Consider the following 87,871-nt stretch of genomic DNA (forward strand, 5'->3'; position numbering starts at 1 on the left):
AGCCTCCTGCCCCAGCCCGCCGGCTGATCCTCAGTTCAGCACCCCGGCTGAATACGTACTCGGCGGGGCGCCCAGCGAATTTTCCGTCCTGGTCAATCGTGCTGCCTGCGACACCGAACTCCCGGCGTGGTTGAGGGGGAACGGGTCCGCTTGCGGAGTCGCAGGCTGTCTTGCTGGAGGCAGATGCGGCCCTGGCGCAGCCCGTCTCGCGACTCCTCGGCGCTGCATCGCTGGCGGCCGACATGCAAGGCTCTCATCGCTTGCAGGCATGTAGGAACTTGCCCTACATCAATGTAAGGCGAGTGCTTATAGAAGTTGCAGAAGGCAACCTATGCCTACAAAACGCAACGGCATACACAATCCTCAGCTTCACGGCAATCGCCGCCACACAAGTAGCCACTCCCGACTCCTTGCCGCCTGACTGACGAAGCAGCCATGACCTCTACCGACCAAATCCTCAATGAGATTCGCGAGGCCAACCTCTCCTACCTGATGCTGGCCCAGAACCTGATCCGCGCCGACCGCGAGGAAGCGATGTTCCGGCTCGGTCTGTCGGAGGAGGCCGCGGACATGCTCGCCATGCTCAGCCCCGCGCAGGTCATGAAGCTCGCCTCCGGCAGCACGCTGCTGTGCCGCTTCCGCGTCGACGACGAGCTGGTCTGGAGCCTGCTCACCAACCACGGCAAGAGCGCGACGAGCGATGCCACCTCGCGGCTGCATGCCAGCATCCTGATGGCCGGCCGCTTCAGCGAAGCGGCCTGAGCAAGCGCGGAGTCTTTGCATCATGGCCAGCAAGAGCATCCTGTCCGAGGCGCGCCAGATCGAGCGCGCCGTCACGCTGATCCAGCTCGGCGCACGCCTGCAGGTGCTGGAGTCCGAGACCGAGCTGTCCTACGAGCGGCTGCTGCGCCTGTACAAGGAGGTCGCCGGCAAGTCGCCCTCCAAGGGCCAGCTGCCGTTCTCGACCGACTGGTTCATGACCTGGCAGCCCAACATCCACGCATCGCTCTTCCTCAACATCCACGAGTACCTCAACAAGTCCGCGGCGCTCGAGGAGATCGACACCATCATCAAGGCCTACCGGCTCTACCTCGAGCAGATGCAGTCGCAGCAGCTCGAGCCGCTGCTGTCGGTCACGCGCGCCTGGCGCCTCGTCAAGTTCATCGACAACGGCATGCTGGCGATGACGCCCTGCAGCCGCTGCGGCGGGCACTTCGTCACGCATCCGCACGAGATCGCGCGCCACTTCGTCTGCGGCCTGTGCAATCCGCCGGCGCGCGCCGGCAAGGGCCGCGCCAGCGGCGCGCTGCAGATGCAGTGACGCGGGGCCCGGTCGGGGGCGATGCGAGCGGGGCCTGCGGGCCCCGTTTCCTTTTTCCGTCCCCGATCGATGCTCAAGTCCGCGCGGTTGCGGCCGAAATCCACTGGCATGGTCCGCGGGCGTGATGCGCGGGCAGCGAAACGGAAAACCACCTCATGTTCGTCATCATCGGCTGGATCGTCGTGCTCGTCGCGGTCTTCGGCGTCTTCATCCTCCACGGCGGCAACATCGGCGTCGTGATGAAGGCGCTGCCCTTCGAGATGGCCGCCATCGGCGGCGCAGCGCTCGGCGCCTTCGTGGCCAACAACCAGGGCAAGGTGCTCAAGGCCACCATGAAGGGCCTGGCCGTCTGCTTCAAGGGCAGCAAGTACACCAAGGCGCGCTACATGGAGTTGATGGCGCTGCTCTACGACATCCTGCAGAAGGCCCGCAAGGAGGGCCTGATGTCGATCGAGCAGGACATCGAGGAGCCGGCCAACTCGCCGCTGTTCCAGAAGTACGCGGAAGTGGGCAGCGACCACCATGTGGTCGAGTTCATCACCGACTACCTGCGCATGATGGTCTCGGGCAACCTCAACTCGCACGAGATCGAGTCGCTGATGGACAGCGAGATCGAGACGCATCACCAGGAGCAGCACGCCGCGGTGGCGGCGCTGCAGCGCCTCGCCGGCGGCCTGCCCGCCTTCGGCATCGTCGCGGCGGTGCTCGGCGTGGTCAACACGATGGGCTCGGTCGGCCAGCCGCCCGCGGTGCTCGGCGGAATGATCGGCTCGGCGCTCGTGGGCACCTTCCTCGGCATCTTGCTCGCCTATGCCTTCGCCGAGCCTCTTGCCGGGCTCCTGGAGCAGAAGGTCGACGAGGCCACCAAGGAACTGCAGTGCATCAAGACCACGCTGCTGGCGAGCATGCAGGGCTACGCGCCGACGGTGGCGGTGGAGTTCGGCCGCAAGGTGCTGTATTCGACCGAGCGGCCGACCTTCTCGGAGCTCGAGGCCCACGTCAAGGGCAAGAAGTAAGGGGGGCGCGCAATGGCCGGCGATCCGAAGAAGCTCCAGCCCATCATCGTCAAGAAGATTAAGAAGGGCGGCCACGGCCACCACGGCGGCGCTTGGAAGATCGCCTACGCGGACTTTGTCACCGCGATGATGGCCTTCTTCCTGCTGATGTGGCTGCTCGGCTCGACCACCGACGGCGACAAGAAGGGCATCGCCGACTACTTCAACACGCCGCTGAAGGTGGCGCTGCTCCACGGCGGCTCCGGCTCTGGCGACGCCTCGCACGTCATCAAGGGCGGGGGCACCGACCTCACGCGCACCAGCGGCCAGGTCAAGCAGGGAGATGTCGACGCGCCGCGCTCGACGATCAACCTGCAGGCCATGCGCGAGGTGGTGGCGCGCGCTGATGCCCAGCAGATGCAGGCGCTGCGCGCGCGCGTCGAGCAGTCGATCGCCAACCACCCGCGGCTCGCCTCCTTCCGCTCGCAGATCCTGCTCGACATCACGCGCGACGGGCTGCGCATCCAGATCCTCGACGCGCAGAACCGGCCCATGTTCGACTCGGGCAGCGCGCTCGTGAAGGAGTACATGCGCGAGCTGCTGCGCGAGATCGGCGGCGTGCTCGCCGACGTGCCGAACAAGGTCACGCTGGCCGGGCACACCGACGCCGCGCCCTACAGCCGGGGCGAGCGCGGCTACAGCAACTGGGAGCTGTCGGCCGACCGTGCCAACGCCTCGCGGCGCGAGCTGCTCGCCGGCGGCATGGCCGAGGCCCAGGTGCTGCGCGTGCTCGGTCTGGCCTCGAGCTCGCTGCTGCAGCGCGACGACCCGCTCGCGCCGGTGAACCGGCGCATCAGCATCATCGTGATGAACAAGGAGGCGGAGGAACGCTACGAGCGCGGCGGCGACCTCGACAGCGGCGAAGTGTCGCTCGACAGCCTCACTAGCCGTCCCGGCTCAAGTTTGCCAACCTCCGCCCGATAAGCCTCTGGCGCGAACCGAACCCCGAAGGATCTCTTCCCATGACCACTGCAGCCGAAAGCAAATTCCTGATCGTGGACGACTTCTCCACCATGCGCCGCATCGTGCGCGGCCTGCTCAAGGAGAGCGGCTACCACAACGCCGACGAGGCCGAGGACGGCGCCGTGGCGCTGCACATGCTGCGCAACGGCGGCTACGACTTCGTCGTCAGCGACATCAACATGCCCAACATGAACGGCTTCGAGCTGCTCGCGGCGATCAAGGGCGACGACGCGCTCAAGCACCTGCCGGTGCTGATGGTGACCGCCGAGGCGCGCAAGGAGGACATCCTGCGTGCCGCGCAGGAGGGGGCGGCCGGCTACATCGTCAAGCCCTTCACGAAGGCGACGCTCGAGGAGAAGGTGCAGAAGATCATGCAGAAGCTCGGCAAGTGAGGCTGTGATGGAACGCCCTCAAGACCCCGCCGCGCCCCTGACCGTCAGCGCCTCGCCCGAGGTGTTCCAGCAACTCGGTCTGCTGACGCGCCAGCTGCACGACACGCTCGCGCAGCTCGGCGTGATGCCCAACCTCAAGGGCATTGCCGGCGAGCTGCCCGATGCCAAGAGCCGGCTCAACTACATTGCCGCCAAGACCGGCGAGGCCGCCGATCGCGTGCTCGGCCTGGTCGACCAGGCCAAGGGCGAGCAGGGCCACATCGCCGCGGAGGCGCGCCGCGTCGGCGAGCTGATCGTGCGCGACCCGGTGGCCGCGGTCGCCAAGGGCGAGGTGATGAACTTCGTCGACGACGTCGAGGCCGCCAGCGGCCGCATTGACCAGCACCTGACGCAGATCATGATGGCGCAGGACTTCCACGACCTCACCGGCCAGGTGATCGCACGCGTGGTGCGCCTGGCGAGCGACCTGGAGGACCAGCTCGTCAAGCTGCTGGTGCAGGCCGCGCCTCCGGAGCAGGCGCAGAAGGTCGAGGCCGGCTTCCTCAACGGCCCGGTGGTCGACGCCACGGGCCGCAACGACGTCGTCACCAACCAGGGCGAGGTGGACGATCTCCTGGCGAGCCTGGGCTTCTAAAAGGCGCGCTTTCCTCTTCCTTATCCCCCCATCGCGCAGGGGGGGCGGCCGGAACAATGACGCGACTTTCAATCGTGCATTGACATGGCCGATCAAGACGCCCAGGACCGCAACCTTCCCGCTACCGCCAAGAAGATCCGCCAGGCGCGCGAGGAAGGCCAAGTGCCGCGCTCGCGCGACCTCGGCCATCTGATGGCCCTCGGTATGGGGGCGCTTGGCATGATGGTCGCAGCCCCTTGGCTGGCGGCGCGGCTGCGCGACTCGCTCATCCAGAAGCTGCGCTTCGATGCCTCGGTGCTCGCCTCGCCCGCGTCGATGGGCGAGCGCCTCGCCAGCGCCTCCTGGGAAGTACTCCAGGTGGTGCTGCCCATCGGCCTGCTGATGGTTCTGGTCGCGGTGGCCGGCAGCCTGGTGGTCGGCGGCTGGAACTGGACCCTCAAGCCGATCGCGCCCAAGCTCGGCAAGCTCAACCCCCTGTCGGGCGTCAAGCGCCTGTTCTCCAAGCAGCAGTTCGTTGACGCGCTCAAGGCCTGCGCCCTGGCGCTGCTGCTCGGCACCGTCGGCCTCGCCTACCTCGGCCTGCGGCTCGAGGACTTCCGCGCGGCCATCGCGCAGCCGCTGCCGGCAGCCTTCTCCTACGCAGGCGAGCTGATCCTCGGCGGCCTGGCGCTGCTGCTGCTGGTGCTGGCGGTGGCGGCGGCGATCGATGCGCCGCTGCAGCGCCACCTGCTCGCCTCGCGGCTCAAGATGAGCGTCAAGGAGGTCAAGGAGGAGCACAAGCAGAGCGAGGGCAGCCCCGAGGTGAAGGGCCGCATCCGCGCGCGCATGCGCGAGATGGCCTCGCGCCGCATGCTCTCGGCGGTGCCCAAGGCCGACCTGGTGGTGATGAACCCGACGCACTACGCGGTGGCGCTGAAGTACGACGCCGCGTCGATGGGCGCGCCGCGCGTGGTGGCCAAGGGCGCCGACCTGCTGGCGCTGCGCATCCGCGACCTGGCGCGCGGCGCACGCGTGCCGGTGCTGCAGGCGCCGGTGCTGGCGCGCGCGCTGTACGCGCATGCCGACATCGACCGCGAGATCCCGGTCGCGCTGTTCGGCGCGGTGGCGCAGGTGCTGGCCCATGTCTACCAGCTGCGCGCCACGGCGGGCGGCGCGGCGGCCGCGCCGGTGCTGCCCGAGCTGGACGTGCCGCGTGAGCTCGATCCGCACGCGAGCCGGCCGCCGCTGCCGCAGGAGGGGGCGCGATGAACGCGCAACTGCAACAGTTCCGCGGCGCCGTCGGGCGCCTGCCGGCACAGCATCTCGCCGCGCCGCTGGTGGTGATGCTGATCCTCGCGATGATGGTGCTGCCGCTGCCGCCGCTCGCGCTGGACCTGCTGTTCACCTTCAACATCGCGCTGGCGCTGATAGTGATGATGGTGTCGGCCTACATGGTGCGCCCGCTCGACTTCGCCGCCTTCCCCGTCGTGCTGCTGATGACGACGATGCTGCGGCTGTCGCTCAACGTCGCCTCCACCCGCGTGGTGCTGATGGACGGCCACACCGGCTCGGCCGCCGCGGGGCAGGTGATCGAGTCCTTCGGCCACTTCCTGATCGGCGGCAACTTCGCCGTCGGCCTGATCGTGTTCCTGATCCTGGTGGTGATCAACTTCGTCGTCGTCACCAAGGGCGCCGAGCGCATCGCCGAGGTCGGCGCGCGCTTCACGCTCGACGCGATGCCGGGCAAGCAGATGGCGATCGACGCCGATCTCAACGCCGGGCTGATCGACGAGAAGGAGGCCAAGCGGCGGCGCTCCGAGGTCGGCGACGAGGCCGAGTTCTACGGCTCGATGGACGGCGCCTCGAAGTTCGTGCGCGGCGACGCGATGGCCGGCATCCTGATCCTGCTCATCAACATCGTCGGCGGCATGATCATCGGCGTGGTGCAGCACGGCCTGCCCGTCTCGCAGGCCGCCAACACCTACGTGCTGCTCGCGGTGGGCGACGCGCTGGTGGCGCAGATCCCCTCGCTGCTGATCTCGGTGTCGGCGGCGATGGTGGTGTCGCGGGTCGGCAAGGAGCAGGACTTCGGCAGCCAGGTGGCGGGCCAGATGTTCCAATCCAGCCGCGCGCTGGGCATCACGGCCGGCGTGATCGGCGTGCTCGGGCTGATCCCCGGCATGCCGCACCTGGTGTTCCTCACCATCGCTGCCTTGCTGGGCTGGGGGGCCTGGTGGGCCTACCGGCGCGAGCAGCGCGAGCAGGCGAAGCAGGCGAGTCCCGGCTCGCTCGGCGCCTCCGACGCGGTGCCCGACCCCAACGCCGAGGCGAGCTGGGGCGACCTGCAGCCGGTCGACGCGCTCGGCCTGGAGGTGGGCTACCGCCTGATCCAGCTCGTCGACCGCGAGCGCCAGGGCGACCTGCTCGCGCGCATCAAGGGCGTGCGGCGCAAGTTCGCGCAGGAGGTGGGCTTCCTGCCGCCGGCGGTGCACATCCGCGACAACCTCGAGCTCAAGCCCAGCGCCTACCGCATCACGCTGCGCGGCGCGGTGATCGGCGAGGGCGAGGCCTTCCCCGGCCTGCACCTCGCGATCAATCCGGGCCACGCCAGCACGCCGCTGCAGGGCAGCGTCGCCACCGACCCGGCCTTCGGGCTGCCGGCGGTGTGGATCGACGAGCACCAGCGCGAAACGGCGCAAATGAGCGGCTATACGGTGGTTGATTCCTCGACCGTGGTGGCAACCCATCTTTCACACTCGATCCAGGTCCACGCTGCACGTCTGCTGGGCCGTGTCGAGACCCAGCAACTGGTGGAACACGTGACCCAGCTCGCGCCGCAACTGATGGAGGACGTCGTGCCGAAGATGATCTCCGTCCCCACATTGCAGAAGGTGCTGCAGCTGCTGCTGGAGGAGTCGGTCCACATCCGCGACATGCGCACCATCGTCGAGGCGCTGTCCGAGCATGCGGGCGCCGGCATCAGCGATCCGGCCGAGCTCGTGCGGCGCGTGCGCGTCGCGCTCGCGCCGGCGATCGTGCAGCAGATCTACGGCCCGGTGAAGGAACTCGAGGTGATCGCCCTCGAGCCCGAGCTCGAGCGCCTCGTGACGCAGGCGCTGACCTCTGCGCACGGCCCCGCGCTCGATCCGGGCGTGGCCGACACGCTGGCCCATTCGGCCGCCGATGCCTCGCGTCAGCAGGAGGAGCTGGGCCTGCCCGCCTGCCTGCTGGTGCCCGATGCGATCCGCCCTGCGATGGCTCGGCTGCTGCGCCGCGCCGCGCCCCGCCTGGCGGTGCTCGGTCACAGCGAAATCCCTGACACCCACACGATCCGAATCGCCTCGATCCTCGGAGGAGCTCTCCCCGCATGAACGTCAAGCGTTTTGTCGCGCGCACCTCGCGCGATGCCCTGCTCAAGGTCCGCCAGGCTTTTGGCGACGATGGCGTGGTGCTGTCCACGCGCCCGTCCGCCGAAGGCGTCGAGGTGCTGGCCATGACGGCCGCGAGCGTCGCGACGCTCGAGCGCATGGAGGCCCCGGCCGCCGAGCCGGCCGCCGCGACTGCGGCGGCGCCCGCTCCGGCGCGCGCCGCGGCGGTGGCTCCCGGCGTCGAGGTCGACGAGGATGTCGAGCGGCTGGCGATGAGCACGCTGTCCTTCCAGGACTACGTGCGCGAGCGCATGCTCAAGCGCCGCCAGGCGGCGCTCGCCGGCGAGCCGCCTCCGGCCGAGCCATCGCGTGCGCCCGAGCCCCCGCCGTCGCAGCATGCGCAGCACTTGCGGCGCCTGCAGTCGATCTTCGCGCCCGCCCGCGCCGCGGCCCCGGTGCCGCAGGCTGCCGAGCCAGCGCCGGTGCTGCAGGCTGCCGAGCCGGTGCCGGTTCCGCAGGCCGCCGAGCCGGTGCTGCCGGCTGCCGTGCCGGCGCTCCCGGCCGCTGCTGCCCCGACCGGGCAAGCACCCGCCGCTGCGGCCCAGCCGCCTGCCGAGCTGCCGCCTGCAGCGCCTGCCGTGCCACCGGTGCCCGCCCTCGCGGCCCAGGAGGTGTCCGAGGCGATCAGCCAGGCGGTCGAGCGCGAGCGCCACCTGATGCTCGGCGAGCTGCGCGAGATGCGCGGCATGATCGAGGAGCGCTTCGGCGCGCTGGCCTTCATGGAGCGCTTCCAGCGCAGCCCGGCGCTGGCGCGGCTGACGCAGAAGCTGCTCGACTGCGGCTTCTCTCCCGCGCTGATCCGCAAGCTCGTGCAGGGCGCGCCGGCCGGCGCCGAGGACCTGCTCGACTGGTGCGGCGGCGTGCTGGAACGCAACCTCAACACCGGCGAGGGCGCCCCGGGCATCGAGGACCTCGGCGGCGTATGGGCGCTGATTGGCTCCACCGGCGTCGGCAAGACCACCTCGACGGCCAAGATCGCCGCGGCCTTCGCGGCGAAGTACGGCGCCGCCAACCTCGGCCTGATCACGCTCGACGCCTACCGTGTCGGCGCCCACGAGCAACTGCGCGCCTACGGCCGCATCATCGGTTGCGCGGTGCACACCGCGCACGACCGCGCCGCGCTCGATGACCTGCTCGGGCTGCTGGCGGGCAAGAAGCTGGTGCTGATCGACACCGCCGGCATGGCGCAGCGCGACAGCCGCACCAAGGAGCTGCTGGAGATGATCGGCGACCCGCGCATCCAGCGCCTGCTGGTGCTCAACGCCGCCGCGCAGGGCGAGACGATCGAGGACGTGCTGGTGTCCTACCGTGCGGCGCAGTGCCGCGGCGTGCTGCTGTCCAAGCTCGACGAGGCGGTCAAGCTCGGGCCCGCGGTCGACGCGATGATCCGCTACCGCCTGCCGGTGATGGGCATCGCCAACGGCCAGCGCGTGCCCGAGGACTGGCACCGCGTGTCCGCGCATGCGCTGGTGCAGCGCGCGCTGCGCGGCGGCGGCAGCTCCGCCTACCGCCTCGACAGCGAGGACGTCAGCCTGGTGTTCACCGCGCCGGGCTCGGGCGAGGTCGGCGCCGCCCGCGGAGGTGCCCATGTTTGAGTGCGGCGACGACCAGGCCCAGGGTCTGCGCCGCCTGTTCGCGCGCCGCACGGTCCAGCTGGTGCCGGTGCTGTCCAACCCGCACGCCGGCGGCGCGGCACGACTGCTCGACGGGCTGTGCCAGGCCTTCGCCGCGCAGGACCTGCACGTGCTGGTGATCGACGGCATGCGGCCCGCGTTGCGGGATGCGGCCGGGCTGGCCGCGGCTCTCGGTGCCGGGCGCCCGCTGCGCCCCTGGACCGAGGCGGTCGACGCCCGCACCATGCTGCTGCCCGCCGGCGACGCGCTGCAGGCCTTCGCCGCCGGGCAGCGCGCGGCCGAGCCGCTGTTCGAGGCGCTGGCGCAGGACGAGGGCGCGCCCGACGTGATCCTCTTCCATGCCGATGCGGCGCTGCTCGCCGGGCTGTTCATGCAGCGGCTGGTGCGCCCGCTGGTGCTGTGCGGCGACAGTGCGCCGAGCCTCACCCATGCCTACGCGGGGCTGAAGCTGCTGGTGCAACACGCCGGGCTGCGCCATCACGCGGTGCTGCTGGACACCGCTGCGCCGCAGCGCGAGCTGCCGGTGGCGGCGAGCCGGCTGCAGCAGTGCGCGGCCGAGTTCCTGCGCGCGCGGGTGGAGTGCGCCGCGATCGTCTGCAGCAACGCTGACGGCGACGCGCGGCTGGCGCGCACGCTGCGCGAGGTCTCGCTTGCGCTGCTGCAGTTCGCGCTGCCCTTCGCGCTCGGCGAGCAGCACGACGCGCGATGGCCGTCGCCGCAGCCTCCGTCCGTGCCGCAGTCCCCCTTCGCCCGTTGAATTTCCAGACCCGAGACCAGGGTCGCTTGCCGGAACCCGAGATGTACACCGCCAAAGGCACCCTCCAAGCCAACACGATGCTGCAGCAGTACAGCCCGCTGGTGCGCCGCCTGGCTCATCAGATGATCGCCAAGCTGCCGGCCAACGTCGAGATCGACGACCTGATCCAGGTCGGCATGATGGGCCTCAACGAGGCGCTGACGCGTTTCGACGCCGCGCAGGGCGTGCAGTTCGAGACCTTCGCGACGCAGCGCATCCGCGGCGCGATGCTCGACGAGCTGCGCGGCGCCGACTGGATGAGCCGCGGCATGCGCAAGCAGCAGCGCACGATCGAGGCCGCCGTGCACCGGCTCGAGCAGCGCCTGGGCCGCGCGCCGCTGGAGTCCGAGATCGCCGCCGAGATGGGGATGGCGCTGGCGGACTACCAGGAGCTGCTCGGCAAGGTGCGCGGCACGCAGCTCGTCTACCTCGAGGACATCTCCGGCGAGGAGGGCAGCGAGGACTACCTCGAGCGCCACGTGGCCGATACTGCCGCCAACCCGCTCGCGCAGCTCAACGACGGGCGGCTGCGCGCAGCGCTGGTCACGGCGATCGAGGCGCTGCCCGAGCGCGAGCAGTACGTGATGAGCATGTACTACGAGCACGACATGAACCTCAAGGAGATCGCCGCGGTGCTCGGCGTCACCGAGTCGCGCGTGTGCCAGCTGCACAGCCAGTCGATCGCGCGGCTGCGCACCAAGCTGCGCGACTGGTGAGGCGACTGCGCCGCGCCACCCCCCATCCCACCCTGCGAGGAGGAGACCGATGTTCACGAAGTACAGGAAAGGCGGCAACGAGACCGCCGTCGCCCCGCCGCCGAGCGCCACGGGCGCCAGCGGCAGCGAGGCCGCCGCCCTGGTCGGGTCGCTGTCGCGCGAGGCCTCGGGGCTGGGGCGCGAGGCCGCCGAGGTGCGCGGTGTCCTCGAGGACACCCGCGCGCTGTCGCAGCGCCAGCAGCAGGCGCTCGCCTCGCTCGCGCAGCAGCTCGACGGCATCCACCGCTCGCAGCAGCAGATCGACCAGCTCAGCCACGCCAGCCTCGGCTCGATGACGCGCGCGCGCCAGGCGGTCGAGGGCGTGGGCAGCGAGGTCGGCGGCATCGTGCAGACGCTGCGCGTCGTGGCCGAGGCCGCGGCCGAGATCACGCAGATCGCGCTGCAGACGCGGCTCGTGGCTTTCAACGCCTCGGTCGAGGCCAAGCGCGCGGGCGAAGCCGGGCGCGGCTTCGGCGTGGTCGCCGACGCGGTCAAGGACCTCGCGGCCCGCGTGGAGCAGTCGTCCAAGCAGATCATGAGCACGATGGGCGAGCTCGACACCCGCGTCGGCTCGCTCGCGCGCGAGATCCAGACCGATGCGCAGGGGGGCGGGCAGGGCGCCTTCCACCAGGCGCTGGCGGAGGTGGAGCGCAGCGTGCACGGCATCGGCAGCGCCGCGCAGCAGAGCCAGGTCACCAGCGCCGGCATGAACGAGCAGATGACGCTGATCGACCGCGAGATGCGCGAGACCTCGCAGGCGCTCGACGTCGCGATGACGCGCAGCGAGTCCTTCCTGAAGGTCTCCGAGCACCTGATGGAGCTGATGGCCGAGTGCGGCATCGAGACCGAGGACTCGCCCTACATCCGTGCCGCCCAGCAGGGGGCGGGCGAGATCGCGGCGCTGTTCGAGGCCGCGCTGCAGGAAGGGCGCATCGGCATCGCGGAGCTGTTCGACGAGGGCTACCGCCCCGTGCCCGGCACGCAGCCGGCGCAGCACCTCACGCGCTTCGTCGAGCTCACCGACCGGCTGCTGCCGCCGGTGCAGGAGCGGCTGCTGGCGCTGTCACCCAAGGTGGTGTTCGGCATCGCCGCCGACCGCAACGGCTACATCGCCACGCACAACCGCAAGTACAACCAGGCGCAGCGCACCAACCCGCTCGACGCGGTGTGGAACGCGGCGAACTGCCGCAACCGGCGCATCTTCAACGACCGCACCGGCCTCGCGTCGGCGCGCAACCGCCGCCCCTTCCTGCTGCAGACCTACCGGCGCGACATGGGTGGCGGGCGCTTCGTGCTGCTCAAGGAGGTCTCGGCGCCGATCACGGTGCAGGGCCGCCACTGGGGCGGCCTGCGGCTGGCCTACGAGTTCTGAGCCGGGGGCGACGGCGCTGCGCGGCTCCCATGGGGTCGCCGCTGCCCGGCCTGCCGGGCGGAAACGGAACGGCGCCCCGAGGGGCGCCGTTTTCTTCTCCGTGTCCGTTTCCGGGGCAGGAGGGCGTCAGCCGCTGAGCGAGGTGCCGGTGCTGCGCGGCGCGGCGCTGCCGGGCTGCTGGGTGCGGCCGCTGGGGTCGCTATAGACCACCGGCGGGTTGCGGGGCGGGATCAGCACGTCGATGGCGCGATCGAGCGCGGCGCTGGCGCGGGCCAGCGCCTCGCGCTGCGCGGCGACCTGGCCCGATGCGCGCGCCAGGCGCTCGCGCAGCGCCGGCTCGAGCCCCTGGCGGCGCGCGGCCTGCGTGCTCATCTGCACCGCCTCGGTCAGCGCGCGGTGCAACTCGCCCGCGCATTGCTCCACCTGCGCGACGTCGCGCCGCTGCAGTGCCGTGCCCATCGCTTCGAGGCGGCTCTCGATCGCGAGGATCGCGGCTTCGAGCTTCTCGGGGCTGATCGACGCGGAGGCGTCGGTGAAGGCGGTTTTCATGCGCAATTCGGGCGGGCAGGGGACGGGGCGGTTCAGTGCGAGAAGCGGCCGAGCAGTTCGCGCGCGTTGCCGATCAGCCGCTCGGCGATCAGGTGGGCATCGACGCGGAAGGTGCCGTCCTCGATGGACTGGCGGATCGCCTGCACCTTCTCGGCATTGAACTCGGGGGACGCGGCCGTGCTCTTGAGCGTGGCCGCCGTGTCGGACAGATGCACCTTGGCGCCTTCGCTTTCGCCTTCGCCTTCGGCACGGCGTGCGGCGGCCTGCGTCCGGATCGCGGCTGCACCCGGCGTGCGGCCCGCGCCGCTGGCCGAAGGGGCTGCGGTGTCGATGGGGGGGCCGATTTTCATAGACTTCTCCTCTGAAGCGGCAGCACGCTGCTCCGCATGGGGCTTATTTCGACGCGCCATGCGGGGACTTTAGGGGGGATGTGAAGTTTTGCGCGCAGCTTTACATCTGTACCTGAACCGTGCGCTCGGCAGAGGGTATGCCGGTGACGATGCGGCCGGAGGAGGTGCGCACCCGCACCGGCCGGCCCTCGTAGCCCGGCTGCATCGCCTCGCCCTCGCCGCTGATCGAGAAGTCCTTGCCCTGCGCCAGCAGCCGCACCGTGTCGCCGGTGGCGAAGAACTGGCGCGCGCGCAGGTGCGTGGCGCGCACCGCCTGGCCGGCCGCGAGCGGGCGCGCGAGCGTGCGGCCGAGCAGCGCCTGCGCGTCGAAGAAGGCGGGCGCGGCCTGCTCCGCGAGGTCGACCTCGGCACTGCGCAGGTCGGCCTGCGTCAGCACATGCCCGGCCGGCAGCGCCACGGCGGTGACCAGCGCGCTGCTCCAGGCGCGCACGGTCATCGGCAGGAAGACGCTCCAGCGCGTCGGCCCCTCCACGCAGCGCACGCCGATGCGGCTGCGTCCCCATGGACGCACGCCGGCAGGCAGATAGGGTTCGATGCGCTGGCAGGGGGCGAGGCGCATGCGCGGATCGAGCGGGTCGATGCGCACCTCTAGGCGCACGGGATGCCCGGGGTGGGCGCCGCTCAGGGCGCTGGCCCACGCGAGCGCCTGCTCCTGCAACCGGGGCTCGAAGCCGGCCTGCGCGGCGTCGGCGCGCGCAGGCGTCGCCGCCAGCAGCAGCGCGGCGACGAGGATGGCGAAGACGGCGGGGCGACGAGGCGGCGTTCTCATGCTGGCCCGCACTCTAGAGCCCGGCGCCGCATCGGGCGGTGCCGAATTGCGCGGCAATCGCGCTGCTTTTCCCGCCCTCGCCGGCGCCGTGGCTGTCCAGAATGCGCCTTCACAAGGGCAGGTGCCTGTGGCGCCGGCCGCGAACGAAGGAGCGGGACATGTTGGAGCGTTTGACGAGCGGACTGAACTTCCAGGGCGAGGCGCTGGTGCTGCGTGCCGAGCGGCAGCGGCTGCTTGCCGGCAACATCGCCAACGCGGACACGCCGGGCTTCGTCGCGCGCGACATGGACTTCGCCGCTGCCTTGCAGCAGGCGACGCAGGCGCGCCCGGGCGGCGCGCGCGTGATCGCCACCAGCGCGGCGGGCCACATGACGAACGCGGTCGATGGCCGCCTGCCCCCGCAGCTCAACTACGCGCTGGCGGCGCAGACCAACCTCGACCGCAGCACGGTCGACATGGACCGCGAGCGCGCCAGCTTCGCCGACAACTCGGTGCGCTACGAGGCGACGCTGCGCTTCATCAACGGCTCGGTCAAGACCATGCTCGGCGCGATCACCGGCCAGTGAGCCGCGGCGCGCCTTCTCTCTCTTCTCTCCAAACCTACAGGCTTGCGCCATGTCGATGTTCAACATCTTCCAAATCTCGGGCAGCGCGGTGAGCTCGCAGTCGCAGCGGCTCAACACGGTGGCGAGCAACCTCGCCAACGCCGACACCGTCGCCGGCCCGGACGGCCAGGCCTACAAGGCGCGCCAGGTGGTGTTCCAGACCGCGCTGCTGGACGAGATGGGGGCGGCTGCCGGCGTGAAGGTCACGCAGATCACCGAGGACCAAACGCCGGGCCGCCGCGTGCACGATCCCAAGCACCCGCAGGCCGACGAGCAGGGCTACGTCACCTACAGCAACGTCAACACGGTCGAGGAGATGGTCAACATGATCTCGGCCTCGCGCTCCTACCAGAACAACGTCGAGGTGATGAACACCGCCAAGGGGCTGCTGCTGAAGACGCTGCAGCTCGGCCAGTGACGCGGCGCCGAAGGAGTCCCTCATGAACCTCTCCTCGCTCAACGTCGCCGGCGCTTCCGCCGCCTCCACCGGTGCCACCCCGGCCGCCGGCGCCGCCAGCAACGACCCGAACGGGCAGGACCGCTTCCTGAAGATGCTGGTGGCGCAGATGAAGAACCAGGATCCGCTCAACCCGCTCGACAACGCGCAGGTGACGAGCCAGATGGCGCAGATCAACACCGTCACCGGCATCGAGCGCCTCAACGGCAGCGTGCAGGCGATGCTGTCGCAGCTGACGCAGACCCAGGCGCTCGGCAGCGCCGCGCTGATCGGCCGCGACGTGCTGGTCGAGGGCAGCCGCATGCACCTGGACGCCGGGGGCAGCGGGCGCGCCGCGATCGAGCTCGCCGGCCCCGCCAGCCGCGTGACGGTCGAGCTGCTCGGCAGCGGCGGTCAGGTGCTCGACAGCTTCGAGCTCGGGCCGCTCGACGCGGGGCGCCACCACTTCGCGTGGCAGAGCGGCAGCGCCGCGCTGGCCGGCTCGACGGTGAACTACCGCGTCACGGCCGCCCAGGGCCAGGCCGCGGTCGGCTTCGTCCCCTACACCCGCGAGACGGTCGGCGCCATCAGCCCCGGGGCCCACGGCATCGAGCTCGACCTCGTCAGCGGCAGCACCATCCCCTACAGCAAGGCCCGCAGCGTGGCCTGAGCCCGGCGCGAGCGCTTCCCCCTCCCTGAACCAGAGAACGTCCCATGAGCTTCCAGCAAGGCCTGTCGGGTCTGAACGCGTCGAGCAAGACCCTCGATGTGATCGGCAACAACATTGCCAACGCCAACACGGTCGGCGCCAAGGCCACGCGCGCCGAGTTCGGCGACCTGTACTCGCACGCGATGAGCGGCACCGGCGTCAACAAGGTCGGCATCGGCGTGACGCTGGCCTCGGTGGCGCAGCAGTTCACGCAGGGCAACGTCATCACCACCGAGAACCCGCTCGACGTCGCGATCAACGGCACCGGCTTCTTCCAGGTAGCCAACGTGCGGCGCGTGCCCAACGCCGCCGCCGACGCGGCACCCACGCTCGACGGCCCGCCGCTGTACGGCCGCAACGGACAGTTCAAGGTTGACCGCAACGGCTTCCTCGTCAACAACCAGCAGCAGGTGCTGCTCGGCTACGTGGCCGACGTCAACGGCAACATCGTGCCGGGCATGGCCAAGCCGCTGCAGCTGCCGACCGCAGGGGTGCGGCCGCAGCAGACGAGCAGCATCAAGATGGAGTTCAACGTCGATTCGCGCGCCGCGGTGCTCTCGCGGCCCGCCAGCAACATCGAGTTCGAGAACCCGCTGACCTACAACAACGCCACCTCCCAGACCGTCTACGACGAGAAGGGCCAGGACATCGCGCTCACCTACTACTACCAGAAGACCGGCGCCGACACCTGGGACGTCTACGCCACCGCCAACGGCAAGCCGCTGCTGACCGAGACGGTCGACGGCGCGGAGGTGCCCTCGCGCATCGCCACCGTCCACTTCCCGTCCTCGGGCGCCAATCCGGTCAACGGCGCGCCGAGCGCCGACGGCCAGGGCGCGCGCATCGTCTCCTATCCCGGCGGGGTGGTGTCGACCGACGGCCGCATCACGATCGGCGTGCCGGCCGACGAGGCGCGCGGCACGCTCGCGATCGCGGGCATCCAGCTCGACATGTCTGCCGCGACGCAGTTCGGCACCCCCTTCGGCGTCACCAACCTGGCGCAGAACGGCTTCGCGCCCGGGCAGCTCATCGGCGTGACCATCGACGACACCGGCATCATCACCGCCCGCTTCTCCAACGGCCAGTCCAAGGCGGCCGGCCAGATCGAGCTCGCGAACTTCCGCAACCTGCAGGGCCTGCAGCCGGTCGGCGGCAACGTCTGGGCCGCCACCTTCGCGTCGGGCGACGCGAGCGTCGGAGCCCCCGGCTCGGGCAACATGGGCCTGCTGCGCGCCGGCGCGCTCGAGGAGTCGAACATCGACCTCACCGGCGAGCTGGTCAACATGATCACCGCGCAGCGCAACTACCAGGCCAACGCGCAGACGATCAAGACGCAGGACCAGGTCATGCAGACGATCGTCAACCTGCGCTGAGCGGCGCTGAAGCAGCGAGGGGCCGACGATGGACCGCATGATCTACCTGTCGATGAGCGGCGCGAAGGCGACGATGCAGCGGCAGGACACGCTCGCCAACAACCTGGCCAACGCCTCGACCACGGGCTTCCGCGCCGAGTTGCAGGCGCTGCGCGCCGTGCCGGTGCAGGGCAGCGGCGCGAGCACCCGGGTGTTCACGCTCGAGACCACCACCGGCCACGACGACACGCCGGGCGTGCTGCAGCACACCGGGCGCAACCTGGACGTGGCGATGCGCGGCCAGGCCTGGCTCGCGGTGCAGGGGCTCGACGGCACCGAGGCCTACACCCGCGCCGGGTCGCTGCAGGTCGCGGCCGACGGCACGCTGCAGACCACCGGCGGCCTGGTCGTGCTCGGCGACGGCGGCCCGATCCAGCTGCCGGCCGGCGCGCGGGTGCAGATCGGCGAGGACGGCACGATCAACGCCGCGGTCGGCAACGGGCCGCCGGCGCCGCAGGGGCGGCTCAAGCTCGTGACGCCCGAGGCCAAGCTCGCGCGCGGCGAGGACGGGCTGTTCCGCGACGCGGGCGGCGAGCCGCTGCCGGCGGACCCGGCCGCGCGGCTGCAGGACGGCGCGCTCGAGGGCTCCAACGTGAACCCGGTCGAGACGATGGTGGCGATGATCTCCGCCGCGCGCCAGTTCGAGGCGCAGATGAAGATGCTGCAGACCGCGCAGAACAACGAGAACGCGGCGACGAAGCTGCTGTCGTCGCAACCCTGACGAACCAACGATCAAGCGAGGCGCTAGATGATCCGATCCCTGTGGATTGCCAAGACCGGCATGGAAGCCCAGCAGACCAAGCTGGACGTGGTGTCGAACAACCTCTCGAACGTGTCGACGACCGGCTTCAAGCGCGGGCAGGCGATGTTCGAGGACCTGATGTACCAGAACATGCGCCAGGTCGGCGCTAACGCCGCCGAGCAGGCGCAGCTGCCCACCGGGCTGCAGCTGGGCCTGGGCGTGCGCACGGTGGCCACGGCGCGCGACTTCTCGCAGGGCGGCCTGCAGCAGACCGGCAACCACCTCGACGTCGCGATCACCGGCGGCGGCTTCTTCCAGGTGCAGATGCCCGACGGCACGATCGGCTACACGCGCGACGGCAGCTTCAAGCTCGACGCGCAGGGCCAGCTCGTCACCAACAACGGCCTGCCGGTGGCCGGTGGCGTGCAGGTGCCGCCCGACGCGCGCTCGGTGACGATCCACGCCGACGGCCGCGTCGAGGTCACGCGCGCGGGCCCGGGCGGCGAGCAGCCGCAGCCGATCGGCCAGATCGAGCTGGCGAGCTTCGTCAACCCGGCCGGCCTCGAGCCGCTGGGCCAGAACCTCTATGCCGAGACGGCCGCCTCCGGCGCGCCGGGGCAGGACGGGCTCGGCGCGCTCAAGCAGGGCTTCCTCGAGACCTCCAACGTCAACGTGGTCGAGGAGCTGGTGTCGATGATCCAGACCCAGCGCGCCTACGAGCTCAACTCCAAGGCGATCCAGACCTCGGACCAGATGCTGCAGCGTCTGGGCCAGCTGTGACGCGCCTCGTCGCGGCCGCGGCGTCTGCCGCTGCGGCGCTGCTGCTGGCCGGCTGCATGGCGAGCGCGCCCAAGGTCGAGGTCGCCGAGCCGACCACCGCGCTGCCGCAGCCACTGCCCGCGGCGCCGGCCGCCAACGGCGCGATCTTCCAGGCCGGGCAGTACCGGCCGCTGTTCGAGGACCACCGCGCGCGCCTGGTCGGCGACACCCTCACGGTGCAGATCTCCGAGCGCGTCAACGCGAGCCAGCGCTCCGCGACGTCCATCGACCGCGGCGGCAAGGTCGACGGCAGCATCACCGCGCTGCCCGGCCTCGCGCCGAACTCCTTCGGCCGCGCCGGCGTCTCCGGCTCCTCGTCCAACACCTTCAAGGGCAAGGGCAACACCGAGAGCAGCAACGACTTCAGCGGCACCATCACCGCCACCGTGACCGAGGTGCTCGCCAACGGTCACCTCGTGATCGCCGGCGAGAAGCAGATCGGCGTCAACCGCAACGTCGAGGTGATGCGCTTCTCCGGCCGGGTCGACCCGCGCGCGATCCGTCCCGGCAACTCGGTCGTCTCGGCGCAGATCGCCGACGTGCGCATCGCCTTCCGCGGCAAGGGCGCGCAGGACGAGGCGCAGAGCATCGGCTGGCTCGCGCGCTTCTTCCTGAACGTCCTGCCGCTGTAGCGCGGCAACCCATCATCCCGCGCCCCCCGGCGCCCGAATCCCATGTTCCGCCAACTTCCCCGCCTGCCGCACCTCGTCCTCGCCCTCGGCCTCGCCGCCGCGGCGCTCGCCGGCACGCCGCCGGCCGACGCCGCCCGCATCAAGGAGATCGCGAGCGTCCAGGGCGTGCGCAGCAACCAGCTCGTCGGCTACGGCCTCGTCGTCGGCCTCGACGGCACCGGCGACCAGACCACGCAGGCGCCCTTCACCGCGCAGAGCCTGCAGGCGATGCTGCAGCAGATGGGCGTGTCGGTGCCGCCGGGCACCAACATGCAGCTGCGCAACGTCGCCGCGGTGACGGTGACGGCGCAGCTGCCGCCCTTCGCGCAGCCGGGGCAGACCATCGACGTGACGGTCGCCTCGATGGGCAACGCCAAGTCGCTGCGCGGCGGCACGCTCGTGGCCACGCCGCTGCGCGGCGCCGACGGGCAGATCTACGCGCTCGCGCAGGGCAACCTGGTGGTGGGCGGCGCGGGCGCGTCCGCCGGCGGCAGCAAGGTGCAGATCAACCACCTCAGCGCCGGACGCGTGCCGGCCGGCGCGACGGTGGAGCGCGCGGTGCCGACCGCCTTCGGGCAGGGCGAGTTCCTGCAGCTCGACCTCGCCTCGGCCGACTACCACACCGCGCGCCAGGTGGCGCGTGCGATCAACGCCGCCAAGGGCGCCGGCGCTGCCGAGGCGCTCGACGGCCGCGTGGTGCGTGTGCGCATGCCGGCCGAGGACCGCGTCGGCTTCCTCGCCGACATCGAGAACCTGCGCGTCGAGCTCGCGCCGCCGGCGGCGCGCGTGGTGGTCAACGCGCGCACCGGCTCGGTGGTGATGAACCAGGCCGTCACGCTCGGCGCCTGCGCCGTCGCCCACGGCAACCTGTCGGTGACGATCAGCTCCACGCCGGTGGTCAGCCAGCCGGCGCCGCTGTCGCAGGGCCAGACCGTGGTCGGCGAGAAGGCCGACATCCAGCTGCGCCAGGAGGGCGGAGCGCTGGTGCAGCTCGCCGCCGGCGCCAAGCTCACCGACGTCGTCAAGGCGCTCAACTCGCTCGGCGCCACGCCGCAGGACCTGCTCGCGATCCTGCAGGCGATCAAGGCCGCCGGCGCGCTCAACGCCGAACTCGAGGTGATCTGACATGAGCACGATCCTGCCTTCGTCGTCCTCCCTGACGCTGCCGCTGGCGCCGCCGAGCGCCGGCCTCGCCGCCGACAGCCGCTCGCTCGACGGGCTGCGCCATGCCGCGGGCCGCGACCCGAAGGCCGCGGTGCATCAGGCGGCGAAACAATTCGAAACCGTTTTCATGCAGGAAGTGCTCAAGAGCATGCGGGCGGCGTCGATAAAGTCCGGCATGCTCGACAACGCAGGATCGGACCTGGGCAGTGAGATGCTCGACACGCAGTGGGCCAGCCAGCTCAGCGGCCGCCCGGGCGGGCTCGCGGACCTGATCGCCCGGCAGCTGTCGCGCAACCTCGGCGAGGCGGCCCCGCAGCAGACGACGGCGGCGCTGCCGCCGCGCTTTCGCGAGCTGCCGCGCGACATCGCGGCGCCGCGCGCGCCCGGCGCGCAGGGCGACTTCCTGCGCCAGCACTGGAGCGCCGCGAAGGTCGCCGAGCAGGAGACCGGCATCCCGGCGCAGTTCGTGCTCGCCCAGGCGGCGCACGAGTCCGGCTGGGGGCGGCGCGAGATCCGCAATGCCGACGGCTCCACCTCCCACAACGTCTTCGGCATCAAGGCCGGCAGCTCCTGGAGCGGCCGGGTGGCCGAGGTGACGACGACCGAGTACATCGGCGGCCAGCCGCGGCGCATGGTGCAGAAGTTCCGCGCCTACGACTCCTACGAGGACGCCTACCGCGACTACGCGCGCCTGCTCAAGGGCAACCAGCGCTATGCGCAGGTGATGCGCGAGGGCACCTCGGTGGAGGGCTTCACCCGCGGCCTGCAGAAGGCGGGCTATGCGACCGACCCGGCCTACGCCGACAAGCTGGCGCGCGTGATCGACACCACGCTGCGGCTGCAGCGCTCCAGCCCCACCGCATGAGAAGGACATTGCCATGCCCGGACTGATCAATATCGGCGCGCGCGCGATGTACACCGCGCAGGCGCAGCTCACCGTCACCTCCTCCAACATCGCCAACGCCGGCACGCCCGGCTATTCGCGCCAGTCGGTGCAGCTGCAGACGGCGGGCGGGAACTTCACGGGTGCCGGCTTCTTCGGCCGCGGCGTCGAGATCGCCGGCATCACGCGTGCGCACAGCGCCTTCCTGTCGCGCGAGGCTGCCGCCACGCATGCGATGGCGGCGGCCGACGGCACGCGGCTGGCGCAGCTGCAGCGCCTGGAGCAGGCCTTCGGCCTCGGCGAGGCGGGGCTGGGCCATGCCGCGTCCCAGGTGCTCAACGCCTTCACCGACGTCGCGAGCCGGCCGGCCGACCTGTCCGCGCGCCAGGTGGTGCTTGGCCGCGTCGAGGACTTCGCACTGCGCATGCGCTCGGCCGCGGGCGAACTCGACAGCCTGCAGGCCGGCGTGACGCAGGAGCTGCGCGTCTCGGTGCAGTCGGCCAACGTGCTGGCGCAGCGCGTCGCGGGCCTGAACGAACAGATCTCCCGCGTGCAGGGCCTGGGCCATCCGCCCAACGACCTGCTCGACCAGCGCGACCAGGCCATCAAGGAGCTCAGCGGCTTCGTCCAGGTCACGCAGATCCCGGCCGAGGACGGCACCGTGGGCCTGTTCATCGGCGGCGGCCAGCGCCTCGTGCTCGGCAACCAGGCGCTGGAGCTGCGCGCGCTGCCCGACGCCTACGATCCAAACGTGCTGCGCCTGGGCGTGCGCGAGGGCGGCACCGACCGCCCGATCGCGGAGGGCTCGGTGGCCGGCGGCTCGATCGCCGGGCTGCTGCGCTTCCAGAGCCAGGACCTGCCCGACGCGCAGAACCAGCTCGGCCGGCTGGGCGAGACGGTGAGCCGCGCGCTCAACGACCAGCAGGCGCTGGGCCTGGACCTGACGGGCGCGCAGGGCGGCCCGATGCTCGCGACCGGCGCGCCGCGCGTGCTGCCGAACCCCCACAACCAGGGCGCGGCGGCGGTGACGCTCGAGATCCGCGACGGCGCGCTGCTGCAGGCGAGCGACTACGAGCTGATGCGCGACGGCGAGGGTTTCCGCCTGACGCGCCTGGGCGCGCCGCAGGCGAGCTTCGGCTTCAGCGCCGAGCAGCTCGCCGAGGGCGTCGCGGTCGACGGCCTGCGCATCCGTGTCGAGGGCGCAGCCGCCGGCGGCGACCGCTTCCTGCTGCAGCCGCTGCGGCAGGTGGGGCGCGACATGCAGCGCGTGATGGACGATCCGCAGCGCATCGCCGCGGCGCCGCCGCTCACCGCGACGCAGCCGCCGCGCGCCGACGGCAGCCTGCCGCCGGCGGTCTCGGTGGTGCAGCGCGCCCCGATGCCGGAGGGCCGCCAGGCGGACTTCCCGCTGCAGCTCACGGTGGTCGAGGTCGGCGGTGGCGAGGTCGTCTTCAGCATCGCCGGCAGCCCGCCGCAGCGCGTGAGCGCGGGCGAGTTCGTCTCTCGCTACGGCACCGAGCTGCGTTTCGCCAGCGTGCCGAGGCCGGGCGACGTCATCGAGCTCAACCGCACGCACCCGGTCGGCGCCTACAACGGCAACGCGCTGGCGATGCTGCAGCTGCGCGACGCGCCGCTGGTCGGGCAGCGCCTGGAGGGCGGCACGCCGCAGGGCGGCCAGACCCTCACCGACGCCTACGCGGGCCTGGTCGGCGACATCGGCGTGCGGGTGCAGGGCGGCCGCGCGGCGGCCGAGACCTCGCGCCGCGTGGCGCAGGAGGCCGAGGCGGCGCGCAGCAACGGAGCGGCCGTCAACCTCGACGAGGAGGCGGCGCGCCTGATCGAGTACCAGCAGTCCTACCAGGCCGCGGCCAAGGTGCTGCAGGTGGCGCAGTCGGTGTTCGACACGCTGATGCAGACCGTCTCGCGCTGATCGCGCCGCGACGTATCCAGGAGTTATTGACCATGCGCCTTTCCACCGCCCATCTCCGCGAGCTCTCGATCGGGCACATGCAGAAGCGCCAGCAGGAGCTCGCCGAGGCCCAGCTGCGGCTGACCAGCGGCAAGCGGGTGCAGCGCGCCAGCGACGATCCGGCCGCCGCGGCACGCGCCGAGCGCGCCGCCGCCACGGCGCAGCGCGCCGAGGTCTCGATGCGCGCCGTCGAGGCGAGCCGCAACGCCATGGCGCAGACCGACAACGCGCTCGGCGACGCCACCGCGCTGCTGCAGTCGGCGCGCGAGGCGCTGGTGCGGGCCGGCAATGCGGCCTACAACGACGCCGACCGCCGCGACATCGCCGCGCACATGCAGCAGCTGCGCGAGCAGCTGCTGTCGGTCGCGAACCGGCAGGACGGCTTCGGCCAGCCCCTGTTCGCCGGCCAGGGCCTGCAGGGCGCGCCCTTCCGCCAGAACAACGACGCGCAGCCGCCGCGCGTCGAGTTCACCGGCGTCGCCGGCCGCGGGGCGCAGCTGCCCGGCGCGACGCTGTTGCCGGGCGAAGGCCTGCCCGGCGCGGTCGACGGCTACGACGCCTGGATGAGCGCGCCGAGCGGCAACGGCGCCTTCGAGACGCGCGCGGTGGCGGGCGCGGGCACGGCCTGGATCGACAACGGCCAGGTGGCCGGGCCGCTCGACAGCGGCTTCGATCGCTACGAGATCCGCTTCACCTCCGCGCAGCGCTACGAGATCCAGCGCTTCGCGGCCGACGGCAGCGCCGGCGAGCCGGTGGAAGGCAACTTCGTCGCCGGCCAGTCGATCGCCGCCGGCGGCATGGCGGTCACGATCGGCGGCGCGCCCGCCGCCGGAGACCGCTTCGAGCTGCGCCCGAGCCGTCCCGAGCTGAGCGTGTTCGACGCGCTCGACCGTGCCATCGAGGGCCTGCGCAAGCCCGGCGCCGGTCACGCCACGCAGACGGTGAGCGCCGGACTGCGCGACGTCGACGCCGTGCTCGGCCGGCTGCTGTCGGTGCGCAGCGTGGTGGGCGATACGCTGCGGCGCATCGACGGCGTCGAGGAGCGGCTCGACGGCACGCGGCTGCAGGCGCAGGTCGAGCGCTCCGAGGCCGAGGATCTCGACCTGCTGCGCGGCATCTCCGACGTCCAGCAGAAGCAGAACAGCTACGAGACGGTGCTCAAGAGCTATGCGCAGGTGAGCCGGCTGTCGCTGTTCCAGTACATCGCCTGAGCTCGAATCCCGTTCCCCCCCTTGCCCAGAAGGACACCGTTCCGATGAATCTCGACCTGCTCGGCCTGATCGCGCTGAGCCACGCGCCGGTGGTGGACCGCCAGCGTGCGGTGACGGCGACGCGGCTGACCGTGTCGGTGCTGCGCCACGGCCATGCACCCGCGCCCGAGCTGCTGCTGCAGATGGTGGAGGAGGTGTGGCCCGCGGGCGGGCTGCCCGTGTCGCTCAACATCCTCAACGAGGCGCTGCTGGCGGCGGTGCTCGAGGCGCGGCTGCCGGCGTCGGTGATGGTGGAGCTGCCGTCCTTCATGGCCTGCGATCCGGCCTACACGGAACGCATCCGGCTGCTGTACGCGCGCGGCGTGCCGCTGCTGCTGCACGGCCTGCCGCAGGCGGCGCTGCCGCCCGGCCTGCTCGGCTGCTTCAGGTACTCGGTGATCGAGCTGGCGCACGACCGCCGCATCGACGAGCCGCTGGAGGCGGCCTCGGGCGGCACGCGCAGCCTGGGCTTCATCCAGAGCGGCGTGCACACGGTGGCCGAGATGGAGGACAGCTTCCGGCGCGGCGCGGTCGCGACGATGGGCTGGCCGATCGAGGAGGTGCTGTCGGCCGAGGGCCAGCGCCCGGCGCAGCCGGACCTGCAGGCGCTCACGGAGCTGATGCGCCGGGTCGATGCGGGCGAGGACGTCGACAAGCTCGAGGCGGTGCTCAAGCGCGACCCGAGCCTGGCCTTCCAGCTGATGCGCTACATCAACTCGCCGGCCTTCGGGCTGTCGGTGGAGATCAGCTCCTTCGGCCACGCGATCATGCTGCTCGGCTACAAGCGGCTCAAGCGCTGGCTGGCGCTGCTGCTGGCCACCGCGAGCCGCGACGCCAACATGCGCCCGCTGATGTACGCCTCGGTGCGCCGCGGCCTGCTGATGGAGCAGCTGCTGGCGTCGCAGTCGGCCGACGAGGAACTGCGCAGCGAGCTGTTCATCTGCGGCGTGTTCTCGCTGCTCGACCGCATGTTCCAGCGTTCCTTCTCCGACCTGCTCGGCACGCTGCCGGTGCCCGAGCGGGTGCAGCAGGCGCTGGTGCACGGCAGCGGCCCCTTCCAGCCCTATCTCGACCTCGCGTGCGCGCTCGAGCAGGACGCCGGCCCGGTGATCGCCGAGCTCGCCGGCCCGCTGATGCTGCCGATGCCCGAGGTCAATGCCGCGCTGCTGCGCGCGCTGGTGCTCGCGGCGCAGCTCGACTGAGCCGCAAGGACGCCCGGCCGCCGCGCCCGGGGCCGCAGCGCGGCAGTGCCCGCCGGAAGCCGCTCGGGGAGAATCCGTCCCGCGTAAGGAAGTCATGCCATAAAACGGCCACCACCGGCCGCCGATCCTCGGGCATGCTGTCGCGCGTGCGAGCGGGTTCGCCCTGCCGCCCGAACTTCAGGAGATCCGCATCATCGCCCCGCCCCGCCTCGCCCTGGTTTCACTGAGCACCGCCCTCGGGCTGGCGGCGTGGCTGGTCGCGCTGCAGGGCGCAGGTCCCTGGACGGGCACGGTGTCGCTGCTGCTGCTCGGCGCGGCGCTCGCCTCGGCGTGCTGGCGCGCGCCGGCGCCCGCCGCCGCGGCCCCGGACGGCGACTCGCCCCCGACGCTGCCGATGCCGGACCCCGGCCCCGAACGCGACAGCGCGGCCGCGCAGGAGGCCGCACTGCGGCTGGCGCACCCGCAGGCCGGGCTCGACGAGGCGCTGCCGGCGGCCGCGGCGCTGCTCGCGCGGGCCTTCGGCGCCCGCGAGGCGCTGGTGTGGCAGGTCCACGGCTGGCGCGAGGACGCCGGGCTGCTGCTGCCCTGGCCCCTGGCGGCCAGCGGCGCGCCGATCGATCTCGAGGCGCTGCAGCCGGTGCAGGCCGGCGACGGCGCCGCCGGGGATGCGCTGGCGCAGCGCCGGCCGCTACGCTGCGAATACGCGAGGCTCGAGCCGGACGCCGGCGCCGGGCGCAGCTGGCCGGGCGGCCGCCCGGCGGTCCTGCTGGCGCTGCCGGTCTGCGTCGACCAGGCGCCGCTCGCGCTCGTCGAGCTGCTCGATCCGCGGCCCGGCCACGCCGAGGAGGCAGGACAGCTGCTCGGGGTGGTGGCGCACCAGCTGCAGCTCGTCGCGGCCTTCGAGGCCGGGCGCCGCCAGCTCGCCGTGCTGCGCGAGCGCGCCGAGCGGCTGGCGGTCGTGACCGCCCGCATCAGCGTCGGCATGATGATCACCGACCGCGCCGGCACGATCGAATGGGCCAACGACGCGATGGCCGCGCTCAGCGGGCGGCCGGCGCGAAAGCTGGTCGGCCTGCCGTGCTGGGCGGTGCTCGGCGAGGGCGGCGAGCCGGCGGCGAGCACCGCACGGCTGCGCGGCGCGATCGAGGCCGGCGAGCACTTCACGCTCGAGCTGCAGGCGCTGCGCACCGCGCCGGGCGGCGCGCGGCAGTCCTACTGGGCCGCGGTGGATGCCACGCACGTGCTCTACGGCAGCCAGGGGCGCTCGCAGTTCGTCTGCCTCGTCAACGACATCTCCGAGCGCCGCGGCCGCGCCGAGCAGCTCGAGCGCGAGCGGGCGCAGCTCAACGCGCTGATCGAGCAGCTGCCGGTGAGCCTGCTGGTGCACGAGCCGCAGCAGCAGCAGCGCGTGCTTGGCGTCAACCGCCACGCCGAGCAGGAGCTCGGCATGGACCGCCAGGTGCTGGTCGGCTGCACGCCCGAGCAGGCCTACGGCGAGGCGGCAGGCGCGCGCATCCGGCCCTCGCTGCACCGCGCGCTCGACAGCGGCGGCTCCTTCGAGGAGGACTTCGTCTGGCCCTCGGCGCGAGGCGAGCGGCAGATCAACGCGCGCTACGTCGCGATGCGCGATGCCGACGGCCGGCCGCAGCGCGTCATCATGCTGCTGCGCGACCTGACGCTGCGCCGCCGCGCCGAGCAGGCGCTGGTCGAGCTCGAGGCGCGCTTCCGCGAGTTCGCCGACGCGGTGGCCGACCACGTCTACATCACCGACCCGCGGCGCAGCCGCTTCATCTACGTCAGCCAGCGCCTGCAGGACTTCTGGGGCGTCACGCTCGAGCAGCTCACGAACGACCCGCAGTGCCACCAGATGCACCTCGACCTGCGCGACGCGGCGCTGGCGCGGCATTGCCGCGAGCGCGAGGCGCAGCTGCTGCCGGTCGACGAGGTGCTGCGCGTGCAGCACCCGACGCGCGGCCTGCGCTGGCTGCGCACGCGCACGCGCAGCCAGCGCCAGGCCGACGGCGAGGTGCGCGTCTACGGCATCGACACCGACATCACCGAGGAGCGGCGGCGCGAGCAGGAGCTGCAGCGGGCGCGCGACACCGCCGAGGCCGCGAGCCAGGCCAAGAGCCAGTTTATGGCCAACATGAGCCACGAGATCCGCACGCCGATGAACGGCATCCTCGGCATGACCGAGCTGCTGCTGGGCACGACGCTCGACGAGAAGCAGCGCCGCTTCGCGCAGGCGGTCTACCGCTCCGGCGAGGGGCTGCTGGCGATCATCAACGACATCCTCGACTTCTCGAAGATCGAGGCCGGCAAGCTCGAGCTCGCGCCGTCGGACTTCGCGCTGCGCTCGGTGGTCGAGGACACGCTCGAGCTGCTCGCGCCGCGCGCGCAGGACAAGGCGCTGGCGCTGCACTACCGCGAGGAGCCGGGGCTGCCGGCGCGCGTGCACGGCGACCCGCTGAGGCTGCGCCAGGTGCTGACCAACCTGGTGGCCAACGCGATCAAGTTCACCGAGCACGGCGAGGTGGTGGTGCAGGTGCGGCGCGGCAGCTGCGGCGCCGCGCCGGTGCCCGGCGCGCTGTGGCTGGAGTTCGAGGTGCGCGACACCGGCATCGGCGTCGAGCCGCGGCAGCTGCCGAGGCTGTTCTCCGCCTTCACGCAGGCGCACGACGGCATGGCGCGGCGCTACGGCGGCACCGGGCTCGGCCTGGCGATCTCCAAGCAGCTCGTCGAGCTGATGGGCGGGCGCATCGACGCCGAGAGCGTGGTCGGGCAGGGCTCCACCTTCCGCTTCTGCCTGCCGGTGCAGGCGGCGGACGAGGGCTGCGAGGCCGCGCCCGAGGCGGCGTCCGCGCCGGCCGTGCCCGCGGAGCCCGTGCTGGCGGGCCACGAGGTGCTGGTGGTCGAGGACAACCCGGTCAACCAGGAGGTGATCGGCCAGATGCTGCGCCGTCTCGGGTGCCGGGTCCGCCTCGCGTCCTCGGGCGCGGAGGGCCTGGGGCTGCTGTGCGAGCAGCGCTTCGAGCTGGTGCTGATGGACGTGCAGATGCCGGGCATGGACGGGGTCGAGGCGCTCGAGTGGCTGCGCCGCGGGCCGTGCGAGCGCTTCCCCTTCGTCAACCCGCCGTCGCTGCCGGTGATCGCTGTCACCGCCAACGCGCTCGGCGGCGACGAGCAGCGCTTCCTCGCGCTCGGCTTCAGCGACTACCTCTCCAAGCCCTTCCGCCAGCACCAGCTCGCCGCGCTGCTGGGGCGCTGGCTCGACGCGTCGCAGCGGGGCGAGGCCGCCGCTGCCACGCCGCCGGCCGCCGCCGCCCCGGTCGCGGCGAGCGCGGAGCCGGACCCGGAGGTCTTCGACCCGCAGGCGCTGGCACGGCTGCGCGAGCTCGATCCGCAGGGCGAGAACCGCGTGCTGCCGCGGCTGTTCCAGGTCTTCGACGCCTCGCTCGGCCGCCTCGGCGCGGAGCTGGAGAGCGCGTGGCAGGGCGGCGACGCGGCGACAATCCGTGCCGTGGCGCACACGCTCAAGTCCTCGAGCGCCAGCCTCGGCGCACTCAAGCTCTCGGGCGTGTGTGCCGAAATCGAGGCGATCATCCGTGCCAGCGGCGGCGTCCCCGGCGACGCCTACCGCCGCGCGCTGCTCGACGAGGCGGCGCGTGTCCGAGGGAACCTGAAAACCATGCTGGAGGCGCTGCATGAAGCCGCTTGAGCGAGCCGGCGACGAAGCCGACCTGGGTCAGCCGAGCGTGCTGCTGGTCGACGACGACGAAGTCGGGCTGCTGCTGACCTCGATCGCGCTGCGCGACCGGGGCTTTTCCGTCACCGAGGTGCCGGGCGGTGCCGCGGCGCTGCGCCTGCTCGCCGGCTGGACGCCCGACATGGTCGTGCTCGATGCGCTGATGCCGGGGATGGACGGCTTCGCGGTGTGCCGCACGATCCGCGCGACGCCGGGCCTGCAGTCGGTGCCGATCCTGCTGCTGACCGGGCTCGACGACGAGGCCTCGATCCTGCGCGCCTACGAGGCCGGCGCCACCGACTTCTTCGTCAAGTGCAACCAGTGGAGCCTGCTGGCGGGGCGGCTGCGCTACATGCTGCGCTCGGCGCGCACGCGCCAGGAGCTCGAGCGCAGCAAGGCCAAGCTCGCGCGCGCGCAGGACCTCGCCCGCATGGGCAGCTTCGACTGGCGAGCGCGCGGCGGGGGCCTCGCGTTCTCCACCGAGGCGCTGCGCGTGCTCGGCCTCGCGCCCGGCGACGCGCTGGGCCTGCGCGGCGCGCTGCGGCTGGTGTGCGACGAGGCGCGCAGCGGGCTCGTCGCGGTGCTGCGCGAGGTGATGCGCCACCGCACCGTGCTGTGCATCGACGTGCCGGTGCGGCTGCGCGACGGCCGCCACCGCGTGCTGCACGTCGAGGCCGAGCCGGAGTTCAGCGAGGCCGGCGCGCTGAGCAGCTACACCGGCATCGTGCAGGACGTCACAGACCGGCGCATGGCCGAGGACACCATCAAGCACCTCGCCAACTTCGACCCGCTCACCGGGCTGCCGAACCGGCGCCAGCTGATCTGGCGCGCCGAGCGCGCGATCGAGCAGGCGCGCCAGGGCGGGCACTCGGTCGGGCTGCTGCTGATCGATCTCGACCGCTTCAAGGTCATCAACGACACGCTCGGCCACGGCGCCGGCGACGAGCTGCTGGTCGAGGTCGGGCGGCGGCTGCGCGCCTGCGTGCGCCACTCGGACCAGGTGCTCGACGCCTCGCTGGACACGCACGGCACGCGCACGCACCGCACGCTCGAGGCGGTGGGCCGGCTCGGCGGCGACGAGTTCGTCGCGCTGCTGCCCGAGATCGACGACGAGAAGGAGGGCGAGGCGATCGCGTCGCGCATCCTCGAGGCGCTGCGCGAGCCGGTGCTCGTGGGCGGGCAGGAGTGCTTCGTCACGGCGAGTGTCGGCATCGCGATGTTCCCGCGCGACGGCCACACCGTCGCCGACCTGCTGCGCAACTCCGACGTCGCGATGTACGCGGCCAAGTCCGAGGGCCGCAACGGCGCCTCGCCCTACCGCCCGCACCTGGCCGGCAAGGGCCGCGAGAAGCTCGAGCTCGAGAGCGCGCTGCACAAGGCGCTCGAGCGCGGCGAGCTGGTGCTGCACTACCAGCCCAAGGTCGACGTGCGCGGCGCGCGCATGGTCGGCGCCGAGGCGCTGATGCGCTGGCAGCGCGGCGGGCGGCTGGTGCCGCCGGCCGACTTCATCCCGCTGGCCGAGGAGACCGGCCTGATCACCGAGATGAGCCACTGGGCGATCGGCGAGGCGCTGCGCCAGGCCGACGCCTGGCGGCGCGCCTTCGGCTTCGACGCCGCGATCGCCGTCAACGTGCCGAGCCGGCTGTTCCAGCGCCCCGACCTCGTCGAGCGCACCGATGCGATGGTGCGCGCGCACGGCCTGTCGCACCGCTGCATCGCGCTCGAGATCACCGAGACCGGGCTGATGAAGAACCTGCAGACCGTCATCCCGGCGCTGCGCCGCCTCAACGGCCTCGGCGTGGACATCTCGATCGACGACTTCGGCACCGGCTACTCGTCGCTGGCCTACCTGACGACGCTGCCGATCCGCGAGGTGAAGATCGACCGCTCCTTCGTGCGCGACCTCGGCATCACGCCCGAGAGCTCGGCCGTCGTCACCGCGATCATCGCGCTGGCGCGCTCGCTCGGGCTGCGCGTCGTGGCCGAGGGCGTCGAGAGCATGCTGCAGATGGAGGTGCTGAACCAGCTCGGCTGCAGCGTGATGCAGGGCTTCCTGTTCAGCCGGCCGCTGCCGGCGCCGGCGCTCGAGGACTGGCTGCGCCAGGTGGTGCTGCCGCGCCAGGCGCCCTGGATCGGTGCGGCCGGCACCGGGGCCGGCGCCGCGACGGGGAGCGAGGCCGCGCGAGCGCAGCCGCAGCCGCAGCCGCAGCCGCTGGCCCGCGCGCTGCCCGGGGGCTGAGGGCGGCGCGGACGCCCGCCGCCGCCCGTGCGACGGCCGCGGGGCGGCGTCAGCGCTGCGCGTTGGTGGCGGGCGCGACGGTCGAGGCGGTCACGGCGCTGCCCGTGCGCGGCGCGGCGGCCTGCGGCGGCAGCGGCGTCTGCGCCAGCACCGGCGGCGCCACCATCGCCGGCGCGAGCTGCTGCATCGCGCCGACCAGGAAGTCGCGCTGCTGCCACACGCTCGCGACGCGGCCGATGCCGCGGCAGACGTCGTCGCCGCTGGCGTTCGAAGTGTTGGCGAGGATGCCCACCACCACCGCACGGCCGTCCTGCTGCGCGAACAGCGGACCGCCGCTGTCGCCCATGCAGAAGCCCGAGCGGGTCTGGTCCAGCACGTAGATGCCCTCGCTCTGGCGCACCGAGCCGACCGGGGCGGTGCGCAGGCGGCTGTCGCCCTCGCCGCGGTCGTTGCGCAGCGAGTAGCCGGTGGCGCCGAAGCCCATCAGGCGCAGGTCCTGCGCGGCGAGCGGGCCGGCCGGCAGCTCCATCGGCACGACACCGGCCGGGAAAGGGCGGTCGATCCGCACCACGGCGAGGTCGACGCGCGCGCGCTGCACCGCCGGCAGCGTCGGCGAGTAGTCCGGATGGATCATCGCCTGCTCCACCCGTGCATCGGCGCCCTGCGGGAACTTCTGGCCGAGGTTCTGCGTGAAGTGCACCTCGATGCGCCGGTTCTCGGCGCGATGCAGGCAGTGCGCCGCGGTGATGGCGAGGTTGGGACCGACGGGCACCGCAGTGCAGGTGCCGGGGCTGCCGTCGGCGCGCGTGAAGCGCAGCCCGATGCCGTGGCGCGCGATCTCGTCGGCGACGCCGACCTCGCTGCCACCGACCACGGCCAGGCAGGGGAGGGCGGTCGCGGCCAGCGCGGTCGCCGCCAGCGCGCGGCGCAGCGCCTTGTTCGCCTGAACCTGGAAACCGATCGAGCCCGACATGTACTTCTCCCTTTCGAATGCGATGTATGCCGGCGTCGCAAGAAGACTTGCTGCCGGCGACTCGCATTTCGGCCGGGGGGAGGGGGCCCTGAAGGGGGGAGGAAGGAGGTGGAGCGGGGGGGCGTGAAGGATGTCGCGACAATGCCCGCCCCGTGTCGCGCCCGCGGCCGGGGCGGGGTCCGGCGCGTGTGCGAAACCTCACGGCTGTGCCGCGCGCGGCGGTTTCATGCGCCGGCCGGCCGGAGCGGGATCGGATCGCGAGAGGCGGGCGGTGGTCGTCGGGCGGCGGGCCGCCCGCGCGCCGTTCTCAGCCGAGGCGGAAGATCTGCACCGAGCGCATCAGCGTGCCGGAGCGCCGGTTCAGCGCCTCGGACGCCGCGGCCGACTGCTCCACGAGCGCCGCGTTCTGCTGCGTCACGCTGTCGATGTGCGTGATCGCGTCGTTGACCTGCGCGATGCCGCTGGACTGCTCGGCGGTGGCGTTCGTGATCTGGCGCACGAGCGCGCTGACCTGGTTGACCGAGCTGACCACGCGCTCGATCGTCTCGCCGGCCGAGGCCACGCGCCGGTTGCCTTCGCCGACCTGCTGGACCGAGGCGCCGATCAGTTCGCGGATCTCCTTGGCCGCGCCGGAGCTGCGCTGCGCGAGCGCCCGCACCTCGGAGGCCACCACCGCGAAGCCGCGGCCCTGCTCGCCGGCGCGCGCGGCCTCCACCGCCGCGTTGAGCGCGAGGATGTTGGTCTGGAAGGCGATGCCCTCGATCACCTGGATGATCTCCGACACCCGCTTGGAGGAGTCGTCGATCGCCTGCATCGTGCGCACGATCTCGCCCACCGCCTGGCCGCCCTGTTCCGCGACCGCGCTGGCCTCGCCGCTGACCGCCGCGACCTCGCGAGCGGTGTCGGCGGTCTGCTTCACGGTGCTGGTGATCTGCTCCATCGACGACACCGTCTCCTGGAGATTGCTCGCCTGCTGCTCGGTGCGGCTCGACAGGTCGCCGCTGCCCTGCGCGACGTCGGCGGTGGCAGCGCCGATGCCCCGGACCTCGGCGCGCACGTCCGAGACGATTGCGCGCATGTTCAGGTTGATCAGCCACAGCCGGTGCATCAGCGTGCCCAGCACGTCCATCCTGCGGTAGTCGACGTTGCCCGTGAGGTTGCAGCCCGCGATCTCCCCGGCCCACTGGTCGGCCTGCCGCAGCGGCGTCGTGATGTGGGAGTGGAACCAGGCGAGCAGCACGAGGCAGCCCGCCAGCAGGGTCAGCGCCTGCGCGCCGAGCGCCGTCGCCCCTTGCAGCCCGAAGACGTGCGGCAGGAAGGAGGCCGCCGACAGCAGCGCCAGCACGATCCCGTAGCGCTGCGTCAGCGACAGCCGGGCGACCCGGCCCGCCACGCTGTCGAGCAGGCCGGGGCGATGCACCTTGCCGCCCCGCAACTCGACCGTGCGCCGCCCCGAGGCGCGCTCGGCGTTGATCTGCGCGTACAACCGCTCGGTGTCCCGCACCTGCTCGCGCGTGGGCTTGAGCCGCACCGACATGTAGCCCTTGGGCTTGCCGTTCTCCATCACCGGGGTCACGTTCGCGAGCACCCAGTAGTGGTCGCCGTCCTTGCGCCGGTTCTTCACCATCCCGGTCCACGGACGCCCGCGCCCGATCGTCGCCCACATGTCCCTGAAGGCTTCCGGCGGCATGTCCGGGTGGCGCACCATGTTGTGCGGTTGCCCCAGCAACTCCTCGTAGGTGAAACCGCTGGTCTCGACGAAGGCCTGGTTGCAGTGGGTGATGTGGCCCCGGCTGTCGGTGGTGGACACCAGCATTTCGCCGTCCGGGTACTGGTACTCCCGCTGCGTGACGGGCAGGTTCTGTCTCATGTCGCGGCTCCTTGATATGTCGTGGCGACTTTCGGAAGGCGACGTGCTAGAGACATGCGCTTCCAGCGCAGTTATCGCCCTCCCGGAGCGGGACTGAAGACAGATTTTGCAGAAAGATTTACACGCTTTCCCTCTTGACGCCGCGTGTCGGACGTCTCGTTGCGCCGCGAGGAGGGAAGCGCGCGTGCCGGCGAGAGGAGCCGGGGAGTCTGTACGCTCAGCAGTAGACCAGTTCGAGCGCGGAGGCCTTGCTCTGGTAGACCGCCAGGACCAGCACGCGGAACTCCTGCTTGGAACCGAGGGCCGTCAGCATGCAGGCGCCCGGTTCGGCCAGACGGCCCGACACCGCCTCGCCCAGGGGCAGTGCGCCGCGCCGGTCGAGCAGTCGGCACACGGCGAACTGGCCGTTGTTGAGCAGGATGCCCACCCGGTCGGCGCTGCGGTTGATCTCGGTGACTGTTCCCAGGACCATCTGATGCCTCCTCGTCTTTCTTTGCAGTAGGGACTCCAATGTGTGCAAGGGCCGCTCCAGTCATTGCAGGCGGCCATGAAGGGGCCGCGCCGACCCGACGAAAAGACGCGACCTGCCTGTTTATGAGTCCGGAAGCGTGAAAAGCTTTAACCCGATTTTATCGAGGGGAAACTTACGCTCCTCTTAATCGGGATCGTAAGGCAGGCGAGGGCGCATTCCGCTAGGGAAGTCGGCCTTGACAGAAATGGCGAATCTGCTCGTGCTTCCCGCCCGGAGGGTCATTTGTCATTCGTGCGGAAAATATTTCCTTGATTGCAAATGTTCTTGAATATTTTTCGTCCGGGCTCGATCCGGAGACTTCCCGGGGCACACCGGGGGAGGTGAGCGGCCGGGCGAGGGGAGCCCGGGCGAGTGGTCTTCAAGAGGGCAGGGACGGCTTGACGGCCGGCCAGTCAGTGACTGGGCGCGAAGCTGCAACCGGCCGGCGGTGCAGCGCTGGCGAGCGGCGCAGACCCTCCAGGCAGAATCGTCGACCTCGGGATCGAGGATTTCGATTCGATCTTGTGGCGGTTTTCAGGGTCGAGAATGGATGAACATCCCGGGCAAGGAATGTGGCGCCGCCGAGGTAATGGATTTGCCGGGCGATGAGGCTCGCCAGATATTCATCCCCGGAGAAACAATCCGGAAGGCTTGGTGAAATGGCCGGGGGAATAATCCAGTCGGGGAATCGGGCCGCTGTTTCCGGTGCCTTTCTGCGGGGGGCGGCTCGGGCTCCAGGAGCGGGTCGCACCCAGCAGGACAAGGTCCCGGCCCGGGCCGTCCGCGGCACTTCAGGAAAGGGCAGGCCCGGCCGATAAGAGGGCAGTAGGGGCTGTGCAGACGCAGGCGGACGGCGAAAGTCCGGAGTGTCTCACCGTCCCGCTCCGGTCATCGCCATTCGCCATGTTCCATCGCCTCGCCCGCATCCTCCGCTTCACCCAGTTGGCCGCCCTGCTGATCCTCGCGTTGATGGGGGCGGCGCTGTATTACTGCCTGACGGATTTCGAGCGCGCGAGCGAGTGGGTGGACCACACGCACGAGGTGATCCAGCAGATCGAGCAGACGCGCCTGAACACCATGCGTTCCGGGATCTGGCTGCGCAACTACGCGCTGGCCCCGGCAAGCAGTTCCCTCGAGCGCATGAGATCCTCGGCCGCCGGCGCGGAGGTGGCGGCGCGCCGGGTGGAAGCGCTGACGCGCGACGACCCCGGACAGCACCGGCTGGCTCAGGCCCTGGTCGGCGAGGTGCGGCATCTCCTCGCCATCTACCTCGAAGCGGCGAACCTCGCGGAGCGGCAGGGGCTCGAGGCCTTGCCGCCGGTGATCCTCGCCTACGTCCGTGAGGACGTCACCCGCCCGGTGCGGGAGCGACTGGATGCGCTGGAGAAGGTCGAGCAGCAGTTGCTGCATGCGCGCTCCGAAGTCCAGAAACGGCATTTCGAGCGCGTCAAGCAACTGCTGTTCGGCACGGTCCTCGTCGTGGCGATCGCCCTGCTGTGGTCCATCCGCTATTCGGACCGTCTGCTGCGGCTGGATCGGCAGGCGGTGGCGCGGCTGGCGGCGCAGGCGGCGGCGGATCCGCTGACCGGCCTGCTCAATCGCCGCGAGCTGGAGCAGCAGCTGGGCCTGCTCGTGCAGCAGACGGTGCCGGGGGGCGGGCAGGCCGCCGTGATGGCCTTCGACCTCGACGACTTCAAGCCGGTGAACGACCACTACGGCCATGCGGCCGGCGACGCGGTGCTCAAGGCCGTGGGCGAGCGGCTGCAGCAGCAATGCCGCGAGCGGGACCTCGTCGCGCGGCTCGGCGGCGACGAATTCGTCGTGGTGCTGCATTCGGTGGCGTCGCGGAACGCCGCCGCGGCGATCGCGGAACGGATGCGCAGGACGCTGCTGGCGCCGGTCGACATCGGCGGGGTCAGGGTGTGCGTCGGCGCCTCGATCGGCCTGGCGATGGTGCCGGCCGACGGCCGGGACATGGACAGCCTGCTGAAGGCGGCGGACGCCGGCCTGTACCGGGCCAAGCACGCCGGCAAGGGCGGGGTGGATTCCGGTTTCCCCGAGGCGGCTTGAGCGAGGGAAGGGAATCCGGCCGGGGCGCTCGATCCCTGCAGAAAGCCTCGAATGACAGGACATGTGGAGGCTGCGGGCTGTAGCTCAGGCACTGCCTTCAAGCGGCCAGGCCTCACCAGCTCAGATTGCAGTCCCATCTGGTCGGCTTTGATGGGGTAGATGGTGAGGCGGGCCCGGGGCGCAGCCCTAAGCCCGTGGCCGGACTTGTGAATTGGCGGAGACGGTGAGATTCGAACTCACGGAGGGCGCAAACCCTCGGCGGTTTTCAAGACCGCTGCCTTAAACCACTCGGCCACGTCTCCCGGGGCGCGCCGCGGAGTGGCGCGCTGCAGGCCGGCATTCTAGCCGGCCTCGCGGGCTCAGCCCGGCTTCTGGGCCTGTTCGCAGCGCACCTGCACGATCTCGGGCGGGCCTTCGCCGAGGCGCGCCGCGCTCAGGCAGCCGCCCCAGACGCAGCCGGTGTCGAGCGCGAGCAGGTCGGGCCGCTGCACGAGGCCGAGCGTGGACCAGTGGCCGAAGGCGAGCGGCACGCCGGCCGTGCGGCGCCCCGGCACGTCGAACCAGGGCATCAGCCCCGGCGGCGGCTCGGACGCGCCGTCCTTGGTCTCGAAATCCAGCCGCCCTTCGGCGGTGCAGAAGCGGATGCGCGTCAGCACATTGATCGTGAAGCGCTGGCGGTCGAAGCCCTCGAGCGCGTCGCTCCAGCGGTCGGGCTGGTTGCCGAACATCGCCCCGAGGAAGCCCCCGAGGTCCGCGCCGCGCAGTCCCGCCTCGACCTCGGCGGCGAGCGCCAGCGTCTGCGCTGCGTCCCATTGCGGCGCGACGCCCGCGTGCACCATCAGCCAGCCGCCGGTCTGCACCGCCAGCGGCCGGTGGCGCAGCCAGTCGATCCAGTGCCCGCGCCGCGGGCTCGCGAGCAGCGCGTCGAGCGTATCGCTGCGGTGCAGGCGCCGCACGCCCTGGGCCACCGCGAGCAGGTGCAGGTCGTGGTTGCCGAGCAGGCAGACGGCGCTGTCGCCGAGCGCGCTCAGGCGCTCGAGCACCTGCAGCGACGCGGGGCCGCGGTTGACGAGGTCGCCGAGCAGGTAGAGGCGGTCGCGCGAGGGGCTGAAGCCGATCTCCGCAAGCAGGCGCTCGAGCGGTTCGCAGCAGCCTTGAAGGTCTCCGACGAGATAGTTCATGGCGCCGATTCTGCTACGCTCGGCGCGTGTTCGGTCCCGCGCGGCCCTGGGGCCGTCTCTCCCTGAATGGACGTCGTCCTACTGCTGTTCCTGATCCTGCTCAACGGGCTGTTCGCCATGTCGGAGATGGCCCTGACCGCGGCGCGCAAGACGCGGCTGCAGGTGATGGCCGAAGAGACGGACGACGCCGGGGCCCGTGCGGCGCTGAGGCTGCACGAGGAGCCGAACAAGTGGCTGTCGACGGTGCAGATCGGCATCACGTCGATCGGCCTGCTCAACGGCATCGTCGGCGAGGCCGCGTTCTCGGAGCCGGTGGCCGGCTTCCTGCGCGCGCACCTGCCGCTGTCGGAGAACGCGGCGAGCTTCATCGCCACCGCCACCGTGGTCGTGACGATCACCTTCCTGACCATCCTCTTCGGCGAGCTGGTGCCCAAGCGCGTCGGGCAGATCTATCCCGAGGTGGTGGCGCGCCTCGTGGCGCGGCCGATGGAGTGGCTGTCGCTGCTCGCGCGGCCCTTCGTGATGCTGCTGTCCGGCGTCACGACCACCGTGCTCGGCCTGCTCGGCATCAAGCACGTGCCGCGCTCGGTCACCGAGGAGGAGATCGCCGCGAGCCTGGAGGAGGGTGTCGACGCCGGCGTGATCGAGGCGCACGAGCACCGCATGGTGCGCAACGTGTTCCGGCTCGACGAGCGCCACATCAGCTCGATGATGATCCCGCGCGGCGACATCGTCTGGCTCGACGCGGCCGCGCCGATGGAGCAGACGCTGGACATCATCGCGCGCACCGAGCACAACCGCTATCCGGTCTGCCGCGGCGACCTCGACGAGGTGATCGGCGTGATCTCGGCGCGGCAGCTGCTCCAGCAGGTGGCGACCGGACGGCCGCTCGACCTCAACGGGCAGCTGCAGCCGCCGGTGTTCGTGCCGGAGACGCTCACCGGGATGGAGCTGCTCGAGAGCTTCCGCATGGCGAACCTGCAGATGGTGTTCGTGGTGGACGAGTACGGCGTCATGCAGGGCGTGATCACGCTGCAGGACGTGCTGGAGGCGATCACCGGCGAGTTCACCACGGCGCACGAGGAGGAGGCCTGGGCGGTGCAGCGCGCCGACGGCTCCTGGCTGCTCGACGGCATGATCCCGGTGCCGGAGCTGAAGGACCGGCTGCAGCTCAAGGTCCTGCCCGAGGAGGACCGGGGCCGCTACAACACGCTCGCCGGCATGGTCATGCTGCTGCTCGGGCGGCTTCCGGGCACCGCCGACGTGGTGGAGTGGGGCGGCTGGCGCTTCGAGGTCGTCGACCTCGACGGCAAGCGCGTGGACAAGGTGCTCGTCACGGCCTTGCCGCCGGCCGAGCAGGAGCTGTCCGTCTCCGGCGGCTGAAAGTGCGGTGGGTCGCCCCGGGATGCGGGGCAGACCGCCTCAGGGCTCGCCGCTAGACTGCATCGCAGGCCTGTACAACAGGATCGGCCCCCCGCCGCGGTCTGCAGACTTCCACACCCGGCGTGCACAAGCCTGTGGACATCCTCGTGACGAGGGGTAAAAGCCGTTCCCTGACAATTACTTGCACGGCTTGCTGCTTCTTTCAGCAGCGCGAGGATACCTTGCCGCGCCTCTTGACAAGCCGGGATTCCTCCCGTCACTCACGACGGCAATTCAGCCGGAGGCCGCTTCCAGCCCGTTGCCGAAATGCTGCTTCATCAGCCGCGCCGCCTCGTCGGCGTCGCGCCGGCGCAGCGCCTGCACCAGCGCCGCATGCTCCTGCAGCGACTCGGCGAGCCGCCCCTGCTTGAAGAGCGAGTGGTGGCGGTTGAGCTTCATCACCTTGCGCAGGTCGGTGACGAGCTGCTGGCGCCAGCGGTTGCCCGCCACCGCGAGCAGCCGCATGTGGAAGGCCTCGTTGAGCGTGAAGAAGCGGGTGCGGTCGTCGGCGGCGCGCTCCAGTTCCTCCTGCAGCGCGACCAGCTCGTCGAGCTCGGCCTCGGTGGCGCGCCGCGCCGCCTCGCCGGCCGCGTCGCTCTCGAGCAGGCCGAGCAGGTGGTAGACGTCGGCGACGTCGGTGCGGGACATCTCCGCGACATAGGCGCCGCGGCGCACCTTCATCGTCACCAGCCCCTCCACCGCCAGCACCTTCAGCGCCTCGCGCAGCGGCGTGCGGCTGATGCCGTACTCGGCGGCGAGCTTCTGCTCGTCGATCCAGCTGCCGGGTTCGAGCACCCGCGAGAAGATCTGCTCGCGCAAGCGCTCGGCCACCTGCTGATAGAGCGGAAGCTGGGCGAAGGAGGGCAGGGCACCCGACTCGGTGGTGGAGGAGGACAGCATGAAGCTCGGCGTCAGATTTGCGAACGAGACTGAAGTGTAGCGGGGGACGATGAGAAGAATATTGAGTTCATAATTATGCATACTGTATGATCGAGTCAAGCGACTCCGGGAACCGGCCGCCACGCATGCGGGCACGGCCGGCTCCGGACGTTCACCCCCTGCAAGACGATTCCTTCGCAAGAAACAGTCCTCCGCCCGGAAGCCCACCATGTCGAACCCGTCACAGCCCGTCTACCCCCCGGTGTCCCTCGAAGCCTGGCGCAAGGCGGCCGCCAAGTCCGCTCCGGGCGGCGACGTGTCGGCCCTGAACTGGACCACGCCCGAGGGCATCACCGTCAAGCCGCTGTACACCGCCGAGGACCTGCAGGGCCTGCCGCACACCGACACGCTGCCGGGCTTCGAGCCCTTCATCCGCGGCCCGCAGGCGACGATGTACGCGGTGCGGCCGTGGACGATCCGCCAGTACGCTGGTTTTTCAACGGCCGAGGAATCGAACGCGTTCTACCGCAAGGCGCTGGCTGCTGGCGGGCAGGGCGTGTCGGTGGCCTTCGACCTCGCGACCCACCGCGGCTACGACAGCGACCATCCGCGCGTGACCGGCGACGTCGGCAAGGCGGGTGTCGCGATCGACAGCGTGGAGGACATGAAGATCCTGTTCGACGGCATCCCGCTCGACAAGGTCAGCGTGTCGATGACGATGAACGGCGCGGTGCTGCCGGTGCTCGCGGGCTACGTGGTCGCGGCCGAGGAGCAGGGCGTGAGCCAGGACAAGCTGTCGGGGACCATCCAGAACGACATCCTCAAGGAGTTCATGGTCCGCAACACCTACATCTACCCGCCCGAGCCGAGCATGCGGGTGATCGGCGACATCATCGAGTACACGGCGCGCAACATGCCGAAGTTCAACTCGATCTCGATCTCCGGCTACCACATGCAGGAAGCGGGCGCGAACCAGGCGCTCGAGCTCGCCTTCACGCTCGCCGACGGCCGCGAGTACGTGAAGACGGCGCTGGCCAAGGGCCTGGACGTGGACGAGTTCGCCGGGCGCCTGTCCTTCTTCTGGGCGATCGGCATGAACTTCTATCTCGAGATCGCCAAGATGCGCGCCGCGCGCCTGCTGTGGTGGCGCATCATGAAGGAGTTCGGGCCGAAGAACCCCAAGAGCCTGATGCTGCGCACGCACTGCCAGACCTCCGGCTGGTCGCTCACCGAGCAGGACCCCTACAACAACGTGGTGCGCACCACGATCGAGGCGATGGCCGCGGTGTTCGGCGGCACGCAGAGCCTGCACACCAACAGCTTCGACGAGGCGATTGCGCTGCCGACCGAGTTCAGTGCCCGCATCGCGCGCAACACGCAGCTCATCATCCAGGAGGAGACCCACATCACGAACGTCGTGGACCCCTGGGCCGGCTCCTACATGATGGAGAAGCTCACGCAGGACATGGCCGACCAGGCCTGGGCCATCATCGAGGAGGTCGAGGCGATGGGCGGCATGACCAAGGCCGTGGACAGCGGCTGGGCCAAGCTGAAGATCGAGGCCAGCGCCGCCGAGAAGCAGGCGCGCATCGACTCGGGCCGCGACGTGATCGTCGGCGTCAACAAGTACCGCCTGGCCAAGGAAGACAACGTCGAGATCCTCGAGGTCGACAACGTCAAGGTGCGCGAGAGCCAGATCGCGCGGCTCAACAGGATCCGCGCCGAGCGCGACCACAGCGCGGTGCAGGCGGCGCTGAATGCGCTGACCGAATGCGCCGCGAGCGGCCAGGGCAATCTGCTCGACCTCTCCATCAAGGCCATCCGCCTGCGCGCAACGGTCGGGGAAGTGTCCGATGCATTGGAAAAGGTCTGGGGGCGCCATCGCGCCGACACGCAGAAGGTGACCGGTGTGTACGCAGCCGCCTACGACTCGGCCGAGGGCTGGGAAAAACTGAAGCACGAGATCGCGGACTTCGCCGCCACCGAGGGGCGCCGTCCGCGCGTGATGATCGCCAAGCTCGGCCAGGACGGCCACGACCGTGGCGCGAAGGTGGTCGCGACGGCCTTCGCCGACCTCGGCTTCGACGTCGACATGGGGCCGCTGTTCCAGACGCCCGAGGAGTGCGCCCGCCAGGCGATCGAGAACGACGTGCACGCGGTCGGCGTCTCGACGCTCGCCGCCGGCCACAAGACGCTGGTGCCGGCGATCATCGAGGAGCTGCGCAGGCAGGGCGCCGACGACATCATCGTCTTCGTCGGCGGCGTGATCCCGCGCCAGGACTACGACTTCCTGTTCGAGGCCGGCGTCAAGGGCGTCTACGGCCCCGGCACGCCGATCCCGGCCTCGGCCAAGGACGTGCTCGAGCAGATCAAGAAGGCGCAGCAGGCACGCGGCTGACGCGGGTCCTTCCATTCCGACCCGCAGTCCCCATGGCCCTTCCTTTGCAAGACCAGGCGCTGCTCGACGGCGTGCTGCAGGGCAGCGCGATGCAGCGCCGCCGCGCGATGGCCAAGGCCATCACGCTGCTCGAATCGACCCGCCCCGATCACCGCGCGCGTGCCGACGCGCTGCTGACCGCGCTGCTGCCGGCCACCGGCAATGCGTTTCGCCTGGGCATCTCCGGCGTGCCGGGCGTCGGCAAGAGCACCTTCATCGAGGCGCTCGGCCTGCACCTGATCGGGCTCGGCCACCGCGTCGCGGTGCTCGCGGTCGATCCCTCGTCCTCCGTCTCGGGTGGCTCCATCCTCGGCGACAAGACGCGCATGGAGCAGCTCTCGGTCAACGCGAGCGCCTACATCCGCCCCAGCCCCTCGGCCGGCACCCTCGGGGGCGTGGCCGAGAAGACGCGCGAGGCGATGCTCGTCTGCGAGGCCGCCGGCTACGACGTCATCATTGTCGAGACGGTCGGCGTCGGGCAGAGCGAGACGGCGGTTGCCGGCATGACCGACATGTACGCGCTGCTGCAACTGCCCAACGCGGGCGACGACCTGCAGGCGATCAAGAAGGGCGTGATGGAGCTCGCCGACCTCGTCGTCATCAACAAGGCCGACATCGACGAGGCGGCCGCGACGCGCGCGCAGGCGCAGATCGCGTCCGCACTGCGCCTGTTCGGCCAGCACGGCAACCCCGAGCACGCGCACCACGACCTGCGGATCTGGCATCCGCAGGTGATCCAGCTCAGCGCGCTGCGATCGAAGGGCATCGACCGCTTCTGGGCCTGCGTCGAATCGTTCCGCACGCTGCAGACCGCCAACGGCCAGTTCCACGCCCGCCGGCAGCAGCAGGCGCTCGCGTGGATGTGGGACATGATCCACGCCGGCCTGCGCCAGCGCTTCGCCGCGCACCCGGCCGTGCGCGAGGAACTCGCCGACATCACGCAGCGCGTGGCGGGCGGGCGGCTGCCCGCCTCCGCCGCCGCGCGCCGACTGCTGGGCCGCTTCACCGACGCAGCGCAGCCCGCCCCTCCTTCATCGACCGACTCCTGAACCCGGAGACAGCAATGCACGACATCCAACAAATGCTGGAAGAAAAGCGCGCCAAGGCGCGTCTGGGCGGCGGCCAGAAGCGCATCGACGCGCAGCACGCCAAGGGCAAGCTGACGGCGCGCGAGCGGCTGGAGCTTCTGCTCGACGACGGCACCTTCGAGGAATGGGACATGTTCGTCGAGCACCGCTGCACCGACTTCGGCATGGCCGACAACAAGGTGCCCGGCGACGGCGTCGTGACCGGCTACGGCATGATCAACGGCCGCCTCGTCTTCGTCTTCAGCCAGGACTTCACGGTCTTCGGCGGCGCGCTCTCCGAGGCCCACGCCGAGAAGATCTGCAAGGTGATGGACCAGGCGATGAAGGTCGGCGCGCCGGTGATCGGCCTGAACGACTCGGGCGGCGCGCGCATCCAGGAGGGCGTGGCCTCGCTCGGCGGCTACGCCGACGTGTTCCAGCGCAACGTGATGGCCTCGGGCGTCATCCCGCAGATCAGCATGATCATGGGCCCCTGCGCCGGCGGCGCGGTGTACTCGCCGTCGATGACGGACTTCATCTTCATGGTGAAGGACTCGTCCTACATGTTCGTCACCGGCCCCGAGGTGGTGAAGACCGTGACGCACGAGGAGGTCACCGCCGAGGAGCTTGGTGGCGCGATCACGCACACCACTAGGAGCGGCGTGGCCGACCTCGCGTTCGAGAACGACGTCGAGGCGATCATGATGCTGCGGCGCTTCTTCAACTACCTGCCGCTCAACAACAAGGAGAAGGCCCCGGTGCGCCTGTCGGGCGACCCGGCCGAGCGCCTCGACTTCTCGCTCGACACGCTCGTTCCCGACAACCCGAACAAGCCCTACGACATGAAGGAGCTGATCGCGAAGGTCGTGGACGACGGCGACTTCTTCGAGCTGCAGCCCGAGTACGCCAAGAACATCCTGATCGGCTTCGCGCGCCTGGAAGGCCAGACGGTGGGCATCGTCGCGAACCAGCCGCTGGTGCTAGCGGGCTGCCTGGACATCAAGAGCTCGATCAAGGCCGCGCGCTTCGTGCGCTTCTGCGACGCCTTCAACATCCCCGTGGTCACCTTCGTGGACGTGCCCGGCTTCATGCCCGGCACCTCGCAGGAGTACGGCGGCATCATCAAGCACGGCGCCAAGCTGCTCTACGCCTACGCCGAGTGCACGGTGCCGAAGGTCACCGTCATCACCCGCAAGGCCTATGGCGGCGCCTACGACGTGATGAGCTCCAAGCACCTCAGGGGCGACGTGAACTTCGCGTGGCCCAACGCCGAGATCGCGGTGATGGGCGCCAAGGGCGCGGTGGAGATCATCTTCCGCGAGGACAAGAACGACCCGGCCAAGCTCGCGCAGCGCGAGGCCGAGTACAAGGCCCGCTTCGCGAATCCCTTCGTCGCCGGCGCGCGCGGCTTCATTGACGACGTGATCCAGCCGCACGAGACGCGCAAGCGCATCTGCCGCTCGCTCGTGATGCTGCGCGACAAGAAGCTGGACAACCCCTGGCGCAAGCACGGAAACATCCCGCTGTGATGGCCCACCCCCGAAGCGCCTTCGGCGCTTCCCCCTCGAGGGGGCGCCGCCAGTGGCCCGGCAAAGCCGGTTCCACGGCGGCCGCTTGATGGGCTCTCCCACTTCGATGACGGCGGCCGAGGCCGCCTGGGAAGATCAAACATGTTCAAGAAGATCCTGATTGCCAACCGCGGCGACAACGGCCGGCAGGCCGTTGCGGCGAAGCCAGATTGCCTGGTGCGCGAGGCGCACGCAGGCGATTTCGACCCGATGGAGAAGAACCGTGTTTAAGAAGATCCTCATTGCAAATCGGGGCGAGATCGCCTGCCGCGTCATCAAGACCGCGAAGAAGCTCGGCATCAAGACGGTCGCCGTCTATTCCGAGGCCGACAAGGACGCGCGCCACGTGGAGCTGGCCGACGAGTCGGTCTGCATCGGCCCGGCCCCGTCGCGCGAGTCCTACCTGGTGATGGACAAGATCATCGCCGCGTGCAAGCAGACCGGCGCCGAGGCCGTGCACCCCGGCTACGGCTTCCTGTCGGAGAACGAGGAGTTCGCACGCCGCATCGAGGAGCAGGGCATCGTCTTCATCGGCCCCAAGCACTACTCGATCGCCGCGATGGGCGACAAGATCGCGTCGAAGAAGCTCGCCAACGAGGCGAAGGTCAACACCATCCCCGGCTGGAACGACGCGATCGAGTCGGCCGAGCGCGCGGTGGAGATCGCGCGCGACATCGGCTATCCGGTGATGATCAAGGCCAGCGCCGGCGGCGGCGGCAAGGGCCTGCGCGTGGCCTTCAACGACAAGGAGGCCTTCGAGGGCTTCACCTCGTGCCGCAACGAGGCGCGCAACAGCTTCGGCGACGACCGCGTCTTCATCGAGAAGTTCGTCGAGGAGCCGCGCCACATCGAGATCCAGGTGCTCGGCGACGCGCACGGCAACGCGGTCTACCTGTGGGAGCGCGAGTGCTCGATCCAGCGCCGTCACCAGAAGGTGATCGAGGAGGCGCCGAGCCCCTTCATTTCCGAGGAGACGCGCCGCGCGATGGGCGCGCAGGCGGTGGCGCTGGCCAAGGCGGTGAAGTACCAGTCCGCCGGCACCGTGGAGTTCGTGGTCGGCAAGGACCAGAGCTTCTACTTCCTCGAGATGAACACGCGGCTGCAGGTCGAGCACCCGGTCACCGAGTGCATCACCGGGCTGGACCTCGTCGAGCAGATGATCCGCGTCGCCGCGGGCGAGAAGCTGTCGTTCACGCAGGACGAACTCCGGCGCGAGGGCTGGGCGATCGAGTGCCGCATCAACGCCGAGGACCCGTTCCGCAACTTCCTGCCCTCGACCGGCCGCCTGGTGAAGTACCAGCCGCCCGTGCAGACGCTGGAGCAGTCGGTGCCGACGCTCGCGGGCGAGGCCTACGAGGGCGGGGCCTTCGGCGGCGTGCGCGTGGACACCGGCGTGTACGAGGGCGGCGAGATCCCGATGTACTACGACTCGATGATCGCCAAGCTCATCGTGCACGGCCGCGACCGCAACGACGCCATTGCAAAGATGCGCGAGGCGCTCAACGCCTTCGTGATCCGCGGCATCAGCAGCAACATCCCCTTCCAGGCCGCGCTGCTGGCGCACCCGAAGTTCGTCTCGGGCGACTTCAACACCGGCTTCATCGCCGAGCACTACCCGACGGGCTTCCGCGCCGAGGACGTGCCGCACGAGGACCCGACCTTCCTGGTCGCGCTCGCCGCCGCGGTGAACCGCAAGTTCCGCGACCGCGCCGCCGGCATCAGCGGCCAGCTGCCCGGCCACGGCGTGCAGATCGGCATCGACTACGTCGTCGTCACGCTCGGCCCCGAGGGCCGTCACACGCACACGCCGGTGAGCGTCGAGGCCAACGGCTCGGTGTCGGTGAAGGTGGGCGACAAGCTCTACGTGTTCCGCAGCGACTGGCGCTTCGGCGAGACGCGCATCGTCGGCGCCTGCAACGGCCAGCCGTTTGCCGCGCAGGTCGAGCGCCTCGGGCTGACCATCCGCGTGACGCACAACGGCACGCGCATCGACACGCTGGTGCTGTCGCCGCTGGGCGCCTCGCTGCACAAGCTGATGCCCTACAAGGCGCCGCCCGACCTCAGCAAGTTCCTGCTGTCGCCGATGCCGGGGCTGCTGGTGGACGTCGCGGTGCAGCCGGGCCAGCAGGTGCAGGCCGGCGAGAAGCTCGCGGTGATCGAGGCGATGAAGATGGAGAACATCCTCGTCGCGACGCAGGACTGCGTCGTCGACGAGATCCTGGCCGCCAAGGGCGAGAGCCTGTCGGTGGACCAGCCGATCATCCGCTTCAAGTGAAGGGCAGGGCGATGAAACAGGACAAGCCCTTCAGGATCCTCGGCATCCAGCAGGTCGCGATCGGCGGGCCGGACAAGCAGAGGCTGCGCGCGCTGTGGGTCGACATGCTCGGCCTGCAGGTGAAAAGCAGCTTCGTCTCCGAGCGCGAGAACGTGAACGAGGACATCTGTGCCTTGGGGCAGGGTCCGACCGCGGTCGAGGTCGACCTGATGCAGCCGCTGGACCCGCAGAAGAAGCCCGCGGTGCACGCCACGCCCCTCAACCACATCGGCCTGTGGGTCGACGACCTGCCGAAGGCGGTGGAGTGGATGAGCGCGAACGGCGTGCGCTTCGCGCCGGGCGGCATCCGCAAGGGCGCCGCCGGCCACGACATCTGCTTCATCCACCCCAAGGGCAACGAGGAGTTCCCGGTCGGTGGCGAAGGCGTGCTGATCGAACTGGTGCAGGCCCCCCCGGAGGTCGTCGCCGCGCTCGGCTGAGCGGCCTCCCGCATCCCGAAGTACCTCCCACCCCCCGCAGCCCGACGCCCGTCGGGCTTTTTTCTTGCTGCCGCCATTCACCGAAGATGGCATGCTGGCGCTTTTCATCAAGAATGCCGGGTTGCGGGGCGAGGCGCCCCATCCATTGCAAAAGAGAACCATGACCGACGAATTGAACTGGATCGAGGATGACGAGTTGCCCGATGGACTGCCCGAGGTGGCGACCATCGCCCCGTTGAGCGACCGTGACGACCGCATCGTCGAATGGCACGGCCGCCCGGGCGCCGAGGTCGCGATGGGGGACGTGTTCGCCGCGCTGAAGGACGTCTACATCGACACGCAGCACTACCACCGCCATGCCACCGCGCTGATCGCCGCGACGATGGCGCTGCTGCCCGCGGAGCCCGAGGTGCATCCGGCACTGCTCGCCGACCCGGACGCCGAGCACGACGACCCGCGGGAGCGCGCCCGCCGCGAACTGCGCGAGTCGATCTCGCACGTGCGCACGCTGATGGGCGAGACGCTGCGCTACATGAGCGAGGAGTTCAAGAGCCGTGTCGACTCCGAGGCCGACCGCGCCGGCGTCTGGACCGCCGCCGAGACCGAGAAGGCGGCGATCCGGCGGCTGCGCGACGAGAGCTGAGCCCAGCAGCAGGTTCGATCCGGGGCGGGCAGGGCGCAGGAGGCGTCGGCCCGCTCGTTCCAGGGCGGGCACCTGTCGCTGAACGAAGACCGGCCCCGGAAAAGCAAAAAGCCCGACCGGAGTCGGGCTTTTCACTGTTTCTTGGTGCCGGTGAGAGGAGTCGAACCCCCGACCTTCGCATTACGAATGCGCTGCTCTACCAACTGAGCTACACCGGCAAAGAGAAAGCTATTCTAGCAGTCCTTTTCGAGGCTTGTGAAGCCCCCTGGGGAAGAAATTACAGCGCGGCGTCTTCGCGGTGGTAGGCCGTGACGCGTTCGACCTCGTTCTTCGAGCCGAGCACCACCGCCACGCGCTCGTGCAGCTGGCCCGGCTGGATGTCGAGGATGCGCTGCAGGCCGTTGGTCGCCGCGCCGCCCGCCTGCTCGACGAGGAAGGCCATCGGGTTGGCCTCGTACATCAGGCGCAGCTTGCCGGGCTTGTTCGGCTCGCGCTTGTCCCACGGGTACATGAACACGCCGCCGCGCGTCAGGATGCGGTGCACGTCGGCCACCATCGACGCGATCCAGCGCATGTTGAAGTCCTTGCCGCGCGCGCCTTCCTTGCCGGCCAGGCACTCGTCGATGTAGCGCTTCACCGGTGGGGCCCAGTGGCGCATGTTGGACATGTTGATCGCGAATTCCTTGGTGTCGGCCGGGATCTGCACGTTCTCCTGCGTCAGCACCCAGGAGCCCTGCTCGCGGTCGAGCGTGAACATCGCCACGCCGTTGCCCACCGTCAGCACCAGCGTCGTCTGCGGGCCGTAGACGCAGTAGCCGGCGGCGACCTGCTGGCTGCCCGGCTGCAGGAAGTCCTGCTCCTCGACGCCGCAGCCGTTCTCGGGCTTCTTCATCACCGAGAAGATGGTGCCGATCGAGACGTTGACGTCGATGTTGGAGGAGCCGTCGAGCGGGTCGAACATCAGCAGGTACTCGCCCTGCGGGAAGCGGTTGGGCACCACGTAGATGGTGTCCATCTCCTCCGAGGCCATCGCCGCGAGGTGGCCGCCCCATTCGTTGGCCTCGATCAGCACCTCGTTGGCGATCACGTCGAGCTTCTTCTGCACCTCGCCCTGCACGTTCTCGGTGTCGGCGCTGCCGAGCACGCCGCCGAGCGCGCCCTTGTTGACGCTGATCGAGATGCGCTTGCAGGCGCGGGCCACGACCTCGATCAGCAGGCGCAGCTGGGCCGGGATCAGGCCGTGCTCCCTTTGCTGCTCGACGAGGTACTGGGTCAGGCTGACGCGTTGGCTCATGCGGGTTTCTCCCCTGGAAGTTGGATGGTCGGAATCATTCTTCGAGCGCGCGCGAGACGATCTCGCGCACCTCGGCGCTCAGGTCGGTGCGGGAGGCCACCCGCTGCAGCGCCTCGCGCGCCGTCGCGCGGTAGGGCTCGGCGAGGCGGCGCCAGCGGTCCATCGCCCGCGCCAGCCGCGCGCCGATCTGCGGGTTGATCGCGTTGAGCTCGATCACGCGCTCGGCCCAGAAGGCGTAGCCCGCGCCGTCGGGGCGGTGGAAGGCCGAGGGGTTCATCGCGCAGAAGGTGCTGACCAGGCTGCGCGCGCGGTTGGGGTTGCGCAGCGAGAAGTCGGGGTGCGTCAGCAACTGCTTGACGCGCGCGAAGACCCGGCCCTCGTGCTCGGGGGCGCTGGCCTGCAGCGCGAACCACTTGTCGATCACGAGCGGCTCGTCCTTGAACAGCGCGTGGAAGCGGTAGAGCGCCGGCTCGGCCAGTTCATGGTGCGCGCCGACGAGCGCCGACAGCGCCCCGAGCCGGTCGGTCATGTTGCCGGCGTCCTTGAAGCGCTGCAGGGCCTTGCCGGGCCACACCGGGTCGTGGCGCGCCGCCGCGTCGAGGCACAGGTGCGCGAGCGCCTGGTTGGCGAGCGCGCGGCGGCCGGCCGACACCGGGTCGGGCCGGTAGGCGCCGTTGTCCCGGTGCGTCTCGTAGGCCTGGATCCACTCGGCGTGCAGCGCCTGCGCGAGCTGCAGCCGCATCGACTCGCGCACCGCGTGGATGCGCTGCGGGTCGACCACCTCGAGCTGCTCGGCCACGTAGCCTTCACCCGGCAGCGTCAGCACCAGCTCCTTGAAGGCGGCGTCGAGCTCCGGGTGGCACAGCACCGCGCGCAGCGCGTCGACGTACGGCGCGTCGAGCTGCACCGCGCCGTGCTGCACGCCGTGCAGCAGGCGGTTGAGCGACAGGCGCTGCGCCGCCTCCCAGCGGTTGAACGGGTCCGGGTCGTGTGCGAGCAGCACGAGCAGCTCGGCGTCGCCGAGCCCGTCCTGCAGCACCACCGGCGCCGAGAAGCCGCGCAGCAGCGAGGGCACCGGCGGCGCGTCGATGCCGACGAAGGTGAAGGACTGCATTGGCTCGTGCAGCACCAGCACGCGCTCGCTGCCCTGCGGCGCGTCCTCGCCCTCGAGCTGCAGCGGCAGCGCACGGCCCTCGGGCGTGAGCAGGCCCATCGCGACCGGGATCACGAAGGGCTGCTTCTGCGGCTGCCCCGGCGTGGCCGGGCAGCTCTGAGAGAGCTCCAGCGTGTAGCGGCGCTGCTCGGCATCAAACTGGCCCCGCGCCTGCACGCGCGGCGTGCCGGCCTGCGCATACCAGCGCTTGAACTGCTCGAGCCGGTGGTTGAGCTCGCTGTCGGGGTTGGCGTCGGCGATGGCCTGCACGAAGTCGTCGCAGGTCACCGCCTGGCCGTCGTGGCGCTGGAAGTACAGCGCCATGCCACGCTCGAAGCCGGCGCGGCCGACCAGCGTCTGCTGCATGCGCACCACCTCGGCGCCTTTCTCGTAGACCGTGGTGGTGTAGAAGTTGTCGATCGCGACGTAGGCGTCGGGGCGCACCGGGTGCGCCATCGGGCCGGCGTCCTCCGGGAACTGGTGCTGGCGCAGCACGCGCACGTCCTCGATGCGGCGCACCGCGCGCGCAGACGGGCTGCCGGCCAAGTCCTGGCTGAACTCCTGGTCGCGGAAGACCGTCAGGCCCTCCTTGAGCGAGAGCTGGAACCAGTCGCGGCAGGTGACGCGGTTGCCGGTCCAGTTGTGGAAGTACTCGTGGCCGACCACGCTCTCGATGCCGGCGTAGTCGCTGTCGGTGGCGGTGGAGGGGTTGGCGAGGACGAACTTGGTGTTGAAGATGTTCAACCCCTTGTTCTCCATCGCTCCCATGTTGAAGTCGCCGACCGCGACGATCATGAAGCGCTCGAGGTCGAGCGGCAGCTTGAAGCGCGCCTCGTCCCAGGCCACCGACGCGATCAGCGAGTTCATCGCGTGCTCGGTCTTCTCGAGGTCGCCGGCGCGAACAAACACCTGCAGCAGGTGCTCGGCGCCCGAGCGGCTGCGGATGCGCTGCTCGCGGCACACGAGGTTGGCGGCGACGAGCGCGAAGAGATAGCTCGGCTTCGGGAAGGGGTCGTGCCACTTCGCCCAGTGCCGGCCGTTCTCCGCCTCGCCCTGCTCGACGAGGTTGCCGTTGGACAGCAGCACCGGGTACTTCGCCTTGTCGGCGCGCAGCGTGACGGTGTAGACCGCCATCACGTCGGGGCGGTCGAGGAAGTAGGTGATGCGCCGGAAGCCCTCGGCCTCGCACTGCGTGAAGAAGCCCCCGCCGGAGGTGTAGAGGCCCGAGAGCTGCGTGTTCTTCTCGGGCGCGCAGGTGGTGCGCACCTCGAGCTCGAAGCTCTCGGGCAGGTTGTCGAGCACCAGCTGGTGGTTCTCGACGCGGAAGGACACCGACTGGCCGTCGACCAGCACCCGCGTGAGGTTCAGGTCCTCGCCGTGCAGGCGCAGCGCCTGCGGCTGCACGTCGGCGTTGCGCTCGATGCGCATGCGGTTGACGACGAGCGTCTTGGCCGGGTCGAGCTCGAAGCACAGGTCGACGCTGCGGATCCACCAGGCCGGGGCGGTGTAGTCCTCGCGGCGGACGACGGGGGCGATGCCTTCACGCATGTCTACTTCTTTCTCTTGTGGGGAGGCCGGGGGCGGGCGCGGGGCTCAGAGGCCCTGCTTCAGGCTGGCTTCGATGAACGGGTCCAGGTCGCCGTCCAGCACCTTCTGGGTGTTGGAGATCTCGACGTTGGTGCGCAGGTCCTTGATGCGGCTCTGGTCCAGCACATAGGAGCGGATCTGGTGGCCCCAGCCCACGTCGGTCTTGCTGTCCTCGAGCTTCTGCTGCTGCTCCATCTGCTTGCGCATCTCGTGCTCGTAGAGCCGCGAGCGCAGCATCTGCCAAGCCTCGTCGCGGTTGCGGTGCTGCGAGCGGTCGTTCTGGCACTGCACGACGATGCCGGTGGGGATGTGCGTCAGGCGCACCGCCGAGTCGGTCTTGTTGATGTGCTGGCCGCCCGCGCCCGAGGCGCGGAAGGTGTCGGTGCGCACGTCCGCCGGGTTGATCTCGATCTCGATCGAGTCGTCCACCTCGGGGTAGACGAACAGCGATGCGAAGGAGGTGTGGCGACCGCCCGAGGAGTCGAAGGGGCTCTTGCGCACGAGGCGGTGCACGCCGGTCTCGGTGCGCAGCAGTCCGAAGGCGTACTCGCCCTCGACCTTGATCGTCGCGGAGCGGATGCCGGCCACGTCGCCCTCGGTCTCCTCCATGACTTCCGCCTTGAAGCCCTTGCGCTCGCAGTAGCGCAGGTACTGGCGCAGCAGCATGCCGGCCCAGTCGCAGGCCTCGGTGCCGCCGGCGCCGGCCTGGATGTCGATGAAGCAGTTGCTCGGGTCCGCGGGGTTGCTGAACATGCGGCGGAACTCGAGCCGCTCGACCTCGGCGCGCAACTCGGCCACGTCGGACTCGATCGCGGCGATCGCGTCGAGGTCGTCCTCCTCGCGCGACATCTCGAACAGCTCGGTGCTGTCGGCGAGCTCCTGCTCCAGCCGGGCGATCACCAGCACCACGTTTTCCAGGGAGCGCTTCTCGCGGCCGAGTTCCTGGGCCTGCTTGGGGTCATTCCAGACCGCGGGATCTTCCAGCGCGGCGTTGACCTCGCTCAGTCGGTTGTTCTTGTGATCCCAGTCAAAGATACCTCCGTAACTCGGCGGTCCGCTGAGTCAGGTCGGCGAGTTCGGCACCCAGGGCGTTGATGCGTTCGATGTCCATGTCTGTGTTCCTTGCGAAACGGCCGATTTTCGCATGGGGCTCCGCCGCGTGCCCGTCCCTCAGGCGCGTGCGAGGAAGTCCGCGAGGCACCCGGCCAGCGCCTCGGGCTGGTCGTGATGCAGCATGTGCCCCGCCGGGGCGAGCCGCCGGCGCTCGACCCGCGGCACCACGGCGAGCCGCGCCTCGAAGTCCTCGCGCGGGTAGCGGTGGCCCCACCACTTGGCGACGTCGGTGCGGTCGCCCTCGACCCACAGCAGCGGCGCGCTGATGCGGCGCCAGCTCGCGAGCACCTCCTCCTTGCGGTAGAGCACCGGGTTGACGCGCTTGTGCGCGGCATCGGCCAGCAGGTGCCAGCGCCCGTCCGGGCCCTGGCGCGACCAGTGCTGCGCGAGCCAGGCGGCGAAGTCCTCGCGCAGCAGCGGGTTGTTCTGCCGCAGCCGCCGCGCCACCGCGTCCAGGCTGTCGTAGCCGCGCAATTCGGGGGGCTGCCGCATCTCGTCGAGCCACTGCGCGAGGCGGCGCGGCGCCTCGTCCGCCCGGCTGTCGGGCATGCCGAAGCCTTCCAGGTTGACGAGGCGGCCGATGCGGGTCGGGCGCACGCCGGCGTAGATCATCGCGACGTTGCCGCCCATGCTGTGGCCGAGCAGGTCCACCGGCTGGCCGGGCAGCAGTGCGTCGAGGATCGCCTCCAGGTCGGCGAGGTAGTCGGGGAACCAGTAGCTGTCCGACGCGGTGGACTCGGTCAGCCCGAAGCCGCGCCAGTCCGGCGCGACGACGTAGCGCCCGGCTGCGGACGTCGTCTGGAGCGCATCGACGAGGAACTGGAAGGACGCGCTCACGTCCATCCAGCCGTGCAGCAGCACGAGGGCGGGGCGTTCGGGCGTCGCGAGCTCGGGCGCGCCCCAGCTGCGCAGGTGGTAGCGCAGGCCGCGCACCGTGCGGATCGTGCTGTCGGACGGTCGGACGGGATGGTAGGGGGCGGGGGCTTGTGGGGGCACGGGCGGAATCCAGCGGCTGCGGGCGGCCTGCCATTGTGTACCGGCGGCGCGGGCGCGCCGATCCCGGGGCCGGGGCCTTCCCGGCGCGGCCCCGGGCCGTGGCCGCTCAGCCGGTGGCGCGGTTGGCCGAGGACGAGCCGCCGCTGGCGAGCGGCGCCGCCTTCGCCGCGGACGCCGGCATCGGCACCGGCTTGGGCACCGGCCGCACCAGCGGCGTCGCGGGCATTGCCGGCACCGGGCGGTCGTAGAGCGTGCGCCAAAAGTCCTCGGAGGCGAGCGCGTCGAAGCCTTCGCGGTGGGCCGCGTGCAGCTCGGGCAGCCGTCGCAGCAGCGAGCCGAGCGTGCCCAGGAAGCGGCGCAGCTCGGCGAAGAACAGCCGGCGGTCGTGCTCGACGACGTAGCCCTGGCCGGTCGGCCCGTGCTCGTACAGCACCCGGCGGAAGCGGAACACCGAGCGCGCGCAGCCGTGGAAGCCCTTGGGCTGCAGCATCGTGCGGTCGAGCAGCAGGAAGCGCGGCAGCAGGAAGCCCTGCAGCGTCAGGATCCGCATCAGGCGCCGCAGACCCGACTCGTGGCGCTTGTTGCGCGTGCGCAGCCGCATGCCGTCGCGATCGACCGGCTGCGGTTTCTCGCTGGGAGTCCAGCCGCCGATCTCGGCCCGCACCGCGGCGAGGTCGAGATTGCGCCGGAAGAAGTCGGGGCCCTCCATCAGGTGCTGCATCGCGAGCGTGAAGGAGCGGGCGCTCGCGTAGTTGTAGGACAGTAGCGATTTGAAGAACAGCTGGTCCGCGAGGCGCAGCACGCGCCGCCGCGCGCGTCCCGGATCGTCGGTGAGCGCGTGCAGCAGGTGGTAGCGCGCGTCGAGGTAGGCGGTCATCGGCCCGTGCTTGAGCGCGAAGTCCTCGCCGAGGCAGGCCACGCCGTTGAGCGTGGCGATCTCGAAGCGGTTGGTCCTGCTGAAGAACACGTCGTCGCCGCGCACGAAGAAGGGGAAGGGGAAGCGCCGCATCTCGCGCAGCGGGAAGGCGAAGAACCACCAGCCGCCGTAGTCGGGTCGCTCGCGGCTGGCCTCGGCCTGCAGCAGCTCGTCGGCGCGGCGCATGTCCATTCCGCTGCACAGCGGCCGGCACAGGCCGTCGAACTTCGCGCCCTTCTCGATCAGGCTCCACGGCCGGTCCTCGCGCAGCAGCGAGCCCGCCACCGCGAGGCGCGGCTCGCGGCTGTACTGCAGCAGCGCGAAGGTGCGCGCGATCGACTCGGCCTCGCAGGACGCGTCGTCGTCCATGAAGAGCGCATGCGTGTAGCTGCCCGCGTCGAGCAGCTCGAGCAGCCCGCGCGTGAAGCCGCCGCTGCCCCCGTAGTTCTCGTTCTGGATTACCCGCAGGCCGGGCATCGGCGTGAGCTGCAGGTTCTTCGAGTTGTCCACCACCGTCAGCGTGATGCGGCCGCGGTGGTCCGGGTGCGACAGCAGATCGCGCTGCAGGCGCCGGATCGCCGGCCGCACCTGGGCCTGCCGGTTGAAATGGGTGATCACGAGGCCGAGGCGCACCTCGTTCGGCGGCGCGTCGGGCGTCGCGAAGGTGGCGGCGGTGATCTGGCCGCCGCTGACGCTGCGCATGCGGCAGTACAGCAGCCCGTCGCTCACCGACTCCCAGGCGGGGACCGGCAGGTGCGCGGGATGCCCGGCGTTGAGCTGCACCGTGTGCTCGCCCAGCCAGTGCGGCGCGAAACCGGCGCGGCGCAGCCCGAAGCTCACGACGAACTCGCCCTGGCCCTCCAGCCGCAGCACCAACGTGCGGATGTCGCAGTGGCGCTTCCAGGGGCCCACCGACAGCGCGTTGTAGAAGGTGTCCGACGTCGCGCAGCCGCCGGGCAGGAAGCGCATGCGCCGCTCGGCGAGGTCCGGCCAGACCAGGTCGTTGAGCCGCAGGTACATCGCCTCCGGGATGGCGAGGTCGAGGTTCGGGAAGACGAAGCTTTGCAGTGGGGTCATGACGGGTTCCGGCCGGGCGGGGGCGTCTGGGGGGACGAATGGCGGTGGCGGCGCTCGCGGCGCAGCGCATTGAGGCGGCGCAGCCCCTGCCAGATCTGCTCGGAGATCGGCAGGCCGACGCGCCGCACCGCGGAGGTGACGGCCTCGTACTTGCCGGTGACGCGCACTGCGCCCAGGCCGTACTTCTCCAGCAGGCGCTGCTCGTCGCGTCGCGGGTCGAGCGCCGGGTTGTTGCGGTAGAGCTCGCCGCCGAGCGGGCGGGTGTGGCGCACCGGGGTCGCGTCGAGGATGGCGAAGCGCTCGGGCCGGCCGTCGTCGCACAGGTGCGGCCAGAGCCAGTCGAGCCCCCAGCCGGAGTGGCTCTCGGCGAAGCTCGGCAGGCAGGCGCGCAGCGCGCCGCGGCCGAAGATGGGCACCATCACCTCGACGAAGCGCGTGTGCCGCAGCACGCATTCGGGGCGCTGCAGCAGGAAGTCCCAGCTGTAGTAGGAGTCGCGCGTGAGCGCCGGCTGCGCCAGCGCGAGGCCGAAGCCGTGGAAGAGCGCGAACATGCGGTCGATCACCTCGGTCGAGGCCGAGATGTCGTCGTCGGGGAGCCAGAAGGCGTCGTAGCGCTCGATCAGCTCCGGCTGCTCCGCGAGCAGTTCCGCCAGGCAGGGCCACTTGGGGCCCGGCCGGTGCTCGTGGTACTCGCCGTCGTACAGCCAGGGAGTGCCCTTGCTGCCGTAGTAGCTGACGAAGAGATCGAAGTCGCGGTCTTCGCCGGCCGTCCATTCCCGGTGCAGGGAACGATCGCCGGCGCGTACGATGATCAGGTTCCTGCGATGGCGAAGGCGGGGGCCGGGCGCCGTAGCCGGGCCGGGCCGGGGGGCGCAGGGGCGCTGCTCGTCGCTCATCGGCTGTTCAGGACGCGATGCTGCTCGGAGGCCTCGCCGGTCCTGGGCGCGGGGACGGCAGGAGCCCAGCCGTGGCTGGCCAGCCAGTTCCGGGCGGTGTAGCGAAGCTGGAAGCGCAACTTCCTCAGCCGGCCCTGGAGGGAGGGATCCACCGAGCGGCGCTCGGCGATGGAGGAGGCGCGTGCCGCCGGCGCGGAGCGCACCGGGCAAGGCCGCAGGCCGTAGATACGCAGCCCACATTCCCACCAGTGGCGCAGGTCCACGTCCACCGGGCGGCCGAAGGGCGTGCGGTACTGCAGTAATTTCTGCGCACCGGAACGAGTGATGACATAGGCCGCCGTCAGACTGGGCACGCGCGGGTAGCACACCAGGCTCGAGCCGTCCGACAGGGACTGCACGCTGCGTGTTGCTTCACGCTTGCGGCGGACGAGTTTGATCATGTCCCAGTCCGGGGGCAACTCCGAGATCGCGGCCAGTGCCTGCGGCAGGCGCGCCGACAGTATCACGTCGTCCTCAAAGACCGCGAACATGGTGTCGTTGGAGGCAAGCAGGCGATGCCACAGGGCGCGGTGGCTGGCGTAGCAACCGATCTCGCCGGGTACCAACGGGCGGTGGAACTGGTTTTGGTTGAGTGAGGGCGAGTAGATCCCCTCGACCTCATCCGGAGTGAGCGCACAGCCGTCGACCGCTTCCACCCGCTGCACGGGCAGGCCGATCAGGCCTGCCTGTTCCGTCATGGCCTGCCAGCGTTCGGGGTTGCGTTTCAGGTTGAGGACGAGGCATTGCATGGTTGGAACCGCACGGGATGGATTGAAGACGGGGCCGCAGCTTGCAGACCTCTCGATCGAGCAGGCAATTTCCTTGCCTCCCCCCGCTTCCCGCGACACTGAACTGCCCTGCAGTCTCCGCCACAGAGTGGCCCAGCGCCAGATGCCGCAGCGCCAGGATGCGGCTGCGGTCCCTTGCGCTCATGCCGAGCTGCCGCTTCGAGCTCTGCCGTATTTCGATTGCCGGGTCGGCCCCACTACATCCGTGACATCACCAGACCCCCAGGTCCTCCGACCACTACTTGTGCTGGACTTCGGAAAGCACTTGAGGTTCGGGTCAGCTATGGGATCCGGAATTTGCGGGCAAGGTCAGGATTCCGGGATGCCGCGATGGATGAGCCGATGCGCGATGCTGGTGGTCTGCTGGGTCCAGAGGTGCCGGCAGAGATTGACGTAGAGGCGCACTGTCGGCGAGGGGATGCGCATCAGGTCGTTCCTCGCGTCGAGGACCTGGAGCGAGCGCAGCGGTGTGTCCTGCGTGTCGGGCAACTGCACGTTGTCGAAGCTGCGCGCCTGGAAGTCGTCGGTCACGTGCGTGCCGCCTGCGCCGTCGTGCGTCACGCGTGGCACGAGGCTCTGCAGCACCTGCAGCCCGCGGTTCGCGAGCAGGTAGCCGTTCATCGCGACATCCCAGCCGACCGAGGGGTGCCCTTCCCAGTTCTCCATGCAGAAGCCGTCGCGGAACCAGTTCGGTGCGAAGTGCCGCTGCCACTGCTGCCGCGAGAACAGCACACCCACCGAACTGAAGAACCGGGTGCGGATCACGAACTCGCGCAGCCGCTCGTGCTCGTCCTCACTCGCCGGGCAGTGGATCGACTCGCTATTGCAGGTCGTCATCAGCAGGTTGGCGCAGACGACCTCGTCTCCGCCGAGCGCGCCCGCGTTCAGTAGTTCACAGTACTCGAGCGCGTCTCGGCCGATGACGAGGTCATCCTCGAGCAGCAGCACGAGGTCGGCCTTCTGCTCGAAGGCCCAGACGATGTTGTCGTGCGGGTTCTGGCGCACGCCCTTGCGCTGGGCATTGACGCGCACGTGGAGGTCGAGCGTGCCGCGGTGAGTCTCGATCACATCTAGCACCTCCTGCGTCCGCTCGCTCGGCTCGACGCTGAGGTACAACGGCCAGTGCGCATGGTTGCGGGCGCGGGCGACCGAGCACAGCATCCGGTCGAGATGGATGGGTCGCTGGAATGCGGTGGCCGCGATGGCGAGGCGGGGAGCGGGAGGCATCCGGGGAGACTCGGTTCGCGAGGGGAAGGGACGCACAGGGCAGCGGCGTGCTGCGCAATGATAGGCGCTGTGCGGGCGGGCTGGGCGCCCGCACAGCCTCACTCCAGCGCCTGCGCCTGCACCATGCCGGCGTACAGCCCGCCGCGCTCCATCAGCTCGGCGTGCGTGCCCGCTTCCACCACCCGGCCGTCGGAGAGCACGTAGATGCGGTCGGCGTTGCGCACGGTGCTGAGCCGGTGTGCAATGAGCACCAGCGTCTTCTCGCCGTGCCACTGCTCGATCGACTGCTGCACGACGCGCTCGCTCTCGGTGTCAAGCGCCGAGGTCGCCTCGTCGAACACCCAGACCTTGGCGTCCTTGTAGAGCGCGCGCGCGATCGCGAGGCGCTGGCGCTGGCCGCCCGACAGCCGGCTGCCGTTGGTGCCGATTGGCGTCTCCAGCCCTTCGGGAAGCGTCTGCACGAAGTCCCACAGGTTGGCTGCGCGCAGGCAGGCCTCGATGCGCGCTGCATCCTTGGGTTGTGCATAGGCGACGTTGTCGGCGATCGGACCGTCGAACAGCACAATGTCCTGCGACACCACCGCGAACTGGCGTCGCAGCGAGGCCTTGCGGATTTCCTGGATATCGATGCCGTCAAGCGTCACGCGCCCCGAGGCCGGTGCCACGAAGCCGAGCAGCGTGCTGATCACGGTCGTCTTGCCCGCGCCGGAGGGGCCCACCAGTGCGACCGTGCGGCCCGCCGGAATCTCGAGGTCGAGGCGCGAGAGCGCCGACTGCTCGCTGCCCGGGTAGGTCACCACCACCTGCTCGAAGCGCACCTCGCCGCGGCACTGCGCTGGATCGACTTGGCGCGTGCCGTGATCGGGCTCGGGCGGCGTGTCCATCAGGTCGAAGCAGGCGCGCGCGCCAATCAGGCCGCCGATGATCGGCTGCGACACGTCGGTGAGGTGGCGCATCGGCGAGATCGTCATCAGCATCGCGGTGATGAAGCCGACGAACTCCCCGACGGTCGCGTTGCCCTGGTGGGCCTCGACCAGCGCCATCGTCAGGATCAGGGCGACACCGATGCTGGCGACGATCTGCGTCAGCGGCGTCATCGTGGCGCCGGCGGCGACGCCCTTGAGCACCATGCGGCGCAGTCGCTGCGCCTCCTGCGAGAAGCGCCCCTGCTCAAATTCCGCGGCGTCGAAGGTGCGCACGACGCGCCATGCGCGCGTGATGTCGTCGGTGATCCCCACCAGCCGCACCTGCGACTCGTAGGACTGGCCGCCGACGGCGAGCACGCGCTTCTGCACCTTGCGCACCACGTAGCCCAGCAGCGGCATCGTCACGAATGTCACCAGCGTCAGCTTCCAGTTCAGGTAGAACAGGTAGCCGAGCAGCGCCAACAGCGTCGTGCCGTCGCGCAGGATGGTCGTGACGGCTCCCGACAGCGACGCGGTCGCGTTTTGCGGATCGTTGATGATTCGCGAGGCGAGCACGCCGGGACTCAGCCGGTTGTAGAGACTGGCGTCCGCATTCATCACCGAGCGGATCAGGTCGGTGCGCAGTGCCAGCACGGCCTTCGAGGTAGACCAGTTGAACAGATAGGTGCCCGAGAACGCGAGCAGACCGCGTACGGCGAACAGTCCGATGAGCACGACCGGCACGAGCCACAGCGGGAAGCCGAGGTCGGCCTTGAAGCCGCTGTCGAGCAGCTTCTTCAGCAGCGCCGGCACCGCGGGCTCGATCGCTGCCGACAGGAAGAAGCAGACGACGCCTGCGCTCAGACCTTTCTTCTGGGGGGCCAGGTAGCGGAGCAGTCGGGAAGCGGTTTGTTTGAGATTCATGTCTTGGGGGCTGGCTCAGCGGGCCCGATGCGGAGGCTGCGCGGCTTCACGCTGTTGCGCGGACTAGTGGAGCGCGGTGGCGCCCGCTTGGTTGCGGCCTAGGGGCGCACAGCTCACAAGCGTCCGGCCTGCGGCGTGTCGGAACTCGCGAGCCCGAGAGCCAGCGGGCTGCGTTTGCGCAGGATGTCGAGATAGGTGGCGATGTAGTCCTCGATGCAGCGGTCCCAGTCGAAGCGCGCGGCGTGCGCGCGCGTCCTTGCGCGCCCCTCGTCCGACGCGAGCCGCGGCAGCTCGCGCTCGACCACTGCCCGCATGGCCAACGAGTCGAACTCGTCCCAGTAGGCTGCAGCTTCGCCGCCGATCTCCGGCAGGCAGGTGCGGCGCGCAAGGAAGACCGGGCAGCCGAAGTGCATCGCCTCGATCGGCGGCAGCCCGAAGCCCTCGGTCAGCGAGGGGAACAGGAAGGCCTGCGCGTTTTCGTACAGCCAGGTCTTCTGCGCGTCGGTGATGTCCTCGTACACGAGGACGTTCCGAAGGCTGAGTCCGCGTACCAGTCCCTTGACGCGCTCGGTGTCGTCGCTGCTCGGTCCTGCGAGCACGAAGCGCTGGTCTCTCATTTCGATCGCGAGTCCCAGGAGCGCGTCTATGTTCTTGGACGGCGCCATACGACTCAGGTGAAAGAAGAACGGCTTGCCTGCGACCTCGGGAATCTGCTCGCGAGGATGATCGACCAAGCTTCGTGCACCGTTGTAGACAACCTTCAGGGGGGCCGTCCAGTTCAGGTGCCTGCGGACATCCTCCGCCACGTGCTGGCTGATCGTCACGATACCGTCCGTCCGGGCCGCGATCTTTTCCATCAACTCCTGGGAGTGGGTCCAGTTGCTGCCTTTCGGTCCGTACAGGTAATTCAGGTCATGCAGGGTCACTAGTCGGTGACCGGCGCGCAGAGGCGGGCGCTCCTTGACATGCTGATGCAGAGTGTGCCAGACCGAAAACGACGAGAGATTGCCATGGAACAATCGCTGCCGCGAACGCAGAGGGATGTATTCCACATCGTCTCCGAAGCTACCGTGGAGAGACCTTCTCAGGTGGAACACGAGTTGGATGCCGTGAGTTTCCCGAAGCTCCTTCGCCCTTTTCCCTAGGTGGTGTCCTACTTGGGAGCAGAACTCACCGAGGCCGTCAGTCGTCCTGTTGAATTTGCCAAAGCAGATTCCAATGCGAAACTTATTCATGTGGTATCTCACCCTTCCTGGTCTACGGACAAAATAGAGAGCAGCTTTTCCGACTGGGGCGAGATCGGGATGGGGTCTTTGCTGAGTCGGGTGACCATGTCAAGGGGGAAGTCAGAGTGCTATAGCCGCGTGCTCTCGCGCGGACGGGATCGCCTGAACGGCGACCGAACCGGTGAGCTGGAGGTAGAGGTGCAGATACCGTTGCGCGGCGGCGTCCCAGTCGAAGCGGGCCGCATGTTTCCGGATTTTCCCGGACTGTGCTTGGAGCCGAGGAAGGTTGCGCTCCACCACCTGTTGCATCTTCGGGGCCTCGAAATCAGGGAAATAGGCGGCAACCTCTCCCCCGATCTCCGGTAGGCACGTCCTCTCCGACAGGAACACCGGCTTGCCGAAATGCATCGCCTCGATCGGCGGCAGGCCGAACCCTTCGGTCAGCGAGGGAAAGAGGAAGGCGGTGCAGTTGGCGTAGAGCCACGCCTTCTGCGCGTCGCTGATGCTGAGCATCACGCTTACGTTCGATAGTCCGCCGGTGCTGACCTGCTCCCGCACGGCCCGGCTGTCGCGTCCCTCCGGGCCCGCAAACACGAAGTGCATCCCGGGCCAGTGCCGCGCTAGCGCCAGCAATGCATCGATGTTCTTCGACGCCGACATGCGGCTGAGGTGGAACAGGAAGGGCCGCCCCTGCAACTCGGGGACCGCCTCACGCGGCACATCGACCAGGCTGCGCGCGCCGTTGTAGATCACCTCGATCGGGCCGCGCCACTGCAAGTGCTGCTGCACGTCCCTGCGCACGTAGTCGCTGATCGTAACGATATGGTCGGTGTGAGCCAGTCGGGCGCGCAGCCGACGCATGTTGCGCCACTGGCTGAACCCGCTCTTGAAATAGAGGAAGTTCAAGTCGTGCACGGTGAGCAGGCGCTTTTTCGTACCCTGTGGCGGCAGCGTCTTGTTGAGCTGGTTGAGCGTGTGCCACAGCGCGAAGCGACGCGGCTGGACGTGGCGCAGGCGCTGCCACCGATCGACGCTCAGGTAGTGAACATCCTCCCCGAAGCAGCCCCACAGGGACTCGCGCAGGTGGAAAGTCAGTTCGATCCCGTGCTCTTCCCGCAGAGCGGGCGCCTGGGCGGCCAGCCGCAAGCAGAGTTGGTTCGAGAACTCGCCGAGTCCGTCGATGAGCGAGCCCAGATTGCCGAGGCTGATGCCGACGTGAATTGCTTCACGCACGGCACATCTCCTGGCGCAGGCAGTCCCCGGTCGCCTCGCGGCTGCCCGCGAAGGCAGGACTGCGTAAGAATTCGTCGAACGGGGGGCAGACAGAAATCACGGTCACTTGCGGGTAGAGGTGATTGTGCTGAAGCTTGCGCAAGGGACTTGCGTGCTGCGGCAGGGGCCGAAGGCTGCGGTCCCGCACGGCATGACGGCCCGGATTCTGCCATCCCCTCGGGGATTTCCCGGGTTTCCAGGCACGCCCGGGAAACGTTGAGGCCTACTCGCTCCAATGGGTCGTGACCCATTGCGCAGGTCGCAGTCCCCGACCCGTCCGATTCCGTCTTCCCTCGATCGCATCCGGCGGATTCACCTCGCCATGGAAGATGACGATGCGGCAGCCCTGCGGGATTCCCGGTTCGCGCCAGAAGTTGGTGGGCCAAGCCGGGATGCAGTGGTACTTGAAGCTCGCGCACCACTCCTTGGGCCAGTAGGCGAGCTTGCCCTGCCGGTGCAGCACGTCGGAGAGGAAGGCCTGCTCGTTGCGGAAGGCCTTCCTCGCCTCGGCCTGCTCGGCGAGGAACTTCGCCAGCACGTCGGCGTGCGCGCCGATGCGGAAGCGGTAGACCGAGGAGTTGCCGGTCACGCGCCACGGGCGCTTCCAGTCGTGGATGATCAGGAATTCGCCCGGCTGCTCGAAGAAGGGCGTGATGTCGTCGACGATCACGACGTCGAGGTCGAGGAACAGCGCGGTGCCGCGCAGGCCGTGCAGGTCGGCCTCGAAGGTGGTCAGCTTCTTCCAGCCGCGCTCGGGGATGCCCTCGGGCAGCGCGAGGTCCGGAATCGGCAGGCACTCGACCTCGGGGCGAACGCCCTCGCCGCGGTCGGTCAGGCAGACGAAGCGGAAGGGGCCGCGCAGGTGGCGCGCGACCATGCCGTAGAGCCGGTTGACGTACTCGGGGCCGTACTTGGTCCCCCACTTCATGCAGAGGATGACGCGTTCGTCGGCGTCGGGGGCGGCGGTCGGATTCGGTGTCTTCTGGGTCATCGGGCGGCTTTCGCGGCCCGCTATTGTCCCTGTTCCAGGATCCGCTTCACGATTTGGCTGGTCGAGTGCCCGCCCGAGAGTGACATCGTGCGCACCTCGCCGCCCCGCGCCAGCACGCCGCGGTGCCCGGCGATCTGCTCGATCCGGTAGTCGCCGCCCTTGACCAGCACGTCCGGCGCCACCGCGTCGATCAGCCGCTCGGGCGTGTCCTCGCCGAAGGGAACCACCCAGTCCACCGCGGCGAGACAGGCGAGAACCGCCATGCGGTCCTCGGCGGGAACGATCGGGCGCCTCGGCCCTTTCAGGCGCCGCACCGACGCGTCGTCGTTCACCGCGACGATCAATCGGTCGGCCAGCCGGCGTGCCTGGGCGAGATACTGAGTGTGGCCTGGATGCAACAGATCGAAGCAGCCGTTGGTCATCGCGATGCGTTCGCCGCGCCGGCGCGCCTGTCGCACCTGCTCCAACAGCTGTGACTCGGTGACGACGCCGTGCAACTCGCGCGCGGGCCGCGTGGCCTCCACGGCCCGGGCGAGCTCCTGCCGGCTGACGGTCGCGGTGCCGAGCTTGCCGACCGCGATGCCGGCGGCGAGGTTGGCGAGCTGCGCGGCCGCCGGCCAGCTCAGGCGTGCGGCGCGCGCCGCCGCGAGCACCGCGATCACCGTGTCGCCGGCACCGGTCACGTCGTAGACCTCCCGGGCCTGCACCGGCAGGTGCAGCGGCGCGCGGTCGCGCTCGAGCAGCGTCATGCCTTCCTCGCTGCGCGTGATCAGCAGCGCGTCCCAGCCCATCTCGTCGAGCAGGCCGAGCCCCTTGTCGACCAGCTCGCCCTCGTCGCGGCAGCGGCCGACCGCGCGCTCGAACTCGGAGCGGTTGGGCGTGATGACGCTCGCGCCGCGGTAGACCGACAGGTCGGCCTGCTTCGGGTCGACAAGCACCGGCTTGCCGGCCGCGCGGCAGGCCTCGATCAGCTCGGGCACGTGCGCGAGCGCGCCCTTGGCGTAGTCGGACAGCACCACCGCGTCGGCCTCGGGCAGGCGCTCGCGCAGCGCCTGGGGCGCGAGCGCGGCGGCGGGCGAGGGCGGCTGCTCGAAGTCGAGCCGGATCATCTGCTGGTGGATGCTGAGCACGCGCAGCTTCGCGATCGTCGCGAGCCGCGCGTCGGTCTCGAGTTCGCAGCGCACGCCGCCCGCCTCCAGCGCCCGGCACAGCGTGTCGCCGGCCTCGTCCTGCCCGACGCGGCCGAGCAGCCGCACCGAGGCGCCGAGCGCGGCGAGGCCGAGCGCGACGTTGGCGGCGCCGCCGGCGCGGTGCTCGCAGCGGCTGACGTTGACGACCGGCACCGGGGCCTCGGGCGAGATGCGGGTGGTGCTGCCGCTCCAGTAGCGGTCGAGCATCACGTCGCCCGCCACCAGCAGGCGCAGCTTCGAGAAATCGGGAATGCGCATCGGCTCGCCTCCAGGACTGCTGCGCGCCGGCCCCGTGCCGGCCGCGCCAGTCCCAGCATGCCGCCGAACGCCGCGCGAGGGCGCCGCGTGGCAAGGATTCCCTCATGTCGCCGCAGGCCCACGTGCCCGCGGCGCTGCCGATAATGCGCGCCATGACCGCAGCACGCATCCGAAGCGCCGAGCCGCGCGACGCCGCCGATCTCGTGGCCCTGATCGCCGCGCTGGCCGACTACGAGAAGCTCACCCACCTGCTGGAGCTCACGCCCGAGAAGCTCGCCGCGCAGCTCTTCGGCGAGCGGCCGCCCGCGGAGGCGGTGGTGGCCGAGGTCGAGCACGCGCCGGGCGGCGCGAAGACCGTCGGCTTCGCGCTCTACTTCACCAACTTCTCGACCTTCCTCGCCAAACCGGGCCTCTACCTGGAGGACCTGTTCGTGCTGCCGGACTACCGCGGCCAGGGCATCGGCCGTGCGCTGCTGAGCCACGTCGGCGCGCTGGCGGTGCGGCGCGGCTGCGGCCGCTTCGAGTGGAGCGTGCTGGACTGGAACCAGCCGGCGATCGATTTCTACCGCGCGATGGGCGCGAGCGTGCTGCCGGACTGGCGCATCTGCCGCGTCACCGGCGAGGCGCTGGAGAAGTTCGGGCGCTGACGCCCCCGCGACTGCGGGAGGGCACCCCCCTCACTGGGGGTCCTGGAAGCCGCCCTGGCGGAAGGTCAGCACCAGCGTGTCGCGGTGCGCGTCGTCGCCGTCGGGCTGGATCGGCGTGGTCTCGTGGATCACGCGCGCATCGTCGAGCAGCAGCGCGCTCCAGTGCTCGGCGAGCGTGAAGCGCAGCCCGCGCGGGCCGTCGGCCTCGAACACGCGCGTCTCGCCGCCGCGCACGCGGTGGCGGTCCACCAGCAGCACCGCGACGTAGTCGACGCCGTCGCGGTGCGCGCCCTCGGGGGTCGGGCGGCCGACCCCCTCGCGCGTGTCGATGCGGAAGGTGTGCGCCTCGATGAACCAGCGCTCGGGCGCGCGGCCGCCGTTGCGGCGCGCGCTCGCGTCGGCGAACAGCCGTCCGAGTCCCTGCAGCAGCGGGTTCCAGGCCGGCTGCGTGTGCAGCCCGGGTTCCACCGGCTCGAACCAGCGCTCGATGCCGCCGTGCAGCGCGTTGTAGGTGGTCGGCTGCCAGTGCGCGCGGTGCGGCACGAGCGTCAGTGCCGGCGGCTCGAACTCCTGCACCAGTGAGGCGTGGCGCCGGAAGCGGTAGCGCCCGCCGTCGCGCAGGTAGGCATCGGGCGGCAGGCGCTCCCAGTAGGGCGCGAGCGCGTCGAAGTCCTGCGGCGCGCAGCCCGCGACGCTCGCCAGCGCCTGCCGCGGCAGCAGCGCGAAGCCCTGCTCGTGCAGGCGGCGGGCGGGATCGGCGGCATCGAGCGCCGGGTCGAGGGTCAGCGGCAGGGGCATGGCGAAAGGCGCCTCAGGCGAAGGAAAACCCGTTACGGTAGCACGGGCCCGTCGGCCCCCCTGCGCGTCGCCGCGCCGACGGCAGGCGCGGTCATTTCGCGCCCGGCGAGCCGGACAGCGTGCGCCACCGGCTCGGCGCAAGGCGGGTGAGCGGGTTCGTCCCCGGCTTCTGCAGCAGCAGTTCCCCCGCCAGCGCGATGTCGGGGCGCCCGTCGCGGTTCACGTCGCCCACCGCCATCGAGTGGGGGTTGAAGTTGCCGTAGGGCGCGATGAACAGCTCCTCGGCGGCAAGCGTGCCGTCCGCTTGCTGCAGGTAGATGCCGGCCTTCATCCATCCCTGGTGCGAGACGATCACGTCCGCCCGTCCGTCGCCGTCGAGGTCGGCCACCCGCACCGCCAGCGGGATGTCGTGGCTGGCCATGCGGCTCATCGGCCCGAGGCTGCCGTCGCTGCGCTGGTGGAACACGCCGATGTAGGCGTTCGGCCAATTGCCCCCCGCGGCGATCACCACGTCCTTGCGGCCGTCGCCGTTCAGGTCGCCGACGGCGATTCCCTGAGGCCCGCCCCAGGAATTGTCGGTCGCCAGGCGATCGGGCGCCGCGAAGCTGCCGTCGGCCTGCTGCCGCAGCACCGCGACGTAACTCCCGCTCACCGCGGCGACGAGGTCGGGGCGGCCGTCGCCATTCACGTCGGCGACCTCGAAGTCGGCCGCGCCGGTGGCGCCGAGCCCGGGCGTGGCGTGGAGGACCAGCTCGCCTGCCGCGTTCTGGCGCCAGATGCTGAGCTGGTCGCTTGCAAGGCTGCCGCCGAGCAACTCCGCCCGGCCATCCCCGTCGAGGTCCGCGAGGCGCACCCGGGCCATGTCGGCACGGTTCAGCAGGCTCGCCAGCACCAGGCTGCCGCCGCTGCCCTGGCGGAACACCGCCGCGCCGCAGCCGTTGCCGCCCACGACCACCTCGTTGCGGCCGTCGCCGTCGAGGTCGCCGATGGCGACCGAGGTGAGCCAGCACGAGAGGAAGCGGCCGGCGCCCGTTCGCGCCGGCGTCCCCAGGCTGCCGTCGGCCCGGCCTGCGGCCACGAACAGCGCGGACTCGTCGGCAGGCGCGTCGGCCATGCCGCTCGTCAGCACGACATCGGCCATGCCGTCGCCGTTCACATCGCCGATGGCCATCGCGTCGGTGCTGATCGCCGGGGCCAGCCTCACCGGGTAGGCGAACCGGCCCTGGTCGGTCATGAAGTTCAGCTCGAAGGCCGTCCCCATCGGGTTGCCGAGCGCGTCGGCGACCGAGCCCCTCACGGAGACGCGGTAGCTCCTGCCGGGCTGCAGCGCAACGGACGGCACGAGGGTCACTGTCGCTCCCTGCACCGACAAGGAGGCGGGGATCGCCTGGCTCAGGTCGCTCAGCTCGATGCTGTACGCATTCACGCTCGACGGGGCGAGCGGCTCGCTGAACTCGAGCACGATCGCGCCTGTCAGCGCCGCGTCCCGGGCCCCTTCGGCGGGGAAGGTGCTCGCCACGCCGGGTCCGGCGGCATCGACCTCGAAGCGCCAACTCCGCTCGGCCGCCAGGGCCCAGGGCATTGCCCAGCAGGTCCTTCGCCCCGGTGCCGACGCGAGCGGTGTAGCTGCCCTCGGCCCAGGCCTGGGCCGGGACGAAGCGCGCCGTGTTCCCATCCACCCGCACGGTCCCCGGCACCGCGCGGTTGCCGCCGTCGAGGACCGAGAAGCTGCCGGAGGCGAGGGAGGCGGCGTCCACCGGCTCGCTGAAGGTCACGCTGACGACCATGCCCGCGCCTCGGGCCACGCCGGGAGCGGGCGCCACCGCTTCGATCGTCGGCGGCACCGCGTCGCTGCTGCGCGAGCCGACGCGGTAGGCCAGGAGCTGCCCGGTGCTCGTTTCGCTGAAGCTGCCGCTGCGCGTCGTCATGGCGTCGCGCACCAGGCCCACGTCCGGCGCATACCACTCGTCGTGCGTGGTCTCGACGCGCACCTGCCGCCCGTCGCGGCTGAGCACGACGGTCTGGGACACCGCGCTGCGCTGGTGCAGGCAGTCGGCGAAGTCGCCCGCCGGCGTGCTCACCCTCTCCAGGCCGATGACGGTGGCCACGGCCCGGATCGTCATCCGCTCGCCGCGCCCGTCCCCGTCGAGGTCTTCCGCCTCGATCGTGCGGTCGACCTGCACGAAGGAGTCGCCGATGCGCAGCGGCAGGCGCAGCAACTCGATCGGGCCGGCCTGTTGCAGCGGCCCGGAGGCGGCCGTGGCGTATTCGCGCACGCCTTCCGCGCTCGACACGACGATCGACCGGAACACCCCGTCCTCGTCGGTGCTCTCCACGATGCTTCCGGTGCGGCCCTCCACCGCCTGCGTGCCGAGCACGCTCACGGTGCGCGACGCCTGGCCGGCCTCGTTCGCGTAGATCCAGCGGTTGCCCTCGGCGAGGGGGAAGTAGTCGCGCTGCGGCAGCAAGGGCGCCGGCCCACCGCCGGCCTCGCCTGCGCCGCCTCCGCCGCAGGCGGCGAGCAGCAGCGTCAGAGCGAGGAGGGCTCCGAGGCGCAACTTCGCGCCGGGGCCCGGAATTGCGGGGGAGCGGGCGCCGGATGCGGCGTCCACGAGCCAGGCCAGGAATGTCATCGTTCTGTGCTCCCCGGGCCCCGCCCGTCGTTTTGCGCAGCGATTCTAGGGGGCCCGCAGGGCATGGTTGCCACCGGAGGCAGGCCCGGATGGCGTCTCCCGCGAGTCGTCTCTATGCTCGCGGCAGGAGACGAGACGACATGACGAAGACACACGAGCCCGCCGCCGCCGACGCCTACGCCGAACTGCACGCCGGCTTCCGCTGGCAGGTGCCGCCGGACTTCAGCATCGCCGAGGCCTGCTGCGGCCGCTGGGCGCGCGATCCTGCCAGCGCCGGCCGCCCGGCGGTGATCCACGAGCGTGAGGACGGGCGCCTCGCGACGCTGAGCTACGGCGAGCTGCATGCCGCGGCGGGGCGGCTGGCGAACGCGCTCGCGCGGCTCGGCGTCGGCCGCGGCGACCGCGTCGCGATCGTGATGCCGCAGCGGCCCGAGACCGCGATCGCGCAGATCGCGGTGAACCGGCTCGGCGCGGTGGCGATGCCGCTGTCGATGCTGTTCGGCCCCGAGGCGCTGCAGTACCGGCTGCAGGACAGCGAGGCGCGCGTCGCGATCGTCGACGAGAGCGCGATCGCGAACCTGCGCGCCGCGCGCGGCGCCTGCCCGGCGCTCGAGTGCCTGCTCGCGGTCGGCGAGGCCGAGGGGCAGGGCGAGCTCGACTGGAGCGCGGCGCTCGCGCGCGAGTCGCCCGAGCACGCCGCCGCCGAGGCGCATGCCGACGCGGGCGCGGTGCTGATCTACACCAGCGGCACCACCGGCCCCCCGAAGGGCGCGCTGATCCCGCAGCGCGCGCTGCTCGGCAACCTCACCGGCTTCGTCTGCAGCCAGAACTGGCTCGACGGCGCGACGCTCGACGAACTGCTCGACCCGGCCGGCCCGCGCGGCGTGCCGGGCGACGCGGTGTTCTGGAGCCCGGCCGACTGGGCCTGGACCGGCGGGCTGATGGACGCGCTGCTGCCCTCGCTCTACTTCGGCATCCCGATCGTCGCCTGGCAGGGGCGCTTCTCGCCCGAGCGCGCCTTCGAGCTGATGGAGCGCCATGCCGTCACGCACAGCTTCCTGTTCCCGACCGCGATCAAGGCGATGATGAAGGCGGTGCCGCGCCCGCGCGAGCGCTACCGGCTCGCGCTGCGCGCGGTGATGAGCGCCGGCGAGGCGGTGGGCGACGCGGTGTTCGCGTGGTGCGAGCGCGAGCTCGGGCTGCAGGTCAACGAGATGTTCGGCCAGACCGAGATCAACTACGTGGTCGGCAACTGCTCGGCGCGCTGGCCGGCGCGCCCCGGCAGCATGGGCCGCGCCTATCCGGGCCATCGCGTCGCGGTGATCGACGACGCCGGGCAGCCCTGCCCGCCGGGCGTGCCGGGCGACGTCGCGGTGCACCGCCGCGACGTGCACGGCGACCCCGACCCGGTGTTCTTCCTCGGCTACTGGAAGCGCGAGGACGCGACGCGCGCCAAGTTCACCGGCGACCCCGCCGACTCCTGGTGCCGCACCGGCGACACCGCGGTGACGGACGCCGAGGGCTACCTCTGGTACCAGGGCCGCAGCGACGACGTGTTCAAGGCCGCCGGCTACCGGATCGGCCCGAGCGAGGTCGAGAACTGCCTCGTGAAGCACCCGGCGGTGGCCAACGCCGCGGTGGTGCCGAAGCCCGACCCGGAGCGCGGCGCGCTCGTGAAGGCCTACGTGGTGCTGGCGCCGGGGTTCGATCCGGGGCCGGCGCTGGTGGAGGAGCTGCAGCAGCACGTGCGCGGGCGGCTCGCGCCCTACGAGTACCCGAAGGAGCTCGAGTTCATCGAGGCGCTGCCGATGACCACCACCGGCAAGGTGCAGCGGCGCGTGCTGCGGCTGCAGGAGGAGGAGCGGGCGCGCGGCAGCGCCGGCTGAGGAGCAGGCAGGGGGCGCGGTCCGTCAGCGGCAGGACTCGACCTGTTGCGGTGCGGTGCCGCTCTCGTTGAAGCGGTCGAGGCCGGCGGCGCGCGACGGCCGGGCCTCCCAGCAGCGCGTGCCCTGGCGGAAGCGGCGGCCGGCGGTGGTGGCCTCCTCCACCCGCGCCTCGCTGCCGCCCACATGATCCGCAAAGCGCTCGCTCGCCGTGCGGCGCGGGCCCGTGCGCGGGTCCTCCAGCGCCCGGGAGCGCAGCGGCGCGCCGACGCCGGAGAACGTCGGCGGGAGCCCGAGCTGCAGCGGCGCCGTGCCGGCTGCGGCATCGCCCGGCGCTGTCGCGGGCTCCACCGCGGGCGTCGGCGTCGCCGGCATCGCGGACGCGCCGGCGGCGGGGAAGACCGGGCGCTCCCGTCCGCGAGGCCCCCGGGCGGGGGTGCGCGAGGATGCGTCCTGCGGCGTCGGCGGGAGCGGCGGCCGGGCCGCCGGCTCCCGGTGCGGCGCCCCGGTCGGGGGCAGGACCGGGATCAGGCGGCCGCGCATCCGCAGGTCGCCGCGTGCCGCCGGCTGCGGCGCGTCCGGCCGTGCCACGGGCCAGCGCAGCACGAGGACGTGCAGCGCCGCCACCAGCACGAACAGCGCGGCGCGCATCGCGCGCTCGCGCCGGGACGGCGTGTCGTTCCAGGGGCGCGGCAGGACGGCGGACGTGGATGCGGTCATGGGGCGCTGCGTGGCAGGACGGTCCGCCGATTGTGCCGCCCGCCGGAGCCGGGACAGGCCGGCGGCGGGCACCGCCGCGTGCGGGCCGCGCGGCCTTCGGGCAAACTCGGCGGCTCCAGGAACCACAGCGATCAGGAACGAGCCCCATGGAACGAGTCACCCTCGGCCGCAGCGACCTCGAGGTCAGCCGCGTCTGCCTCGGCACGATGACCTTCGGCGAGCAGGTGCAGCAGTCGGCCGCGCACGCCCTGCTCGACGAGGCGCTGGCGCGCGGCGTGGACTTCATCGACGCCGCCGAGATGTACCCGGTGCCGGCGCGCGAGGGCAGCTACGGCGCCACCGAGCGCATCCTCGGCAGCTGGTTCGCGTCGCGCCCCGGCGTGCGCGAGCGTGTCGTGCTCGCGTCGAAGGTCGCCGGCCCGGGCCGCTACCCGTGGATCCCGAGCGCGAGCGCGTTCACAGCCGACGCGATCGTCGCCGCCTGCGACGCGAGCCTCGAGCGCCTCGGCACCGACCGCATCGACCTCTACCAGATCCACTGGCCGGCGCGCCCGGTGCCGATGTTCGGCCGCCTGTACTTCGACCCGGCCCAGCCCTCGTCGTCGCCGGGCGTGCTGGAGCAGCTCGAGGCGCTCGCGCGGCTGGTGCGCGCGGGCAAGGTGCGCCACGTCGGCCTGTCCAACGAGACGCCCTGGGGCGTGAGCGAGTTCGCGCGGCTCGCCGAGGCGCACGGCCTGCCGCGCATCGTCTCGGTGCAGAACCCGTACTGCCTGGTCAACCGCAGCGTCGAGAACGCGCTCGACGAGACGCTGCACCGCGAGCAGGTCTCGCTGCTGGCCTACTCGCCGCTCGCCTTCGGGCTGCTGACGGGCAAGTACGACGCGGCCGCGCCGGGCGAGGCCGGTGCGCCGGACGGGCGCCTGTCGGTGTTCGAGTCGATGCGCCAGCAGCGCTGGGGGCGCCCGGAGGCGCTCGCGGCCGCGCGCCGCTACAACGCGCTGGCGCGCGAGCACGGCCTCACGCCGGTGCAGCTCGCGCTCGGTTTCTGCAACAGCCGCCGGCCGCTCGTCGCGAGCACGATCATCGGCGTGACGAGCCCGCAGCAGCTGCGCGAGAACCTCGACGCGGCGAACGTGACGCTCGGCGCCGAAGTGCTCGAGGCGATCGACCGCATCCGCTGGGAGATGCGCGACCCGGCGCAGTGAGGGGAGGGCAGCGGAGATGGCCCGCAAGGAACACGTTTCGGAGACCCCGGCGACACAGCTGCTGCGCCGCCACGGCGTCGCCTTCACCGAGCATGTCTACGACTACGTCGAGCACGGCGGCACGGCCGAATCGTCGCGCCAGCTCGGCGTCGACGAGCACGCGGTGGTCAAGACGCTGGTGATGCAGGACCAGGACGCGAAGCCGCTCGTCGTGCTGATGCACGGCGACCGGCAGGTCAGCACCAAGAACCTGGCGCGCCAGATCGGCGCGAAGAAGGTCGAGCCCTGCAAGCCGGAGGTGGCGCAGCGCCACAGCGGCTACCTGGTCGGCGGCACCTCGCCCTTCGGCACGAGGAAGGAGATGCCGGTCTACGTCGAGGAGACGGTGCTGCAGCTGCCGCGCATCTGCATCAACGGCGGGCGGCGCGGCTACCTGGTCGGGATCGATCCGCAGGTGCTGGTCGCGCTGCTGAAGGCGCGGCCGGTGCAGTGCGCGAGCGTCGACTGAAGGGGGCGAAGAAGAGCCGAGCCCGGGCCGGGGCGGGCGATCACCAGTCGCTGAGGACCTTGCGCAGGCGGTTGATCGCCTGGCGGTGCAGCTGGCAGACGCGCGAGTCGGTGACGCCGAGCACCGCGGCGATCTCCTTGAGGCTGCATTCGTGCTCGTAGTACATGCTCATCGCGTAGCGCTCGCGCTCGGGCAGCGCCTCGATCGCCTCGGCGAGGTCGGCGCGCAGGCGCTGCTCGCGCAGCATCGAGAGCGGGTCGCCCTGCTCGTCGGCGAGGTGGCGGTCGAGGTAGTCGCCGCTGTCCTCGGCGCCCAGGTCCTCCAGCGACAGCATCTGCGAGCCGTGCGCCTCGGTCAGCAGCTCGTGGTATTCGGCCAGCGGCATCTCCAGGCGCTGCGCCACCTCCGCGTCCTGCGGCGCGCGGCCGAGCTCGTGCTCGAGCTGCTGCACCGCGCCGGCCACCGCGCGCTGCTGGCGCCGGCTGCTGCGCGTGGCCCAGTCGGCGCTGCGCAGCTCGTCGAGCATCGCGCCGCGGATGCGCTGGCCGGCATAGGCCTCGAACTGCGCGCCCTGCGCCTCGTCGAAGCGGCTGAGCACCTCGTTGAGCCCCAGCAGCCCCGCCTGCACCAGGTCGTCGAACTCGACGTTGGCCGGCAGCTTGGTCATCATGCGGCGGGCCATGCGGTGCACCAGCGGGCTGTACTCGCGGAGCTTGGCGTTGAGGTCGGGGCGGACGGAAAGGGCTGCTTGCATGGGGTCTCGTCTCTCTGGGCGGCTCGTGGCCGCCGGTGGGCGATGCGGGCCGGGGGCACCGGGCCAGGCCGGCTGCGCATCGCGATGGATCGATGGCGTCCAATGTAAGCAGGCACTCGCATCGCTTGCAGTGGGCGGCGCGCCAAACCGCGTGTCAGGCAAATTCCTACAAGCTGCCGGGGTGGGGACGACAGGCCGGGGCGTGCCCGGTGGCGGGGGCGGCCGCCCGGTGCACAATGGCGACCCCCACTCGAAGCACGTCCCATGGAGACCCTGATTCCCTTCGCCGCCGTCGTCGCCGGCTACCTGCTCGGCTCGCTGTCCTTCGCCGTCATCGTCAGCCGCCTGATGGGCCTGAGCGACCCGCGCAGCTACGGCTCCGGGAACCCCGGCGCGACCAACGTGCTGCGCTCGGGCAACAAGGCCGCGGCGATCCTGACGCTGGTGTTCGACGCGCTCAAGGGCGTGCTGCCGGTGCTCGCGGTGCGCTTCTGGGGCGAGCCCTGGGGCCTGGGCGAGGGCACCGCGGCGATGGTCGGCCTCGCGGCCTTCGTCGGCCATGTCTGGCCGGTGTTCTTCCGCTTCCAGGGCGGCAAGGGCGTCGCGACCGCCGCGGGCGTGCTGCTCGCGATCAATCCGCTGCTCGGCGTCGCGACGCTCGCCACCTGGCTGATCATCGCGTTCTTCTTCCGCTACTCGTCGCTGGCCGCGATCGTTGCGGCGGTGTTCGCGCCCTTCTTCCAGATCCTCGTCTGGGGCATGGGCCCGGTGGCCGGCATGGCGCTGTTCATGGCGGCGCTGCTGGTCTGGCGCCACGAGGGCAACATCCGCAAGCTGCTGGCCGGCACCGAGAGCCGCATCGGCCAGAAGTCGTCCAAGCCTGCCGCGCCGCCGGCGCAGGGCAGCCAGCCGGGGGGCAAGCCCGGCAACAAGCACGGCCGCGGCAAGCCGCGGCGCAAGGGGCATTGAGATGGTGCAGCGTTTCCACGTCGGGGCCCGCCTGTCGGAGATGGCGGTCCACAACGGCACGGTCTACCTCGCCGGCCAGGTGCCGGACGACGGCTCGCTCGACATCGGCGGGCAGACCGCGCAGGTGCTGGGCATGGTCGACCGGCTGCTGGCCGAGGCCGGCAGCGACAAGTCGCGCATCCTGATGGCGCAGATCTTCCTCGCCGACCTGGCGGACTACGACGGCATGAACGCCGCCTGGGACGCCTGGGTGCCGGCCGGCAGCGCGCCGCCGCGCGCCACGGTGCAGGCGAGGCTCGCGCGGCCCGAGTGGCGCATCGAGATCGTCGTCACCGCGGCGCTCGCGCCATGAACGCGCCGCAGGATCCCCGCCCGCAGGACTCGCCGCCGCCGGCCGCCGATGCGCCGAAGCCGCTGCGCACGCTGCTGCTGATGGGGGCGCTGATCGCGGCGATGAGCGGCGGCGTGCTGCTGATCCAGGGTCGGGGCGAGCAGAAGCTGTCCGCCGAGCTGCAGGCCCGCGCGCAGCCGGGCGACATCCGCATGATCTCGTCGCAGACCTGCGTCTACTGCAATCGTGCGCGCGAGTGGCTCACCGAGCACCGCGTGCCCTTCGACGAGTGCTTCATCGAGCGCGACGCCCGCTGCGCCGCGCAGTACCAGGCGCTCGGCGCCCGCGGCACGCCGACGCTGCTGGTGCGCGGCCAGCCGGTCCTCGGCTTCAATCCCGAGCGCATCGCCGCGGTGCTTGCCGCGACCTCACGCTGACAGGCCGAGCGCGGCCGGGTCGCCGCGGCCGAGCCGCACCAGCTCCGCCTCGCCGCTGCTGAGGTCGATCACCGTGGTGGGCTCCATCGCGCAGGCGCCCGCGTCCACCACCGCCTGGATCTGGCGCTCGAAGCGCGCGCGGATCTCCTGCGGGTCGTTCAGCGGCTCGGTCTCGCCCGGCGGGATCAGCGTCGTCGCGAGCAGCGGCTCGCCGAAGACCGACAGCAGCTCCTGCGCCACGCCGTGCTCGGGCACGCGCAGCCCGATCGTGCGCCGCGAGGGGTGCGACACGCGCCGCGGCACCTCCTTGGTCGCCTCGAGGATGAAGGTGTAGGGGCCGGGCGTCGCCAGCTTCAGCAGCCGGTACTGGCGGTTGTCCACGCGCGCGTAGTTGGCGAGCTCGGACAGGTCGCGGCACAGCAGCGTCAGGTGGTGCCGGTCGTCGACGCCGCGGATGCGGCGCAGGTTCTCGGCCGCGGTCTTGTCGTCGAGGTGGCAGACCAGCGCGTAGCTGGAGTCGGTCGGGATCGCGGCGATGCCGCCGGCGTGCAGGATCTGCGCCGCCTGCTTCAGCAGCCGCGGCTGCGGATTGTCCGGATGGACTTCGAAGTACTGGGCCATGCGCCGATTGTGCGGGAAGCGCCCCGCGCGCTGCCTGACATCCCCGGGCGTGCCGGCGGCTTCACTCGGCCGCGGGGCGTGCGGCCCCGTGCCCCGGGGCGGCCGGCACGGGCCGGGCCGCGGGGGGCGGGCGCCAGTTGAGCGCCGCCGACGCGCCGCCGCAGGCGGCGACCACCGCCATGCCGACCCAGGCCCAGCCGTCCGGCACGTGGCCGAGCAGGGCCCAGCTCGCCGCGGCGGCGACGGCGATCTGCGCGTAGATGAAGGGCATCAGCGTCGCGGTCGGCGCGAAGCCGAGCGCGAGGATCAGGAACAGGTGGCCCGCGGTACCCAGCAGCCCGATGCCGGCGAGCAGCGCGAGGTGCTGCGGCGCGGCGGCGGCCAGCACCGCCAGCGGCTCCACCGGGCTCGCCCACAGCAGCGGCAGCAGCAGCGCGGTGCCGATGAGCCCGGTGTAGAAGTGCGTCGTGTACGGGTCCTCCATGCCGGCGAGCTTGCTGGTGAGCACCTGGAAGCTCGCGTACGAGAAGGCGCCGGTCAGCGGGAGCAGCACCGCCCAGCCGAACAGCCCGCTGCCCGGCCGGATCACGATCAGCGCGCCGGCGAAGCCGCCGCACACCAGCAGCCAGCGCAGCCGCGTCACGCGCTCGCGCAGCAGCCAGCCGGCCAGCAGCGTGACGACCACCGGCGTCAGCATGCCGATCGCGGTGAACTCGGCCACCGGCAGGTACTGCACGCCGAAGAAGGAGGTGCCGCTCGTGAACAGCAGCAGCGCGCCGCGCACGAGCTGGAACTTCGGGTGCTGCGTGCGGAAGGCCTGCCGGCCGCCGCGCCGCAGCAGCCAGACGGACATCACCAGCGCCTGCGTGGCGTAGCGCAGCGTCAGCACCAGCAGCACCGGCACGAAGGCGCCGACGTACTTGACGCTCGTGTCCATCGTGCCGAAGCAAAGCGCCATCAGCAGGATCAGCGCGATGCCGAGCCCGGGGCGGTGGCGGCGGTTCACGCGGCGCCCCGCGCGGCGCGGCGCACCCGCGGCCCGCGGGGGCGGCGGTCGCTGCCGTGCATCAGGGCCGGTGGATGCGGTCGGCCAGCGCCTCCCACACCGGGGACAGCGACGCGTTCAGGTGCGGCAGCATGCCGAGGTCGGCATGGCTCTCCTCGGGCGAGTGGAAGTCCGAGCCGCGCGAGGCGAGCAGGTCGAACTCGCGCGCCATGTCGCCGTACTTGGCGAACTCCTGCGCGGTGTGGCTGCCGGTGACGACCTCGACGCCGCGGCCGCCGTGCTCGCGGAACTCGGAGAACAGCGCGTACTCCTCGTTCGCGGTGAAGCGGTAGCGGCCCGGGTGCGCGATCACGGCAATGCCGCCGGCCTCGCGGATCCAGCGCACCGCGTCGCCGAGCGCGGCCCAGCGGTGCGGCACGTAGCCGGGCTTGCCCTCGGTCAGGTACTTGCGGAAGACCTCGTAGGTGTCGCGGCAGACGCCGGCCTCGACCAGGTGGCGCGCGAAGTGCGTGCGCGAGATCAGGTCCGGGTTGCCGACGTACTTCAGCGCGCCCTCGTAGGCGCCCTCGATGCCGGCCTGCGCGAGGCTCGCGGCCATCTCGCGCGCGCGCTGCTCGCGCCCGCCGCGGGTGCGCTTCAGGCCCTCGACCAGCCCGGGGTGATCCGGATCGAAGCCGAGGCCGACGATGTGCACCGTCTCGCCGCCGAAGGTCACCGAGATCTCGGCGCCGCAGAGGTAGGGCAGGCCCAGCGCCAGCGCCGCGTCGCGCGCGCGGTGCTGGCCGCCGACCTCGTCGTGATCGGTGAGGGCCCAGAGTTCGACGCCCCGCGCCACCGCGCGCTCCGCGAGCGCCTCCGGTGTCAGCGTGCCGTCGGAGACGCAGGAGTGGCTGTGCAGGTCGGCGTTCTTGATGTTCACGGGGCTCATTGTAGGAAGGCGGCCGCCAGCCTGCCGCGGCGCGAGGATTGGCGGGGAAGGGCCCGGGGCGATGCGCGCCCCGGCCACGGCGTTCTCAGCGCTCCAGCCGGATCAGCCGGCCGTCGCTGCTGTCGGTGAGCAGGTAGAGCCAGCCGTCGGGGCCCTGGCGCACGTCGCGGATGCGCTCGTTGAGCCGCGGCAGCAGCTCCTCCTCGCCGGTGACGCGCTCGCCGTCGAGCGTCAGGCGCAGCAGCCGCTGCGCGCGCAGCGTGCCGACGACGAGGCTGCCCTTCCAGCCGGGATAGCGCTCGCTCGTCACGAAGGCCATGCCGCTCGGCGCGACCGAGGGCGGCCCCCACTGCTTCAGCGGCGTCTCGAAGCCCGGCTGCGGCGGGTTCCTGCCGATCGCGCGACCGCTGCCGTACTCGCCGCCGGAGGTGACGAGCGGCCAGCCGTAGTTGCCGCCGGCGCGCACGACGTTGACCTCGTCGCCGCCCTGCGGCCCGTGCTCGTGCGCCCACAGCGCGCCGCTCTCGGGGTGCAGCGCCGCGCCCTGCACGTTGCGGTGGCCGAGGCTCCAGATCTCCGGGCGCGCGCCGTCGCGGCCGGCGAAGGGGTTGTCCTGCGGCACGCTGCCGTCGGCCTCGATGCGCACGATCTTGCCGATGTGGTTCGACAGGTCCTGCGCCGCGTCGCGGCGCGAGAAGCGGTCGCCCAGGGTCACGAACAGCCGCCCGTCGCGCGCGAACACGAGCCGCGAGCCGAAGTGCAGGCTGCCGTCCGCCTTCGGCTGCTGCCGGAAGATCACGCGCAGCTCGGCCAGGCGCTCGCCGTCGAGGCGCGCGCGCGCCACCGCGGTGCCGTTGCCGCCGCCGCTCTCGGCCGGCTCGCTGTAGCTGAAGTAGATCAGCCGGTTCTCGTCGAACTTCGGGTCCGGCACCACGTCGAGCAGGCCGCCCTGGCCGCCGGCGTCGATCTTCGGCAGGCCGGCGATCGGCGCGCCGAGCCGGCCGTCGGCGCCGACCACGCGCAGCCGCCCCGGCCGCTCGGTGACGAGCATGCGGCCGTCGGGCAGGAAGGCGAGGCTCCAGGGGTTCTGCAGCCCGCGCGCGACGGTGACGGTCTTCAGCGTGCCGGCGGGCTGGGCCGCGGCCGGCGGCGCGATCGATGCCGACAGGGCGGCCAGCAGCACGGCGGCGGCGGGCCGCAGGGCACGACGCCGGCCGGGGAGGGGGGCTTGCATCCGGGGATCTCCTTGCGGGAACAGGCAGGAAGCGCAGTGTCGCGCAGCCGGCGCGGAGCCGGCATGCCGGCCCGCGTGCGGCCCCTCAGGGATCGAGGCGCAGGATGCGGCCCTCGCGCGCGTCGGTGAGCAGGTAGAGGCGGCCGTCGGGCCCCTGGCGCACGTCGCGGATGCGCTCGCCGCGCTCGGCGAACATCGAGGCGCGGCCGCTCACCTCGTTGCCCCGCAGCTCGAGCCGCCACAGCGAGCGCGACGCGAGCCCGCCGAGCAGCGCCTGGCCGCGCCACTGCGGATAGCGCTCGCTCGTGACGAAGGCGAGGCCGCTCGGCCCGATCCGGGTCTGCATCCAGTCGAACAGCGGCGGCTCCATGCCGGGCAGGTTCTCCCGCGAGCCGATCGGCGCGCAGGTGCTGTACTCGCAGCCGCTGGTCACGCGCGGCCAGCCGTAGTTGCCGCTGGCGCGCACGATGTTGAGCTCGTCGCCGCCCTGCGGGCCGTGCTCGGAGGCCCACAGCTCGCCGGTGTCCGGGTGCAGCGCCGCGCCCTGCACGTTGCGGTGGCCCCAGCTCCAGATCTCGGGCCGCGCGCCGGCGCGGCCGACGAAGGGGTTGTCCGCCGGCACCCGGCCGTCGGCCTCGATGCGCACGATCTTGCCGATGTGGTTCGACAGGTCCTGCGCGTCGTCGCGGCGCGTGTAGCGGTCGCCGAGCGTCACGAACAGCCGGCCGTCGCGCGCGAACACGAGCCGCGAGCCGTAGTGGCGCGGGTCGTCCACCTTCGGCTGCTGGCGGAAGATCACCTGCACGTCCTCCAGCCGCCGCGCATCCGCGCTGAGCCGCCCGCGCGCCACCGCGGTGCCGCTCAGGGCGGCCTCGGCGCCGCTGCCGGCTTCCGCATAGGACCAGTAGACGAGGCGGCTGCCCGCGAAGTCGGGCGCCAGCGCGACGTCGAGCAGCCCGCCATTGCCCTCGGCAAGCACCGGGGGCAGGCCCTCGATCGGCGCGCCGACGCGGCTGCCGTCGGCCTCGACGATGCGCAGCCGCCCCGGCTTCTCGGTCACCAGCATGCGGCCGTCCGGCAGCCAGGTCATCGCCCAGGGCGACTCCAGCCCGCTCGCGTGCACGCGCACCTCGGGCAGGGTGGCGGTCGGCTGCGAGGTCGTCGGCGCGTCGGAGCCGCCCCCGCCTCCACAGCCGGCGAGCAGCGCCGCGGCGAGCAGCGCGGCGCCTGCGGCGGGCAGGCACCGGGACTTCGGGAAAAGGTACGGAAGGAGGGACATGGCGCGTCTCCGCGGCTCGTCGGGATGAGCTTCGTACATCCTCCCGGGCAAGCCGCATGCCCTGCAGGCGGGGCGTTTCCCCGGCCAGGGCCGGCGCACAGCGCGCCGACTCACTGCCCGATCGGCAGCGCCTCCTGCACGACGAACTGCACCCGCTGCTGCCCGTTGAACTCGTCGGCGGCGATGCGGTAGGCCATCACCACCCGGTTCGGCAGCGGCTCGACACGGCCGAACCAGATCGCGTCGCGCAGGCTGCCGCCGTGGCGCAGCGTCAGCTTCAGGTGCCGCTCGCCGACCACGCGCTGGGCCACCACCTCGACCTCGTCGCGGAAGGTCGGCGCCTCGAAGGCCTGGCCCCAGACCTCCTGCTCGAGCAGCTGCGCGACCTCGGGGCGGATCCACTGCGGCTCGAGCGGCCCGTCGGTCGCCACGGTGCGCGCGAGCAGCGCCGCGTCCAGCCATTCGCGAGCCACCTGCTGGAAGGCCGCGTCGAAGGTGTCGAAGTCCTCCTCGGCGATCGTCGCGCCGGCGGCCATCGCGTGGCCGCCGAACTTCCTCAGCACGCCGGGGTGGCGCTTGCTGACGAGGTCGAGCGCGTCGCGCAGGTGAAAGCCCGGGATCGAGCGGCCCGAGCCCTTCAGGAAACCGTCCTGCCCGAGCGCGAACACGAAGGTCGGCCGGTGCAGCTTGTCCTTCAGCCGGGAGGCCACGATGCCGACCACGCCTTCGTGGAAGTCCGGGTCGAACAGCGCCACGGCCGGCGGCGGCTCGTCCTCGGGCATCAGTGTCTCCAGCAGCATCTCGGCCTGCTCGCGCATGCCGGCCTCGACGTCGCGGCGCTCGCGGTTGATCGCGTCGAGCGTGCGCGCGAGCTCGGCCGCGCGCGCCGCGTCGTCGGTCAGCAGGCACTCGATGCCGAGCGTCATGTCGGCGAGCCGCCCGGCGGCGTTGATGCGCGGGCCCAGGGCGAAGCCGAAGTCGAAGGCGCCGGCCTTGCGCGCGTCGCGCCCGGCGGCGGTAAACAGCGCCGCGACTCCCGCGTGCATGCGCCCGGCGCGGATGCGCTTCAAGCCCTGCGCGACGAGACGGCGGTTGTTCGCGTCGAGCTTCACCACGTCGGCGACGGTGCCGAGCGCGACGAGGTCGAGCAGCGCGTCGAGCCGCGGCTGCCGGTCGGCCGGGAAGGCGCCGCGCGCGCGCAGCTCGGCCCGCAGCGCGAGCAGCACGTAGAAGATCACGCCGACGCCGGCGATGTTCTTGCTTGGGAAGGCGCAGCCGGGCTGGTTCGGGTTCACGATCACCTCGGCCTCGGGCAGCACCACCGCGTCGTCCACCACCGCCGGCAGGTGGTGGTCGGTGACGAGCACCTGAAGGCCCTTGTCGCGGGCGTGCGCCACGCCCGCGAGGCTCGCGATGCCGTTGTCGACCGTGATCAGCACGTCGGGACGCTTGGCGAGCGCGAGGTCGACGATCGCGGGCGTGAGCCCGTAGCCGTGGATCGCGCGGTCGGGCACCACGTAGGCGAGCGTGTCGGGCGCCGCACCGAGCAGCGCGAGGCCGCGCAGCGCGACGGCGCAGGCGGTGGCGCCGTCGCAGTCGTAGTCGGCGATCACGCACAGGCGCTGTCGCCTGCCGATCGCGTCGGCGAGCAGCCGCGCGGCGGCGGCGCCGTGCAGCAGGTCCGGCGGCAGCAGCTTGCCCAGCGAATCGTCGAGCTCGTCCTTGCTGCGGATGCCGCGCGCGGCATAGAGGCGCGCGAGCAGCGGGTGGACGCCGGCCTGCTCCAGCGCCCAGGCGGCGCGCGGCGGGATCTCGCGGACGGTGATGTTCATGGTCGGTTCTTCTTCCTTCACAGGCCGAGCAGCACGTCGGCCGGCTCGACGGTCCTGAAGCGTCCCGCCAGCCGCGCCAGCAGCCCGCGCGACTGCGGCTCGAAGCGCTGCGCGGCGCGCTCGCCGCACAGCGTCAGCGCCACCGCCTCGCCGCGCGAGAGCGCCGCGCGCGCGTCGGCGAGCGGTCCGGCGTCGAGCGCCGCCCAGGCCTCGGCCCAGCCGGCCCAGTCGTCCTGCAGCAGCGGCGCGCGCAGCCGCTCGTCGACGACCAGGTCCGCGGCGGGCCGCGCCGGCTGGTGGCGGCCGCAGCCGCTGAGCCAGAACGAGTTGACCGGCAGCAGCCCGGCCTCGGCGCGCCGGTCGCTCGACGGGTGCACGTAGAGCGTCATCTGCATCTCGGCCTGCAGCCGCCGGATCAGGCGCACCTGCGGATGGTCGCTCAGCCACGTGTCGACGTTGCGGCCGATCACGCGGTCGAGCGAGGCGGTGGGCAGCCCGGCGAGCGACTCGTGCGCCGCGTACCAGCGCAGCGGCGCGCCCCAGTGCAGCGCCCAGCCCTCGGACTCGAACAGCGGCGCGACCAGCGCGAACAGCTCGCGCGACGCCGCCTCGTCGAGCGCGAGCGCCTCGGGCGGCAGCAGCGAGACCTGGTCGGTGCCGACATGCCAGTGCGCCGGCGTCAGCAGCCCCCAGGCCTGCGTGCCGGGATCGATCCCGTCGCGCTCGGCGAGGTGGGCGCCCCAGGGCAGTTCGCCCGCGGGCGCCTGCCAGCCGAACAGGGCGGCCAAGGCGCGCTCGTGCGGCGCGTCGAGCGTGAATTCGTCGGCCTCGTCGCGCGCGGCGGGCGCCAGCGCCGCGAGCAGCGCGGCGAGGTTCGGCAGGCGCAGCTCGCGCAGGGCGTGGCGGCCCGCCTCGGACAGCGCCGAGGCGTGGGGGATGAGCAGGTGCATGGGGCGGGATTATCGGGGGCCGGCCGCGGTCCGGCGGCGCGCCCGGCACGGCCCGGGGAGAGCGCCTCAGCTCGTCTCGAGCAGCGGCGTCGCCTTCTGCGAGGAGACGAAGATCATCGCGTCGGTCAGCGCGCGCACGTCGTGCTCCTCGCCCGGCTCGGTGAACAGGTAGTCGCCCGCGGCGAGCTCGACCTCGCCGAGCATCACGAGGCCCGACAGCACCACCACCTCCTCGGTGCCCTGGTGCGCATGGCGCGGAAAGCGCGAGCCGGCGACCAGCCGCACCAGCGACGAGCGGCCGCCGCTGTCGTTGTTGCGGAACAGGCAGCGCTCGATGCCGGGGTAGGGGGTGGGCTGCCAGTCGCGCTGGGCGGTCTTGATCGCGAGCATCGGGGTCTCCTCGTCCGTCCTCAGGGGGCTTGTCCTTCGGGGCGCCGCGGCGTCGACGACGCGGTCGCATCCCGCAGTGGGCCACAGGAGGGCGCGGCACGCGCCCGGCAGGGGAAAACACGCAGGATGCGGCGGCGCGATCAGGTGCGCCGCTTGCCTGTCCCGGTCATCGCTACTTCCCCGGAGGCCATCATGGACCTGATCACCTTGCTCATCGTCGGACTGGTCGCGGGCGTGCTCGCATCGCTGCTCGTCGGCGGCGTCGGGCTGCTCGGCGACATCGTGGTCGGCATCGTCGGCGCCTTCGTCGGCGGCTGGCTGTTCGACGCGCTCGACATCGGCACGCCCTTCGGCGGACTGGCGGGGACGATCTTCGTCGCGTTCGTCGGGGCGGTGGTGCTGCTGCTGTTGCTGCACCTGGTCAGCCGGCGGCGGCGGATCTGAATCCCCGGGCCGCCGGCGCCACGCTTGCGCCGAAACGGCCCCGGTGCGCCGCAAGCGCGCCGGGGCCGTGATCCGGCGGCGGGGTTTCCCGGCGCGGCATTCGGCCGCCCGCCGCGGCGGTCCGGGCCCCGCACGATCGTCGGATTACTGGCCCGCGTAGGGCAGCGAGGAATGGTGCACGACGATGCGCAGCTTGCCGCTGTCGTCCTTGCGGAAGGTCCAGGTCTTGTCGACGACGGTGCGCTTGCCGCTCTTGTCGGTGATCGTCACGTTGCCCATCGTCGTGGCGATGTTGCCGTTGATCAGCATCGCGCTGTTGGCCACCTCGACCGCGCGCCAGCCCTTGAGCGCGAAGCCGCTGTCCTTCGGGAAGGCGGGGTTGCCGCCGACGAAATAGGCCAGCGCGCCCTCGCGCGTGGTGCGGAAGGTCTGCGGCGCCGCCGCCAGCGTCGGCTTGAACAGCACCGGGCCCGCCTGGTAGCCGTAGGCCGCGTCGATCACCGCCTCGGCCGTGGCCTTGGCGCGCGCGAAGCCGCCGGCCTCGTAGTCGAGCGCGATCTTCACCAGGGCGTCGCCCCAGGCCTTCTGAGCGGCCAGCACCTCGGCCTCGGTGATGTTGCTGTTGGCGACCGGCACGTTCGCATGGGCCAGACCTGCAACCAGGGCGAGGCCGAAGGCCGCGGATTTGATCGAGGCACGCATTTTCGGATTTTCTTCAGGAATAAGGGGAAGGAACGGGAGCCTTTTGGCCCCCCGCGAAAGACACATCGTTTCCAGCAGCGTCCCCGGCCGGTTTCCCATGGCAAAGCCCGCCGGATTCAGCGTCGCTCGGAATACGGGAGGGAAGGGCGTTCAGCGGTTTCGCCGGGCGGTCCCGGTGCGCGGCCGGCATGTTAGCGGGTGTAAATCGGATTTACAACAATCGCATCTAAGTGGAACCACTTAATGCGAAGGAGTGAACTTTTTTCCTTGCGCCCGGTCGCGCGGAACGAATGGTTTTCGTCCCGGGAGACTTCCGTCCGGCGCCTTTGCCGCCGCGCGGGACGGCAGCGGTCGCGCACCACGCGTCCGGCGGTGCCGCTCCCTCAGGGCATCGAGGCGACGTAGGCGACGACCGGGCTCTGTTGCACAAATGAATTGAGGGGGAGCTTCCCCTGACCCCGGGCGGAGTT

At 71.1% G+C, this 87,871-nt stretch carries 78 protein-coding genes, 2 tRNA genes and 1 pseudogene; 44 read left to right on the forward strand and 37 right to left on the reverse strand.

Annotated features, from left to right (window positions below; genetic code table 11):
* Positions 1–435 precede the first annotated feature (435 nt).
* From flhD to D3A59_RS14040, 12 genes are all read left to right on the forward strand, one after another.
* Complete coding sequence (gene flhD, locus D3A59_RS13985; protein WP_119155560.1) at positions 436–762, forward strand: flagellar transcriptional regulator FlhD; 327 nt, start codon at positions 436–438, stop codon at positions 760–762.
* 22 nt (positions 763–784) lie between these two features.
* Positions 785–1,321 carry a flagellar transcriptional regulator FlhC gene (flhC, locus tag D3A59_RS13990; protein ID WP_170162348.1) on the forward strand — a complete coding sequence of 179 codons (537 nt, stop codon included), beginning with the start codon at positions 785–787 and terminating at the stop codon, positions 1,319–1,321.
* A 155-nt stretch (positions 1,322–1,476) separates the two neighbouring features.
* Positions 1,477–2,337, forward strand: a complete 861-nt coding sequence (motA, locus tag D3A59_RS13995) for a flagellar motor stator protein MotA (protein WP_119155562.1) — start codon at positions 1,477–1,479, stop codon at positions 2,335–2,337.
* A 12-nt stretch (positions 2,338–2,349) separates the two neighbouring features.
* On the forward strand, positions 2,350–3,300 hold the full coding sequence (gene motB / locus D3A59_RS14000) for a flagellar motor protein MotB (RefSeq protein WP_119155563.1): 951 nt from the start codon (positions 2,350–2,352) through the stop codon (positions 3,298–3,300).
* A gap of 38 nt (positions 3,301–3,338) precedes the next feature.
* On the forward strand, positions 3,339–3,731 hold the full coding sequence (gene cheY / locus D3A59_RS14005) for a chemotaxis response regulator CheY (RefSeq protein ID WP_119155564.1): 393 nt from the start codon (positions 3,339–3,341) through the stop codon (positions 3,729–3,731).
* Positions 3,732–3,738: 7 nt separating this feature from the next.
* Complete coding sequence (locus tag D3A59_RS14010; protein WP_119155565.1) at positions 3,739–4,365, forward strand: protein phosphatase CheZ; 627 nt, start codon at positions 3,739–3,741, stop codon at positions 4,363–4,365.
* Between the two features lie 84 nt (positions 4,366–4,449).
* Positions 4,450–5,613, forward strand: coding sequence for a flagellar biosynthesis protein FlhB (gene flhB / locus D3A59_RS14015; RefSeq protein ID WP_119155566.1), 1,164 nt, complete (start codon positions 4,450–4,452; stop codon positions 5,611–5,613).
* Positions 5,610–7,715: a flagellar biosynthesis protein FlhA gene (gene flhA, locus D3A59_RS14020; RefSeq protein WP_119155567.1), complete on the forward strand. Its 2,106-nt coding sequence runs from the start codon at positions 5,610–5,612 to the stop codon at positions 7,713–7,715. The genes flhB and flhA overlap by 4 nt, the downstream gene beginning before the upstream one ends.
* Positions 7,712–9,367: a flagellar biosynthesis GTPase FlhF gene (gene flhF / locus D3A59_RS14025; RefSeq protein ID WP_119155568.1), complete on the forward strand. Its 1,656-nt coding sequence runs from the start codon at positions 7,712–7,714 to the stop codon at positions 9,365–9,367. Before flhA ends, flhF begins: the two co-directional genes overlap by 4 nt.
* Entirely contained in the window at positions 9,360–10,163 is an 804-nt protein-coding gene (locus D3A59_RS14030) for a hypothetical protein (protein ID WP_119155569.1), read from the forward strand. The genes flhF and D3A59_RS14030 overlap by 8 nt, the downstream gene beginning before the upstream one ends.
* Positions 10,164–10,204: 41 nt before the next feature.
* Complete coding sequence (locus D3A59_RS14035) at positions 10,205–10,918, forward strand: RNA polymerase sigma factor FliA (RefSeq protein WP_119155570.1); 714 nt, start codon at positions 10,205–10,207, stop codon at positions 10,916–10,918.
* A gap of 49 nt (positions 10,919–10,967) precedes the next feature.
* Positions 10,968–12,329, forward strand: coding sequence for a methyl-accepting chemotaxis protein (locus D3A59_RS14040; protein ID WP_119155571.1), 1,362 nt, complete (start codon positions 10,968–10,970; stop codon positions 12,327–12,329).
* A 126-nt stretch (positions 12,330–12,455) separates the two neighbouring features.
* On the opposite strand, the gene D3A59_RS25420 is transcribed toward D3A59_RS14040, so the two are convergent.
* The 3 genes from D3A59_RS25420 to flgA form a co-directional block, all read right to left on the reverse strand.
* On the reverse strand, positions 12,456–12,878 hold the full coding sequence (locus tag D3A59_RS25420; RefSeq protein WP_157991531.1) for a hypothetical protein: 423 nt from the start codon (positions 12,876–12,878) through the stop codon (positions 12,456–12,458).
* Between the two features lie 32 nt (positions 12,879–12,910).
* Entirely contained in the window at positions 12,911–13,228 is a 318-nt protein-coding gene (gene flgM, locus D3A59_RS14055) for a flagellar biosynthesis anti-sigma factor FlgM (RefSeq protein ID WP_157991532.1), read from the reverse strand.
* Between the two features lie 100 nt (positions 13,229–13,328).
* A complete protein-coding gene (gene flgA, locus D3A59_RS14060; RefSeq protein ID WP_119155575.1) occupies positions 13,329–14,057 on the reverse strand; it encodes a flagellar basal body P-ring formation chaperone FlgA in 729 nt (242 codons plus the stop codon).
* 158 nt (positions 14,058–14,215) lie between these two features.
* Between flgA and flgB the strand changes: the two genes are divergently transcribed.
* From flgB to D3A59_RS14130, 14 genes are all read left to right on the forward strand, one after another.
* Positions 14,216–14,623 carry a flagellar basal body rod protein FlgB gene (gene flgB, locus D3A59_RS14065; protein WP_119155576.1) on the forward strand — a complete coding sequence of 136 codons (408 nt, stop codon included), beginning with the start codon at positions 14,216–14,218 and terminating at the stop codon, positions 14,621–14,623.
* Between the two features lie 49 nt (positions 14,624–14,672).
* Complete coding sequence (gene flgC, locus D3A59_RS14070) at positions 14,673–15,080, forward strand: flagellar basal body rod protein FlgC (RefSeq protein WP_119155577.1); 408 nt, start codon at positions 14,673–14,675, stop codon at positions 15,078–15,080.
* Between the two features lie 22 nt (positions 15,081–15,102).
* Positions 15,103–15,768 (forward strand): flagellar hook assembly protein FlgD, encoded by a 666-nt coding sequence (locus tag D3A59_RS14075; protein ID WP_119155578.1) that lies wholly within the window; start codon positions 15,103–15,105, stop codon positions 15,766–15,768.
* A gap of 44 nt (positions 15,769–15,812) precedes the next feature.
* Positions 15,813–17,180 (forward strand): flagellar hook protein FlgE, encoded by a 1,368-nt coding sequence (gene flgE / locus D3A59_RS14080; RefSeq protein ID WP_119155579.1) that lies wholly within the window; start codon positions 15,813–15,815, stop codon positions 17,178–17,180.
* A 28-nt stretch (positions 17,181–17,208) separates the two neighbouring features.
* Positions 17,209–17,940, forward strand: a complete 732-nt coding sequence (gene flgF, locus D3A59_RS14085) for a flagellar basal-body rod protein FlgF (protein ID WP_119155580.1) — start codon at positions 17,209–17,211, stop codon at positions 17,938–17,940.
* Positions 17,941–17,967: 27 nt separating this feature from the next.
* The gene (gene flgG / locus D3A59_RS14090) at positions 17,968–18,741 is read left to right on the forward strand and encodes a flagellar basal-body rod protein FlgG (protein ID WP_119155581.1); all 774 of its coding nucleotides are present in this window, start codon (positions 17,968–17,970) and stop codon (positions 18,739–18,741) included.
* Positions 18,738–19,412, forward strand: coding sequence for a flagellar basal body L-ring protein FlgH (locus D3A59_RS14095; RefSeq protein WP_240636059.1), 675 nt, complete (start codon positions 18,738–18,740; stop codon positions 19,410–19,412). The genes flgG and D3A59_RS14095 overlap by 4 nt, the downstream gene beginning before the upstream one ends.
* A 42-nt stretch (positions 19,413–19,454) precedes the next feature.
* The gene (locus tag D3A59_RS14100) at positions 19,455–20,576 is read left to right on the forward strand and encodes a flagellar basal body P-ring protein FlgI (RefSeq protein WP_119155582.1); all 1,122 of its coding nucleotides are present in this window, start codon (positions 19,455–19,457) and stop codon (positions 20,574–20,576) included.
* A gap of 1 nt (position 20,577) precedes the next feature.
* A complete protein-coding gene (flgJ, locus tag D3A59_RS14105; protein WP_119155583.1) occupies positions 20,578–21,480 on the forward strand; it encodes a flagellar assembly peptidoglycan hydrolase FlgJ in 903 nt (300 codons plus the stop codon).
* Between the two features lie 13 nt (positions 21,481–21,493).
* Complete coding sequence (gene flgK / locus D3A59_RS14110) at positions 21,494–23,428, forward strand: flagellar hook-associated protein FlgK (RefSeq protein ID WP_119155584.1); 1,935 nt, start codon at positions 21,494–21,496, stop codon at positions 23,426–23,428.
* 32 nt (positions 23,429–23,460) lie between these two features.
* Complete coding sequence (gene flgL, locus D3A59_RS14115) at positions 23,461–24,678, forward strand: flagellar hook-associated protein FlgL (RefSeq protein ID WP_119155585.1); 1,218 nt, start codon at positions 23,461–23,463, stop codon at positions 24,676–24,678.
* Positions 24,679–24,722: 44 nt separating this feature from the next.
* The gene (locus D3A59_RS14120; protein ID WP_119155586.1) at positions 24,723–25,919 is read left to right on the forward strand and encodes an EAL and HDOD domain-containing protein; all 1,197 of its coding nucleotides are present in this window, start codon (positions 24,723–24,725) and stop codon (positions 25,917–25,919) included.
* Between the two features lie 292 nt (positions 25,920–26,211).
* A complete protein-coding gene (locus D3A59_RS14125) occupies positions 26,212–29,637 on the forward strand; it encodes an ATP-binding protein (RefSeq protein ID WP_119155587.1) in 3,426 nt (1,141 codons plus the stop codon).
* Entirely contained in the window at positions 29,624–31,903 is a 2,280-nt protein-coding gene (locus D3A59_RS14130; RefSeq protein WP_119155588.1) for a putative bifunctional diguanylate cyclase/phosphodiesterase, read from the forward strand. The genes D3A59_RS14125 and D3A59_RS14130 overlap by 14 nt, the downstream gene beginning before the upstream one ends.
* Before the next feature lie 49 nt (positions 31,904–31,952).
* On the opposite strand, the gene D3A59_RS14135 is transcribed toward D3A59_RS14130, so the two are convergent.
* The 3 genes from D3A59_RS14135 to D3A59_RS14145 form a co-directional block, all read right to left on the reverse strand.
* A complete protein-coding gene (locus tag D3A59_RS14135) occupies positions 31,953–32,876 on the reverse strand; it encodes a trypsin-like serine protease (protein ID WP_119155589.1) in 924 nt (307 codons plus the stop codon).
* Between the two features lie 307 nt (positions 32,877–33,183).
* Positions 33,184–34,746 (reverse strand): methyl-accepting chemotaxis protein, encoded by a 1,563-nt coding sequence (locus tag D3A59_RS14140; protein ID WP_119155590.1) that lies wholly within the window; start codon positions 34,744–34,746, stop codon positions 33,184–33,186.
* A 217-nt stretch (positions 34,747–34,963) separates the two neighbouring features.
* Positions 34,964–35,218: an NUDIX hydrolase gene (locus D3A59_RS14145; RefSeq protein ID WP_119155591.1), complete on the reverse strand. Its 255-nt coding sequence runs from the start codon at positions 35,216–35,218 to the stop codon at positions 34,964–34,966.
* A 942-nt stretch (positions 35,219–36,160) separates the two neighbouring features.
* Here D3A59_RS14145 and D3A59_RS14150 point away from each other — a divergent pair.
* The gene (locus D3A59_RS14150) at positions 36,161–37,327 is read left to right on the forward strand and encodes a GGDEF domain-containing protein (protein WP_119155592.1); all 1,167 of its coding nucleotides are present in this window, start codon (positions 36,161–36,163) and stop codon (positions 37,325–37,327) included.
* Positions 37,328–37,539: 212 nt separating this feature from the next.
* On the opposite strand, the gene D3A59_RS14155 is transcribed toward D3A59_RS14150, so the two are convergent.
* Together D3A59_RS14155 and D3A59_RS14160 are read right to left on the reverse strand one after the other, a co-directional pair.
* Positions 37,540–37,629, reverse strand: a tRNA-Ser gene (locus D3A59_RS14155).
* Between the two features lie 57 nt (positions 37,630–37,686).
* Positions 37,687–38,508: a symmetrical bis(5'-nucleosyl)-tetraphosphatase gene (locus D3A59_RS14160; RefSeq protein WP_119155593.1), complete on the reverse strand. Its 822-nt coding sequence runs from the start codon at positions 38,506–38,508 to the stop codon at positions 37,687–37,689.
* Between the two features lie 66 nt (positions 38,509–38,574).
* On the opposite strand from D3A59_RS14160, the gene D3A59_RS14165 reads away from it, so the two are divergent.
* The gene (locus D3A59_RS14165; RefSeq protein WP_119155594.1) at positions 38,575–39,891 is read left to right on the forward strand and encodes a hemolysin family protein; all 1,317 of its coding nucleotides are present in this window, start codon (positions 38,575–38,577) and stop codon (positions 39,889–39,891) included.
* A gap of 273 nt (positions 39,892–40,164) precedes the next feature.
* Here the strand turns inward: D3A59_RS14165 and D3A59_RS14170 are convergent, their stop codons facing one another.
* Positions 40,165–40,830 (reverse strand): GntR family transcriptional regulator, encoded by a 666-nt coding sequence (locus D3A59_RS14170; protein ID WP_119155595.1) that lies wholly within the window; start codon positions 40,828–40,830, stop codon positions 40,165–40,167.
* Positions 40,831–41,038: 208 nt separating this feature from the next.
* Here D3A59_RS14170 and scpA point away from each other — a divergent pair, with 208 nt between their 5' ends.
* The 7 genes from scpA (at position 41,039) to D3A59_RS14200 (ending at position 49,278) form a co-directional block, all read left to right on the forward strand.
* Positions 41,039–43,207 (forward strand): methylmalonyl-CoA mutase, encoded by a 2,169-nt coding sequence (gene scpA / locus D3A59_RS14175; RefSeq protein ID WP_119155596.1) that lies wholly within the window; start codon positions 41,039–41,041, stop codon positions 43,205–43,207.
* A 32-nt stretch (positions 43,208–43,239) separates the two neighbouring features.
* Positions 43,240–44,295: a methylmalonyl Co-A mutase-associated GTPase MeaB gene (meaB, locus tag D3A59_RS14180; protein ID WP_119155597.1), complete on the forward strand. Its 1,056-nt coding sequence runs from the start codon at positions 43,240–43,242 to the stop codon at positions 44,293–44,295.
* Between the two features lie 14 nt (positions 44,296–44,309).
* Complete coding sequence (locus D3A59_RS14185) at positions 44,310–45,842, forward strand: acyl-CoA carboxylase subunit beta (protein WP_119155598.1); 1,533 nt, start codon at positions 44,310–44,312, stop codon at positions 45,840–45,842.
* A 141-nt stretch (positions 45,843–45,983) separates the two neighbouring features.
* Positions 45,984–46,112 carry a hypothetical protein gene (locus D3A59_RS26710; RefSeq protein ID WP_272868075.1) on the forward strand — a complete coding sequence of 43 codons (129 nt, stop codon included), beginning with the start codon at positions 45,984–45,986 and terminating at the stop codon, positions 46,110–46,112.
* On the forward strand, positions 46,081–48,156 hold the full coding sequence (accC, locus tag D3A59_RS14190) for an acetyl-CoA carboxylase biotin carboxylase subunit (protein WP_473206069.1): 2,076 nt from the start codon (positions 46,081–46,083) through the stop codon (positions 48,154–48,156). The genes D3A59_RS26710 and accC overlap by 32 nt, the downstream gene beginning before the upstream one ends.
* 11 nt (positions 48,157–48,167) lie before the next feature.
* Positions 48,168–48,635 carry a VOC family protein gene (locus D3A59_RS14195; protein ID WP_119155600.1) on the forward strand — a complete coding sequence of 156 codons (468 nt, stop codon included), beginning with the start codon at positions 48,168–48,170 and terminating at the stop codon, positions 48,633–48,635.
* 160 nt (positions 48,636–48,795) lie between these two features.
* Positions 48,796–49,278 (forward strand): hypothetical protein, encoded by a 483-nt coding sequence (locus D3A59_RS14200; RefSeq protein WP_119155601.1) that lies wholly within the window; start codon positions 48,796–48,798, stop codon positions 49,276–49,278.
* A gap of 142 nt (positions 49,279–49,420) precedes the next feature.
* Here the strand turns inward: D3A59_RS14200 and D3A59_RS14205 are convergent.
* The 14 genes from D3A59_RS14205 to hldE all read right to left on the reverse strand — a co-directional run bounded on the left by D3A59_RS14205 (position 49,421) and on the right by hldE (position 67,130).
* Positions 49,421–49,496: transfer RNA gene (locus tag D3A59_RS14205), tRNA-Thr, on the reverse strand.
* A gap of 59 nt (positions 49,497–49,555) precedes the next feature.
* Positions 49,556–50,572: a class 1 fructose-bisphosphatase gene (locus tag D3A59_RS14210; protein ID WP_119155602.1), complete on the reverse strand. Its 1,017-nt coding sequence runs from the start codon at positions 50,570–50,572 to the stop codon at positions 49,556–49,558.
* A 34-nt stretch (positions 50,573–50,606) separates the two neighbouring features.
* On the reverse strand, positions 50,607–53,273 hold the full coding sequence (gene pepN, locus D3A59_RS14215; RefSeq protein WP_119155603.1) for an aminopeptidase N: 2,667 nt from the start codon (positions 53,271–53,273) through the stop codon (positions 50,607–50,609).
* 45 nt (positions 53,274–53,318) lie between these two features.
* Positions 53,319–54,423, reverse strand: a protein-coding gene (gene prfB, locus D3A59_RS14220) for a peptide chain release factor 2 (protein ID WP_119155604.1) whose coding sequence is annotated in 2 segments (ribosomal slippage) — positions 53,319–54,341 and positions 54,343–54,423 — 1,104 coding nt in all. Because the reading frame shifts where the segments join, the coding sequence is not laid out codon by codon here.
* A gap of 59 nt (positions 54,424–54,482) precedes the next feature.
* Positions 54,483–55,421 carry an alpha/beta fold hydrolase gene (locus D3A59_RS14225; RefSeq protein ID WP_119155605.1) on the reverse strand — a complete coding sequence of 313 codons (939 nt, stop codon included), beginning with the start codon at positions 55,419–55,421 and terminating at the stop codon, positions 54,483–54,485.
* 106 nt (positions 55,422–55,527) lie between these two features.
* Complete coding sequence (locus D3A59_RS14230) at positions 55,528–57,414, reverse strand: glycosyltransferase (protein ID WP_119155606.1); 1,887 nt, start codon at positions 57,412–57,414, stop codon at positions 55,528–55,530.
* Entirely contained in the window at positions 57,411–58,310 is a 900-nt protein-coding gene (locus tag D3A59_RS14235; RefSeq protein WP_119155607.1) for a DUF707 domain-containing protein, read from the reverse strand. Before D3A59_RS14235 ends, D3A59_RS14230 begins: the two co-directional genes overlap by 4 nt.
* Positions 58,307–59,098: a glycosyltransferase family 25 protein gene (locus D3A59_RS14240; RefSeq protein ID WP_119155608.1), complete on the reverse strand. Its 792-nt coding sequence runs from the start codon at positions 59,096–59,098 to the stop codon at positions 58,307–58,309. The genes D3A59_RS14235 and D3A59_RS14240 overlap by 4 nt, the downstream gene beginning before the upstream one ends.
* Before the next feature lie 348 nt (positions 59,099–59,446).
* On the reverse strand, positions 59,447–60,364 hold the full coding sequence (locus D3A59_RS14245) for a glycosyltransferase (RefSeq protein WP_157991533.1): 918 nt from the start codon (positions 60,362–60,364) through the stop codon (positions 59,447–59,449).
* Between the two features lie 98 nt (positions 60,365–60,462).
* Positions 60,463–62,193, reverse strand: coding sequence for a lipid A export permease/ATP-binding protein MsbA (msbA, locus tag D3A59_RS14250; RefSeq protein WP_119155610.1), 1,731 nt, complete (start codon positions 62,191–62,193; stop codon positions 60,463–60,465).
* 113 nt (positions 62,194–62,306) lie between these two features.
* Positions 62,307–63,245 (reverse strand): glycosyltransferase, encoded by a 939-nt coding sequence (locus D3A59_RS14255; protein WP_157991534.1) that lies wholly within the window; start codon positions 63,243–63,245, stop codon positions 62,307–62,309.
* Between the two features lie 294 nt (positions 63,246–63,539).
* Positions 63,540–64,652 (reverse strand): glycosyltransferase family 4 protein, encoded by a 1,113-nt coding sequence (locus D3A59_RS14260; RefSeq protein WP_119155612.1) that lies wholly within the window; start codon positions 64,650–64,652, stop codon positions 63,540–63,542.
* 262 nt (positions 64,653–64,914) lie between these two features.
* Positions 64,915–65,682, reverse strand: a complete 768-nt coding sequence (locus D3A59_RS14265) for a glycosyltransferase (RefSeq protein ID WP_119155613.1) — start codon at positions 65,680–65,682, stop codon at positions 64,915–64,917.
* A gap of 20 nt (positions 65,683–65,702) precedes the next feature.
* Positions 65,703–67,130, reverse strand: a complete 1,428-nt coding sequence (gene hldE, locus D3A59_RS14270; protein WP_119155614.1) for a bifunctional D-glycero-beta-D-manno-heptose-7-phosphate kinase/D-glycero-beta-D-manno-heptose 1-phosphate adenylyltransferase HldE — start codon at positions 67,128–67,130, stop codon at positions 65,703–65,705.
* A 152-nt stretch (positions 67,131–67,282) separates the two neighbouring features.
* On the opposite strand from hldE, the gene D3A59_RS14275 reads away from it, so the two are divergent.
* Positions 67,283–67,777 (forward strand): GNAT family N-acetyltransferase, encoded by a 495-nt coding sequence (locus D3A59_RS14275; RefSeq protein WP_119155634.1) that lies wholly within the window; start codon positions 67,283–67,285, stop codon positions 67,775–67,777.
* 30 nt (positions 67,778–67,807) lie between these two features.
* Here the strand turns inward: D3A59_RS14275 and D3A59_RS14280 are convergent, their stop codons facing one another.
* From D3A59_RS14280 to D3A59_RS26865, 3 genes and pseudogenes are all read right to left on the reverse strand, one after another.
* Positions 67,808–68,575 (reverse strand): 2OG-Fe dioxygenase family protein, encoded by a 768-nt coding sequence (locus D3A59_RS14280; RefSeq protein WP_119155615.1) that lies wholly within the window; start codon positions 68,573–68,575, stop codon positions 67,808–67,810.
* A 91-nt stretch (positions 68,576–68,666) separates the two neighbouring features.
* On the reverse strand, positions 68,667–70,157 hold the full coding sequence (locus tag D3A59_RS14285; RefSeq protein ID WP_170162349.1) for an FG-GAP-like repeat-containing protein: 1,491 nt from the start codon (positions 70,155–70,157) through the stop codon (positions 68,667–68,669).
* A gap of 52 nt (positions 70,158–70,209) precedes the next feature.
* Positions 70,210–70,503, reverse strand: a pseudogene (locus tag D3A59_RS26865) (Ig-like domain-containing domain); the annotation flags it as partial.
* Here D3A59_RS26865 and D3A59_RS26395 point away from each other — a divergent pair.
* The gene (locus tag D3A59_RS26395) at positions 70,466–70,993 is read left to right on the forward strand and encodes a hypothetical protein (RefSeq protein WP_240636061.1); all 528 of its coding nucleotides are present in this window, start codon (positions 70,466–70,468) and stop codon (positions 70,991–70,993) included. The pseudogene D3A59_RS26865 and the gene D3A59_RS26395 overlap by 38 nt on opposite strands.
* 355 nt (positions 70,994–71,348) lie before the next feature.
* The gene (locus D3A59_RS14295; RefSeq protein WP_119155617.1) at positions 71,349–73,094 is read left to right on the forward strand and encodes an acetate--CoA ligase; all 1,746 of its coding nucleotides are present in this window, start codon (positions 71,349–71,351) and stop codon (positions 73,092–73,094) included.
* 24 nt (positions 73,095–73,118) lie between these two features.
* On the opposite strand, the gene D3A59_RS14300 is transcribed toward D3A59_RS14295, so the two are convergent.
* Entirely contained in the window at positions 73,119–73,811 is a 693-nt protein-coding gene (locus tag D3A59_RS14300; RefSeq protein ID WP_119155618.1) for a hypothetical protein, read from the reverse strand.
* Positions 73,812–73,957: 146 nt separating this feature from the next.
* Here D3A59_RS14300 and D3A59_RS14305 point away from each other — a divergent pair, with 146 nt between their 5' ends.
* Together D3A59_RS14305 and ybaK are read left to right on the forward strand one after the other, a co-directional pair.
* Positions 73,958–75,016 (forward strand): aldo/keto reductase, encoded by a 1,059-nt coding sequence (locus D3A59_RS14305; protein ID WP_119155619.1) that lies wholly within the window; start codon positions 73,958–73,960, stop codon positions 75,014–75,016.
* Between the two features lie 16 nt (positions 75,017–75,032).
* The gene (gene ybaK / locus D3A59_RS14310; RefSeq protein ID WP_119155620.1) at positions 75,033–75,524 is read left to right on the forward strand and encodes a Cys-tRNA(Pro) deacylase; all 492 of its coding nucleotides are present in this window, start codon (positions 75,033–75,035) and stop codon (positions 75,522–75,524) included.
* A 40-nt stretch (positions 75,525–75,564) separates the two neighbouring features.
* Here ybaK and D3A59_RS14315 read toward each other — a convergent pair whose 3' ends face one another.
* Positions 75,565–76,278, reverse strand: coding sequence for an RNA polymerase sigma factor FliA (locus D3A59_RS14315; protein WP_119155621.1), 714 nt, complete (start codon positions 76,276–76,278; stop codon positions 75,565–75,567).
* 264 nt (positions 76,279–76,542) lie between these two features.
* Between D3A59_RS14315 and plsY the strand changes: the two genes are divergently transcribed.
* Genes plsY through D3A59_RS14330 form a run of 3 tightly spaced genes read left to right on the forward strand, consistent with a single transcriptional unit; the run spans position 76,543 to position 78,015 of the window.
* Positions 76,543–77,247, forward strand: a complete 705-nt coding sequence (gene plsY, locus D3A59_RS14320) for a glycerol-3-phosphate 1-O-acyltransferase PlsY (RefSeq protein ID WP_119155622.1) — start codon at positions 76,543–76,545, stop codon at positions 77,245–77,247.
* Position 77,248: 1 nt separating this feature from the next.
* Positions 77,249–77,599, forward strand: a complete 351-nt coding sequence (locus D3A59_RS14325) for a RidA family protein (RefSeq protein ID WP_336470419.1) — start codon at positions 77,249–77,251, stop codon at positions 77,597–77,599.
* Entirely contained in the window at positions 77,596–78,015 is a 420-nt protein-coding gene (locus D3A59_RS14330) for a glutaredoxin family protein (protein ID WP_119155623.1), read from the forward strand. Before D3A59_RS14325 ends, D3A59_RS14330 begins: the two co-directional genes overlap by 4 nt.
* On the opposite strand, the gene D3A59_RS14335 is transcribed toward D3A59_RS14330, so the two are convergent.
* The 8 genes from D3A59_RS14335 to D3A59_RS14370 all read right to left on the reverse strand — a co-directional run bounded on the left by D3A59_RS14335 (position 78,007) and on the right by D3A59_RS14370 (position 86,255).
* Positions 78,007–78,636 carry an L-threonylcarbamoyladenylate synthase gene (locus D3A59_RS14335; RefSeq protein WP_119155624.1) on the reverse strand — a complete coding sequence of 210 codons (630 nt, stop codon included), beginning with the start codon at positions 78,634–78,636 and terminating at the stop codon, positions 78,007–78,009. The two genes, D3A59_RS14330 and D3A59_RS14335, sit on opposite strands and share 9 nt — an antisense overlap.
* A gap of 61 nt (positions 78,637–78,697) precedes the next feature.
* Entirely contained in the window at positions 78,698–79,642 is a 945-nt protein-coding gene (locus D3A59_RS14340) for a DMT family transporter (RefSeq protein ID WP_240636062.1), read from the reverse strand.
* A gap of 61 nt (positions 79,643–79,703) precedes the next feature.
* The gene (locus D3A59_RS14345; protein ID WP_119155625.1) at positions 79,704–80,570 is read right to left on the reverse strand and encodes a 3',5'-nucleoside bisphosphate phosphatase; all 867 of its coding nucleotides are present in this window, start codon (positions 80,568–80,570) and stop codon (positions 79,704–79,706) included.
* An 85-nt stretch (positions 80,571–80,655) separates the two neighbouring features.
* Entirely contained in the window at positions 80,656–81,804 is a 1,149-nt protein-coding gene (locus D3A59_RS14350; RefSeq protein ID WP_119155626.1) for a PQQ-dependent sugar dehydrogenase, read from the reverse strand.
* Positions 81,805–81,889: 85 nt separating this feature from the next.
* Positions 81,890–83,083, reverse strand: a complete 1,194-nt coding sequence (locus D3A59_RS14355) for a PQQ-dependent sugar dehydrogenase (protein ID WP_119155627.1) — start codon at positions 83,081–83,083, stop codon at positions 81,890–81,892.
* A 110-nt stretch (positions 83,084–83,193) separates the two neighbouring features.
* Positions 83,194–84,915, reverse strand: coding sequence for a single-stranded-DNA-specific exonuclease RecJ (gene recJ / locus D3A59_RS14360; RefSeq protein WP_119155628.1), 1,722 nt, complete (start codon positions 84,913–84,915; stop codon positions 83,194–83,196).
* Between the two features lie 17 nt (positions 84,916–84,932).
* Complete coding sequence (locus D3A59_RS14365) at positions 84,933–85,865, reverse strand: hypothetical protein (RefSeq protein WP_119155629.1); 933 nt, start codon at positions 85,863–85,865, stop codon at positions 84,933–84,935.
* Positions 85,866–85,931: 66 nt separating this feature from the next.
* Positions 85,932–86,255, reverse strand: coding sequence for a cupin domain-containing protein (locus D3A59_RS14370; RefSeq protein ID WP_119155630.1), 324 nt, complete (start codon positions 86,253–86,255; stop codon positions 85,932–85,934).
* A 192-nt stretch (positions 86,256–86,447) separates the two neighbouring features.
* Here D3A59_RS14370 and D3A59_RS14375 point away from each other — a divergent pair, with 192 nt between their 5' ends.
* Positions 86,448–86,699: a GlsB/YeaQ/YmgE family stress response membrane protein gene (locus tag D3A59_RS14375; protein WP_119155631.1), complete on the forward strand. Its 252-nt coding sequence runs from the start codon at positions 86,448–86,450 to the stop codon at positions 86,697–86,699.
* A gap of 144 nt (positions 86,700–86,843) precedes the next feature.
* Here the strand turns inward: D3A59_RS14375 and D3A59_RS14380 are convergent, their stop codons facing one another.
* The gene (locus tag D3A59_RS14380; RefSeq protein ID WP_119155632.1) at positions 86,844–87,401 is read right to left on the reverse strand and encodes a hypothetical protein; all 558 of its coding nucleotides are present in this window, start codon (positions 87,399–87,401) and stop codon (positions 86,844–86,846) included.
* Positions 87,402–87,871 lie beyond the last annotated feature (470 nt).

This window comes from Caldimonas tepidiphila (genome assembly GCF_003569765.1).
GTDB lineage: Bacteria > Pseudomonadota > Gammaproteobacteria > Burkholderiales > Burkholderiaceae_C > Caldimonas > Caldimonas tepidiphila.

What these genes read in the sequence shown, in the direction of transcription:
- flhD (WP_119155560.1), top strand. Translation starts at nt 436, where the DNA reads ATGACCTCTACCGACCAAATCCTCAATGAGATTCGCGAGGCCAACCTC.
- flhC (WP_170162348.1), top strand. Translation starts at nt 785, where the DNA reads ATGGCCAGCAAGAGCATCCTGTCCGAGGCGCGCCAGATCGAGCGCGCC.
- motA (WP_119155562.1), top strand. Translation starts at nt 1,477, where the DNA reads ATGTTCGTCATCATCGGCTGGATCGTCGTGCTCGTCGCGGTCTTCGGC.
- motB (WP_119155563.1), top strand. Translation starts at nt 2,350, where the DNA reads ATGGCCGGCGATCCGAAGAAGCTCCAGCCCATCATCGTCAAGAAGATT.
- cheY (WP_119155564.1), top strand. Translation starts at nt 3,339, where the DNA reads ATGACCACTGCAGCCGAAAGCAAATTCCTGATCGTGGACGACTTCTCC.
- D3A59_RS14010 (WP_119155565.1), top strand. Translation starts at nt 3,739, where the DNA reads ATGGAACGCCCTCAAGACCCCGCCGCGCCCCTGACCGTCAGCGCCTCG.
- flhB (WP_119155566.1), top strand. Translation starts at nt 4,450, where the DNA reads ATGGCCGATCAAGACGCCCAGGACCGCAACCTTCCCGCTACCGCCAAG.
- flhA (WP_119155567.1), top strand. Translation starts at nt 5,610, where the DNA reads ATGAACGCGCAACTGCAACAGTTCCGCGGCGCCGTCGGGCGCCTGCCG.
- flhF (WP_119155568.1), top strand. Translation starts at nt 7,712, where the DNA reads ATGAACGTCAAGCGTTTTGTCGCGCGCACCTCGCGCGATGCCCTGCTC.
- D3A59_RS14030 (WP_119155569.1), top strand. Translation starts at nt 9,360, where the DNA reads ATGTTTGAGTGCGGCGACGACCAGGCCCAGGGTCTGCGCCGCCTGTTC.
- D3A59_RS14035 (WP_119155570.1), top strand. Translation starts at nt 10,205, where the DNA reads ATGTACACCGCCAAAGGCACCCTCCAAGCCAACACGATGCTGCAGCAG.
- D3A59_RS14040 (WP_119155571.1), top strand. Translation starts at nt 10,968, where the DNA reads ATGTTCACGAAGTACAGGAAAGGCGGCAACGAGACCGCCGTCGCCCCG.
- D3A59_RS25420 (WP_157991531.1), bottom strand. Translation starts at nt 12,878, where the DNA reads ATGAAAACCGCCTTCACCGACGCCTCCGCGTCGATCAGCCCCGAGAAG.
- flgM (WP_157991532.1), bottom strand. Translation starts at nt 13,228, where the DNA reads ATGAAAATCGGCCCCCCCATCGACACCGCAGCCCCTTCGGCCAGCGGC.
- flgA (WP_119155575.1), bottom strand. Translation starts at nt 14,057, where the DNA reads ATGAGAACGCCGCCTCGTCGCCCCGCCGTCTTCGCCATCCTCGTCGCC.
- flgB (WP_119155576.1), top strand. Translation starts at nt 14,216, where the DNA reads ATGTTGGAGCGTTTGACGAGCGGACTGAACTTCCAGGGCGAGGCGCTG.
- flgC (WP_119155577.1), top strand. Translation starts at nt 14,673, where the DNA reads ATGTCGATGTTCAACATCTTCCAAATCTCGGGCAGCGCGGTGAGCTCG.
- D3A59_RS14075 (WP_119155578.1), top strand. Translation starts at nt 15,103, where the DNA reads ATGAACCTCTCCTCGCTCAACGTCGCCGGCGCTTCCGCCGCCTCCACC.
- flgE (WP_119155579.1), top strand. Translation starts at nt 15,813, where the DNA reads ATGAGCTTCCAGCAAGGCCTGTCGGGTCTGAACGCGTCGAGCAAGACC.
- flgF (WP_119155580.1), top strand. Translation starts at nt 17,209, where the DNA reads ATGGACCGCATGATCTACCTGTCGATGAGCGGCGCGAAGGCGACGATG.
- flgG (WP_119155581.1), top strand. Translation starts at nt 17,968, where the DNA reads ATGATCCGATCCCTGTGGATTGCCAAGACCGGCATGGAAGCCCAGCAG.
- D3A59_RS14100 (WP_119155582.1), top strand. Translation starts at nt 19,455, where the DNA reads ATGTTCCGCCAACTTCCCCGCCTGCCGCACCTCGTCCTCGCCCTCGGC.
- flgJ (WP_119155583.1), top strand. Translation starts at nt 20,578, where the DNA reads ATGAGCACGATCCTGCCTTCGTCGTCCTCCCTGACGCTGCCGCTGGCG.
- flgK (WP_119155584.1), top strand. Translation starts at nt 21,494, where the DNA reads ATGCCCGGACTGATCAATATCGGCGCGCGCGCGATGTACACCGCGCAG.
- flgL (WP_119155585.1), top strand. Translation starts at nt 23,461, where the DNA reads ATGCGCCTTTCCACCGCCCATCTCCGCGAGCTCTCGATCGGGCACATG.
- D3A59_RS14120 (WP_119155586.1), top strand. Translation starts at nt 24,723, where the DNA reads ATGAATCTCGACCTGCTCGGCCTGATCGCGCTGAGCCACGCGCCGGTG.
- D3A59_RS14130 (WP_119155588.1), top strand. Translation starts at nt 29,624, where the DNA reads ATGAAGCCGCTTGAGCGAGCCGGCGACGAAGCCGACCTGGGTCAGCCG.
- D3A59_RS14135 (WP_119155589.1), bottom strand. Translation starts at nt 32,876, where the DNA reads ATGTCGGGCTCGATCGGTTTCCAGGTTCAGGCGAACAAGGCGCTGCGC.
- D3A59_RS14140 (WP_119155590.1), bottom strand. Translation starts at nt 34,746, where the DNA reads ATGAGACAGAACCTGCCCGTCACGCAGCGGGAGTACCAGTACCCGGAC.
- D3A59_RS14145 (WP_119155591.1), bottom strand. Translation starts at nt 35,218, where the DNA reads ATGGTCCTGGGAACAGTCACCGAGATCAACCGCAGCGCCGACCGGGTG.
- D3A59_RS14150 (WP_119155592.1), top strand. Translation starts at nt 36,161, where the DNA reads ATGTTCCATCGCCTCGCCCGCATCCTCCGCTTCACCCAGTTGGCCGCC.
- D3A59_RS14160 (WP_119155593.1), bottom strand. Translation starts at nt 38,508, where the DNA reads ATGAACTATCTCGTCGGAGACCTTCAAGGCTGCTGCGAACCGCTCGAG.
- D3A59_RS14165 (WP_119155594.1), top strand. Translation starts at nt 38,575, where the DNA reads ATGGACGTCGTCCTACTGCTGTTCCTGATCCTGCTCAACGGGCTGTTC.
- D3A59_RS14170 (WP_119155595.1), bottom strand. Translation starts at nt 40,830, where the DNA reads ATGCTGTCCTCCTCCACCACCGAGTCGGGTGCCCTGCCCTCCTTCGCC.
- scpA (WP_119155596.1), top strand. Translation starts at nt 41,039, where the DNA reads ATGTCGAACCCGTCACAGCCCGTCTACCCCCCGGTGTCCCTCGAAGCC.
- meaB (WP_119155597.1), top strand. Translation starts at nt 43,240, where the DNA reads ATGGCCCTTCCTTTGCAAGACCAGGCGCTGCTCGACGGCGTGCTGCAG.
- D3A59_RS14185 (WP_119155598.1), top strand. Translation starts at nt 44,310, where the DNA reads ATGCACGACATCCAACAAATGCTGGAAGAAAAGCGCGCCAAGGCGCGT.
- D3A59_RS26710 (WP_272868075.1), top strand. Translation starts at nt 45,984, where the DNA reads ATGTTCAAGAAGATCCTGATTGCCAACCGCGGCGACAACGGCCGGCAG.
- D3A59_RS14195 (WP_119155600.1), top strand. Translation starts at nt 48,168, where the DNA reads ATGAAACAGGACAAGCCCTTCAGGATCCTCGGCATCCAGCAGGTCGCG.
- D3A59_RS14200 (WP_119155601.1), top strand. Translation starts at nt 48,796, where the DNA reads ATGACCGACGAATTGAACTGGATCGAGGATGACGAGTTGCCCGATGGA.
- D3A59_RS14210 (WP_119155602.1), bottom strand. Translation starts at nt 50,572, where the DNA reads ATGAGCCAACGCGTCAGCCTGACCCAGTACCTCGTCGAGCAGCAAAGG.
- pepN (WP_119155603.1), bottom strand. Translation starts at nt 53,273, where the DNA reads ATGCGTGAAGGCATCGCCCCCGTCGTCCGCCGCGAGGACTACACCGCC.
- D3A59_RS14230 (WP_119155606.1), bottom strand. Translation starts at nt 57,414, where the DNA reads ATGACCCCACTGCAAAGCTTCGTCTTCCCGAACCTCGACCTCGCCATC.
- D3A59_RS14235 (WP_119155607.1), bottom strand. Translation starts at nt 58,310, where the DNA reads ATGAGCGACGAGCAGCGCCCCTGCGCCCCCCGGCCCGGCCCGGCTACG.
- D3A59_RS14240 (WP_119155608.1), bottom strand. Translation starts at nt 59,098, where the DNA reads ATGCAATGCCTCGTCCTCAACCTGAAACGCAACCCCGAACGCTGGCAG.
- D3A59_RS14245 (WP_157991533.1), bottom strand. Translation starts at nt 60,364, where the DNA reads ATGCCTCCCGCTCCCCGCCTCGCCATCGCGGCCACCGCATTCCAGCGA.
- msbA (WP_119155610.1), bottom strand. Translation starts at nt 62,193, where the DNA reads ATGAATCTCAAACAAACCGCTTCCCGACTGCTCCGCTACCTGGCCCCC.
- D3A59_RS14265 (WP_119155613.1), bottom strand. Translation starts at nt 65,682, where the DNA reads ATGACCCAGAAGACACCGAATCCGACCGCCGCCCCCGACGCCGACGAA.
- hldE (WP_119155614.1), bottom strand. Translation starts at nt 67,130, where the DNA reads ATGCGCATTCCCGATTTCTCGAAGCTGCGCCTGCTGGTGGCGGGCGAC.
- D3A59_RS14275 (WP_119155634.1), top strand. Translation starts at nt 67,283, where the DNA reads ATGACCGCAGCACGCATCCGAAGCGCCGAGCCGCGCGACGCCGCCGAT.
- D3A59_RS14280 (WP_119155615.1), bottom strand. Translation starts at nt 68,575, where the DNA reads ATGCCCCTGCCGCTGACCCTCGACCCGGCGCTCGATGCCGCCGATCCC.
- D3A59_RS14285 (WP_170162349.1), bottom strand. Translation starts at nt 70,157, where the DNA reads ATGCCCTGGGCCCTGGCGGCCGAGCGGAGTTGGCGCTTCGAGGTCGAT.
- D3A59_RS14295 (WP_119155617.1), top strand. Translation starts at nt 71,349, where the DNA reads ATGACGAAGACACACGAGCCCGCCGCCGCCGACGCCTACGCCGAACTG.
- D3A59_RS14300 (WP_119155618.1), bottom strand. Translation starts at nt 73,811, where the DNA reads ATGACCGCATCCACGTCCGCCGTCCTGCCGCGCCCCTGGAACGACACG.
- D3A59_RS14305 (WP_119155619.1), top strand. Translation starts at nt 73,958, where the DNA reads ATGGAACGAGTCACCCTCGGCCGCAGCGACCTCGAGGTCAGCCGCGTC.
- ybaK (WP_119155620.1), top strand. Translation starts at nt 75,033, where the DNA reads ATGGCCCGCAAGGAACACGTTTCGGAGACCCCGGCGACACAGCTGCTG.
- D3A59_RS14315 (WP_119155621.1), bottom strand. Translation starts at nt 76,278, where the DNA reads ATGCAAGCAGCCCTTTCCGTCCGCCCCGACCTCAACGCCAAGCTCCGC.
- plsY (WP_119155622.1), top strand. Translation starts at nt 76,543, where the DNA reads ATGGAGACCCTGATTCCCTTCGCCGCCGTCGTCGCCGGCTACCTGCTC.
- D3A59_RS14325 (WP_336470419.1), top strand. Translation starts at nt 77,249, where the DNA reads ATGGTGCAGCGTTTCCACGTCGGGGCCCGCCTGTCGGAGATGGCGGTC.
- D3A59_RS14330 (WP_119155623.1), top strand. Translation starts at nt 77,596, where the DNA reads ATGAACGCGCCGCAGGATCCCCGCCCGCAGGACTCGCCGCCGCCGGCC.
- D3A59_RS14335 (WP_119155624.1), bottom strand. Translation starts at nt 78,636, where the DNA reads ATGGCCCAGTACTTCGAAGTCCATCCGGACAATCCGCAGCCGCGGCTG.
- D3A59_RS14345 (WP_119155625.1), bottom strand. Translation starts at nt 80,570, where the DNA reads ATGAGCCCCGTGAACATCAAGAACGCCGACCTGCACAGCCACTCCTGC.
- D3A59_RS14350 (WP_119155626.1), bottom strand. Translation starts at nt 81,804, where the DNA reads ATGCAAGCCCCCCTCCCCGGCCGGCGTCGTGCCCTGCGGCCCGCCGCC.
- D3A59_RS14355 (WP_119155627.1), bottom strand. Translation starts at nt 83,083, where the DNA reads ATGTCCCTCCTTCCGTACCTTTTCCCGAAGTCCCGGTGCCTGCCCGCC.
- recJ (WP_119155628.1), bottom strand. Translation starts at nt 84,915, where the DNA reads ATGAACATCACCGTCCGCGAGATCCCGCCGCGCGCCGCCTGGGCGCTG.
- D3A59_RS14365 (WP_119155629.1), bottom strand. Translation starts at nt 85,865, where the DNA reads ATGCACCTGCTCATCCCCCACGCCTCGGCGCTGTCCGAGGCGGGCCGC.
- D3A59_RS14370 (WP_119155630.1), bottom strand. Translation starts at nt 86,255, where the DNA reads ATGCTCGCGATCAAGACCGCCCAGCGCGACTGGCAGCCCACCCCCTAC.
- D3A59_RS14375 (WP_119155631.1), top strand. Translation starts at nt 86,448, where the DNA reads ATGGACCTGATCACCTTGCTCATCGTCGGACTGGTCGCGGGCGTGCTC.
- D3A59_RS14380 (WP_119155632.1), bottom strand. Translation starts at nt 87,401, where the DNA reads ATGCGTGCCTCGATCAAATCCGCGGCCTTCGGCCTCGCCCTGGTTGCA.